This is a genomic window from Steroidobacter gossypii (genome assembly GCF_016801985.1).
GTDB classification, from domain to species: Bacteria; Pseudomonadota; Gammaproteobacteria; order Steroidobacterales; family Steroidobacteraceae; genus Steroidobacter; species Steroidobacter gossypii.
Map to the genome: position 1 here is coordinate 227,285 of NZ_JAEVLS010000001.1, position 115,343 is coordinate 342,627.

Sequence of the window (115,343 nt, forward strand, 5' to 3'; positions counted from 1 at the left end):
TTTTCGAACTGACGATACGCCGCCACAATGGCCTCGCCGAACTCAGTCAGCGTGGTGCCGCCACCGCCACTGCCGCCTGTGCTCGTCAACACCAGGGGCTCGCGAAAAGTCTGGTTGAGGCTGGCGAGCAACTGCCAGGCGCGCCGGTAGCTCATGTCGAGTTCGCGAGCGGCCTGCGACAGCGACCCGGAGTCGCGCATTTTTTCGAGCAGCGCGACCTTGCCGGGCCCGATGGCATGCACCGAGTCGAAATCGACACGCAACGTAATCTTGAGCCGGCTCATCGCTTGTCTCCGCGGGCGATGGATGAAAGTAACGCAGCCCAGGTCGCGATCCAAGCGTCGGCTGCAATGGAGCCATGAGCATGACCGCATCCCTGACCCGCCGATGGAGCGCCATAGTCGCCATGGTTGTGCTGCTCATCCAGCCAGTGCTGGCGGCCGAGCCGCAACGTGACCCCCTGATCGTGTTCGCCGCCGCCTCTTTGACCGACGTTCTGCAGCAAGTCGGGCCGCTGTACACGAAGCAATCCAAAGTACCCGTGAAGTTCTCTTTCGCCGCCAGCTCCGCCCTCGCAAGACAGATCGAATCGGGCGCGCGCGCCGACGCGTTCTTGTCCGCCGACCAGGACTGGATGAACTACCTGCAGGAACGCAACCTGATCAAGGACGAGACCCGCGCCGACCTGCTGGGGAACCGCTTGGCGCTGATCGCGCCAAGAGATAGCGAAGTCACGCTGAAACTCGCGCGCGGCACGCCGTTACATCAAGCGCTGGGCGCTAATGGCCGACTCTCCACCGGCGATCCGGACTCGGTGCCCGTAGGCAAATACGCGAAGACCGCGCTGGAGAACCTTCAGTTGTGGCAGGCCGTCGAGCGCCGACTGGTGCGAGCGGACAACGTTCGCGTCGCATTGATGTACGTCGCCCGGGGCGAGGCGCCGTTGGGCATCGTGTACTCAACCGATGCAGCGGTCGAGCCACAGGTACGCATTGTGGATTTGTTTCCTGAATCCTCGCACGCGCCCATCACCTATCCCATCGCAGCCACCACCAGCGCCGCATCGACGACCGGCGACTTCCTCGAGTTCCTGCGCAGTGACGCAGCCCACGACATCTTCACCAAGGCCGGCTTTCGTATTGTTGGGAGCGTTCCTGCACCGTCTCCGGCGCTTCGTAGAACGCATGACCGCGAATAGAAACAGTCTTCACCAGCACCCAAATCGGCAGCCCAGTGCGTAACTCGAGCGCGATCGAAGCAGCGCGGGTAACTCGCGACAGCACCAGCGCGCCGCCGATGTCGACGTAGACCAGATCGGTATCGGCATCATCCGCGACCACACGAGAAACCGCGCCGGTCATGACGTTGCGAACGCTGAGATTCTCCGGCCGACTGGTCGCGAGGATGATGTCGCGCGCTAACAGTTGAACGCGCACCGCCGCCCCGACCTTCGCCTCGCGCAGATGGATTCGCAGTGAGTTATTTCCAATGCGAACAGTGGCAAGGCCGGTGCCGCCGTCCACAGCGGTCACAGTGCCGTGGAGAACAGCGCCAACAGCGTCCGGGCCGACGATAGCCCGCAGTTCGGGGTGCAAGCTCAACTCATCCAGCCTGCCTTGCGACACCACTCCGCCCCGCTCCATCAACACGACATGAGTCGCGAGTCGCAGCACCTCTTCGAACTGATGACTCACATAGATCATGGGAATCGCCAGCTCGTCCCGGAGCTTCTCCAGATAGGGCAACACTTCCTCCCGGCGCGCGGCGTCGAGCGAAGCAAGCGGCTCATCGAGCAATAGCAAACGCGGTTGTGACAACAATGCTCGCCCCAGTGCGACGCGCTGCCGCTCGCCACCGGACAGTTGATTCACCCGCCGCGACAGCAAGGACTCGAGCCCGAGCAGCGGCGCAACCATGTCGAGTGAAATGCGGCGCGAGATCGAGGATTTCACGCGCTTCTCGCCGTAGCGCAGATTCCCCATCACATCCAGATGCGGAAACAGCCTTGCGTCCTGAAAAACATAGCCGATGCGCCGCTCCTCGGCGCGGAGCGATTTGCCGTTGCCGTCGAGCGCGACGCCGTCGATCTCGATGTGGGCATGATCGGCCGGCAACAACCCGGCGATGATGTTCGCCAGCGTCGTCTTACCGCAGCCGGACCGGCCGAACAGCGCGACCACGCCAGGCGAGTCCACCTGGATGGCCACGTCGAGCACGAAGCCCTCGCGATGTTTCAGCGCGCGGATACTGAACATTCAGCGCTACCTTCCGAGCATCCGTCGCACACGGCGAGCAATGAACTCAGCCGCGATCAGCCCCGATAATCCCAGCGAAAAGGAGATGATTGCGAGGCGCGCCGCCATCGCGTCGCCGCCGGGGGTCTGCAAAGCCGTGTACAGCGCCAATGGCAAGGTGCGGGTCTCGCCCGGAATATTGGAAACAAACGTGATCACGGCGCCGAACTCGCCCAGCCCCGCCGCAAACGCCGTGACCGCGCCAGCGAGAATGCCGGGCAACATCAGCGGCAGCACCACACTGAAAAAGCGATCCCAAGGACCGGCGCCGAGCGTGCGCGCAGCATCCTCCAGCCCCGCATCGACGCCCTCCAGCGAGATCCGAATCGCCCGAACCATTAATGGGAAGCTCATCGCTGCCGTCGCCAGCGCGGCGCCGGCACTGGTGAACACCATCTGGATGCCGAAGGTTTGGTAGAGCCAGCCGCCGATGGGCCCGCGCATTCCAAACAACAGCAGCAGCAAATAACCGACGACGACCGGCGGCAGCACCAGAGGCAGATGCACGATGGCGTCGAGCAACAGGCGGCCGCGCAGCGCCCGGCGCGTCAGCAGCCAGGCCACCACGACAGCCAGCGGCAGGCTGAACAACACGCTGCGCAGGGCGATCGACAGGCTCAGGCGGACGGCGTCCACCTCGGCGGCGGTGAGCATCATCGCGTGAGTATAGTGGAGCGCGCAGCGTCGCCCGGAGCGGCGCCGACGTCGTCAAGTTTTTGAGCATAGCCAAGCGGCGCAGCCTGCCCTTAAGATCCCCCCTCAAGATCCCGTCGTCCGGCACCACCGGCCTGCGGGTCAGCCAGAGGATTCGCCATGAACAAAACCATCATCTCCGCCACGCTGCTCGCCAGCCTGCTGGCCGCCGGCGCCGCGAGCGCGGCATGCACCTATCCCAAATCCCCCTCTGGCCTGCCCGATGGCGCCACCGCGACCGAGGACGAGATGGTCAACGGCATGAAGGTCATCAAGGAGTACAACACTCAGGTATCCGAGTACCTGGAATGCCTGGAGACCGAGATGAACACTCGCATCGAGGCCGCGGGCGCCGATGCGCCGGCCGACCAGGTCGAGCAGATCAAGGCCATTCACACCAAGCGCCACAACGCCGCGGTCGAAGAGCTGGAAGCCACGGCGGCCCGCTTCAACGAGCAGGTCAAGGTGTACAAGGCTCGCGAGAAAAAAAGCTGATGTGAGTCTTGCCCGCCCGCTCGAGGCGGGCGCTTATGTGAAAGCGCAGGCGACCGATTTCACGGTTCGCCCTTTGCAGTGCGACCCCCGTCGCAGTTGCATGAGTTGCCACCAGATCGACCCTTAAGCGAACGCTCGTAGGGCCGATGCCGGCTGTGTCTGCCGTTGTTCCATACGGCACGTCGCTTTACGACCAGCTGGAGTTAAGACAAATGAATCGCAAGTTGCTCACCATCGGCGCTGCCCTCGCCGTCGCCTTTGGCGCGGCTACCGCCCAGGCCGAATGCGCCTTCCCGAAGCCGCCGGCTTCCATTCCGGACGGCAAGACCGCCTCCGAGGCGGAAATGATCGCCGCCATGAACGAGTTCAAGGCTTACAACGAAGCCGTGACCGCGTTCGGCGCCTGCCTGGAAGAGGAGACCAAGAGCAAGGCCGCCGGCACGGCGCAGCTGATGCAGCTGAAGACCATGCAGACCAAGAAGCACAACGCCGCCATCGACGAGCTGCAGGCCAAGGCCAAGCTGTTCAACGAGCAGGTGCGTGTGTTCAAGGCTCGCGGTTGAGCCCGGATGCCTTTGCGAGGTGACCTGACGTCACCTCGAACCGGGCGAACGCCGGTACACGGACGTAACGGCTGGGCCCCAGGGAGGGCTGCTCGAGATCCTTCTGAACGAAGCCGCGCACATCCTGGGGCAGGGAAGCCCGACTCGAGATTCGACAGACCAGAGGCTGCGAGGCCGCTGGATTGATGTGCCACGGCGCCGCGGCCATGGAAATGGAGCGAATCAGCCGCTCCATGGGGGAGCTACGGACAGCTTCCCTGTTTACGCGCGGATCTGGAACCACGGATCCGGCATCCAGTTCGCGTGGTTTTCGAAGCTGCCGCGGCAACAGCTCCGATCGGATCGCATGGGCCCCGATTGACCCAGCTTGGCCCAATTGGCCCAGCTTGGCCTGATTGGCCCAGCTTGGCCTGATTGGCTCAGCTTGGCCCCGATTGACCAGGACTGGCCCGGGATTGCCTGATCGTGCGCAATTCCCGACAGGATATAGCGCTACCGGGTGCCTCGTGACACACTGCCCGGGTGGCCAGCCGTCTCCTCACCCCTGCTGAAGCCGAAGCCGCGATTCGCCAGCACGCGACGCAGCTGCCGGCCGTGCGTTTGCCCCTGACCGAGCTGTCAGGCGCAGTCCTGCGCGAATCGATCATTTCCACGCGCGATCAGCCGCCGTTCGATCGGGTGACCATGGACGGCATCGCCTTCTCGTTTTCCGCCTGGGAGGCCGGGCGCAGCAGCTTCCGTATCGCCGGCACACAAGCAGCCGGAGTCGCGCCCCTGACGTTGCGAGAATCCAGCGACTGCATCGAAGTCATGACCGGCGCGATGCTGCCGATCGGCTGCGATTGCGTCGTTCCAGTCGAGAACATCGAAGTGCAAGACGGCGTGGCGCAATTGCGTGACGACGCGCCCGCTCCGGTTCGCGAATTCAACGTGCATGGGCGCGGCATCGATTCGCGTCGGGGCGATTTGTTACTTCCGTCCGGCTGTCGGCTCGGCCCCGCCGAAGTCGCGGTCGTTGCTTCGAATGGCCAGACGCACGCGCTGGTCGCGCAGGCGCCCAATATCGTGGTGATCTCCACGGGCGATGAGCTGGTCGAACCCGGCCGACCGCTCGAGGATTGGCAAATCTCGCGTTCCAATGTTTATGGCGTGCTCGCCTCGCTGCGTCGGCATGGCTACAGCGCGTTGAGCCACGATCATGTGCCCGACGATCTTCCCACCTTGCGTGAGCGCCTCGGCTCTCATCTGGAAAACAACGATGTGCTGATTCTGAGCGGCGGCGTTTCGATGGGCCGCTTCGATTACGTGCCGCAGGTCCTGCAGGAACTCGGCGTGCGCATGATGTTTCACAAAGTCGCCCAGCGTCCGGGCAAACCGCTGTGGTTCGGCGTAGGGCGCGACGGACAGACGGTGTACGCATTGCCTGGCAATCCGGTGTCGACGCTGGTGTGCCTGACGCGCTACGTGTTACCGGGTTTACAGGCGTCGCAAGGCGCCACCCCGCTCGAGGTTGAAACCATCACCCTTGCCCAAAGTTACGAAGTGAAGCCGTCACTGGCTGTGTTCCTGCCCGTGACACTGACTCGAACCGTGGCCGGCCTGTGCGCCATGCCGCAGCCGACGCGCGGCTCCGGCGATTTCACCTCGCTGATCGGCACCGTCGGATTCGTTGAACTGCCGCCGGGTCCGCGAGTCGTTCAGGAAGACGCGTCACTGCCCTTTTACCGTTGGTAAGGATCGCTGCCAGCCATGTCCTCCGCCATCGTCGATCTGCCCGTGAAGCACCGCCCGCATGACACGCTGGGCCGGCCGTTGCACGACCTGCGCATCTCGGTGATGGACCGTTGCAACTTCCGCTGCCCGTATTGCATGCCGCGGGAGACGTTTCATGAGAACTACCGTTTTCTGAAATCCCACGAGCGGCTGTCGTTCGAAGAAATCACCCGCCTGACGCGACTGTTCGTCGATCTCGGCGTGAAGAAGGTGCGGCTCACGGGTGGCGAACCGCTGCTACGTTCGAATCTGGCCGATCTGGTCGGCGATCTCACGGCCATCGAAGGCGTCGAAGATGTCGCGCTCACAACCAACGGCGTGTTGCTCGCTCAGCACGCGGTCGAGTTGAAGGCCAACGGCCTGAATCGCATCACGGTCAGTCTGGACTCGCTGGATGCGGAGATCTTCAAGCAGATGAGCGGCGGCATGGGCGACCTGGATCGCGTGCTCGAAGGCATTCGCGCCGCCCAGGAAGCGGGCCTTGCGCCGATCAAGATCAACTCCGTGATCGAGCGCGGCTTGAACGATCACACCGCCCTCGATCTGGTGGAGCGGTTTCGTGGCACGGGCGTGATCGTGCGCTTCATCGAATATATGGACGTGGGCAATCGCAATCACTGGAGCCTGGATCGCGTCGTTCCTTCGCGCGAACTGGTGGCTCGCATCGGCGAGCGTTGGCCGCTGCATCCGGTCCAGGAGAACTATCGCGGCGAAGTCGCCGAGCGTTACGCGTTCGAGGATGGCATGGGTGAGGTTGGATTCATTTCCTCCATCACCAATCCATTCTGCGGCGATTGCACGCGGGCGCGGCTGTCTTCGGAAGGCGTGCTCTACACTTGTTTGTTCGCGCGCTCGGGCGTCGACCTGCGCGCGCCCCTGCGCGACGGCGCCTCGGACGAGGAACTGAGTCAGCTGATCAGGAACACCTGGCTCAAGCGCGGTGATCGCTACAGCGAAATCCGCTCGACGCTCAAGAACGGCGAGCAGCCGTTGCGCAAGATCGAGATGTATTACATCGGTGGCTGACGGGATGGCGACTTTCACTCATGTCGATTCGAGCTCACGGCCGACCATGGTCGACGTGGGCGACAAGGTCGTCACCAGGCGCACGGCCACGGCCCAGACGCGCGTGCGTTTTCCTGTTGAAGTGGCTGAAGCTTTACGCATGCAGCAGTTCAACACTGTCAAGGGTCCGGTGTTTCAGACGGCCATCATCGCCGGCACCATGGCGGCGAAGAAGACTCACGAGCTGATTCCGTTCTGTCATCCGCTGGGCATCGAGAAGTGCAAGCTGGAGATCGAGATGGAGGGCGACGACGCAGTCATTCGCTGCACGGTGTCGGTACATCACAAGACGGGTGTCGAGATGGAGGCGCTGACCGGCGCGAGCGTGGCCGCGCTGACCGTTTACGATATGTGCAAGGCGTTATCGCATGACATTGTCATCGCCGAGACGCGCCTGGTGGAGAAGCGTGGAGGCAAGAGCGATGTCGGCTGAAGCACCTTTGTTCGGCCTGGTGCTGGCGGGCGGCGCCAGCACTCGCATGCAGCGAGACAAGGCGGCGATCGAGTATCACGGGCGATCGCAGCTGCAGTGTACGTTCGATTTGTTGACGCGGGTATGTACAGCGACGTTTGTTTCGGTTCGGCCGGATCAGCGTGAAGAGCCGACGCGCGCCAGGTTGCCGCAGATCGTCGATCGGCAGCCTGGGATTGGACCGATAGCGGGCATCACTGCGGCGCTTCAGGCGCATCCCAAAGCGGCATGGCTGGTGGTGGCTTGCGACCTGCCTTTCTTGAACGAGCAAACGTTGCGTTATCTCATCGAGCATCGCGATGCTCGGAAGCTGGCCACTGCTTTCAAGAGCAGCCACGACGGTTTGCCCGAGCCCTTGTGCGCGATCTGGGAACCCGCCTCACGCGAGCCCCTGCTCGCCTACCTCGCGACCGGCAAGCAGTGCCCCCGCAAGTTCCTGATCAACGCGCCCGCGCTGCTCCTCGACCTTCCCGACGCCCGCGCCCTGGACAACGTGAACACCGCCGACGAACACCGCGCCACCCTCGCCATCCTTGGCGACCACCGCGCCTCCTCTCCGGGCCAGAGCGACGATGCCCAAAAAAATAATACGGCGGCGTTGAAAGCCGACGGCCGCAGTACCGGAGCAAAGCCGCACACTTTGCGCATCCAGTACTACGCCATCCTCCGCGAACAGGCCGGACGCAGCGAAGAAACGTTGGACACCACCGCCAGCACCCCCGCCGAGCTCTACGACGAGCTCCGTAAACGGCACCCCTTCCAATTGGCGCCGGCGCAGCTCAAAGTCGCCCTCAACTCAGAGTTCAGCGACTGGCAAACGCCGTTGCGTCACGGCGATACCGTCGTCTTCATACCTCCGGTGGCAGGCGGATGAAACCTTTCTCTTTCAGCACCACCCCCCTGTCCCTGGACACCTATCGCCAGGCGCTGGCCGATCCCGCCGCGGGCGGCTACGCCTCCTTCGAAGGCTGGGTGCGCAATCACAACGAGGGCCACGCCGTCACGCGCCTCGAATATGAAGCGTTCGAAGCCCTGGCGAACAAGGAAGGCGAGCGCATCGTCACCGAAGCCATCGCTCGCTTCGGCGTGCTGAAAGCCGCCTGCGTCCATCGCGTCGGCTCGCTCGAGATCGGAGATATCGCCGTGTGGGTGGGCGTGAGCTCAAAGCACCGCGCCGAGGCATTCGCCGCGTGCCGCTACATCATCGACGAAGTGAAACACCGTGTGCCCATCTGGAAGAAAGAGCACTACATCAACGGCGATTCAGGCTGGGTGAATTGCGAGCGCTGCGCCGTGGCCGGCCACGATCACGAGCACAAGCACCCGCATGCTCACGACTGACTGAAGCCTCAGCCAGTCCCCTGCACGTTGATGACCAGGTCGATGCGTCGATTGCGCGCCCGACCCGCGGCGGTCTCGTTGGTCGCAACCGGACGCGCCTCGCCATAACCGATCGAACTGACCTTCTCGGCATTCGCGCCGAACTGCGTCACCAGGTACTGCTTCACGGCGTCGGCACGATCCTGGGACAGGAGCAGGTTGGCCGAATCGCTGCCATTCGCATCGGTGTGCCCTTCGATCACGACGGAAGCGTCAGGAAACAACGCCAACGCCTTCTGCACTTTCTGCATCAGCACCGCGCTGCTGCCATCGATGGTGCTGCGGCCCGACGGGAAATTGATCCCCAGCAAAGAGACGATCACATCGCCGCCCTGGCGATACACACGAGCTTCATCCGCGGTGAACGAAGCTTCGATGGCCGCGATGTTGGCACGCAAGCGCGCCTGCGCATCGACCTGACGCTGTAGCGCGATCCGCTCCTGCGATTCACCGCCGAGTCGCGACTCGATGCGCTTCAGTTGATTGTTGAGCGAGGCGAGCTGCTCGTCCCGATCCTGCACTTCGAGTTTCAGGCGGCGCACTTCCTGCGCCTGCTGCTGAGCGTATTCACCCAGCTCCTTCATCGCGCCCTGATGCCCTTCATCGAAACGCACGTCGAGCTCCATGTCCGAGGCGATGCGCTGCAGCGGCTCTTCCCAGGACAGGATCAAGGCCTCGACCCCGGCCTGATCGTCCTTCTCCTGCTGCAACACCCGCTGGATCGTCTGCGCCAGATAGGTCGCATGGCGAGCGTCGTAGCGCGCCTGCGCCGCCAGCTTGCGGGGCAATGCCACGTCGTAACGATTGCGCTGAATCTCCTGCTCCGCCTGCGCCAGATGCCGCTTGGCGGACTCCAACGTGCGCGGTGCGTATCGAGCAACCTTCGCCTCATCGGCCTGCGCGATCAGGTTGCGCGCCTCGTTGAGAATGCCGCCTTTGATGCCGATCAGCTCGGCCTCACGCAACAGCACTTCGGCTTCGGCCGCCCGCTTCTGCGCATTGGGCAGATCGCCACTCTCGTTCTCACGCATGGCTTGCAGGAACCGATCGTTCGCTTTCTGCCACTGCTCGGGCGCGAACTTGGGGGCGGTCGCAACCAATGCATCCTGGCGAGTCTTGATCACACCGGCCAGGCTCTGGCGGGCGCTGTCCGCGACAGTGCGCGCTTTTTCCAAAGCAGCCTGTCCTTCTTGCACCCGAGTCGCGACCCGCTCGGGCGAGCGACCGCGTTCAGCTTCCCTGGTGGCGTTCTGGCTGGCTTGCACGGCTGCCGCGAAGGCGCGCGGCGCGAGCACATCGAGTTGCTCGGTCCGCGCCTGCTCGACGGCCGCGGCCAACGCGGCGGCGTCGGAGTTGCCGGCCGCCAGGGCCGGCGCACCTGCCAGGCTCAGAAATGCAACAACGATCAGCGCGAATACCTGGACCATACCAACGGGCTCGAGTCGTAACTTAATGCGGAAGTATACGTCGCCTGACGCCCTCGAACCTTGCAATGGCGCTCAAACGGGCCGGATTTGCCCCGAGCCCCGCACCACGTACTTGTAACTGGTGAGCTGCTCGACGCCCACCGGCCCGCGCGCATGGAATTTATCGGTGGAAATGCCGATTTCCGCGCCCATGCCGAACTCGCCGCCGTCGGCGAACTGGGTCGAGGCGTTATGCAAAACAATGGCGCTGTCGACCCCGCCCAGGAACCGCTCGGCGGTGGCCTGATTGGTGGTGAGGATGGATTCGGTGTGGGCCGAGCCGTACCGGGCGATGTGCGCGATCGCCTCGTCGACGCCTTCCACCACTTTGGCGGCGATGATGGAGTCGAGGTACTCGGTGCTCCAATCCGCCTCGGTGGCCGGCACGATGCGCGGATCCAGCCGTTGTAAAGTTTCATCGCCGCGCACTTCGCAGCCCGCATCCAGCAGCGCCTTCAAAACCGGCGCGGCGGCAGCGCCGGCGCGATCGAACAGCACGGTCTCGGCGGCTCCGCAGACACCGGTGCGACGAAGCTTGGCGTTGAGCACGATGTCGCGCGCCATCGTCACATCGGCATCGCGATCCACATACACGTGACAATTGCCGTCGAGGTGACCGATGACGGGCACCCGCGCCTCGGCCTGCACTCGCTCGACCAGGCTGCGACCGCCACGAGGCACGACGACGTTGATGTACTGAGTCATGCTCGACAGCATGTAACCGACGGCCGCCCGATCGGTCGTCGGCACGATCTGAATCGCCGCCTCGGGCAAACCGGCGGCGCGCAGTCCGGCAACGAGGCAAGCATGGATCGCGGCTGTCGATCGACTGCTCTCGCTGCCTCCGCGCAGGATCACGGCATTGCCCGACTTCAAACAAAGCGCGCCGGCGTCGGCTGTGACGTTCGGACGGCTCTCGTAAATGATGCCGACCACGCCGAGCGGCACACGCACGCGCTCGATCTTCAACCCATTCGGCCGGGTCCAGCTGGCGATGACGCTACCGATGGGATCGGCTAGCGCGATGATTTCTTCGATGCCGCGCGCCATCGCTTCAATGCGTTGTTCATTCAAAACCAATCGATCGCGCAGCGACGAAGAAATGCCACGCTGGGTGGCCTGCTCGAGATCGGCGCGATTGGCCGCCAGTAGTTGGTCACGTTGCTCGCGGATCGCGGTGGCAGCCGCTTGCAGCGCCGAGTTTTTGGACTCGGTGCTCGCCTGGGCGAGAGATTTCGCGGCGCTCTTGGCCGCGCGGCCGAGACCTTGCATCGTCTCGGCAATGACGGCGGCGTCGCTTTCAGGCTTGGCGAGGGGCCCTTCGGAAGTGGCGGTGGAGGCGTTCATGAGTTCATTCTAGCGGCAGCCGGCCCGGGTAAAGAAGTGTCAATCCGGGGCCGCGCTTCTACAGCGCGAAACTGGCGGGCCCGCCGCGCTCCCGATCGGGACAGTCATGGTCATTTCTTGACCGCGCGCGCCATTGCAAACGATCCCTGCGGTGACACAATGCCGCGACGCTGGATCAGGGGAATCGTATGGCAATAGAAGCTGGATCGGTCGGCGACCGAGCCGTGAACGCGAGCGCCACCGGCTCGACCGCGGGATTCCGCGCCAGCAATGCCTATCGCAACTACGTCGTGTGGTTGCTGTTCGTCATCTACGTTTTCAACTATGTCGACCGGCAGATCCTGTCCATCGTGCTGGAGCCCATCAAGCAGGAATTCGACCTGCACGACTGGCAGCTCGGCATGCTGAGCGGGCTGGCATTCGCGGCCTTCTATTCGACCCTCGGCATTCCCATCGCGCGCATGGCAGACACGCGCAATCGAGTGAACATCATCACCGCGTCCATCGTGGTGTGGAGCGCGTTCACCGTGGTGTCCGGCATGGCGAAAAACTTCTGGCACCTGCTGATCGCCCGCATCGGCGTCGGGGTCGGCGAAGCGGGCTGCAGCCCGTCGGCCTACTCGATCATCAGCGACTACGTGGAGCCGAAGAAGCGCGCCACCGCTTTGTCGATCTATTCGATGGGTGTGTATGGCGGCAGCGCGCTCGGCTTTCTCGTCGGCGGCTTGGTCGCGCACGAATATGGCTGGCGCGCGGCGTTCTTCACGGTCGGTTTGCCCGGCCTGGTCGTGGCGTTGATCCTGAAGCTCACGGTCAAAGAGCCACCGCGTGGCTTCTCCGATCCCGGCGCTACCGTCGCCACCGAGCCGCCGCCGTTCAAGCAGGTGATGGGCAATCTGTGGGCCAAGAAATCGTTCCGTCATCTGTCGCTCGCAGCGGGTCTGCATGCGTTCGTCAGTTACGGCCTGAGCTCGTTCTATTCGCCGTTCTTCATGCGCAGCCACGGCATGAGCCTGGGCGATGTAGGCGCGTGGCTCTCGCTGGTCGTGGCGCTGGGCGGTTTGAGTGGAACGTATCTCGGCGGCGCATGGTGCGATCGTTACTTCGCGCGCACTCAGGATCCACGTTGGTATGTGTGGATTCCCGCGATCACCCTGATCATCGTCGTGCCCTTCGGAATGGTGGTGTACTCGCTCGACAACACCGTCGCCGCCCTGCTGCTGCTCATTCTATATATCGCGCTGGCTGCCGCGTATCTCGGTCCGAGTATCGCCTCGACCCATCGTCTGGTCGGGCTGCGGGAGCGCGCGCTGGCCTCGGCCTTCCTGCTGCTGATTCTGAATTTCATCGGGCTGGGCCTGGGGCCGATGTTCACCGGCGGCTTGAGCGATCTGTTCAAGGAATATTTCCTGTCGCAGGGCGTCGCCGAACAGGCGGCGCTGGCGGATGGCCTGCGCTGGTCGATTCGCGTGACTTTGCTGATCAATCTTTGGTCGGCGCTGCATTACTACCTGGCGGCACGGACTCTGCGCGAGGACATCGAGACGGGCACGCAGGCGCGCGCCGCCTCGTAAGCGCGTTCAAACGAACGCCGGCTCGTTCTTCAGAAACTCCAGCTCCTCGGGCGTCGACTGGCGCCCGAGGATGACGTTGCGATGAGGGAAGCGACCGAAGCGTTTGACCACGCCGTGGTGGTGGCGCGCATATTTCAAGCCGTCGGCGATCCCCAGCTCGCTGAACAGTCGAACCGATTCCTCCTGCGCCCGCAGATCTTCGCTGTGCATGAACGGCATATAAATGAAATGCCGTTGCACCGGCGGCAACGATCGATCCTTGCCGGTTTCGACCGCCGCTTTCGCCAGCGCCAGGGCGCGATCGTCGCTCGCATAAGCGGCCGGTGTTTTGCGATAGATGTTTCGCGGGAATTGATCGAACACGACGATCGCAGCGAGCAGCGTGCGCGCATCCGCGTCGTCCAGTACTGGCGGCTCGCTTCGCAAGGCCTCGCACAACTCGCCGAAACGCTGACGGATTCTCTCATCCAGGTGCGCGTGGCTGCTGAACCAGTCCTCCGGCCTCAGCTCTTCGAACCAGAAGCGCAGCACGCCGTCCACCCAGCCGGTTGGTAATTTTTTCGAGGCCATGTTCTTCGAGGACATGTTTTTCGAGGACATGTTTTTCGCGGTCAGGGGCGTGCTCCGTGATTCCGCCGAGCCGGAGAGACTACCAAAGTCGCGAGCGGTACGAAGGTTCCCGACGCAGCGCCCGTCGCGCGCTGTCCGAAATCCTGAACCGGAAATTTTCCACGATGGATCGATCCATTTCCTGTCTCACGCATTAGTACCTACGCACCAGCGAGGAACCTGCAACATGTCGACCGAGTGGCGAAGTCCGAAATTCAAGGCATTGGGATTGAAAGTATTCGCTGTATTGGGCTGCGCCATGCTTGCCGCCTGCAGCAACAACGACGACAACGATGAGGGTGCGGAGACTCAGGAACCGCCGCCACCGCCCCCGGCCCCGCCGCCGCCGACCACGGGCACGCTGATCGAGAATCCGCCGCCGCGGCTCGCGTCGTTTTCCATCGATGCGCTGATCGCCGCGGTAAATGTGAATTCCACGGCCGGCGAAGTGCTGGATCTGATCGTCGACCCGGAATGCGGCGTGGATGTGCATCAGATTCGTTACAACACGCTCGACCCGGCGCAACAGCCAACCATTTCGTCGGGCGCGCTCATGATCCCAACAGGCACGAACGTCGCCTGCCAGGGCGCACGACCCATCGTCGTTTACACGCACGGCACATCGGCCGAGAAGAGCTACAACATCGCCGACCTGTCGAATTCAGAGAACGCAGAGGGCTTGTTGATTGCCGCCGCGTTCGCCGCGCAAGGTTATATCGTCGTCGCGCCGAACTACGCGGGCTTCGATACTTCGACGCTGCCCTATCATCCTTATCTGCACGCCGAGCAGCAGGCGAAGGATACATTCGATGCATTGACCGCCGCGCGCTCCGCTTTGCCGACCAGCACCGCACCGACAATCACGGACAATGGGCAACTCTTCATCACCGGTTACTCGCAGGGCGGTCACGTTGCGATGGCCACGCATCGCCTCATGCAAACCAACGGCGCGGCCGTGACTGCTTCGGCTCCAATGTCAGGGCCGTATGCACTGGCCGCGTTCGGCGATGCCATCTTCCAAGGTCAGGTGATCAGGAGCGCGCCGCTGCTGCTGAGCTGGACCATGACGACCTACCAGCGTGCCTACGGCAATATCTACGCGAGTCCGACGGATGCTTTCGACCCGCGTTACGCAACGGGCATCGACGCGCTGTTGCCCACCACCGGCACTCGTTCGCAACTATACGATCAAGGTCGGTTGCCGAGAGATCAGCTGTTCAGCAGTACTCCGCCCGATCCGGCATACGCGCCTTACACACCCGCGACGACGCCTGCAGATCTCGCTCATGTATTTGCGCAAGGTTTCGGCCCCGACGCATTGATCACCAACCCGTACCGGCTGGGCTATCTGCAGGACTCGTTGGCGCAGCCGGATGGCGGTTTCCCAGCCGTCACCGACGGCCGACCGGCGGCCGCCCCGACTCATCCGCTGCGAATCGCACTGAAGGCGAACGATCTGCGTAACTGGAGCCCGACGGCGCCAGTCATGCTCTGCGCCGGTCATGACGATCCCACCGTCTTGTATTTGAATACGCAGTTGATGCAGCAGTATTGGACCGGCGCGGGCGTGACCGCGCAGATTCGCGTGCTGGATGTGGACGACGATCCGTCCATCGACGATCCCGACGCAGGGCTCAAACTCGGCTTCAACACCGCCAAGGAATCCGTTGCACTGGCCGCCGTCGCTGGCGGAGCTACCGATGGCGGAGCCGCGGCGGTTGCCGATGCGTATCACAGCAGCCTGGTGCCGCCGTTCTGCCTGGCCGCCGTGCAATCGTACTTCGACAGCTTCTAGCTGGAAGCTTGGGCGTAGCGATCGCGCAGCTCGCGCTTCAACACTTTGCCGATGGAGTTGCGCGGCAGCTCCGTCGTCAACTCCACGGCGCTGAGGCGTTGAGTCTTGCCGAGACGTGAGTTGGTCCATTGTTTGATGTCGTCGGCACTGGCGGTCGCGCCTGGACGCAGCACCACGAAGGCGATCGGCGTTTCGCCCCACTCCCTGGAAGGCACGCCGACGACGGCGCCGTCACGCACGGCCGGATGTTGAAACAGCACGGCCTCGAGATCGCTGGGATAGATGTTGAAGCCTCCGGAGATGATCATGTCCTTGCGGCGGTCCATCAGGGTAAGAAATCCATCGGCATCGAAGCGACCGACATCACCGGTGCGGATGAAGCGCTTGCCCTCGGCGTCGTACCACTCCGCCTCCGCGGTCTTGTCGGGCTGATTGAAATAACCCTTCATCATCGCCGCCGAGCGCCCGACCACTTCGCCAATGCTGCCGACCGGCACTGGCCTGCCCTGCTCGTCGATCAGTCGAATGTCGTGACCGGTCACCGGTTGGCCGACCGTGTGCAACTTGTCGGGAAACTGGTGAGCAAGCAGCATGCAGGTGCCGCCGCCCTCGGTCATGCCGTAGTACTCGATCAACCCGCCCGGCCAGCGACGCAGAATGTCTGCTTTGAGCGCGGCGGAGAACGGCGCGCTGGTGCAGAACTTCATGCGATAGCTGCTCAGGTCGCAGCGATCGAAATCCTCTCGATCCATCAGCCGCTGATATTGAACCGGTACCAGCATCGCATGCGTCACGCGGTAACGCTGCGACAGCTCCAGAAACTTGCCCGCCTCGAACTTCGGCATCAGCACCACGGTGCCGCCGCCGGCGATGGCCGGAAAGAAGCTGACCAACGTGGTGTTGGAATACAGCGGCGTCGAGCACAGGGTCACAGCTTCATTGTCGTAACCGAAGTTACGAGCGCGCCGCACGTGCGCCCACCGCATGCTGTGAGGCTGCACGATGCCCTTGGGCGTGCCAGTGGTGCCCGAGGAATAGATGATATTGAACGCTGCATCGGGCTCGATCGTCACGGGCACGGGCACACTGCCCGCTGGAGCGAGCCACGCCTCGAGCGAACGCACTCCCGGCGAATGATCGAGCCGCACGAGTTGCAGACCCGATGGCAACGCGACCGTCGCCATGGTCTTCGCCACGTGCTCGTCCAGAAACAGGAACTTCGCGCGGCAGTCCGCCAGCATGGTCGCCAACGACTCGGCAGTGGACGATGGCGACAACGGCGCGACCGCCACACCTGCTCGCAGTGCGCCGAGAAATACGACGCCATAGTTGACAGAAGCCGCCGCGCAAATCGCGATCGCGTCACCGACATCGACGAGATCCCGCTGCAATGAAGTGGCGACACGGTCCATGCGTTGATCGAGCTCGCCGAAATCGACGCGACTGCATTCATCGATGAGCGCAGGATGGCGAGGCCGTGCCCGAGCATGCGCGTGGACCAGCTCGGCGATCAGACCGAACTCCTGCTCGAGCAACGTCTCGGGAGATTTTGGCATCGTGGCGTCACCGGATGGGGCGGGCACAATGCCATAGTGGAAAACGGGCCGACAGGTGGACAGCCGCGCCATTGCATAAATTCATACTCGCGGACACACTCGAATTCCTGTCGACGCCCGATCGCACATCGACCATAAGGGCGCGCTGCGGGGCCGTTCCGATCTGCGAAAAAACGTTGCAAACAATCAGGTGAAGGACAGCTATGCAAATCCCCGATCCCGCCGTTGAAGGTCAGCTCAAAGGCAAGGTCGCACTGGTCACCGGCGCGGCGAGCGGCATCGGTCGCGCCAGCGCCCTCGTGTTCGCCCAGGCGGGCGCCGCCGTCGTGGCCCTGGATCGAGCCGCCGAAGTGGAGGACACGGTCGCGAGCATTCGCAAAGAAAATGGCCGCGCGGTGCGCATCGTTGCCGACTCCTCCGACGAAGGAAACATGGCCGAGGCCGTCGACACCGCGCTGCGCGAGTTCGGCGCGCTGGATGTTTGTTTCGCCAATGCCGGCATCAGCGGCGGCATGGTGCCGCTGCAAGAGCAGACGCCGGAGCATTGGCTGCAGGTGCTGACTGTCAATCTGATCGGCACCTTCCTGGCCGTGAAGCATGCGGCCCGAGTCATGACCCCGCGTAAACGCGGCTCGATCATTTGTACCGCCTCGGTGGCCGGGCTGCGCTCGGGCGCAGGTGGCTCGCCGTACAGCGCCAGCAAGGCAGGCGTGATCAGCCTGGTACAAACCACTGCGTATCAGTTGTCCGGCAGCGGCGTGCGCATCAACGCCATCTGTCCCGGCTTGATAGAAACCGGCATGACCCAGCCCATCTTCGACCAGGCGCGGGCGCGCGGCACCGACAACAAGATCGGCCAGCTCAATCCGTTGCGGCGCGCCGGGGCGCCCCTCGAGATCGCGCGCATGGCGCTGTTCCTGGCTTCGGACGCCGCGTCCTACGTCAACGGGCAAGCCTTCCCGGTGGACGGCGGCCTGTCCGCTTCGCACCCCATCGTGCCGCCCCGCTTGCCCTGAGGAACTCCGGCCGGCGGCGAAGCGTCTCGTTCCCACAGGACGGAGAACGCTCATGCGCGACGAGCGCCTTTACGACGATCTTGACGACGAGTTGGACGAGGATCTCGACATGCAACCCACCCGCAGCCGCTCGGCATGGGGTGCACTGGAGTCGCTGTTGCTGGTCGGCGTACTGGCGCTGATCGCAACACCGGCGATCAAGGGGATCGCACGGCGCTATCGAGTACAGCACCCCCGCGCCGCCGGCGAGAACGAGGTCGACAAGTCGCTCAAGGACACCTATCCGGCGAGCGATCCACCGGCGCAACGCTACGTCGATATTCCGGTGAACCGGCGCTGATCAGCGCTTCAATCGCAACAACTGTGTGATCAACACATTGGGCAGCACCGGCTTGGACAAGCGCGGTGCGCCCTGCGCCGCCTGCGAGAACAATCGATCCTCATCCGCATACGCAGTCGCGAACAGGAAAGGCACCTGTTGGTCGCGCAGCGCTTCGGCGAGTGGAAACACGTATTCGCCGCCGAGATTCACATCGAGCACCGCGACCGTAGGCCGCTGCTGCGCCAGCAGTTCCTGACCTTCGGCCAGGCTGTGCGCCGGCCCCAGCACGCGCGCGCCCTGCTCTTCCAACATCATCTGCATGTCATAGGCGACGATGAAGTCGTCTTCGACGACCAGCACCGTCATGCCGGACATGGGCCCTTCGCTGGCGCCTTGACCGCCATAACCATCGTTGCCGTCCCCTAGCGGCGCGCGACGCGATGGAAACATCAGCACGCGCGCGTCGCGCACTACCGAAGGCAGTCGCAATGGCGCAGCGCTGCCAGTGCGAACCGTTTCAGGTGGTGGACATGATCTGGAGTTTGGGGAGGTTGACGCGGATGCGAGTTCCGGGGCGCCGCCCCTGCGCAGCAGCGCCTTGGTGAAATCGAGCAGAGCGCTCCGGACGCCCCCCGAACTGACGCGCGACCATGTCGATGATCTTGGTGCCCAGCCCGCCCGCTGCTTGTGAATGTTGTTCATGCCAGCCCACTCCATCGTCCGAAACTTCCAATACCGCGACCGAATCCGAGCCGGGCGCCAGCACCACGTTCACCTCGCCGGTCTCGCCGGGGGCGAATGCATGCTTGATGGCGTTCATCACCAGCTCGCTGGTCAGCACGCCAAGAGACACGGCATCGCGCGCGTTGATCTCCAGCGGTTCGACCTGGCACTGGATCCGGATCGAATCTCCCGGCGGCAGCCCCGCATTGATGTCCTCGAGGACCGCACCGAGCACCTCGTTGACTTTGACCGTCGCGAAGTCCGCGCCCAGACGCAGCTTTCTATGCGCCGAGGCGATCGCCTGCACTCGCATGCGGGCCGCGCTCAGGGCGCGAGCTGCATCGGGATTCTTGACCGCGCGCTGTTGCATGGTCAGGAACGAGGACACCAGCGCCAGGTTGTTGCCGACCCGATGATTCACATCGGTGAGCAACGATTCCGCCCGGGCTCGCTCGCGATGCGCTTCTTCGGCGGCTTTGGCCAGTTCCTCAGTGCGTGCTTTCACCCGCTGTTCCAGTTCGACATTATGCGAAGCAAGGCGCAACCGACTTTCGTGAACGGCGGTCAGATACCGACGTACGCTGATCAAAGCGAACAAGGTCAGCACGCCGGAAGCGAGCAACATCACCACCACTGCATTGGAGAAGCGCTCGCGCAACCTGGCCGCTTCGCGCTGGCGCTCGGCCAGCAGGCTCAACTCGAGCGCGGACGCAGCTTCGATGCGCGAGCGGATCGCGTTCAATTGCGGCAGGCCGGTGTGGTGGAGCGCGGCGATCGCTTCGTCGCGTCGCCCAGCACGCTGCGCGTTCACAGCCGCCTCGATATCCGCCACTCGCTGCTGGATCAGCGGCGCGAACGCCTCGAAGTTGGCGATTTGCTCGGGATTGCCCTGGATCAACGCGCGCAGCTCGGCCAGCTGCTTGGGCAACACCTCGCGAACTTCCGCATGCGGCTTGAGAAAGGATTCATCGCCGGTGAGCAGAAAGCCACGCAGGCCCGACTCGGTGCCGCCGATGGTGAGCAAAGTCGCGTTGAGCGCCTGCTGAACTGCGCTGGTGCGCTCTACCAGCGCATCGGCTTGCGCACCTTGGCGCGCGACATGGAAAGTGAGTCCGGCCGAGCACAACAGCAATAAGAAACTGAGCGCAATCGTAGCGACCAGTGCGCGGTTCCTGCGCAAAGAAGGTTCTTGTAAGACTTGCATATCCGCTGATGGACGGCGTCCAAGCGGTCGATACTAACAAACCTACAAATGCAGGCCGCTCGGGCAAAACCCGAACTCTCCAGTGGCGCCGGGCCCGTGCGCCCCCTGCTTCGATGTTCAGGGGTCGATCGGGCATCGATCTTCAGGGCTCGATTTCAGCGAGTGATCACCAGATCGTCGCGATGAATCATCTCGTCGCGGCCGTGAAAGCCGAGCAGCGCTTCGATTTCGTTCGATTTGTGACCGAGCAGGCGTTCGCAGTCCGCGCTGGAATATGCAACCAGGCCGCGCGCGATCTCGTGACCGCTGTGGTCGCGCACGATGAGAGCATCGCCGCGTTGAAACGGACCGACGATGCGAGTGACACCGGCCGGCAGCAAACTCTTGCCGCGAGCGAGCGCAGCGGCGGCGCCCGCATCGACGAACAATTCGCCGGCCGGTTGCAGCGTGCCCGCGATCCATTGCTTGCGCATGGTCGCTGGACTGGCCGATGGATAGAACCAGCTGCAACGCGCGCCTTGTTCGATTCGCCGTACCGGATGCAGTTCGCCGCCGAGCGCCACGCACATATGACAGCCTGCACCGACTGCAATTTTCGCCGCGGATATTTTCGTCGCCATGCCGCCGGTGCCCACCGCCGATGCGGACCCGCCCGCCATGGCTTGGATTTCGGGCGTGATGGCGCGCACTTCGGGAATGAACTGCGCGTTCGGATTGCGCGTCGGATCGGCCGTGTACAAACCATCCACGTCCGACAGCAGGATCAGGCAGTCGGCGCTGATCATCTGCGCCACGCGCGCGGCCAGCCGGTCGTTGTCGCCATAGCGAATCTCGGCGGTGGCCACGGTGTCGTTCTCGTTGATGACCGGCACCGAGCCGAGCTTCAACAAAGTCCGCAGGGTGTTGCGTGCATTCAGGTATCGGCGTCGCTGCTCGGTATCGCCTGGGGTGAGCAGGATCTGCGCCACGCTCAGTCCATGGTGCTCCAGCACTTCGGTCCAGGCGTGCGCCAGGCGGATCTGGCCCACGGCCGCGGCCGCCTGCTTTTCTTCCAGCTTGAGCTTGCCGGGCGCCAGTCCCAACTGTCGGCGCCCCAGCGCGATCGCGCCCGAGGACACCAGCAACACTTCCTGCCCCCGCCGGCGCAGGGCACCGATGTCTTCCGCCAGGGTTTCCAGCCAGTCGCGTTTGACCGCGCCGCTGGCGCTATCGGCCAGCAAGGCCGAGCCGACCTTGATCACGATGCGCCGTGCCTGCAACAGCGGCTGGGCGGATGAATGGGCGGTGGACGTCATGGCACAAACGAGGCTAGCGAGGCGTTCTGGCACGAAGCATGAAAGGCGCGGCAGTGTAGGCACCCGCCGAACCCCCGTCCATCCGCCCCGCCAGTCGCCGCGCCGCCGCTGTTTCACTCACTTGGCAGTCTTGGAGAATGCCCCTAATATTCCGCCGCCGGTGAACACACCGGTCTCCCGTCTGAGGTGTTTGCGTGGCCAGAGATTACGACCCGGTCCAGGGAAAATGGTACGAGGATCTCGAAGAAAACGAGGTCTTCAAAGTGCTGTCCGTGGATCCCGACCAGGAGTTGGTCGAAGTGCAGTACGAAAACGGCGATATCGAGGAGATCGACCTCGATACCTGGCACGAGCTCGACCTCGAGCAGGCCGAGGAGCCCGAAGGCTGGGCCTCCGACGACGAGGATGAAGAGGAAGAAGAAGAAGAGGACGAAGACGAGGACGACTGGGACGAGGACGACGACGATTGGGACGACGACGAGGACGAAGACCTCGACGACGATGACGATTACAACGATCGGGACGACGCCTGAGCGTTGCCGACACCTGCCGATGCGTCCGGCAACAGGGCCCTGCGCCGCCGGACCCCGTCCCGCCTCCCATTGCACAGCGATAACCGCCTCCGCCGCCCCGGCTGAGGCGACATGAAAGCCCACCAGACCGCGCCGGTCTGGTTCCGGCGCGATCTGCGCCTCACCGACATCCAGCATTGCTCTGCCGGGCCGGATCGACCGGACCGGTGCGAGATTTCGCGCCTGTCGCCGCGTTTACATTTTGGTGACATCGGGCCGCGGCAGATTGTCGCCGCGCTCCGACACTCGGACGCTGGCGCTGCGCGAGCCAGGGGCATCGACAGCTATCTGCGACAGATCGGCTGGCGCGAGTTCGCGTACCACCTGTTGTTTCACTTTCCACCGAGCACCAAGCGCCCACTGGATGTTCGCTTAGCCAAGCAGAAGTGCGAGGCAGTCGAGCCGACCTGCGCGCCTGGCAACGCGGTCTCACCGGCATTCCGCTAATCGACGCCGGCATGCGCGAGCTGTGGCGCACCGGATGGATGCACAATCGAGTGCGAATGATCGTCGCCTCGCTGCTGACAAGAAATCTGCAGATCCATTGGTTGGAGCGCGCGCTGGTTCTGTTATGGAACACATTGGTCGATGCGAACCTCGCCAACAACACATGCGGTTGGCCATGGGTCGCGGGCTGCCGCACCCGACGAGGTTTTGACGCAAGCGGCAATCGAGCCGGGCGTGACCTATCCGTTTCCTGCGCTCGATTTGGGGGAATCCCGCAAGCGCGCGCTTCAGGTTTATTCCCAGCTGCATGAATGATCTAGCCACAACTTAAGTATTGAATCCGTAAATCGCAGCTCGTGCGAAATCCTGTCCCGAGGAACGCATGAGCATGATCAACTCCACTGACGCCGCGCCGCGACGGGTCGAAACAGCCCCGGCCGCTCTCGACACCGAAACCAGTCTTCTGACCAGCTTCACCAGCTGGCTGGATGCGGGCGCGGGCCTGGCGAAGTTCGACGCTGCCAAGATCGACAGCATCGACTGGCTGCGCGTGGTGCCGTTCATCGGCATGCACGTCACTTGCGCGGCGGTGTTCGTCGTCGGCGTGAGTCCGATCGCTCTGATGGTCACGGTCGCGATGTACGTGATTCGCATGTTCGCGATCACGGGCTTCTATCATCGTTACTTCTCGCACCGCTCGTTCAAGACTTCGCGCGCCGGCCAGTTCGTGTTCGCTCTGCTCGGCGCATCAGCCGTGCAGCGCGGCCCGATCTGGTGGGCTGCGCACCACCGTCATCACCACGCCTTCTCCGACACCGAGCACGATGTCCACTCGCCGGTGCAACGAGGCTTCCTGTGGAGCCACATGGGTTGGTTCCTGTCGCGCCGTCATTTCCAGCCGGACCTGTCCCGCGTGCGCGATTTGCTCAAGTTTCCCGAGCTGCGACTGCTCGACCGATTCGACATTCTGGTGCCGGTCGCGCTGGCCGTGGGGTTGTTCGCACTTGGCGCCGCGCTGGAGCACTACGCGCCAGGGCTCCACACGAATCGTTGGCAGATGCTGGTGTGGGGCTTTTTCGTCTCGACGGTGGTGACCTACCACGCCACCTACACCATCAACTCGCTGTGTCATCGCTTTGGCAAGCGCCGTTATGAAACCAGCGATGACAGCCGCAACAACCTGTGGCTGGCGCTGCTCACTTTCGGCGAAGGCTGGCACAACAACCATCACCATTATCCGGTGTCGACCCGTCAGGGCTTCTACTGGTGGGAGATCGACCTGACGTACTACGGGCTGCGCCTGCTGGCGCTGTTCGGCATCGTCTGGGATCTCAAACCGGTGCCACGCGAAGTGCGCGACGCGCGCACTCGCATGCGCACCGAAGCTCGCACCGAAACCATCTAACAACAAGCATCGAGCCATTACCGGGCAGGAACATATGCGCATTGGAGTCATCGGCGCGGGCATCGCAGGTTTATATGCGGCGTGGCGGCTGAGCCGCCAGCACGAGGTGACGGTGTTCGAAGCGGGCAACTATCCCGGCGGCCACACCAACACCATCGATGTCGATTGGCATGGCAAGCAGTACGCCGTCGACACCGGCTTCATCGTTTTCAACGACTGGACCTATCCGAATTTCATCGCCATGTTGCGCGAGCTGGGCGTGGCGTGGCAGCCGTCGAACATGAGCTTCAGCCTGCGCTGCGAACGTACCGGCCTGGAATACAACGGCACTTCCATCAATGCGCTGTTCGCGCAGCGCTCGAACATCGTGAGCCCCTCGTTCCTGCGCATGATCTACGACATCCTGCGCTTCAATCGCGAGTCGCGGTCGCTGCTGAAGACCAACGACGACAAGCTGACGCTGAGCGAGTATTTGCGCGCCAACGGCTATTCAGAGTCGTTTGCCGAGCGCTACATCCTGCCCATGGGTCGCGCGATCTGGTCCGCCGAGGCGGACGCCATGCTGTCGTTCCCGGCGCGCTTCTTCGTGGACTTCTTCGATCGCCACGGCTTTCTCAACGTCAACAATCGTCCGCAATGGCAGGCCATCAAGGGTGGCTCGCGCGAGTACGTTCGCAAGCTGGTGGCTTCGATGAAGGCCGATATCCGCTTGTCCACGCCCATCGAGGGCGTGCGCCGGCGGCCCAACGCAGTCGAGGTTTGCACTCGCCAGGGCGAGGTGCACCGCTTCGATCACGTGTTCATCGCATGCCACAGCGATCAGGCGCTGGACATGCTGAGCGATCCGACGCCGGCCGAACGTGAAGTGCTGAGCGCGTTCCCGTACGCGGCGAACGAAGCGATTCTGCACACGGATACGTCCGTGTTGCCGCGTCGTCCGTTGGCGCGCGCGGCCTGGAACTATCACGCGCTGAAGAGCCCGCAGCAGCCCGTGGCCCTCACGTACGACATGAACATCCTGCAGACGCTGGATGCACCGACCAGGTTTCTGGTCACGCTCAATCACGCCGACGCGATCGACAAGAGCAAGATCATTCAGCGCATCGCCTATCACCACCCGGTGTATCTGCCGGCCGGCGTCGCCGCGCAAGCGCGCCATCGCGAAGTGAATGGCGCTCGCCGCACTTATTACTGCGGCGCTTACTGGCGCTACGGCTTTCATGAAGACGGAGTCGTCACGGCGATGCGCGCGCTCGAACATTTCCAGTGGGATCTTACCGCTCGCGGCGACGGCAACGTCGCGCCGCAAACCGAGCCAGCTGCCGCAAACGTGGCTTGATCCTGGCTGACTGGAGACAACGCCATGGAAAGCTGTATCTACAACGGCTGGGTTCGCCACCGTCGTCACGAGCCGTCCGGTCATCAGTTCCGCTACGAGCTGTTCATGATGTATCTGGACCTGGCGGAGCTGCCGCGCCTGTTCGATCCCTACTGGGGCTGGTCGGCGCGCGGTCCGGCGCTGGCGCGGTTCAAACGTTCCGATTATCACCATACGCTCAACGACGGCGACGATGGCCCCGGCGAGCTGAGCCTGGACGAAGCAGTTCGTCGCACCGTCACCGCGCAGACTGGCCGTCGACCCGACGGCCCGATTCGCATGCTGACTCACATGCGATATTTCGGTTACATCTTCAACCCGGTGTCGTTCTATTACTGCTTCGACAGCAGCGGCGAGAAGGTGCAGACGATTCTCGCGGAGATCACCAACACGCCCTGGAAGGAACGTCACGCGTACGTGTTGCCGGTCTCGGCGGCCACGCGCGCCGATTCAGTGCTGCGCTTCGAATTCGGCAAGGACTTTCACGTTTCGCCGTTCTGGCCCATGGACATGCGCTATGACTGGCGCTTGAGCGTGCCGGGCGAGCAACTGCGCATTCACATGGACAATCTGCAGCAGCAGGACGGGCATACCCGACGCGTGTTCGACGCCACGCTCACGCTGCAGCGAGAGGAGATTTCCAGCGCCGCGCTGACGCGCGCGCTGGTCAAGTATCCGCTCATGACCGCCAAGGTTTCCGGTGCGATTTACTGGCAGGCGCTGCGCCTGTGGTTCCGACGCACGCCCTTCTTCACTCATCCGAAGTGGACGACGCCATGACAACAGCAAGACCGTCGATTCTTCCCGATACGCCCGCCCTGGTCGCCAACGATTCGTGGTTGCAGCGGACCGGCCGCGACGCGCTGCTCGGCCAGCTGAAACATTTGCAGCATGGCGAGATCGCCGTGGTCGAGGGCGATCGAGTGCATCGCTTCGGCAAGCACACGACCCAATGCTCGCTCTCCGCCACGGTGGAAGTGGTGCATCCGCAGTTCTGGGCCGACGCGGCGTTTGGTGGCACCACGGGCGCGGGTGAAGCCTACATCCACGGTCACTGGCGCAGCGACGACCTGGTGGCGCTGGTTCGCATCATGGTGCTGAACCGCGAGGTCATGCAGAACATGGAGGGCGGGCTTGCGTTCCTCACGGCGCCGCTGCGCCGGATCTTCCACTGGATGAATCGCAACTCCAGGGACGGCAGCCGCAAGAACATCGCGGCCCACTACGATCTGGGCAACGAGTTCTTCCAGCTGTTCCTGGACGACACCATGGCGTATTCATGCGGCATCTTCGAAGCGCCGGAAGCGACGCTCAAGGAAGCCTCGCTCGCCAAGTTCGAGGCGGTGTGCCGCAAGCTGCAGCTCAAGCCGAGCGATCACCTGGTGGAAATCGGAACTGGCTGGGGCGGGCTCGCCATCTACGCGGCGCAGAAGTACGGCTGCCGGGTCACTACCACGACCATCTCCAAGGAACAGTTCGCGATGGCCAGGCAGCGCGTAGCCGCCGAGGGCTTGAGCGATCGCATCGATTTGCGCCTGGACGATTATCGCGATCTCACCGGTCAATACGACAAGCTGGTGTCCATCGAGATGATCGAGGCGGTCGGCCATCAGTACCTGGACACTTACATCGCCAAGTGCGCCTCGCTGCTCAAGCCCGACGGGGCGATGCTGATTCAGGCCATCACCATTCAGGACCAGATCTATGAAGATGCGTTGAAGAGCGTGGATTTCATTCAGCGCTTCGTGTTCCCGGGCAGTTTCATCCCGTGCGTGACTGCCATTACGGATGCGGTGACGCGTTCGACGGATATGAAGCTCTATCACCTGGAGGACATCGGGCCGCACTACGCTACGACTCTGCGTCTGTGGCGCGAGGCTTTCTTCGCCAACATCGGACGTGTGCGTGCGTTGGGTTATCCGGACGAGTTCATCCGGTTGTGGGACTACTACCTGTGCTACTGCGAAGGCGGCTTCGCCGAGCGGCAGCTGGGCGATGTGCACATGTTGATGGTGAAGCCAGGCTGGCGCGGGTAGAGTTGCCGGCAGCATGCTGCCGCTGCGTCTCGCCATCTTCGCTGCCGTTTTCGGTATCGCCCTGTCCGGGTTGTTCTGGCTGCTCGGGAATCTGAGCGAGCCGGAGCTGCTGCGCTCCAAGCAGGCGGTGGTGGTGAAGGGCTGCGATTCCACCGAGAGCGAGGACGCAGCCCGGATCTGTCCGCAGTTGTTCTGCCAGAAATATCTGCTCGATAGCCGCGCGGTCGAGCTCAAGTATCGCTTCACCGTCACCGTCGATCGGCATTCCGAATCAGAGCACTTGATCGGCGGCACCGCTCGGCCGTTCGTCGTGAAGGATCCCGCGCCGGAGCTGACATTCGCCTGTCTGCTGCAGGAGATGGAAGTGCTGGACGGCCGGGTGATCACGCCGGAGGAGCTGCGGAGCCTGGCGAGCGATCCGGATCGATGGCCGTCGCTGATCGAAAGCGTCCACCCCACAATGTGAGGTGGCAAGTGAGGTGGACGCTGTTGAACGATCTTAGAACGAGTAGCGGATAGCCAGGCCCGTCTGACGCGCATCCTTGTCGTAGTACTCGTGCTCGAGTTGCAACTCCAAACGTTGCCACAAGCGAGCGCGAACACCGGCACCGAGCGCGAACTGGTCGCTGTGCTGCTGGTCCTCGACGATGTAGCTGGCCGCATCGACGCGCAACATGGCGTAGCCCAGCTTGGCGTGAACGTTGAACGGCCGCGCCTCGTCGAACAACAAGTAGCCGGCGAACACACTCGGGAAGGTGTAATCGAGCGGCTCGCGTCCTTCGATCGAGGGATTGCGGTGTTGGACCTGCGCGCTGCCCATGTCCGCATAGCCAAGCTCGAAGAACCAATGCTGGCGGAAACGATATTCCACGCTGAGCTTGTAGCCGATGTCGCTGTCATCGACCAGCTTCCACGCCGACTGCGAATCGTCCGGCCGCAGCGTGGTTACAAACGCTCCCACACCCACCGACCAGCAGCCTTCGCTGAAGCTGCCGCCGGTGGTGCAAGTCGCGGCCGTGTCGGCCGCGCGTGCGGTGGGCATGTGCATCGCCGACGCACCGATGGCGACGACGACCACAGCCGCCCGGGCAGCACGCCCGGGCTTGCGAATGAACATCAGCACCAGCAGTGCGAGTAGCGCGAGCAACCCGAAGCTGCCGCCACCGCCGCCTTTGACGCCGGTCTTCAGACCCGGGTCTTTCTGCAAGGCGTCGTTGATGCCGTCGCGGTTGAAGTCACCCCATTCCTTGCCGTCCGGCATGCCGTCGTTGTCGGCGTCCGTATCGAGATGGTCGGGGATGCCATCGCCATCGGTATCCACGACTCGCACTTTGCGATCGTCGATACCGTCGCCGTTCGCATCGATGCCACCCGTCGCGTCAACGTCGAGCGCATCGTCGATGCCGTCGCCGTCCGAATCCGCGCCGCTCAACGCCACCAGCAGGATCTCCTGTGCATCCGGGATGCCGTCGTTGTCACTATCGGTATCCAGGTAGTCCGGAATGCCGTCGCGATCCGTGTCTCGCCGCATCGCGCCCTCATAAGCGTCGTCCACGCCGTTGTTGTTCGCGTCGATGCCCGACGGACGCGGCAGACCCATCTCGATGCGATCCGGAATGCCGTCATTGTCGGCATCGCGATCCAGTCGATCGGGCACGCCGTCGCCATCCGAGTCGCCGTCGCCCTCGACGGAATCGAGAATGCCGTCGCCGTCGTCGTCCTGATCGCGATGAGACGGCACGCCGTCGTCATCGCCGTCGGCGCGCGAGCCACGCTGCATCGGCTCGGCATCCGCCACATCCGGAATGCCGTCTTCATCGGTATCGGTGCTGTCATCGATACGTCCGTCGCCATCGGCGTCGAGGTTCCGATAGATCGTACCCGCGATATCCGTGACGCCGTCGTTGTCGCTGTCGGTATCGCGATGATCCGGAATGCCGTCGCCGTCCGTGTCGCGCGGCGTCGAGGTGATCGTGCCGCCGACATCGAGCAGGCCATCGCCGTCCTCGTCGACGCCACCGGATTCGACGACATCGGGGATCGAGTCGTTGTCGCTGTCCAGATCGCGGAAGTCGGGCACGCCGTCGCTATCCGAGTCGCGCGCTGCGGCCGAGTCGGCCACGCCATCGCCATTCGAATCGGCGCCGCCGACGTAGTCCACGTCGAACGCATCGTCGATGCCATCGCCGTCCGTATCGGAGCCGCTCGCGCCGCCTTCGGCACGATCGCTCACGCCGTCGTTGTCGCTGTCGGAGTCCGCCACGTCGGGGATGCCATCCATATCGCTGTCGAGCGGACGCGCATCGTCGGCAATGCCGTCGCCATTGGCGTCGGTGTTGCCCGGCGTGTCGGCGTCCCAGCGATCGTCGATGCCGTCATTGTCCGAATCGAAGCCATAAGCGCCGGATTCGAGAATGTCGGGAATGCCGTCGTTGTCCTGATCGGTATCGACCAGGTCCGACCGACCGTCGCCATCCGTATCGGGCAGCGCTGCATCGTCGATGCCGTCGCCATTGGCGTCGGTGCCGCCGGTCTGATCGACATCGAAGCGATCGGCAATGCCGTCACCATCGGTGTCCTGGTGCAAGCCGGGCAACTCGAGTGCATCGGGCACGCCGTCGTTGTCGCTATCCAGGTCGCGATAGTCCGGTGTGCCGTCGCCATCGGAATCGCCCGCGCCTTCGAGCACGTCGGGAATGCCGTCGCCGTCGGTATCGTGGTCGCGATTGTCCGGAATGCCGTCGCCGTCCAGGTCGCCGCTGCCCTCGGACACGTTTTCGATGCCGTCGCCGTCGATGTCCATGTCGTAGTTGTCGATCACGCCATCGCGGTCCGTATCGGTCAGACCCGGATTCGAGTCGGCATCGGCACGGTCATTGACGCCATCGCCATCGCTGTCGGTGCCATTGTCGGGAATGCCATCGCCGTTCACGTCCACGTCCGCGCCATCGGGGATGCCGTCGCCGTCCGTATCGCTGTTCGCGTCATTCGGATCAACGGCGTCCGGCAAACCGTCGCCATCGGCATCGGCACGGTTGTCGATCGTATCGGCCGAATCCGCGATGCCGTCGCCATCGGCGTCACCGCCGCCAACCTGATCGACGTCGCTGGCGTTGTTGATGCCGTCGCCATCGCTGTCGGTGCCATTGTCGGGGATGCCGTCGCCGTTCACGTCCACGTCGGCGCCGTCCGGGATGCCGTCGCCGTCGGTATCGGGATTGGCGTCGTTCGCATCGTCGGCGTCCGGCAGGCCGTCGCCGTCGGCGTCGGGCAGCGCAGTCACCTGGATGCTGAAAGCGGGCAGGCTGTCGGTCGAGCCGTCGTCGTCGCTCACGCTGATGACGATGCCTGCGTAGGTGCCAGCGCTGCCGCGCGGCGGCGTGCCGCTGAGCCGGCCGGTCGCCGTATTGAAGGTCGCCCAGATCGGCATGTTGACGATGCTGAAAGTCAGGTTCCCGCCGATCCCGACGTCTGCGTCGCTGGCGCTCGGGATGAAGCTGTAGGCGTTGCGCTCCATGACGCTGGTTGCAGGAGTGCCGGAAATGACCGGGGCGTTGTCATCGACACCGAAGTACGTGACTTCACCCGCGTGCGGCCCCGCCGAATTGCCAGTGCCGTCGTCGGCCGTGAGCGAGTAAGTGGGCGCGTTCTCGGTGCCACCGTGAGCGAACGCAATCCTGCCGAGCGTCACGTCCTGCTGAGTGAACGAGCTGATCGGCGTGCCTGGGTTGCTGACGAACTCGAAGTGGCCGTGCGTCACGCTCGTCACGGTGAACGTAATCGGGTCGCCATCCGGATCGGCGTAGCTGATATTGGAATCGCTCAACGCCACCGTCGTGCCTTCGGTCACGGAGATTCGATTGGCCGCTTGCAATGGTCCGGTGTTCGCCGGCGGCGGAGAGGCATGCGGCTGCACGTTCACGAAGAAGTCATAGGCATTGCTGTGCCCTTCCCCGTCCTGAATGAACAGCGACAGCGAGCGATCGCCCGCCGGGCGCAGCGTGAACGTGTCCTGATAGGTCAGGCTGCGCACCAACGCCTGTGCGGCCGCCAGCGTGGCATCGTTGCTCGTGAAGTTGACGCGCAGAGCGCGGCCGACGCCATCCTGGGCCGGATCGATCTCGCCGATGACCTGGCCTGCGTAATACACCTGGTCGCCATCGACGCGAATCTGTCCCGGGCCGTCGCCGACGGACTCGATGCCGAGGCGTTCATAGGCGCCGTCGGTGAACGTGACGTTGAACAGCACGAAGCCGCCGTTGAGGTGTGGACTGTCCACATCCTCCACGAGTGCGTTGTTGCCTTGATCGACCAACTGTTGCGCGGCGTCGCCCGGCGCGGTCGAGTTATTGTTGTAGACGGTCCGGTCGCCCTCGATGTTCGAGATCTTGGGGGCCAGCGGATCGGGCACGATGAAATTGATGACCAGATAGGAATCGCTGCGGACGTTGTTCGCATCGGAGATCTGGAACGTGATGGGATAAGAGCCCGGCTCCAGCCCCGTGCCGGGGGCGCCTGGAGTGAAGGTGAAGGTATTCGCGGTGCTTTCGACCAGAGTGCCTTGCAGGCTGCCAAGGCTGGTCGTATCGACGTTGCTTGCGGTCACCGTGAACGTATAGGAGCTGCCCTTCTCGACGCGCACGTTGCGCGTCTCGGGAAACGTTCCGCCGTCCCCGGGCTCGATGTCGTTCACCGGATCGAAATTGACCGCGGCCTTGTTTTCCAGCCGGAGAATGAAATCCACATGGGTCTTGGACTTGGCCGCGCCGTACGCATCGACGTCCTCGGCGACGATGCCGCCGCTGTACATGTGTCCAGCGGTCAGGCTACCCGAGCCGGTCCAGGTCAACAGACCCGTGTTGGGATTGATGGAAAGTCCCGCTGGATTGGTATAGCCGCAGCTGCCGGCGGTGCAACCGAGCTCGCTTTGATTCGCCAGCCGGTAACGCAGCTTGTCGGCGTTCGGATCGCTGGAGCTGATATCGAACGTCCAGTCGGGCAACGCCACCGTGCCGCCCACGCCATCGTCTTGCAACATCGGCACTTCGAGGATGATCGGCAGGTCGACCTTGGGGGCCAGGTTGCCGTCCTTCAGATAGATGGTCGTCTGGATGTTCCAGCCGCCGTCCGCGTTGTTTTGCAGGTCGGAAATGCGATCGCCACTGGCGAACGCGACTGTGTAGCGCGTGTTGGGATCGAGGTTCCTCTTCTCGAACAAGGTTGTCGTCAGCGCGTAGTCGGTGGTGGGGTGCGCCGAGCAAGTCGATGACGCGCTCACTGTCACGCCCGGGCCGACGCAGAGGCGCTCTTCGCTGATCAGCGTGAACGTGCCCAAGGATGGCGAGGACGAAAGCGAGGGAGTGTTGATCGAATCCGGTCGCCACGCGGTTTTGACCGTGACGCGTACGTCGTTCTTGACGCCATCGCCGTCGAGGGCCAACGCCTGCCACGTGATGGAGCCGCCGCGGAAATGTGTTGCCTGCGCCAGGTGCGGAGCCGCTAGCGCGGACAGCGCCAGCAGCAGCGGCGCCGCGAGGCGGCGTAACTTGAGAGCAAACATGGAAAGCCTTTGACTATGAACCGTGAATCAAAAGAGGACTGACGCGCAACGCCTACTGCGCGGCGATTTCGTAGTTGATGACAACCTCGAAGGCGCCGGGCTGGTCGCCCAGATTGGTCGCCATGAAGCAGTAGGCGCCGGCCGAATCGGCCACGAGCTGCTTCGAATGCCGCGACTTCACCACCAGCTTGTCCGGATACACCATGACGCCATCGGCGCGATGGTGATGCAGGTTGAATTCGATCGAATGCGGCGTGCTCAATTGATACGCCAGCCGCTGACCGACCTCGAGCGAAAAGCACTTCTCCCTGAAGTAGTTCTTCTGGGCTTGCATCGACAGTTGCATGTTCTGCGGACCCGCGGCCTGCGCGGCAAGCGCACCCATCGCTGCTACAAAGCCGATGAGCAGGCGGTGGCGCGTGACAGCCTTCACAGAACCGATGATTGCAGCGCGTTGAGAAGTCATTGACGGAGATGGAGCAAGCATGTCAGTCATCTTGTTGAGGTTTCAAAAACCATTGGTGCCAGGATTTCAGACTGACATGCCGCATCGCTGCGGAACTGTGAATCGCTACAAGCTTCTTGCTGGGCCAGATGAAGCACAGCAAGATTCAGCAAGCGCCTCAGAGACGCACATCTCATTCGAGGGAACCTGTTGAACCTGCCGGGACGCAGGTCTCAGCTTGCATGAGGTCGCCAGGTTCGCAGCGGCTGCTGGCTGACGAGTGTGGCGGGCTCATGTTGACGCTACACTCTCGCCCATGAGTACGGAAACTGGATTGATGGCCGAGCTTCGTCGCGTCGTCGGACCGCGAGGTTTTCTCGATCAGGCGACTGACCTCGAGCCGTACCTCGTCGACCACCGCAAGCTTTATCGAGGCGCGACGTCGCTGGTTCTGCGCCCGGACAGCACCGAGCAGGTCTCGGCAATCATGCGGCTGTGTAACGAGGCCCGAGTGGGCGTCGTGCCGGTCGGTGGCAATACCGGTTACTGCGGTGGAGCGACGCCGAGCGAGGACGGATCGCAGATCGTCCTGTCGCTGGCGCGCATGCGGCGCATTCGATCCATCGATCCGCTGAACTACACCATGATTGCGGAAGCCGGCTGCGTGCTGGCCGAAGTGCAGGCGGCGGCGGCCGCGGTGGATCGGTTGTTTCCCATGAGTTTGGGATCGGAGGGTTCGTGCCAGCTCGGCGGCAATCTATCCACCAACGCCGGCGGCACGGCCGTGCTCCGCTACGGCATGATGCGTGATCTCATCCTCGGCCTCGAAGTCGTCCTGCCCGACGGCCGCATTCTCGACGGCCTCAAGCCGCTGCGCAAAGACAACACCGGTTATGACCTGCGCGACCTGTTCATCGGCGCGGAAGGCACGCTGGGCGTCATCACCGCAGCCGCCTGCAAGTTGTTCTCACGGCCCGCCGCGACAGTGACCGCGTTCGTCGGCGTCACCGATCCTCAACGAGCAGTCGCGCTGCTATCCCGTCTACGAACATTCACCGGCGACGCTGTTTCGACGTTCGAGCTGATCCCTCGCATCGCTCTCGAACTGGTGCTCCAGCACATCGGCGACACAACCGATCCGCTCGACGGCGCGCATGACTGGTATGTATTGCTGGAAATCGGCATGGGCCGACACGATGAACAGTTGCGCGGAGCCATCGAAGTGGAGCTCGCCGCGGCCATGGAAGAAGGTCAAATCAGCGACGCGGCGCTAGCGACCAGCGAGACGCAGCGAGAGATGTTCTGGCGGCTGCGAGAAACCATCCCGGAAGCTCAGCGCCACATCGGCGCCAGCATCAAGCACGATGTTTCGGTAACAACCAGCGAGCTGCCGCAATTCATCATCGAAGCCTGCCGCCTGGTGCAGGCGATTTCCCCACAGGGGCGCATTGTTTGTTACGGCCACCTGGGCGACGGCAACCTGCATTTCAATATCAGCCGGCCCGCGGGCGCCGACGATGAATCGTTTTTGCGCCTGGCGCCGAACATAAACCGGGCGGTGCACGACCTGATCGCACGTTACGGCGGCAGCATCAGCGCCGAGCACGGCATCGGACGACTCAAGCGCGAGGAGCTGGTTCGTTATAAACATCCGGTCGCGCTGGAGGTCATGCGCGCCATCAAGCAGGCGCTGGACCCGAACGGCATCATGAATCCCGGCAAGGTGCTGTAGGGAGTCTCGATCACCAGACAGGGAGGTCACCCTCGATGAGACGCTGGCTCGCGCTGCTCGTCATTTGCGCCACGAGCTCGGCCGCCGCGGCCGACCGGTCTGACTGGCACCATCCAGGCCTGCTCCGTGGCCGCGATCTCACACCGTTCGGATTGTTCCGGCTCGACATGCTGCCCGCGCATACTGTCGATGCACGTCAGGACAGCTGGGCGGTGGAGGTCCTGACCGCATATCAGAATACATTCGTGATGAGCGACAACGTCCGCGACTATCTGGAGGCGCGCGACGTGGGCCGGCAGCCCCTCAGTCAGGCAGATGCCGCCGCGATCCTGAACATGCCTGGCGACGCCTACTACGTCGACGGCGAAATCGGCCTGATCGACGTGATCTTCCACAAGCGTCTGAGCACATGGTGGACCACCTACCTGAGCATTCCCTATATCGGCTATGGGCGCGGCGTGCTCGACAGCACCATCGAAGAGTTTCATGACGCGTCGGGATTCAGCCAGCAAGGTCGCGACCTGGTCGCGCGCAATCAGTTCCAGATGGTCTACAACGTGCGCGGTGCTCGGTACTCCCAGCTGGCGCAGTCGGAAGGCGGCTTCAGCGATCCAGTGCTCGGCATACGATACTCCCTGCCGGAGCCGCGCTATGGATGGGATGTCGTATTCGAGGTGGCGGCGAAGATTGCCGTGGACAGCAAACGTGTCCTGTTATCCACGGGCCGGGACGACTACGGCACACAACTCACATTGCAGCGAACCTGGGGCCGGCACGCCGCGTACATCGCGGGCAGCGCCGTGTACTACGCCGGCGGTCCCGAAACGCCTGCCGACGAGCATCAGATCATCCCGACGGCGCTGTTCGGCTATGGGTTCGGCATCACTCCCAACACCACAGCCATTCTGCAGGCGTACGCGAGTCGCAGCACCGTGCGGGATGCGGAAGATCTCGAAGAGCTCACCGACAACAAATATCAGCTCAGCGTCGGCCTGCAGCAGCGCGTCGGTCACGTGCAGTGGAGCTTGGCCGTGACCGAGAACATTTCCAACTTCAGCAACACGCCGGATATCGGCGCGCAGCTGGGTCTGGCCTATCTGCCGATTGGGCCACGCTGAGCCCGCGTCAGCTGCCGACGACGCCACCGCCCTCTTTGCGAATTGCAATCACGCTCGAGCGGGGCTGACTCGACCCGCCATCGGGCCAATGGCTGCGGGGCTCGGCCGTGCTGCCGCCGGCGCCTGGATGCTGAATGCTGATGAACAACGTTTCATCGTCCGGTGAGAACTGGCAGCCACAGACCTCGCTGCCCACCGGGCCGCTCATGAACTGTTGCAGACGACCGCGATTCGGGCCGACCGTCGGCGCCACCCAGCAGCCATCGTTGCCGCCATGGGGCTGCGAGCCATCCGTGACGATCCATAGATTGCCTGCCCGGTCGAAGCCGACGTTGTCGGGCGAGCCCATCGGACTCAGATCGGCGGCATTCGCATACCCCGCGTAATAAGCGCTGTCGCTCTTCACTTCGCCGAGATGGGTGATCAAGCGACCACCGGAAGGATCGCCCGCAAGCAGGAAGACCTCCCAGGAGAACTCCAGGGCGGTGTGATCGTCACCTGCCTCGGTGATTTCGATGATGTGCCCGAAGTTGTTCGCGCTCCGCGGATTCGCTGCATTCGGGCTAGTATCGATCTCGCGGCCGCCGTAGGTCGTGGTCCCTGCCTCGACCGTGCGATTCTCGTTACGCGTACATGCGATGTAGATGCGGCCGGTGGTCGGATTTGCTTCGACATCCTCGGGACGATCCATGGGCGTCGCGCCCAGTAAATACGCCGCCATGCGTGCCTTGATCAGCACGTCAGCCTGATTGCGAAAGCCTGCCGCAGCATTCAATGGACCCTTGGGATCGAACACCAGTGGCAGCCATTCACCTTTGCCGCTGGCGTCGAAGCGCGCCACGTGCAACGTGCCTTGATCTAGCAGGCTGCGATTCGCTGCGCGATTCCTGGGGTCGAAGCGATTCGTGGAGATGAATTTGTAGACGTACTCGAATTTGTCGTCGTCGCCCATGTAGACCGCGATGCGCCCGTTGCCCGCGATCACCGGGCTTGCGCCTTCATGCGCGAAGCGGCCCAGAGCCGTTCGTTTGATGGGAGTGCTGGTTGGATCCAGAGGATCGATCTCCACGATCCAGCCGAAGCGGAATGGCTCCGTGGGTGTCGTGGCCAGATCGAAGCGGGGATCGGCGATATCCCAGTTGTACAGCGACTGCGCCTTCCACATGCGCCAGCGGCGATGCGCCTCGATGATGAATGGATCGACGTCCTTGCGCGCCTCGAGCTGATCGAGCTTGGCGAAGTAGTCCTGAATGTTCTCTTCGGCGGTGAGATAAGTGCCCCAGGGCGTCTCGCCGCCTGCACAGTTCGCGAACGTGCCGAGAGCGCGCTCGCCTCTCGGATCATCCTTGGTTCGCATCAATTCCGCGCCACGCGCCGGACCGCCGATATCGATGGGCGTATCCGCAGTGACGCGCCGATTGAACCGTGAGTCCTTCACGAATCGCCAGCGGCCGCGTTCACGTTTGATCTCGACCACGGACACGCCCTGCGCCGCTTTGGCGACTGGCACGACTTGCGGGTGTTCCTGCACGTAGGCTCGACTTCGACCGCCGCGGAGCCCACGGAGTCCAGGATGGCCTGGAAACATCAGCGAGTCTTCGGTGTACTCGTTGTTCACGCACAGCACACCGTGATCGCTGCGACCGTTGAGCGGAAAGAAATGAATCGCGTCGGAGTTGGTGCCGAACTGCTGGCGTTGATATTCCGCGGCATTCGGTTGTAGCAGCGCGCCGGCGTCGAGCTTGCTGGCGTCGAGATCGGGCACTTTGGAGGTGAGGCTCTCGCCCCAACGAATCAGCACGTCGTAGGTGTAGCCCGGCGGCAGCACGACTGCGTCCGCGTTGCTGCCCACGATGGGCTTGAAACCAAGCTGGGCAGCTTTGGACGCTCGCGCCTGCGCGGGCGTGAACAAGGCAGAACCGGCAACCGCCATCGGCGCGATCGCGACGCCAGCCCGCAGCACATGCCGGCGGGTCAGTCGCTGTGTGAGCAATTCTTCGAAGACAGGGGCGTCAGGGGCACGGCGGGTCATGAGCGATGGATATCGTAGGCTGCGGCAATAGACACCGCAGCCTACTCCAAAACTACTGCTGCCGTATTACAGCGCAGTTATTGCAGCCCGCTTTGTTGGCGGAACCAGTCGATCTGTTGCTGGAAATAGCCGGTTTCGTAGCCCAGCACCTCGCGTTCGCCGTCCTCCTTCTGCTCGAAGCGCAGGATGCCGTGCTCGGCCTCGGGATACACGAAGAACTGAATGGGTCGGCCCGCTTGCTGCAGCTTGCGCAGTTCCTCGACGCTCCACTGCGTCGGGGCGCTCGAATCCTTGCCGCCGAACACCCAGAAGCTCGGCGTGTCCAGTTCGGCCAGCGTCGGCACGGGGTCGTAGAGCCGATCGATGTAGGGCGGATCCATGCGGCCGTACTTCCACCAGAGGTAGGGTCGCAGCACCCATAGCGGCGTTTCTCGACTCACGATCATGCCGAACAGGGAGTCGCTGTGTTTGGCAGTTTCGAACCAGGGCTCGCTGCGCGCGGCTTCGAGAGCCTTCGAAAAGTCGGACCAGCGATTCTTACCGTGGTCGAAGATGTCGCTCAAGATGCCGGCGATGCGGTCCATCTCGGCGATTTGCCCGGCACTGAAGCCCTTGCGCTCCATGGCATACACGTAGCCCCAGCGATCCTCTCCCGTCACCGGGACTGCCACGCCGTAGCCGACGAACACGCTACGGATGTTTCCATCTTTCAACGCTGCGAGTGGCGCGATCCAGCCGCCCTGGCTGTAGCCGGCGAGATTGATTTTGTCGCCGTCGATCTCGGCTCGCTTGCGCAGATACTGGACGGCGGCGACGGTGTCGTCGGAGAGGACGTGGAAGTTCGCGGTGAACTTACCTTCGGAGCCGCCGGTGCCACGCTTGTCGTAAACGAACGCGGCAATGCCATGCGCGGCGTATATGTATGGATCGGAGTACTGTTCGACGGCGCTGTATTCTTCCGAGCCGTGCACCGGGATCATCGCCGGAAACGGACCTTCGCCTTCGGGCAGGATGAGCTTGCCGCGCAATCTGAGCTGGCCGCTTTGGAAGGTCACCCACTCTTCCCGCAGGCGCAGGCGCGCCGCTTTGATGTCCTTCTTCTCGCCGTTCTCGGTGCGCTGCCAGATCACTCCGGAGAGCTGCCCGGCGGCATTGCGCTGGAATTGCACGCGGTTGGTGACGGGCTCGCGCCTGGACCAGCCGTCGCCGCCTTCGAAGTTGTCGGTTGCTTCGGTCGGCCAGAGTGTTCCGCTTTCGCCGTCGATCTTCTTGAATCGCAGCTCGGTGGCGTTGCGTGGCCCGACGACGAACAGCGAGCCGTCTTCAAATATATAGGCGCCGATATATCGAGTGTCGCTGGATGATTCGCGACTGCTGGCATACGAAGCGACTCCGGCCAGGAGCAACATTCCGGCCAGCGTCCCCATGATTGTTTTCCGCATGTGAGCTGCGTCTCCCTGAAGCTTCGCGGCCCGGAATGGGCCTTCAGGGCGTTGGACGCAGCCGCGGCGCAGAAGGTTGCCAGCGGTTTGAATTCCCGCGTTTTGGTGCGCTCAGGATCCTTTGCGACCCGTCACCATCAGCCACTCCACCCCAGCCGGCGTCTGCCTCCCCGGCGGGGCATACCGAAACGTCTCCACCCAGGCCGTCAACGCCTGCTGCATGCACGGCGGCCCCGGCGGCGCCTGGATGTTCCCCGTCGTGCCATCGCTCAACACGGTGAACTCCACGAAATAACTCCCGGTCACCTCACACGTCTCCGCGACCGACAACGGCTTCGACTCCAACAACTGCAACTCCGGCCCCTTCGGCGCCACTGTCGGCGCGCTCCCGCAACCGGCCAATACGATGGCTCCGGCAAACAAACCGGCGATGCCGAGGCGTCGGCGAATGTGGTACGGCGAGCTGTTCATCTATGCCCCTCGAACTCTAGCGGCTCAGTCGAATCTGCTGACTCACGGCGTTTTCGTCAAGCCTCCATTGCCCGGCCGACGTTTCCGCGGAAACGAAATCGGACTGTTGGGAGCTCTGTGCAGGCCGCGTCGATGGCTTTGACGAACATTTGACCGGCTTCTGCCGTCAGCCGCCCTTTGAGCACAAGCTTGGTCATCCCGTTTCATCATCTCAGTTGCGGTCTGACGCTTGCTTTGGCGCCTTGCGCACGAGTAGCCGCTTCGCCGGAAAGTCCATACACACAACGTGATTCGAAAAGAAGTCATCGCCGATGAATCCGTCGAAGCCCGGCGGCAACACGAGGTTCTCCCACACCTGGAATGTCCAGGGACCGAAGTCGTCACCGCCGATGAGCAGGCGAGACGATTCAACTGTCTGCGCGTCGCTACGGCCTGCCTTCTCGATGAAACGCTTGGTGAGGGCCGATCCTCCTGCGCCGGTGTCCCACCACACCGTCAGTGTTCCCAGATCGGTTTCGATCAGCGTTGCCGGTTCGCCGGCCCAAGCCTCGTCGAACTCTACCTCCGTGCCCTGGCATGCCGTTCCTTTCAACGGCACCTGCGCAGGAATGAGGGTCATGGCTTGCTTGGGATAATCGATGATGACCCGATAACCCTTCAGGAGCGCGGTTCCGAGGAAGCCCTGCTGGCCGATCTGGTAGGGCTGATACGAAGGCGCGTGAACATCGAGCTGCACGTTCACGTTGTTGAAAACGACGTTCCCGAGCTGCATGCGGTCGATGTGAAACCGGGGCGATTCGACCTTGTTACCCTGTGCATCTATTCGCTCTGACACGCCGTCGATCGCCTGCGCGCCGGCGCGGTCGAGAATCTCCTGGCTGAGACTGACGGAAGTGAAGTTGCCGGTATCGAGTTGAACGGGGACGTCCGAATTGGCGATCCGGATGCTAACTAGGGCCGAGTTGTCGCGCAGTATCAGCGGGACGGATGTAATGGTCGGAGTTGACGATGCAGAATGGCTTGCGCTGACGTCGCCGCCGCATCCGCCGATGCACAAACACACCAGCCACATTTGAGCGAGCCTCGGCAATCCATTAAGCATTTGCTCTTCCCTCTCCCATATCTTCCAGTGTACGCGGACGAGCACATCGTTCAAAACGGGCAGCAGTGGACATCGGGGAGATCAGCGAGAGGTCTCGCGACTGAAGGTGAAATGAGTCACGGCCAAAGGCGAGCCGCCGAGGGCGCGGTAGAAGTCGAGGGCTTGAATGTCATTGTTGTCTGCGGGGACGAAGATATCTTCGATGCCTGCGGCGGAGGCGGCGGAGCGGAGTGAGGAGATGAGTTGCCGACCGACGTCCTGGCGCCGCCGGGCGGGATGCACGGCGATGTCGTAGACCATGATCTCGGAGGATTCGCTGCGAGTCATCGGTAGCGTGTGCGCAGTGAGACCGGCGATCAGTTCTCCGTCAGAGAATGCAGCTAAAGCCCAGAAATCGGGACGCCGCAGCAGCTTCGATAGATACATGTCGCTGAGCGGCTCGGAAGGCTCATCGAACACGTGAGCCATGAGCTCGAACATGCGGCGGGCGAGCTCAGGATCTGCTGCAGTCAGGCGGACGATGCGGATCTGGTTCATGATTCGAAGCGCCAGAAGAAAGCATGGTGGGACGTTGAATCGTCACGCGCATGTGACGGCAGAAGATAAACGTCGATACGCCGCCGAATCCAAGGGCGCTCAAACCGATCTCATCCGCCACCTCCACGCGTGCACGCGCAAGTCCGATGCCGGCGGCGCCGCGCACGGGGAACCAGCTCTCGGCGGGACCCAACATACTCATGGCAGCCCCGGCGAAGGGCAGCCGAACCATGGCGCGAGGGCGAGTAGCCACAACCTGCAATTTTACCTGCGGACCTGAGAGGCGCACGCAACCGTCGTTCCATTGTATCGAGGCAGCTTGTTTCGGAAGCGACCAGATCGCGCGCCCGGCGAGCAGGGATCGATGTTTGTCGACGAGGATGTGAGCTATCCAGAAGCCGATTCGCCCTTTCCGCCGAACCAGCGCAGGCGCGAATATGAGCTCGCGATATTCACCTACCGGGCTCTGCCGGTACTCCGAAAGGTACAACATGGCCACCGTACGCCCGGGCCACACTCGAAAGATACGCGCGTCGGGAGGAATGAGTCGCCGTGCGAGATCCTCGGGAACGAGTTTGAAGCCGATCAACGCTTCGCCATGCAGAGTCCACGGCGCAGGCGGGAGATGCGACTCATCACCCGGCGTGGCGGCGAATGGGTCCGCGAGAGACTCTGCCGAAAGATCACTCATCGAGCACCATACCTGCGAACCCATCCCGCAATCCCCTCGAGCTCCCGCTTGGGCAATACCAGGTGATGAGGCCGGCCCTGCATTTGCAAGATCACCTCCGCCGCCGCCCAGCCTGAATGCACGGCACTCTCCATTGAAGACGGCAAGCCAGTGTCCGTCCAATCGCCGGCGAGCAAAAGGCCCTCGATGGGCGTGCGCGTCGCGGGGCGACACCGCTCGCAGCCAGGCGTGGGACAGGAAATCGCCATGGGGATGCGATTCACCACCGCATGCCGGATATGGGCATGTTCGGCGGCCGGCAAAGCCTCCCGTATGTCGTCCAGCGTCGCGGCCACGATCTGTTCGTCACTCAGCCCGTCAGCGCGATGGCTGAAGATGATATTGCTCGCGATCACCGACTCGCGCCGCTCGCTCCAGCCACGACGGATATTGGAAAGGTCATAGAAGTCGGTGTTCAGATCGCAAGGATTCCAGATGCGCGCCCAGAATCTCTCGTCGGTCACTTTGCGATCGAGCCAGAGATAGCTGCTCACATAGGGGCTGGGCTCGAAGCGACCCACATCCTTGAACGGATCCATCGCTGCCCATTCATCGGGCAGCAGGCGTGTCAGGCACTGAGGCGGCACAGCGGCCACGCAGAAGCGCGCCTCGATTCGTTCGCCGCCTTGAAGCATCACGGAATGGAAGCGCCCCTGCTCTCCCACGATCCGATCCACTCGGGATTCCGTATAGACGCGACCGCCGGCCCGCTCCAACATCCGAATCGATCCAGGCACGAACAAATTCGCCAGCGCCTCGTCGGCGAACCCGATGGCGTACTCCTGTAACCCCGTCAGCTGGGCGAACACGCGCATCAGCGCGCCGGCCGAGCAGCGATCGAGCGGCACATTCAAGACCGACATGCACGCAGTCGCCCAGAACCACTCGATGAAGCGATCGCTTACGCCGCTGTGACGAAGCAGGTCCAGTGCACTACGTCCATCCAGGTGCTTGATGTGCTCCTCGGTGGCCCGCATCGCCATCCAAAGCACGCGCCGATTGGATGCGACGTCCGCGAGGCTAACGCTCTTGGTAGTCGCCAGGCTCGGTAGCAAATGAAGCGGCGGCGGTAGAGCATGCAGGCGCATGTCGGTGACCCGACGACCTTCCCTGAGTCGTAGCAGTCTTTCGGTCTCCCAAACGATCCGATCGCGCGTTCCCAACTGCTCCAGGAACGCCAGCATGTTTCTGTATTCGGTCAGGAGGATATGCGGCCCGAGATCGACATCGTCGCACGTATGCGGATCCGTCCAACTGCACGCACGTCCGCCAAGCCGTGCAGAGCCCTCAAACACACGAATTCGCAGCCCGCAGTCGCGAAGCGCGACCGCGCAAGCGAGGCCGGCGAGCCCGCCCCCGACGATCACGACATCGGACTGCATTTACTCATCGGCCGCTGCATCAAAGAATGCAACGGCAGGATGCAGGCGTTGTTCCCGCGGAGCTCGCCGCAGCGATTCCTACAAGCGGAGCGTCTTTGCCCTGCGGCGCACGGCAGTCCTGTCGTAAGAGACCAGGAACCAATTCGCACCGTGAACGTTGCCCGCTCGCAGCGATGCAACATGCAGGCGAGAGTATCCGACGTGAAATCAAGCAACCCGATCCTTCTGTGCGCGGCGTTGTTGCTGCTCGCACTTTCCGGCTGCGCAATCAGCCCGCGCGCGAATCAGGACAAAGTGGTCGTGATTGCGGGTGCTTCCAGCGGTTTCGGCAAAGGTGTGGCCCTCGAGCTCGCCGGCCAAGGAGCGAAGCTGGTGCTCGCAGCCCGGCGCACCGAACTGCTGGAACAACTCGCGGCCGAATGCGAGCAGCGAGGCGGCAAGGCGGTGGTCGTCACCACCGACGTAAGCGACGAAGCCCAAGTGCGCCGTCTGGCTGAAACGGCGGTTGAACAATTCGGCTCTATCGACGTATGGATCAACATGGCCGGCGTCGGGGCGATCGGCCGGTTTGAGGAGATCCCGCTCGCAGACCACCATCGCCTGCTCGATATCAATGTCGGCGGCGTGGTCAATGGCAGCTACTACGCCCTGAAGCAATTCCGGGAGCAGGGCGCGGGCACCCTCATCAACATCGCGTCGGTCGCCGGGCGCGTACCGTTTCCTTATTACTCATCCTATGTTGCTTCCAAGCACGCCCTGATCGGGCTGGGCGCGGCCATCAATCAGGAACTGCGACTCAACGGCGAGAAAAACATTCGCGTCTCGACCATCTCGCCGTTCGCTGCAGACACACCGTGGTTCGACCACGCGGCCAACTACTCAGGTCACAAGGCGCGACAGATCATGCTCGACCCGCCGGAGAAGGTGATCGACAGCATCGTTGCGGCCACTGTGCGACCCAAACCGGATATCAACGTAGGCTACAAGGCCAAGGCTTCGGTGGCGTCGCATCGAATCGCGCAGCAGCTGACTCGACGCATGGTTGGTAACGTCAACCACAAGGTGCTCATGGAAGACGCCGCGCCAGCGCCACAGACAGCAGGCGCTTTGTATGAGCCGGTGCCGGGAAGGGGCGCTGTCGATGGCGGCATGCGTAAAAGGCTGGCGGAAGGCGATCTACGAAAGGTGGAGGATCTACAGGCGCAGGATCAGTAATCGCTATTGCCGAGGAGCCGAGTGTGCCAGTCAGCATTCATCACATCCCGCGCCTGGGTGGCCTGGATCATACGATGGCGCTGATGCGCGATCCGTACGAGTTCATTTCGCGCCAGTGCCGCAGCTTCGGCTCCGAGGTGTTCGAGATGAAGCTGCTGCTGCGACGGACGCTCTGCATGAGCGGCGCCGAAGCGGCCCAAGTGTTCTATGACCCGGCGCGCTTCAAGCGAGCAGGCGCGGCGCCGCTGCGTTTGCAGGAATCACTGCTCGGGGTCGGCGGCGTGCAAGGGTTGGACGGCGCCGAGCACACTCAGCGTAAGCAGATGTTTCTCGCTTTGATGAGCTCGGAACGTTTGCAGCAGCTGGCCGCGACGATGACCGACACGTTGGTGGCAGCCGCGGAAAGATGGTCCTCCATGGAACAGGTCGTGCTCTACGACCAGCTACATGAAGTGCTGACTCGCAGCGTGTGCCAATGGGCGGGCGTTCCGCTGCGCGAACAAGAAGTGACCAAGCGAGCTCGACAGCTGAGCGCAATGTTCGATCGCGCCGGCGCCATCGGTCCACCCCACTGGTGGTCGCGACACGCGCGCAACCAAGCCGAGCGTTGGATTGCCGAGATCGTTGAGGAGATCCGCGCAGGTAAGATCGATCCTCCTCAAGAGAGCGCTGCGCGTCGGATCGCGTTCTATCAGGACAGTCGGGGTCAACGGTTGAATCCGAAGATTGCCGCCGTCGAGTTGCTCAATGTGTTGCGACCCACGGTGGCGCTATCCGTCTACATCGTGTTCATGGTCCATGCACTGCATCTGCATCCGGAGTATCGGAGCCGGCTGCGGCAGCAGGACGGAAAGTTCGCGCAGGCTTTCGTACAGGAGGTCCGGCGCTTCTATCCGTTCTTCCCGGCCGTGCCGGCCATCGTGCGTGAGAGCTTCGAGTGGAAAGGCATGCCCTTCGAAGCAGGCACCCGGGTGCTATTGGACCTGCACGGGACCAATCATGACCCAGGCGTCTGGAAAGATCCCAGCCGCTTCGTCCCCGATCGATTTCTGGATTGGCAGGACGACGCATACACGTTCATCCCGCAAGGCGGCGGCGATCACCTGCGCAACCATCGTTGCGCAGGCGAATGGCTGAGCATCGCATTGCTGCAAGCCGCGCTCGAGTTCTTTGTCTCGAAACTGAGCTACGCCCTGCCCGAGCAGGAGCTGGAGATCGACCGAACGCGACTACCGGCCTTGCCTCGCAGCCGTCTCGTCATCAGCAACGTGCGATTGATCTAACTGTTGTTGCGTTATGAAGCGCGCACCAGTGCGGCCGTGGCCCGACGCACCACCGGCAACACCAGCAGCAACGTTGGAAAGGCAACCAGCCACGAAATCAGCCAGGCGCTCAGCCAGACATGCAGGAAGTTCGGCACGAAGCCGACGCCGCGCAACGTGCTGATCGCCGAAACGATGCAGGTCATCAGGATGGACAGCAGCAAAGGCATGACCAGCGAGCCATAACGCGCCGGCAGTTTGGGCAATCCGAACAGGGAAGTGTCTCTAGCGTTCACAAAGATCTCTCGAAGAAATCCGGTCAACCAAAGGCGCCGCGCCTCGCAAAGAGGCACCGCCCCGGCAAGCCGGAGGGTTGGCGCGTTGTTTGACGTGAGACGCTTACGACAGCTCGGGACCGAGCCGCGGGCAGGATATTAGTCAGCAGCGCCAGGCGAGACAAGCCGGGCGCCTCACACGAAACAGCGGCGCCGCTGCGAATCAGGCGCTCAGGCGTTGGGGAAATGCGCCGACGTTGGCGACATTCTTGGCAATCTCGGACAGCGCGGGCGCACCGTTCTGCGACAGGCCGGCGGCATCCAGCAGGCCCTTCTCCGCCAGCCACTTCTTGTTGAACAGGCGCGACTGATACTTCGCGCCATTGTCACAAAGGATGGTGACGATGGTGTGGCCGGGACCGAGCTGTTTGGCGATCTGCACGGCAGCGGCCACGTTGACGCCGCTGGTGCTGCCGAGGAACAAGCCTTCATCGCGCAGCAGCTGATAAACCGTGCGCACGCAGTCGATGTCCGTCACATGCAGCGCGTCGTCGATCGGCGAGCCTTCCAGGTTCGCAGTCACGCGGCCGATGCCGATGCCTTCGGTGATCGAGCCGGGGCCGGTGGCCTTCAACTCGCCATTGCGAATCCAGTGATACAACGAGCTGCCCTGAGGATCGGCCAGCGTCACGCGCACCCTGGCGTTCTGTTTCTTCAGGAAACGGGAGATGCCGCCCAAGGTGCCGCCCGTGCCGGTGGCGCAAACGAAAGCGTCGATCTTGCCGTCGGTCTGCGCCCAGATCTCGGGACCGGTGGTTTGCTCGTGGGCGTCACGGTTCGCGGTGTTGTCGAATTGATTGCCCCAAACCGCGCCCGGAATCTCGCCCGCCAGGCGACCGGCGATCTTCTGGTAGTGATTGGGATCGCTGTACGGCACCGTCTTCACGCGCAGCACTTCAGCGCCGAGCGTTTCGATCATCTGATACTTCTCGCTGGACTGATTGTCCGGCATCACGATGATGCAGCGATAGCCGCGCGCATTGCAGACATGCGCGAAACCGATGCCGGTGTTGCCGGCCGTGCCTTCCACCAGCGTGCCGCCCGGCTGCAACTTGCCGCTGCGCTCGGCCGCTTCGATGATGGCGCGCGCGGCGCGATCTTTCACCGAGCCGCCCGGGTTCATGAACTCGGCCTTTCCGAGGATTTCGCAGCCAGTGAGCTCGCTGAAACGATTCAGGCGGATCAGCGGCGTGTTGCCAATCGAATCGGCGAAGCCCCGTCGAATTTCAGGGCGGAGGGTGGTATTCGAGCTGCTCATGCGGACAGCCTTCCTTCATCGTCAGTAGACGCGGCTTCAACAGCGCGCGCGTTGAACCAGTGCAGTGTGTCGTGCAGGCGAGTGACTTCGCCCACGATCAGCAACGCCGGCGATGCCACGTTGGCTTCGGCGGCTTTATGAACCAGGTCTTCCAGCGTGGCGGTGACCACACGTTGCGTCGGCCGTGTTCCGTGCTCGATCAATGCAGCAGCCCGCGTTCCCGGCGCGCCGTGCTCACGCAGGCGAGCGACGATGGTCTCGAGCTGACTGAGCCCCATGTAGAACACCACCGTATGGCCAGGGCGCGACAGCGCGGCCCAATCGACATTGTCGGACTCGCCTTTGCAATGTCCGGTAACAAACGTCAGCGCCTGAGCGTGATCGCGATGAGTGAGCGGGATGCCCGCGTACGCGGCACAGCCGGCCGCGGCAGTCACGCCCGGCACCACTTCGAAACGAATGCCTGCGGCGGCCAGCGCTTCCAGCTCTTCGCCGCCGCGGCCGAAGATGAAAGGATCGCCGCCCTTCAAGCGGCAAACACGCTTGCCGGCCTTGGCCAGCTTCACCAGCAGCGCGTTGGTGTCTTCCTGCGAGACGTGGTGATTGCCGGAAGCCTTGCCGACATAGATACGTTCAGCGTCACGACGCGCCAGGTCGAGCACCTCGTCGGACACCAGGCGGTCGTACAACACCACGTCGGCATTCTGCAAGGCGCGCAGTGCCCGCAACGTCAGCAGTCCCGGATCGCCGGGCCCGGCGCCGACCAGCGCGACTTCACCGGCGAACTTCGATTGTTTGGCGAAGCGAGTGAGCGAGTTGCCGATGCGCTCGAGAATGTTCTGGCCCGCCGCGTCCTGCCGGCCGGACAAAACATCCCCAGCGATGGCGCCGTCGAAAAAATTCTCCCAGAAGCGACGGCGCGTGGCGGCGTGCTCCAGCCTGGCCTTCACCGTGGGACGCAACTTGCCGGCAAGCTTGGCGAGATCGCCGAGCCGCTGCGGCAGGAAAGACTCGAGCTTTTCACGCAACCGACGCGTCAACACCGGCGCATCGCCGCTGCTACCCACTGCCACGACCACGGGAGAGCGATCGACGATCGCGGGCATGATGAAGCGCGACAGCTCGCGATCGTCCACCACGTTCACGGGAATGTTGCGTCGCTCGGCCTGATGCGCGACCCAGGCGTTGACCGAAGGTTTATCGGTCGCCGCGATGGCGAGGCGCTTGCCATCCAGCAGCTCGGGCTGAAACTCGCCCGACACGTAGCTGATGACGCCGGCGTGGGCCTTCTCGGCCAGCGACTCGATCAGCTCGGGAGCGACTACGGTGACTTGCGCCTGCGTGCGTAGGAGCAGATCGATCTTCCGCGCGGCCACTTCCCCGCCGCCCACTACCAGCACGGGTTCATTCGCGAGCCGCAGAAAGATCGGGAAGTAGTCCATGGTTTGCGTCGTCCTGCGACGCCTCGGGCGTCGCGAGCTTACTGGCCGGCCGCGCGACGCGGCTCGACCTTCAGCGGAATGACCCGGCGGCGCGGCTGCAAACCGCACTCGCGAGACTCGGGATTCTCCCACCACCAGCGGCCAGAGCGCGGATCCGCGCCGGGCTCGACTGCCCGGGTGCAAGGCGCGCAGCCGATGCTGGGATAGCCTTTGTCATGCAGGGCGTTGTAAGGCAGGTTGCCGGCTTTGATATACGCCCAAACGTCGGTCTCGGTCCACTCCAGCATCGGGCTGATCTTCCACAGGCCGTAGCGTTCGTCCCAAGCGATCGGCTCGCCCAGGGCGCGCTCCGCCGACTGCTCGCGACGGACGCCGGTCACCCAGGCCTTGCGGCCGGCGATGGCGCGCTTGAAAGGCTCGATCTTGCGGATGCCGCAGCAGGACTGCCGCTCCTCGGCGCCGAGATAGAAACCGTTGATACCATTGTCACGCACGTACTGCTGGATGGCTTCCGCCTGCGGCACGAACACCTCGATGCGGCGCTGATAGCGGCGCTCCAGGCGGTCCAGCAGCGCCAGGGTCTCGTCGTGCAAACGCCCGGTGTCGAGCGTGAACATGTCGATTTCCGGCGTGTAGGTGCTGATGATATCGGTGAGCACCATGGCTTCGGCGCCCAGGCTGTTGGAGTACACCACGTCCTGGTGCTCGCGAACGGCCTGCTCCAGCAGGGCGCGAGTGCCCTCCACGAGGGCTTGCAGGCGGGGCGACAGTGCATCGGTCATGGTCGATCTGGTCCTTATTCCGTGGGATGCACTGTAGCCAACCGGCTTATAACCAGGGAAAGACTGGTTTGTTCTGTCATGATGCGGGCCCGTTATGACTTCGCAGCGTCCCGATCGTTATAGTTAAGTGCATGAAACTACAACAATTACGGTACCTCGCCGCCATCGTCGAGAACGACCTGAACATCACCGCGGCGGCGGAGCGCCTGCATACCTCCCAGCCGGGCGTCAGCAAGCAGCTGAAGCAGCTCGAGGATGAGCTGGGCTTTCCCATCTTTTTGCGCCAGGGGCGCACCCTGACGCGCGTCACTCCGGCCGGCAAACGGGTCATCGACCGGGCGCAGAAGATCCTGAAGGAAGTCCAGAGCATCAAGCGGCTGGCGGACGAGCAGAAGGGCGACGGGCGGGGCTCGCTGGCCATCGGCACCACTCACACTCAGGCGCGCTATGTTCTGCCGCAGGTCATTCGCCGCTTCCGCGAGCGTTATCCGGATGTCGAGCTGCACTTACATCAGGGCACCTCGGAGCAGATTGCGGACATGGCCGTGCGCGACCGCATCGACTTCGCCATCAACACCGGCTCGCAGGAGTTGTTCACCAATCTGGTGCTGCTGCCCTGCTATCGGTGGCATCGGCGCATCGTGGTGCCTCAGGGGCATCCGCTCGCGCACGAAGGCAAGATCACCATCGAGACGCTCGGCAAGTACCCCATCGTGACTTACGTGTTCGGGTTCTCGGGCCCATCGTCGCTTCAGCAGATCTTTGCGCGCCACGGCATCACGCCTCATGTCGCGCTGACGGCGCGGGATGCGGACGTGATCAAGACTTATGTGCGGCTCGGCATGGGTGTCGGTATCGTCGCGAGCATGGCGGTGGATCCGCGTGAAGACTCGGACCTCGTGTCCATCGACGCGTCGCATTTGTTCCCGGCGCATTCGACCTGGGCGGGCTTCCACCAGGGCGCCCTGCTCCGCAGTTACATGTATGACTTCCTGCAGTTGCTGGCGCCTCATCTGACGCGTCGCCTGGTCGATCGCGCCGGCAACGCGGCGACGCCTACGGATGTGGAGGCGTTGTTCGCCGACGTGGAATTGCCGGTTTATCGGTAAGGGAGTGACCGATGCCAGTGACTACCGACTAAGGACAGCCTCGCTCTGACATGTCAGCCATTCCGGAAAGACCCAAGGGCCGTTCGCTCAAACCACTGCGCGAGCTGTGGCCGTATCTGCGCAAGCACGTCGGCGTTCTCACGCTCGCGATATTCGCACTGCTGGTCGCGGCGGCGGCGGCACTGGTGGTGCCGATGGCGTTTCGCGATCTCATCGATCGCGGCATGGCGGCGCAGGACGCTGACACGCTCAACACTTATTTCGTGGCGTTCCTCGCGGCGGCGGCTGTGTTCGGGTTGTTCGCAGCGTTGCGCTTTTATTTCGTGACCTGGTTGGGCGAGCGGGTCGTCGCCGATCTGCGCGCGGATGTTTATGCGCGCGTGGTTCGGATGGATCCAACGTTCTTCGAAGTCACACGCACCGGTGAAGTGTTGTCTCGCCTCACGACGGACACGACGGTGGTGCAGGGCATCGCCGGCGTGAATCTGTCGATGACGTTGCGCTCGGTGGTGCAGATGGTCGGCGCGCTGGTGCTGATGATCGCCACCAGTCCGTCGCTCGCAGGCATGATCGTGGTGCTGATTCCGCTGGTGATCGCGCCCATCGTTATTGTCGGTCGCAAGCTGCGTTCCTTGTCGCGCGAGGCGCAGGACAAAGTGGCGGACACCAGCGGGATGGCCGGCGAGACGTTGAATGCGATTCAAACAGTGCAGGCTTTCACGTTGGAAGGCCTGCACACGCAGCGTTACGGCAAGGCGGTCGAAGACTCGTTCCGCGTGGCCATCAAACGCTCGAAGGTGCGGGCGGCCATGACGGCGATCGGCACCATGATGATTTTCGGCTCGATCACGTTCGTGCTGTGGCAAGGCGCGCATCGCGTGCTCGATCAGGAGATGACGGGCGGCCAGCTCAGCCAGTTCCTGATCTATGCGGTGCTGGTCGCGGTGAGCGCGGCGACGCTGAGCGAGATGTGGGGCGAAGTGCAGCGCGCGGCGGGCGCGATGGAGCGGCTGGTCGAATTGAAGGTCGCGACGCCGAATATCGTCGCTCCGCCCAAGCCTCAGGCGCTGCCGTCGCCGCCGGCCGGTCGTATCACCTTCGAGCACATTTCGTTTCGCTATCCATCGCGACCGGAGACGCTGGCGCTCGATGATTTGTCTCTTGCGATCGAGCCGGGCGAGACTGTGGCGTTTGTGGGACCGTCGGGTGCGGGTAAGAGCACGACGTTTCAGTTGTTGTTGCGGTTCTATGATCCTGCGTCCGGACGCATCACCATCGACGGCGTGGACATTTCCAAAGCGCGGCCGGAAGACGTGCGCTCACGCATCGGTTTGGTCCCGCAAGAAACGGTGCTGTTCGGCACCAGCGCGCGAGAGAACATTCGCTACGGGCGCCCGAACGCTTCCGACGCCGACATCGAAGCCGCCGCTCGCGCAGCCGGCGCGGACGACTTCATCCGCGAGCTGCCGCAAGGCTACGACACCTTCCTGGGCGAAAAAGGCACTCGCCTGTCCGGCGGCCAGCGCCAGCGCATCGCTATTGCCCGGGCGTTGCTGAAGGATCCACCGATCCTGCTGCTCGATGAAGCGACCAGCTCGCTCGATGCCGAAAGCGAACGTTACGTTCAGGAAGCCCTCGAGCGCCTGATGCGAGACCGCACCACTCTGGTCATCGCCCACCGCCTCGCCACCATCCTCGAAGCCGACCGCATCGTGGTCCTCGACCACGGTCGCATCGTGGACATCGGCACCCACGCTCAGCTTTTGGAATCAAACGAGCTGTATGCACGCCTCGCGGCGCTGCAGTTCGCGGATATTGGCGGGAGTGCGCCAGCCAGCGCGGCCTAGACCGACTTCCGATCATGGAACGATTGCCTCTCGCTCTGCTGATCCAGCAAGCCCTGCAACGCTATCGGCAGCATTTCCCGGACCTGATGCGGGTCCTGGCGCTGCCGATGCTGGCGCATGCGGTCATCCTGTTTGCCTGGTATCCCATCACTCAGCAGGACCGGGTCATGGTGTTTCTTTCGGGGCTGGCTCACGCGCTGCTGATGACGCTGGCTGCCATCTCCTGTCATCGCATCATCCTGCTTGGCCCGGAGTCCGTGCCGCGCCTGGGCGCCTCGGGCACCACCTCGCGCGATTGGCGCTTCATCGCCACGGCGATCGCGCTGTTTATCATGGTCAATTTATTGCTTCAGCCGCCCGCTTTCGCAGTCTTCATTCCGCTGGCTCTGTTCGCTCCCGAGTTCGCCCCTCCCGGCAGCGACATGGCGATGGCCGTGGCTCGACTGGCGGCACTGCCAGCAGTGTACGTCGTATCTCGATATGCGATCTGCTTACCGGCCGCCGCCGTCGATCGCCCTCTCGCACCCAAACAAGCCTGGCAACTCACTCGCGGCAACGGCTGGCGCCTGCTGCTGTTAGTTGGCATCTCGCCATGGGTGCTGCACTTCATGCAGCGTTCGTTCACCAGCGTGTTCTCCGCGAACGTCGACTACGTCGTCGCCGAGAACCTGCTGTTCTGGCTGTTACTGCCGTTGGAGATCGCACTGCTGTCCCTGTGCTATCAGCGGCTCAGCAAAGCAGTCGCTTAGCCCAAAGCTCGCCCGCATTGCGGACTCTGAATGGAACGCCGCAGTGGATGCTGAGACGAGTTAACCGGACGCTGTAGCTGCCCTATCGCGGTGGGGCGCCGAGGCGGTTGCCGCCGTCGACGAGGATGAGTTCGCCGGTGACGGTGGGGGCGCCGGTGAGGAGCCAGACGGCGACGTCGGCGATGTCTTCGGGGGTGCTGGTTTTTTGCAGGGCGGAGTTGCTGGCGAAGCGGGTGCGGGCTTTGTCGTATTTGTCACCGATGGCTTGCTGGAGCCAGCGTGTTTCGACGAAGCCGGGACATACGGCATTCACGCGAATCTCCGGGCCAAGGGCCCGAGCCAAGCCCATGGTCATCGTGTTGAGCGCGCCCTTGGAAGCAGCGTAGGCGATGGAAGTGCCGATACTATCGATGCCGGCACGGGAAGAAACATTGACGATGGAGCCATGGCCTTGCTGCCGCATGCTCGGCTCCACGGCGCGAATCATTTGGAACGCGCCGACCACATTCACGGAATAAACCTTTTGAAAGTCCTCCGCCGAGAGCGCGTTCAGATCGGCGTGATTGAACGCCACCTTGGTGATGCCGGCGTTGTTGATGAGCCCGTCGATGCGACCCCACTTCTGCAGCGTGGCATCCGCCATGCGCCGGCAATCCGCATCCTGAGAGACATCGGCGCGTATCAGCAACGTCTCGCCGCCATGCTTCTCACATTCGCGCGCAGTCTGCTGAGCTTCCGCTTCGCTCTTGGTGAAATTGATGACCGTGCGCCAGCCGCGCCGAGCGAGTTCCACCGCGCACGCTGCGCCGATACCCGTGGCCGAACCCGTGATGATGCAAACATTGCCGGCACTCATTCTCGATCCAGAAGTGGCTTGATGAGATCCAATGGTAACGGGAACACCAGCGTGGTGGTGCGCTCGTTGGCGATATCGCTCAACGTTTGCAGATACCTCAACTGCATGGCGCGCGAATCGGCGCCGAGCGCCCGCGCCGCTTCCACCAGCATGGCGGCCGCCTGCTTCTCGCCTTCGGCGTGGATGATCTTAGCGCGCCGGGTGCGTTCGGCCTCGGCTTGCTTGGCCATGGCGCGGATCATGGTTTCGTCGAGATCGACGTGCTTGATCTCGACGTTGGCCACCTTGATGCCCCACGCATCCGTGGCGTGATCGAGGATCTGCTGGATATCCACGTTCAACTTGTCTCTCTGGCTCAACATCTCGTCGAGCTCGTGCTGGCCCAGCACCGAGCGCAACGTGGTCTGCGCCAGCTGGCTGGTGGCTTCGAACGGGTTGGCGACCTGAATCACGGCGCTTGCCGGATCGACGATGCGGAAATACACGACCGCGTTGACTTTCACCGAGACGTTGTCGCGCGAAATGACATCCTGCGTGGGCACGTCGAGCACGATCGTGCGCAGGTCCATTTTTCTCATCTGCTGCACGATCGGAATCACGATGATCAGGCCGGGGCCGCGCGTTGCCGTGTAGCGGCCAAGCGTGAAGATCACGCCGCGCTCGTACTCGTTCAGGATGCGGATGGCGCTCAGGAGCAACAACACCACCAGGGCTACGGGGATGATCAGGTACATCGTGCGATCCTCGTGAGGAACGAAACCTAATTGAAAGGCATGACCTCGAGCGTCAGACCATCGACGCGCAGCACGCGCAATTTCTGACCTTTCTTGACCGGCGCCTGCGTCACGGCGTTCCAGATCTCGCCGTGGATGTCGACGCGACCCTTGGCATCGAAATCCTCCAGCGCAATCGCTGTTCCCTGCAGCATCTGTTCGACGCCGGTTGTGACCCTCGCCTTCCGCGCGCGCATGAACACGCCGACGGTGAGCAACATGACAACCCCCGCGGCCAGAGCGACGCCGGCAATCAGGCCGCGCGCGATCTGGAATCCGGGCACTCCTTCGTCGAACAACAGGATGGAGCCGAACACGAACGCGGCGATGCCGCCAATGCCGAGCACACCGAAACTGGGTGCGAATGCCTCGCCGACGATCAATGCGATACCGAGCGCCATCAGTGCGAGGCCCGCGTAGTTGACGGACAAAATCTGGAATGCATACAGCGCGAGCAACAGACACACCGCGCCCACCACGCCTGGCAGGATCGCGCCCGGGTTGTAGCCTTCGAGCAGCAATCCGTAGACACCGGCCAGCATCAGGAAATAGGCGACGTTCGGATTGGTGAGCACGCTGAGCAGGCGTGTGCGCCAGTCGGCCTGAAATTCTTCGACGATCAGCCCGTCGGTCCGCAGCTCGACGACACCCTGCTGAGTGCGCACGCGGCGGCCGTCGATCTGCCGGAGCAAATCGGGCAGGTCGGTCGCGACGATATCGATGACGTTCTGCTCGAGCGCCTTGCTCGCCGTGAGGCTCACCGCCTGGCGCACGGCGGATTCCGCCCAGTCGGCATTCCGGTCGCGCAACTCGGCCAGACCGCGAATGAACGCGACCGAGTCGTTGATGGCTTTGCGCTCCGCCGCCGTGGCAGGTTCCGTCGCCGTGACATTCTCGTCGGTCTTATCGTCCTTAGCCTTGTCCTCCTTGGTTTCCTTTTCTTTGTTTTGCGGAGCCGGCTCACGAGGACCGCCCCCGCCGATCTGAATCGGCGTCGCCGCGCCCACGCTGGTCGCCGGCGCCATCGCGGCGATGTGACTGGCGTACAGCAAATATGTGCCCGCACTGGCCGCGCGCGCGCCGGAAGGCGAGACATAGATCGCCACTGGAACGGTGGAGCTGAGAATTTCCTGGACCATGTCGCGCGTCGCCGTGTCCAGGCCGCCAGGCGTGTCCATCTCGAGCACGAGCAATCGCGCATTGCGTTCGCGCGCATGCTCCAAACCTCGCGACAGAAAATCGCTGGTCGCCGGACCGATGGCGTCGCGGATCTCGAGGCGCACTATCGAATTGCCGCCACCCTGAGGCGCTGACTCCTGCGCCGCGAGACACGCGGCTGCGGCCAGGAGCAGCAGCAGGCATCCTGACCAAACCGCCTTCGAGGCAAACCCGCCAGGTGTTCGCGCAATCACCGCACCCCCTACTCGAGTCAGGTGGATCCGCGCCGGTCCATGACCATTGCAGTCAAAATAACCGCAACTGGCAATGTGTGCGAGCACATCGCGGCGCACGACAGCATCGGGATTCTCGAACCGACGCGATAGTTCCTGACGGCTCAGCAAATTACGTCATCTGCACCGCTCCGCCCGAGCGCGTGCACGAGGCGCCGCGTGAAGTTTGTGAGCAGCCTGGAACCTGATGTCCGCACGTGCGTCGATCCATAGCTACAGCGGCCATCGAGGAGAACCCCCCATGCTGCGACCTCTGTCTTCCTTACAAAAATTCGCGATCCGCGCGGTCGATGGCGATATCGGCGCGGTCGCCGACTGTTACTTCGACGATCGGCAGTGGGTGGTGCGCTATCTGGTGGTGGATACGCAGCGCTGGCTGCCCGGCAGCCGCAAGGTGCTCATCTCGCCGTACTCGGTCAGCGGGATCGATTGGCAGAACGAGTGCGTGAACGTCTCGATCACCCGCGAACAGGTGAAATCCAGCCCGTCGATCGACCTGGACAAGCCGGTGTCGCGCCAGCACGAAACAGATTTCCTGGACTACTACGGCTACCCGTACTACTGGGGCGGCGGAATGCTTTGGGGCGTAGCGGCTTCTCCGGCCATCGCTCGCCCGCCGGCCGGCCCGGAAATGGAACGCGAACTGCGGCAGCGGCGCGAAGCGGAGGATGCGGACCCGCACCTGCGCAGCGCCGACTACGTGAGCGGTTATAACATCCAGGCACGCGACGGCGTGATCGGTCACGTCGACGATTTCATTTTCGACGAGCAGAGCTGGGAGGTGCGCTTCTTCGTCATCGACACGCGCAACTGGCTGCCCGGCCGGCACGTAGTGCTGGCCACCGAGTGGATCGAAGAGGTGAACTGGGAGCAGAGCCTGGTGCACGTGCCATTGACCCGCGACGCCATTCGCGCAAGTCCCGAATGGGACGAGGACGAATCGCTCAGCGAGAGCGCGGAACAGAGTCTATATGCGCACTACGGCAGGACTCGCGACGTCGGCCTTCGCAGCCAACGACACAGGTAGATCAATCGGGTTCAGCCGACCGCGCGACGCTGCACGTGAACGCCGGCGGCGTCAACGGCGCCTTGATAGGCGACTGTGAAATCATCGAACGCAGTCAGCGCGACATCCAGGTCCGCGTCTTCTGGCAATTCGAAGGTATCGAAGCCACAGCGCGCCAGATAGAACAGCTGATCGCGCTGGATCTTGCCCACCGCGCGCAATTCGCCGGTGAACTTGTAACGCGTGCGAAGCAACGCTGCCTGGCTGTAGCCGCGGCCTTCGGCGATGCCGCTGAACTCGATGGCGATCAGCCCGATGCGGGTGAAATCGTTCTTCAGCTCCGCAATTGGGTCGGTGGGGCCCAGGCGCACGCCCAGCCGGCCATCCCATAGCCACCACTGTTCGCGCTCTGCCTGCCAGCGCGCGAACGGCAGGATCAGCGCGCGCTCGCGGCCGACCGGATCCTCGTCGGCGTAACGCCACTCATCGACGATGACTTCACGCTGCTTGATGAGACGGCGCATAAACCCTGGCCTTGAACGGAGCGATGCCGATGCGACGGACGGTGTCGAGGAAACGTTCCTCGTCCTGCCGTTGCTCGACGTAAACTTCCAGAATGCGTTCGATGGTGAGAGCGACGTCGTCGTGCGCGACGGACGGGCCGATCACCTTGCCCAGCGAGGCGTCCTGACCGCCGGTCGAACCGCCGAGCGTGATCTGATACCACTCCTCGCCGTCCTTATCGACGCCGAGCACGCCGATGTGACCGACTGAATGATGGCCGCAGCCATTCATGCAGCCGGACATCTTCAGTTGGATCTCACCGAGATCGTAGATGTAATCGAGACTGTCGAAACGCTCGTTGATCTGCTTGGCGAGCGGAATCGAGCGCGCATTGGCCAGCGCGCAGAAATCGCCGCCGGGGCAGCAGACCATGTCGGTCAGCGTGCCGATGTTCGGCGTCGCCAGATCGATCAGCTTCAGTTCCTGCCACAGCGCGAACAGATCGCTCTGCTTCACGTGCGCGAACACCACGTTCTGATCGTGGGTCGAGCGAATCTCGCTCAGCGAATACTGTTCCGCCAGATCGGCAACGCGATCCAGCTCGTCGGCCGTGATATCGCCCGGCGGACGCGTCGGCGACTTCAGTGACAGGAACACAGCTCGATAGCCCGCCGCCTTGTGCTTGCGGGTGTTGTACTGGTACCAGCGGCGGAACTCCTCCGGCTTGCCGGTGACCACGTCCTGGTCCTGCAGCGCTTCGTAGTTCTTCGGCGCGAAGAACGCTCTGATGCGCTCGAAACCCGCGGCGTCGAACACCGGCGCGCTGTCCTTGGCGGCCGCGAATTCCTCTTCGACCAGCTCGCGGAATTTCGCCGGGCCGATCGCCTTCACCAGGATCTTGATACGCGCCTTGTGAATGTTGTCGCGACGACCTTCGAGGTTGTACACGCGCAGGATGGCTTCCAGATACGCGAGCAGATCCTGCTTCGGCAGGAACTCGCGAATCACGTGGCCGATCATCGGCGCGCGACCCAAGCCGCCGCCGACCAGCACTTCGAAGCCGACTTCGCCCTGCTCGTTCTTCACCAGATGCAGGCCGACGTCGTGCACGCGTGAAGCAGCGCGATCCTGCGGCGAACCGGTAATCGCGATCTTGAACTTGCGGGGCAGATACGAGAATTCAGGATGCAGCGTCGCCCACTGACGCACGTATTCGCACCAGGGGCGCGGATCTTCCAGCTCGTCGCTGGCGACACCTGCCAGGTGATCGGCCGTCACGTTACGAATGCAGTTGCCGCTGGTCTGAATACCATGCAACTGCACCGTCGCGAGCAGCGCGAGAATGTCCGGCACCAGCTCCAGCTTCGGCCAGTTGAACTGCATGTTCTGGCGCGTGGAGAAGTGGCCATAGCCCTTGTCGTACTCGCGCGCGATGCGAGCGAGCATGCGCACCTGCGCCGGTCGCAACAGGCCGTACGGGATCGAAATACGCAGCATGGGTGCGTGTTTCTGGATGTACAGGCCGTTGCGCAGACGCAGGGACTTGAAGTCGTCGTCGGACAACTGGCCCGCCAGGAAACGCCGCGTCTGGTCCCGATACTGGGCGACGCGCTGGTCCACGAGCGCTTGGTCGATCTGGTCGTACTGATACATGGTGCGCGACTGTAAGCCCGCTCTGTGAAAGCAGAAATTCGACTTGGTAATGAACAGATGACGGTTAGAAAGGAGTCACAAGGATCAACGACTTAGGTTGATCCCAACCCCTCGGCGCGGCGCTCGGGCAGCATCGATTCAGCGGCTTTGGGCGACTTCCCCGATGCGCCGGACCAGCCCTTCCTGGGCGGTCGACGCCACCAGCCGGCCGTCCCGGCTGAACAAGCTGCCTCGTGCGAAGCCACGAGCGCCCGAGGCGGTCGGGCTGTCGGTCACATACAGCAGCCATTCGTCCGGCCGCGCCGGCCGGTGGAACCACATTGCGTGATCGATGCTCGCCATCTGCAATTGCTCGCGCTCGTTGGTCATGCGCGCATCCATGCTGGCCGCGCCCAGCAGGAAGTAATCCGAGGTATAGGCGAGCAGGCATTGATGCAGGATCGGATCGTCGGGCACGCGATCCTTCAGCCGAATCCAGACCTTGATGCGCGGCTCGCGCGGAATCTCGGCGAGGGGATCGGGCAACTCGGCCGGACGGAAATCGAATGGATGTTCGTGTTTGCGGAACGGATTCGGACGATCCGGCGCTTTGCGCTTGAGCTCCTCCACCGCGGTCATCAGATCCGGCAGCGACTCGGGATCGGGCACTTCGGGCATCTCGCCCTGCCGATCGATGGCGGCTTGTTCCGTTTGAAAAGAGGCCGACATGTGAAAGATCTGCTCGCCATGCTGAATGGCGACCACGCGGCGCGACGAGAAGCTCTTGCCGTCGCGACTGCGATCCACCTCGTAAACGATGGGATGATCGGGATCGCCGGCGCGCAAGAAATACGCATGCAATGAATGCACTTGCCGGCCTTCGATGGTGGCGTACGCCGCCGCCAGCGCCTGGCCGAGCACTTGCCCGCCGAACACGCGCCGGCCGCCGGGGTCCCGGCTCTCGCCGCGAAACAAATCGACTTCCAATCGCTCCAGCTTCAACACCTGGAGCAGATCGGTCAGCAGCGGGTTCACGATGTCTGCTCTCCGGTGACGCCCAGCCGCTTCTGCATGATGGGGCTGGTGGTCGTGTACTGCAGCGGGATTCTTTTCGCCGGATTCAGATGCGCGGCCACCGCGAACGCGGCCAGCGCTGCTTCATGGAAGCCCGACAGAATCAGCTTCTTCTTGCCGGGATAGGTGTTGATGTCGCCCACCGCGAAAATGCCCGGCACGCTGGTCTGGAATTTTTCGGTGTCGACCTGGATGGCGCGCTTGTCCAGCGCCAGGCCCCACTCCGCGATCGGCCCGAGTTTGGGATGCAGGCCGAAGAACACCAGCGCGCGCTCGCCGTGCAGATCTTCCAGCTCGCCATCGTTTCTTTTGACGCGCACGCCTTTGAATTCACCGTTCTCGGTGATCAGCGACTGCGCGATCGCTTCGACATAGCGCATGCTTCCGGACGCGACCAGATCTCGCATCTTCGCAACCGAGGCCGGAGCTGCGCGAAATTCAGCGCGACGATGCACCAATGTCAGGCTCCGCGCCTTGCCCGCCAGCTCCAATGTCCAGTCCAGCGCCGAATCGCCGCCGCCGAAAATCAGCAGATGCTTGCCGGTGAACTCCGAGGAGTTCTTCACCTTGTAATGAATGCTTTGTCCTTCGAACGCTTCGACGCCTTCACAACCGAGCCGTCGCGGCTGAAACGAGCCGAGCCCGCCGGCGATGATCACGGTCTTGGCATGAAAGCGCGTGTCGAGCGACGTCTTGAGCAGGAAGGTATGGTCGGGCAGCACTTTGAGCTCGGTGACTTCCTGTCCCAGATGAAACTGCGCATTGAACGGCTTGGCCTGTTGTAACAGCCGATCGACCAGCTCCTGCGCGCCACACACCGGCAACGCCGGGATGTCGTAAATCGGTTTCTCGGGATACAGCTCGCTGCACTGGCCGCCGGGATGCTGGAGTGAGTCGATGATGTGGGCGCGAATGCCCAGCAGGCCCAGCTCGAAGATTTGAAACAGGCCGCAGGGGCCCGCGCCGACGATGACCGCATCCGCTTGAATCGCGCCGTCGACATCGGCGCCTGTCGCGTTATCACTCACATTGGTGCTCAAAACTGCTCTCCCCTCGAGTGTAGCGATGACGGCCGTCGATTCTACACGGGCCGCCCGTTCCACACCGCGCGCCATCTGACAGAGATGTCAGCTGTCGGTCAGCTGACCGCCAGCGCAGCGCCCACTACCCATCGTGAGGCGATGAGTCGCCATCGAAGTGCGGTCGGCTGCATTGTCGCTCATGGGATGCCGTGAAAGAATCGGTAGCTCCGTCCCAGCTGTAAGCCAGGAAATGTCCATGCGCTTGAACATCAACGGCAAAGAACATGTCGTCAACGACGTCGCCGAGGACACGCCGCTGCTGTGGGTCCTGCGCGATCACCTCGGGCTCGTCGGCGCCAAGTATGGCTGTGGCGTCGCTCTGTGCGGAGCTTGCACCGTGCATCTCAACGGTGCGCCGGTGCGATCCTGCTCCATTCGCGCGAGCGCAGTCGAAGGCCAGCAAATCACCACCATCGAAGGGCTGGCCAGCCAGGATGGAAAGTTGAATGCAGTGCAGGCCGCATGGATCGAGCACGATGTCGCTCAATGTGGTTACTGCCAGGCAGGCCAGATCATGGCCGCCACCGCGCTGCTCAAGAGCAATCCCAAACCCACCGATGCCGACATCGACTCCGCCATGGCGGGCAATCTGTGTCGCTGCGGTACTTACACGCGCATTCGCAAAGCCATTCACGCCGCTGCCGAGAAGCTGAGCGGCGAGATGGTGAGCCAGAACTGATTCGGGGGTGTAGAGATGAGCGCAGTCGAAACTTCGATTCTGTCCGCCGACGCGTATGTGCAGGACCTGCTTCGCGCCGCCGAGGCGCAGTCCGCGATCGGCAAGTTCAGTCGTCGTGCTTTCCTGAAAGTCACCGGTCTGGCGGGCGGCGGCCTGGTGCTGGCGTTCTACGTCGGCGAGCAAGGAATGGCGCTGGCCAACGGCAAGGCGCAAGAGTTCGCGCCGAACGCGTTCCTGCGTGTCGCGCCGAACGGAACCATTACGCTTTATTCCAAAGCGCCGGAGATCGGCCAGGGCATCAAGACCGCATTCCCCATGATCATCGCGGAAGAGCTCGATGCCGATTGGGCGCATGTGAAGGTCGAGCAGGCCGCCATCAATCCCGCCGTGTATGGGCGTCAAAGCGCCGGCGGCTCCCGTTCCATTCCGATGTCGTGGGATCAATTGCGGCGCGCTGGCGCTGTGGGCCGTGCGATGCTGGTGAGCGCGGCGGCCAAGCAATGGAATGTGAGCGAATCCGAGTGCACGACCGAGAACAGCACGGTTTTTCACAAGGCCAGCAAGCGCAAGGCGACGTATGCATCGCTAGCCACTGGCGCCGCGGCGCTGCCCGTGCCGGATGAGAAGAGCGTCAAGCTCAAAACTCGCGCCGAATACAAGCTGCTGGGCAAGCGCATCGGCGGCGTCGACAACCACGCGATCGTCACCGGCCAGCCGCTGTTCGGCATCGACCAGGTGGTGCCCGGCATGCAGTACGCGGTGTTTGTGAAATGTCCCGCGGTCGGCGGCAAAGTCGTCGCAGCGAATCTGGAAGAGATTCGTAAGCTGCCGGGGGTCACGCAGGCCTTCGTTCTGGAAGGCACGGGCAAGCCCACCGAGGTGATGCCGGGCGTGGCGATCCTCGCCAGGTCGACCTGGGCGGCATTCAGCGCGCGCCAGAAGCTGCAAGTGAAGTGGGACGAATCCACGGCTTCGAAAGACAGCTGGAGCGCGTTCGTCGAGCAGGCCAAGAAGCTGGCCTCGCAGTCTGGCCCGGACTCTTTGCGGAACACTGGTGACGTGGACAAAGTGTTTGCAGAGTCCAAGCCCGTGGAAGCGTTCTACTCCTATCCGTTCATCGCGCACGCGCCGCTCGAGCCGCAGAACACGACCGCCTCTTTCAAGGACGGTGCCGTCGAAATCTGGTCGCCGACACAGACGCCGGAAGCAGGCGTGAAGCTTGTTGCCGATGTGCTGGGTATCGCTCCCGAAAAAGTCACATTGCATCAGACGCGCGTGGGCGGTGGCTTCGGCCGCCGTTTGATGAACGATTACATGTGCGAAGCCGCGGCCATCGCCAAGCAGGCCGGCGTGCCGGTGAAGCTGCAGTGGACGCGCGAAGACGACATGCATCACGACTTCTTTCGTGTCGGCGGCTTTCACTCGTTCAAAGGCGGCCTCGACAAGTCGGGCAAGCTGGTGGCCTGGCAGGATCATTTCATCACTTTCACGCAGGACGGCCAGCGGCCCACCAGCGGTGGCGACTTGAGCCCGGATGAGTTTCCGGCTCAGCTGCTGCCGAATGCCCGGCTGACTCAGACGAAGCTGCCTCTGAAAATTCCTACCGGCCCTTGGCGCGCGCCGCGCTCATGCTCGATTGCGTTCGCCACTCAATCGTTCCTGCACGAGTGCGCCGTCGCCGCCAAGCGCGATCATTTGGAGTTTCTGCTCGAAGTCATGGGCGAACCGCGCTGGCTGCAACCAGGCAATGAATTCGCCTTGAACACCGGGCGCGCGGCTGCCGTGATCAAGCTCGCCGCCGAGAAAGCCGGCTGGGGGCGCTCACTGCCCAAAGGCCGCGGCCTCGGCCTCGCCTTCCACTTCAGCCACGCCGGCCACTTCGCCGAAGTCGCTGAAGTCAGCGTCGACGCGAATCGCAAGCTGACCGTGCATCGCGTGGTGGTCGCCGGCGACATCGGTCCCATCATCAACATGAGCGGCGCCGAGAACCAGACCGAAGGCGCCGTCATCGACGGCTTCAGCGCCGCCATGGGCCAGCAGATCGACTTCGAAAACGGCCGCATCGTGCAAAACAATTTCGACGCTTACCCCATCCTGCGCATCGCCAGCGCGCCCAAGGTGGAGTCTTATTTCTTCGAAAGCGACTTCACCCCCACCGGCGTCGGCGAACCCGCCCTCCCCCCGGTCGCACCCGCCATCGCCAACGCCATCTTCGCCGCCACGGGCCATCGCGTGCGGTCGATGCCGTTTACGAGTGAGGGGTACACGGTTTAGCGCGGAATCGGGGCAAGCCCGGCGCAGAGCGCTCGGTCTTGCCCCGCCCTGGAATAGCAAAGAGCGAATCCCGAGCCACTGGGCGCCTATTTCGCGACTGCGCAATGAAACAGATCTACGCGCGAATCTAGTGCTCGCTCGTCACAGCGCCGACGTTACCTGTCGCGATGCCCATGATGATTCAACGCCAGGCGTTGAACATCTGGAACACGGCACGCGGCGATCTGTTACAGGCGAGCTAGCGGCGGCCCAGTCCCCGCTGGACAGCAAACAGCGCCGCCTGAGTCCGGTCCTCGAGCTTGAGTTTCGCGAGGATGGTGCTGACGTAGCCTTTGACGGTGCCCTCGGTGAGGTGGAGCTCGTCGCCGATCTGGCGGTTGCTCATGCCGCGGGCGATCAGTTCGAGGACGCTGCGTTCGCGTTGGGTCAGCAGCGCCAGAGGATCCGCCTGGCGATTGCGTAACTGCTCCACCAACGAGCGTTGGGCCAACGGATGCAGCCAGGTCTGGCCGCCGGCGACGGTGCGTAGCGCGGTGACGAAGTCGGATTTGGTGACGTCCTTGAGAATGTAGCCGGCCGCGCCCGCCGCCATGATTTCGCGGACCTGCCCGTCTTCGGCGTACGAAGTCAAAGCAATGACTTTCACAGCCGGCGATGTCGCGCGTATCACGCGAATGGCGTCGCTCGCGGCCATGCCGGGCATTTTCAGGTCCATGAGCACGATGTCCGGCTGCAAGCGACGCACCGCTTCGCAGGCCTCGTCGCCGTTGGCCGCCTCGCCGACAATGACGAATTCTTCGCCGTCGTCGAGCAGCGCGCGCAGGCCTTCACGCACGATGCCGTGATCGTCCACCAGTAACAGCTTGATCGTGCGAGTGGCGCCTGTCACGGGGTCATCGCCAGCAGCGGAATGCGGATACATACATTGGTCCCTCGTCCAGGCTGCGATTGAACTTCACAGACGCCCCCGAGCGCGGCGGCGCGCTCGCTCATGGTCTGCAGGCCGATGCCCTGTTCGGGAGTATCCCGAGGCACTTCGGCGCGAGCCGCGACGTCAAAGCCGCGTCCATTGTCTTGAATACTGAGCATCAACACATCGTCGTTCACAGCCGCGCTGACATCCAGACGATCCGCACCGGAATGACGGATGGCGTTGGACAACGCCTCACGGCAAATCAGATACAAGCGTTCTTCGAGCGAAGGCGACTGCGAACGATAGGCTGCGAAATCCAGCCGGATGCTCGGCGTCTGCGGCGCGAGAATGAAAGCAAATCGTTGTAGCGCCGCCGCGAGCCCCATTCTTCTAACATCGCCGACCCCGGCATTCTCGACCATGTTCAAGCCGCTGGGATCCGGTCGCAACTCTCGCAACAGCGCGCGCATCTCAGCGAATGCCAGTCGAGCGAGCTCTTCGATGCGACGCGCCCTGCGCTCGCCCTCGGCGGGATCGCGCCGCCATGCCGGCACGATGGATTGCGACATCAGACTGATGGACGAAAGCGCCTGACTCACCGCGTCGTGCAGATCGCGCGCAAGCCGCTGTCGTTCTCGCATCACTGCAGCCTGACGCGCCTCGCGCGACAAGCTGGCGTTCTTGACGGCGACAGCCAGGTGATCGGCGATGATCTGAATGCTGGCGACATCGTCCTCGTCGAACGGCTCCAGGCCTTCGATATTGATACAGCCGAACACCTCCTCGCCAAGCACGATGGGCATGGCCAGCTCGGTCCGCACGTTGATCGGAATCGGCGGCGGCACATATCGCGGATCTTTCCGCACGTCGTTGACGATCTGCGGCGAGCGCGTCAGGACCGCCGCACCCGTGATGCCACGCGTAACAGGCATCCGATGGCACAGATCCATGACATCGCCGTAGTTGCCGGCATGCCCATCGAACAACAAATATTCCTGGTCCTCGTCGCGATAGAGCAGCGGAATAACCACGTTGGGATAGCCGAGATGCTCATGGATCACCTGCGCGGCGGTCGCGACCAGCTCGTTTGCTTCCAACCCGGTGGTGATCACACGCGCGATGTGAGCAATCAGCGTCATGCGCTCGGTGCGACGTTTCTCACGCTCGTAGCGCATTGCGTTCTGAATCGCGATGGCCGCGTGCCGCGCGAACACGCGCAATGTTTCCAGATCGGAAGCGCCGAACTTCCGCGGCGGCGGCGCCCCCAGGCCGAACACGCCCAGCAGCCCGCCGCCGGGGCCATGAATAGGCACACCGATCACCGCATAATCCCGCAGCTCGGGCAGCGAGATGCGCGACATCTCGCCATAATGATCGGCGATGATCGGCCGCCCGGTCGCAAGCACCTTGCCGATCAAGCCTTCGCCCGGTTCGAATTCAAGACCGAGCTCGCTGAGCGGCAACTGATGGATGGCCTCGACCTGCACCGTATGCCGGCGCGGCACATACAAACCGATAGTGCCGCCGCCAGCGCCCAGCAGACCGCAGGCGCGCGTGATGATGCTGGTGAGCAGCGGGCGCAGCTCCAGCTCGCTGGCGATCTCCTCCAGAATGGTGTTGAAGGGCTCGCTCATGGCGGGCATGTCGAGGCCTTCGAATCTCGGTATTCCGGAACTCACGGGAGGCATCTGCGCGCGGGTGATGAGCGGAGTATTTGCTGGGTGCAAGCTGCGTTCAAGTGGCCCTCCGCTGCACTGTCTTTGGTCAGGAAAGCCCGCTGCCATTCGCCACCGGCCAGCCGGCTAGCGGTTCTCCAAGGACCGCGGCGCCCGATGCGTGTCGAGCACCAGGGGCAGTAATGCGCCTATCAGCTTGCGCACCGCTTCGCGCTCCCGACCGACCATCTTGCGCAGCTCGTTGCCGATGATGGCGTCGCCCAATGCCGCCACCGTGACGAACAGCGTCGCCGAAGTCACCCGCTCGTGAACGGTGGCCGCATCGCCCTCGGCTTCGGCGCCCCGCTCGACACTATCGATGTAATCGCGCACCACTTCGCCGATGGGCGCCAGATGCCTGGATTCACCAGTCAGCGCCATCCACGCCGCCAGCCGCGCTGCGCCGCCTCGATCGAAGGCGTCGAACACGATGTCCACGAAATCCTTCACTTCGCCCTTGCCGGCGCGCAAGCGCATGACGGCCGATTCGATCGTGGTGGTGAGCTCGCTGACCATCTGGCGCATCAGCTCCGATTGCAGCCCCGCGGCCGAGCCGAAGTGATGAATGAGATTGGTGTGGCTCATGCCCAGATCGTTGGCCACGGCCTGCAGCGTGATCGAATCCGGACCTTCGGCCAGCAGCAAACGGCGCGCCGAGGCCAGGGCCAGAGTGCGCGCTTCTTCCGGCGTCCGCCGTACTCGCGGTAGCTGCGACTTGGCCGGTTTCGCCGCAGTTTTGCCCACCGGGCGCGATGCTTTCTTGGCCTGGGTCACTATTGACAATACTCTCAATAAGAACTTTAAATAACCGCCCGAACACGATCCCGAGCCGCTCGCCCGCCCACGACATGGCCATGGATTTGGATATGAACACCCCAAGCTGCGGCACACCGGCCAACCTCACCATCACACCGCGCGATCTGAAGCTGAACCGCCACGCCAGCAGCCCGCGATGGTGGCATGGCGGCGACCCGGTGGCGACGGCCTTTTTCAACGCGCTGTCGGCGTCGTTTCCCCAGGGCGAGACGTTTTTCATCGAATCGGTGCGGCGCTATCGCGACCGTGGCGATGCGCGCCTGCAGGAGCAGATCGAAGCTTTCATTCGACAGGAAGCCGCGCACACCCGTGAGCACGTGGCGTTCAACAAGCTGATCAAGAATGCGGGCTATGACACGACCGCCATGGATGCCGAAACGCGCCGTCGCCTCGATATCGCGCGCTCACGCCATCCGCTCGCCCAATTGGCGATCACGGTGGCGCTCGAACATTTCACGGCCATCATGGCCCATGATTTGTTGACCGATAAGAATCCGCTGCCGGGTGCACCGCCGGAATTGTTGCGGCTATGGCAATGGCACGCCATCGAAGAGGTGGAGCACAAGGCCGTGGCGTATGACACGTTCCTCGCCGTCACGCGCGATCTTTCGCCCATGAAACGTTGGGCTTTGCGATGTCACGTCATGCTGCTGATCAGCGCTCAGTTCTGGTATTCGAATTTCGAGCGCATGGCGGACTTCTTCCGCCAGGACGGCATCAACACCCCGCGCACTTGGTGGCGGGTATTGACCTATTTGTGGTTCAAGCCAGGGATGATGCGCCGGATCTTCCGGCCGTGGCTGAGCTTCTTCCGGCCCAGGTTCCATCCTTGGGACCACGACGATGGTGAACTGGTTCGCGAATTCGAGCAGCGCCTGAAGCTCGACCCGTCTTCGGCGGGCTGACAAACATCGCATTCAAGCCCAGTTCGACAACGTCGGCGGGCAAAAAATTCCCCAACGAGGTAACCGGAAACTGCTTACTTCCGGGAGCCTCGAACCGGGGAGCACATTCGTGTTGCGAGTGCTGCGCCGGGGCTTCGGCACGCACCGAGCAGATCATCTAATAACAGTTGGGAGCACACGAATGACTGCGACGACCATCAATACCTTTCCATCGATGCATAGTTGGAATTCGCCACGCGGCTGGGCGCTGGCCATCATCGTGCTGTTGCATTTGGGCTTCTTCTGGGCACTGAGCAGCGGCCTCACGCCGAAACTCCTCAAGGTGTTCATACCCGAGCCGCCTGTGTACCTGCCCGTGCCGTCGGAACCCAAGCCGCCGGAACCGGTCGTCATCAAAGAGCCGGTGATCCAGCAGCAGATCACTCCCACCGTGGTGCGCCCAGTGCTGGATTTCACTCCCGAGCCGGTTACCGATTCGACACCCCTACTGGTGCGCGAACCCACGGCGCCGAATGACTTCACCGGCAGCGGAAGCGTGGCCGAGCCGGCTCCGGAGGTGGTCGAGCCGCGCATCGACAGTCGTCGCGGATTGAGTGAGCCCTTCTATCCTCCGCAAGTCATTCGAGAAGGTGGCGAAGGCACGGTGCTGTTGTCTATCTATATTCTTGCCGACGGCCGCGTCGGCGAGGTGCGGTTGGATCGCTCCAGCGGCTACGCCAAGCTGGACGAATCGGCGATGCGCGAAGCCAAGCGATGGCGCTTCGTTCCAGGCACCAGCGACGGCAAGCCGACGGCGATGTGGAAACAGCTGCCGGTAACTTTCAAGCTGAACACCCGCATGTAACTTCGTTGGCGGCGCCGGACCGAGCGGCCGGCGCCGCTCTCGTGTTTGATCACGACTGAAGCATGGTGCGGGACGGCTGTTCGTTCAGCGATTGCCGGATCTGCTGCGCACCCGCTGTGCCCTGCTCGAGCGCCTTCTCCATGTTATCGGCATATTTCTCGATGCGCTTGGGTGGCAGCAGCGGCTCGTTCGGATCCACGTTCATTTCCACCAGCGCCGGGCCTGGATGGGACAGCGCTTGCTCGAGGACGTAACCGCAGTCCTCGGGCAGCACCACTCGATAGCCTTTCAAGCCCATGGCTTCGGCCACTGCCGCAAAATCGATGGGTTGCAGATCGCATTCGTACTCGGGATTGCCCAGGAACATCATCTGTTCCCATTTGATCTGCCCGAGGGTGTTGTTCTTGATCACAACGACCTTGACGGACAGTCCATAGCGAACAATGGTCGCGAGTTCGCCGAGCAACATGCTCAGGCCGCCGTCGCCGACGAACGCCACCACCTGGCGCTGCGGATATAACAGCGCGGCCGCGATCGCATACGGCACAGCGCAGCCCATCGAAGCCATCATGCCGGAGCCGAAGAAGATCTGTTTGCCGACCGCATCGATGTAACGTGCGCACAAGCCAGTGTTGTGACCCGAGTCCCAGGCCACGATGGCATCATCCGCCAGGCGCTCGCTCAGTTCGTATGCAGCGCGCCCGGGCTTCATCGGTTGTTCATCGGCCATGGCGGACTCGCGTAGCACGCGTCGCCACTCTTCCATGCGCTGCTGGCATCGCTGCAGGAAGTCACGCGTTTGCTTCCGTTTAAGCTTGGCGTTGAGCATTTCCAACACTGCTTGCGCGTCTCCCACCAGCCCGACTTCCGCTGGCGCCCGCAGGCCGATGCGCGCAGGGTCGTGATCGATCTGCACCACCCGCGCCTGGCCCGGCTTCGGGTAATACTCGATGTATGGAAACGTCGAGCCCACGATCAGCAGTGCGTCGCACTCCTCCATCGCTTCGTGAGAAGGACGTGTGCCGAGCAGACCGATGCCTCCCGTGGTGAGTGGGTGCGTATCGGGAACCACCGCCTTGCCGAGCAAGGCCTTGATGATCGGCGCGCCAAGCAGATCGGCCGTTCGTAACAATTCATCGCGGGCCCCTAGCGCGCCTCGCCCGGCGAGAATCGCGACCTTGGAAGCCGAGTTCAGGATCTCGGCAGCCTTGTACACCTCTTCCAGCACGGGCAACTGCAGACCTTCCGCCGCGACCACCGACGTGTGATGCGGCTTGTTGCGGGATGAAGCTTCGATGTCCTGCAACGCTTCCTCCTGCACGTCGACTGGTATCGAGAGATGCGCCACGCCGTGCTTCGACAAAGCAGTACGGCACGCAAGCGTCACGACATTCTCCACATGAGCGGCGCTCATCACGCGCGAGCTGTACACCGCGACATCCGCAAACAAACGCGTTTGATCTACATCCTGCTGTGTGTACGTGTCCATGAGATCGTGATACGGCGCCCCAGTGATGGCGATCACGGCGGCGCCGTCGCCCTTGGCGTCGTACAGGCCATTGAGCAAATGCACCCCGCCTGGCCCGCTGGTCGCCAGACAGCAGCCGAGCTTGCCCGTGAGCTTGGCGTGCGCCGTGGCCATGAAGGCGGCGGATTCCTCGTGCCGCACCTGGATGAAACGCAACTTTCCCTGGCGATGACGGATGGCTTCCATGATGCCGTTGATGCCGTCGCCGGGCAGGCCGTAGATGGTGTCGACACCGCAACGTATCAGCGTGTCGATCAGCAGTTCGGCGGCATTGCTCATGGCGAATCTCCCTGGCAGAAGTGCACGGCGCGCGCGCCGCTGATGCGTCTGCAATGTTGAGTTCGCAGGCTAGGTTCCAGCCCGGTCGAGCAGGAACACGTCGGTGGGCGGTGCGTTGCGCTGCTGTATCCATTCACATCGAACACCGCGGAGTATCGCCATGAACACCACCACAGCGGATCTACAACGTCCTCTGGCGTTAGTGACCGGCGCCTCGAGCGGCATCGGCTACGAGCTGTCCCGCAAGCTCGCCCAACGCGGCTACGACCTGGTGATGGTTGCGGACAACGCCGAGAAGCTCAGCCAGGCCGCCGAGACGCTGTCTGAGATTGACGATGACGCGCAGGTTGAAGTTGTACAGGCGGATCTTTCTCAGCGCGAGGGAGTGAAGAAGGTTTACGACAGCGTGTGCGCGTTGCGGCGCCCGGTCGCTCTGCTGGCAGCCAACGCCGGCGTCGGCGTGTATGGCGGCTTCTCCGACGAGACCGATCTGGAAGAAGAGATCTCGCTGATCAATCTCAACGTCACCTCGCAGGTCCACCTGGTCAAACTGATTTCTCGCGACATGCTGGAGCGCGGCGGTGGCGACATTCTGATCACCTCGTCGGTCGCCGGCGTGCTGCCTGGCCCGCGCATGGCGGTGTACGCCGCCAGCAAAGCATTCCTGCGTTCGTTCGGTCAGGCCATTCGCAACGAGCTCAACGACAAAGGGGTGCACGTCACGGTGCTGATGCCGGGCCCGACCGATACCGACTTCTTCGAACGCGCCGAGATGGAAGAGACGGTGGTCGGGGAAGCCGACAAACAGGATCCGGCGGAAGTGGCCGAAGCTGCCATTAAAGCGTTGAACGAAAATCAGGGTCACGTAGTGACCGGGATGAAGAACAAATTGCAGGTGGGCGCGGCCCGGCTGATGAGCGACGAGAACAAGGCCAAGGCTCACGCCAAGCAGACTGAACCGAAGCAGCCGTCCAAGCACTAGGCTGGGCGGCGCGAAAGCGCGCTAGCGCCGCCGCCGGCTGTCGCGTGCGATCGCCGTGATCGCGATGCCGGCGGCAAACGCCGCATATACAGCCACCATTCCCTTTGCGCTGACATGTTTCTCGAATCCGGGCCGCAACCGGGGCGGGGTCAAGTAATAGTCCACGAAGTACGCGGTCGTTGCGCTCACCGCCGCTTCGGCGCAATGTTGGATCGCAGGCTTGTGACGACGTCCACCGAAGATGGCTTCATGCATTACACCCCAGAACATGGAAGTGGCGTGATGAATTGCGTAGCCCGTTGCGGTATGCCGCAGTGTCGCTTCCCTGGTGTAAGCTTCGGCCTCGCCCCACAACCACTGGCTCGGTCCATTCAAACCGCCTGCAGCACTGCCTTCGTGAGCTGCGCTGCAGACCATCAATGCAGCTGCCGATGCGACGCTCGCGGCGCTGCCTGTCACGACGGCGTCGCTGGCCAGTCGTTTCATCATGGAGCGTGGTCGCTTGCGTAACACCGCAAGCCGGCGACCGACCGGGGTGCGGTGGGGAACTCTGCTGTGCATCGTCAGTTCAACCTCGCAGATACGTTAGGAGTTCCGTCGAGGCATGGTCATCCTGATCACCGGCGCCACAGGATTCATCGGTAGCCGACTGGTCGGGGCGCTGCGCGCCGCTGGGCATCGGGTGATCGTCGCCAGCCGCCGCGTCGGCACGGGCGGCGATGCGGTTGCAGCCGATTTCACACGAGACCTCGATCCAGCGGCATGGGCGCCGCGCCTGCAAGGCGTCGACGTCGTCATCAACGCCGTCGGCATCATCCGCGAGCAAGGCGCACAGACATTTGAAAACATTCACACTCGGGCGCCTCGAGCGCTGTTCTCGGCATGCGCCGCGACCGGAGTGAAGAAGATCATTCAGATTTCCGCGCTCGGCGCCGACCGAGGTCGCTCGCGCTATTTCACGAGTAAGCATGCAGCCGACGAATACCTGGCGGGGCTGCCCCTTGCGTGGACGATCGTGCAACCCTCGCTCGTGTTTGGCGCAGGGGGCGCCAGTGCCGCCATGTTTTCGTTGCTTGCAAGCCTTCCCCTGGTTCCGTTACCCGGAGGGGGGCAGCAACGAATTCAACCGATTCACGTGGATGACCTGGTCGCCGCGATTTGCGAACTGACCGAAACCTCTGCGATGAATCGGCGCCGCGTGGTGCTGGCCGGCCCGGAGCCGCTCACGCTGAAAGACTTTCTCGGAACCCTGCGGGCGCGGATGCAATTGCCACCGGCAAGGTTTATAAACATTCCCGCCGCGGTGATGCACGCCTCGGCCGCTGTCGCCGAATTCGTGCCTGGTTCGCTTCTGGACCGAGAAACGTTGTCCATGCTCAACGCCGGCAACACCGGTTCCCCTGAAGATACGCAGCGCCTGCTCGGCCGCGCGCCAAGAGCACCGGAGCAACTGATCGCCGACGGGCAGCGCGAAGCTCTGCTGACCAAAGCGCAACTCGCCTGGCTGCTGCCGCTGCTTCGGATCAGTATCGCGCTGGTATGGATCTGGACCGGCATCGTCTCGCTCGGCTGGTACCCGACCGAAGCCAGCTATGAGCTGCTGGCCCGTGTGGGCATCACCGGCGCGTTGGCTCCTGTCATGCTGTACGGCGCGGCCGTGCTCGATCTGCTGATCGGCATTGCCATCCTGGTGCTGCCCCGCCGCGGCTGGCTGTGGTTGTTGCAGCTCGCCGTCATTGGCGGCTACACGCTGATCATCACTTTCAAGCTGCCGGAGTTCTGGTTGCATCCGTATGGCCCGCTCAGCAAGAACCTGGTGATGCTGGCCGCCATCTATCTGCTGTATACGCTGGAAGGGCGATGGAATACCTCGTCGTAAAGTGGCTGCACATCCTGTCGTCGACCCTGTTGTTCGGCACCGGGCTGGGCTCGGCATTTTATATGTTCTTTGCCAGCCTCACGCGCGACGCGCGCGTCGTCGCGACAGTCGTGCGGTATGTCGTGATCGCCGACTACGCGTTCACCACGCCCACCATCATCATCCAGCCGCTCACCGGGCTGTACCTGATTCATCTCGCCGGCTTCCCGCTCACCAGCAAGTGGATTGTCGTCTCCTTCGCGCTGTACTTTCTCGCCGGTGCATGCTGGTTGCCGGTGGTGTGGATGCAGATCAAGATGCGCGACATGGCGGCCGCGGCCAGCGCGAACGGTACGGAGCTGCCACAGCGCTATTGGACTTTTTTGCGATGGTGGGTAGCGCTCGGCATCGTCGCATTCTGCGCGCTGGTGGTGGTGTTCTATTTGATGGTCGCCAAGCCCTCGTGATAGCGGCGCTCCCGATCGGATCGGTGGCGACGAGTTCGCACCAGCTCTTCTAGGACGGGTACGCCGGCGAGCACCGCGAAGCTCGCCAACAGCAGAGCGCGCCCGGAGCTGACCGGCGTTTCCAATGCCAGTATCGGCGAGGTCAGGCCAGCGCCGATCTCGGCCCAATGCAACACCCCGAAGATGGCGACCGCGACCACGGGCAGCACTTCCATGAAACCGTGGATCTGCTGCTCGAGCGGAGAGATGTAGCGCCGGCCATCCGTATAGGAAACATCCAGGTGGGCCAGCACGGAATGCACGACGATCAGGATCACCATGGCGCCGAATATCACCGCGTTCACTTTCAACAGCACGGCCGCGGCGAAAACGACCAACAGCGTCAGATACTGCAACAGGTGATACCGGGACTCGGGATTGCCGGAGGTATGCTCGATGTCGGTCCGGCGGTGGCACACATAGTCGCCGGCGCCCGCCAGCAGCCACAGGGGATAGATGCCCCACAGCAGCAGGCCTTCGAGCAGGGTTCGCAGACTCATCTCGGTGCCCATACCGATTGAAATCCTTCCTCGGTCAGCGAGGTTCCGCCCTTCAAGGAACCAACGCGACGCTGCTACATTCACAGCACATGCCCCGCACACAACGCCGGCCCAAAACCGCCCTGTTGATCCTGGATATGATTTCCGAGTTCGACTATCCCGATGGCGAACGGATCGTGCGGGGCGCGCGCAAAGCGGCCGGAAACATCGCACGGTTGCGACAGCGCGCGCACGCCGCCGACCTGCCGGTCATATATGTGAACGACACGGCGGGCAAATGGGAATCCGACCAAAAGTCCTTCATTCAGCGCTGCAAACGGCCGGAATCGCGTGGCCGCGACATCGCTGAACTGCTCGCCCCCGCGCCCCAGGACTACTTCATGTTCAAGCCGCGACACTCCGCATTCTTCGGCACACCCTTGCACACCCTGCTGCAGCGGCTGCAGGTCGGCAGGCTGGTGGCCACCGGCATTACCAGTCACCAATGCGTGCTGTTCACCGCCATGGACGCGCATGTCCGCGAGTTCGAGCTTGTCATTCCCTCCGACTGCATCGGCGCCGGCGCGGCGGCCGACACCAGGCATGCCTTGTACATTTTTTCACACGCGCTCATGGCTAAGATCAGCCGCTCCCGCCAGCTGCGCTTCTAGGTACGTAATCGTTGTAAGCCGCCGACCGTGCAAGGAACCAGGGCGAACGGCAGAAGGTTGAAGTGGGATGAGTGCTCCCGCGTTCTATGACATCCATTCTCATGGCCTGGTGCGCGTCGCCAGCTGCACGCCTCGGGTCGAAGTGGGGAATCCGGCGCTCAATCTTCAGCAGACGCTCGAGCTGGCGCGCATCGGGCACGAACAGCATATCGACCTGATGCTGTTCCCCGAGCTGGGCCTGTCCGCGTACGCCATCGACGATCTGTTTCTGCAGGACACGCTGTTACAGAGGGTCGAGGACGAGATCAGATTGTTGCTTCAGGCGACGGCAGCACTGCATTCAGTGCTGATCGTCGGGGCGCCGGTGCGGCGAAACGGGCGTGTCTACAATTGCGCGGTCATCGTGCATCGTGGACAGCTGCTCGGCGTGGTGCCGAAGTCGTTCCTGCCCAACTATCGCGAATATTACGAGAAGCGCTGGTTCGCTGCCGGGATTGGCACCGAGGGCCTGGCGATAGAGCTCGCCGGACAGATCGCCGCCTTCGGCACCGATCTGATCTTCGCCTGTCGCGACGTGGCTGATTTCGTGTTCCATGTCGAGATCTGCGAGGACTTCTGGGCCGCGACTCCGCCCTCGACGCAGGGCGCGCTCGCGGGTGCGCTGATCCTGTGCAACTTGTCTGCTTCCAACATCGTCGTAGGCAAAGCCGATGAGCGCGCCGTCCTGTGCGCGTCGCAATCGGTCCGTTGTCAGGCCGCCTATGTTTATTCAGCCGCTGGGCCGGGCGAGAGCACCACGGACCTCGCATGGGATGGGCAAGCGTCGATTCACGAGCTGGGCATACAGCTTGCGTGTACCGAGCGCTTTCCGCTCCAAAGTCAGATGGCGGTCGCCGACGTCGACGTCGAGCGGTTGCGGCTGGAGCGTATGCGAACGCCCACCTTCAACGATGCGGTGGCGGCTGCCGGCCATCCGGAGCGACGCTTCCGTCGGGTGGCGTTCAGCCATGCGCGAAGCGCCATCGACACAGGGCTGAAGCGGCTGATCGATCGCTTTCCGTTCGTGCCCGACGATGCGGCGCGCCTGGATCGCGACTGCTATGAAACATTCAACATCCAGGCCCAGGGGTTGATCAAACGTCTGCAAGCCACGGGTATCGACAAGATCACCATCGGCGTGTCCGGCGGGCTGGACTCGACCCATGCGTTGCTGGTGGCGGCCAAGGCGTTCGATCTCATAGGGCTGCCCCGTGGAAACATCCTCGGCTTCACCTTCCCCGGCTTTGCGACCAGCGAGCACACCAAGAAGAATGCTTGGGCGCTGATGCGCGCACTCGGGATCACCGCGGAAGAGATCGACATCACGCCGATGGCAAGGCAGATGCTCGCGGACCTGAAGCATCCCTACGCGGCCGGCGAGCAAGTGTTCGATGTCACATTCGAGAACGTCCAGGCTGGCGTGCGCACCGATTATCTGTTCCGGCTCGCCAATCAGCGTAACGCGCTGGTGCTTGGGACCAGCGATCTTTCGGAGCTGGCGCTAGGCTGGTGCACGTACGGCGTCGGCGATCATATGAGCCATTACAACGTCAATGGCTCGCTGGCCAAGACCATGATTCAGCACCTGGTGCGTTGGGTGATCGGCAGCGGCCAGTTCGACGCGGGCACATCGCAAACCCTGCGCTCCATTCTGGAAACCAAGATCTCGCCCGAACTGGTGCCGGGCCCAGGCGCCGCTCTGCAGAGCACGGAAGCGAAGATCGGTCCGTACGAGTTACAGGACTTCAATCTTTATTACCTCACGCGCTTCGGACTGCGCCCCTCCAAGATCGCCTTCCTGGCCTGGCATGCATGGCGGGACGTGGCGCATGGCGCGTGGCCCGAAGGCATGACGCAGAGCATGCGCCGGGCCTATCCGCTGCAAGACATCAAACATTGGCTGCAGGTGTTCCTGTATCGATTCTTCACGATCAGCCAGTTCAAGCGCTCGGCGCTGCCCAACGGACCGAAAGTGATGTCCGGCGGCAATCTTTCGCCTCGCGGCGACTGGCGCGCGCCATCGGATGGCAATGCCGCCATCTGGCTCGAGGAACTGGAACAGAACGTTCCTTAACTCGCGTCCTTGAGGAATTCCTCGAGATACGGCGCTGTCCGGCTGCGCTTCGAACTCGCCACGTCCGCGGGCACTCCGGTGACCACGATGGATCCTCCTTCATCGCCCGCGCCCGGCCCCATGTCGATGACCCAATCGCTGCCGGCGACCACCCGCATGTCATGCTCCACCACCACGACGGTATTGCCGGCGGCGACCAGGCGTTCGAGTTGCACCACCAGCCGTTCCACATCGGAAGGATGCAGGCCGGTGGTCGGCTCATCCAATACATACAAAGTGTCGCCCTTGGACAGGCGTTGCAACTCGGTGGCGAGCTTGATTCGCTGGGCTTCACCGCCGGACAACTCCGTCGCCGCCTGTCCTAGTCGCAGATAACCCAGCCCAACCTCACGGAGCACGTTCAGCGAGCGATGGATATGCGGCTCGTCGGCGAAAAATTCCCAGGCGGTGTCCACCGTCATGGCCAGCACTTCGGCGACGTTCTTGTCCCGATAGCGGACCTCCAGCGTCTGCGCATTGTATCGCGCGCCATGACAGGTGGGGCATGGCGCATACACGCTCGGTAGAAACAGCAACTCCACCATCACGAAACCTTCGCCTTCGCAGGTTTCGCAGCGCCCTTTGGCGACATTGAACGAGAACCGGCCAGCGTCGTATCGACGCGAACGGGCACTCTTGGTTGCCGCGAACAGTTTGCGCACGTAGTCGAACAGTCCGGTGTACGTGGCCAGGTTGGACCGTGGCGTGCGGCCGATCGGTTTCTGATCCACTCGCACCAGGCGTTTGATCCGCTCCATGCCCGTGGTGATCTTGCCCCCCAATGTTTGCACGACCGTGCGCTCGAGCTCGCTGCCCTCATCGTCGTCGCTCGCCACGTGCTGCCCCAGGTGGGCCGAAACCAGCTCCACCAGCACCTGACTCACCAGTGTCGACTTGCCCGAGCCGGAAACACCCGTGACGCTGGTCAGCAGTCCAAGCGGAAACTGCGCGTCGAGCTTGTGCAAGTTGTTCCTCGTGACGCCACTCAGCTTCAACCAATCTCGCGGCGTGCGCGGCTCGCGCTTCGGTAGTTTGAACTCCGAGAACAAGAATCGCCTTGTTTGCGACACTTGGACGGAGGCGAGGCCTTCGGGACGACCGCTGTACAGGATCTCGCCACCGTGCTCGCCCGCAGACGGGCCGACATCGACGATCCAGTCGGCGTGGCGGATCACGTCCAGTTCATGCTCGACCACGAACAGCGAATTGCCCGCCCGCTTCAGTTGATCAAGCGCCGTTAGCAGCGCCTTCGTGTCGGCCGGATGCAAGCCGGCCGAAGGTTCATCGAGCACATACACGACTCCAAACAGGTTCGAGCGCACCTGAGTCGCCAGTCGCAACCGTTGCAGTTCGCCAGGGGACAACGTGGGCGTACTGCGGTCCAGCGACAAGTACCCCAGGCCGAGATCGAGCATCACGGCCACGCGCGCTTCCAGATCTTGCACGATACGCTGCGTGACCAGCGCCTTCTCCGGATGCTCGTCCTCCAGCTTGCGCCAGCGCGGCGCCGTGCCAGAGGCATACGGCTGCAACAGCCTGGCCAATTGTTTTATCGGCAATGTCGACATTTCCGCGATGTCGAGCCCCGCGAATTTGACCGACAGCGCTTCGCTCTTCAGCCGCTTGCCTTTGCACAGCGGGCAGTCGGTGCTCACCAGATATTGCGACACGCGCTTCTTCATCAGCGCGCTTTCGGTATTTGCGAACGTATGCAGCACATAGCGCCGTGCGCCCGTGAACGTCCCCTGGTAGCTCGGCTCCTCCTTGCGTTTCAGCGCACGGCGCACTTCATGAGGCTCGTAGCCGGCGTACACCGGCACGGTCGGCTGTTCATCGGTGAACAGCAGCCAATCGCGATCTTTCTTCGGTAGCTCGCGCCACGGTTTGTCGATGTCGAAGCCGAGCGTCACCGCGATATCGCGCAAGTTCTGCCCGTGCCAGGCCGGCGGCCAGGCCGCGATGGCGCGCTCTCTGATGCTGAGCGAAGGATCGGGCACCATGGAGGCTTCGGTCGCATCGTAGATCCTGCCGAGACCGTGACACGTAGGGCATGCGCCTTGCGGCGTGTTGGGAGAGAAAGATTCGGCGTACAGCAACGCCTGACCGCGTGGATAGTCGCCCGCACGCGAATACAACATGCGCAGCAGGTTCGACAGCATCGTGACGCTGCCCACCGACGAGCGCGTCGTCGGAGACCCGCGCTGCTGCTGGAGGGCCACCGCCGGCGGCAGACCGTCGATCTCGTCGACCTGCGGCACGCCCATTTGGTGGAACAGGCGTCGCGCATACGGAGACACCGACTCGAGATAACGCCGCTGCGCCTCCGCGTACAAAGTACCGAAGGCCAGCGACGATTTTCCCGACCCCGAGACGCCGGTGAAGACCACCAGCGCGTCGCGTGGAATGTCTACAGTGACGTTCTTGAGATTGTGCTCACGCGCGCCACGCACATGCACCATGCCGTGGGCGCGCGATTCTGTTCTTTTCACTCGCGCTTCACTTCCGGAAGATCATCAGGATCACCGAGATCACGATGCTGACGATGACCATGGTGGTAAGCGGAAAGAACAGCTTGAAGCCGGGCCGGTCGATCATGAAATCGCCGGGCAGCCGGCCGATGGGCAGCTTGGAAACCCACGGCCAGGCCACGCCGACCAGGGCGATGAGCAGGCCGAGAACGATGAGTGAGCGTTGCATGCAAGATTCTCCGCGGCGCATAGAATACACCCGGTGCGGTGGCGGTGTTCCCAGGCAGGCTCGGAATGATCGAGTTCTATCCCCAGATCAAAGCGATTCATATCGCCGCCGTGACGGCGAGCGGGCTGCTATTCCTGGTCCGGGGCGCGGCGCTGCATACCGGCATGTCCTGGCCGATGGCCGCGCCGGTTCGGTATCTGAGCTACATCGTCGACACCGCCTTGCTGGCGGCCGCGATCACCCTCGTGGCCACGCTGCATCAGTATCCGCTCGTGCACTCCTGGCTGACGGTGAAGGTGCTGCTGCTCGTTGCCTATATTCTGCTCGGCACGTTCGCATTGAAGCGCGGCTCGACTCGCACCATCCGCGTGCTTTGCTGGGTGGCCGCCCTGCTGGTGTATGCGTTCATCATCAGCGTGGCACGCGCGCACCACCCGGCGGGATTGTTTGCGAGTTCGTTGGCCGGTCAGGCGGAGCCTCGCGGAACCACCAACACGTCGCAGGTAGCGGCGTCCAGGATCTGATTGGCCACGCTGCCGATCAGTGCACGACGCATGCGACCCATGCCGCTCGTGCCCATCACGACCAGATCCGGCTGATACAACTCGATGGCGCGCCGGATCGACGCGGCGGGATGATGTTCGCCGATCACTACGGCATAACGAGCATGATCGGTGCTTGCCTGCTTCAGCAGGTTGCGCACCTGATCCGCTGCTTCCCGCCTCGAATCGTCGACGTATGCAACGACGTCTTCCGACGCGACGCCAGCCGATCGCATCATGCCTTGGTACGGAGGCTCGCAAACGTGCATGACCATGGCCTGCGTACTCGGACCCAGCACCAAGGCCTCGGCGGCGCGCACGGCTGCCCCGCTCTCCTCCGCAAGGTCCAGTGCGAGCAGCATATTGCGGTACTCAGCGTCCGCCTTGTCTCTGACCATGAGTAGCGGGCACTGCCGCGTGCTCAGAATTTTTTCCGCAAGGGTTCCTTCCAGCACATCGCGCACGCCGCGTTTTCGATGAGGCCCGACGATCAGCAGGTCGGGGCGCTGCTCGTCAATGGTCTCGCGAATCAATCGGGCAGGGCTACCGGTGCGGACGGCCACGTTCGGCGGTGGCCCAAAACGCCACAACGGAGCACGAGCGCGCGCATCGAGACCTGCAATGGCCATTTGCAGGGACTGTTCGAGATTGCGTTCGGAGGACACGGGTGAAACCACGTGCAATAACGACAGCTGCGCGCCCAGACGCTGCGCCAGCAACCCGGCACGATCGATGGCTGCCTCGCTTTTCGGCAGCAGATCGGTCGCGCACAACAGCTTCGTCATTTCGCCACCTCCAATGGCTTGCTAATGGGCCCCGGCGGCCACTAGCGGCGCCGCTGCAGTGCCGATGGATTGCACGGCCTCGATCCGCAGGCGACGGATGCCGCCGGGCATGAGCCATTCGACTTCGTCGCCTTCGCGATAGCCGAGCAATGCAGTGCCAAGCGGCGCCAGCACGGAAATGCGACGCGCGCCGACATCTGCCTCGGCCGGACTCACCAGCGTCAGCTCCTGCTGCTTGCCACTGCTCAGATCCAGGATGCGCACCAGCTTGTGCATAGTGACCACGTTGGGAGAGATCTGGCCGGGTTCGACCACTTGCGCGCGCTCGAGCTCGAGGCGCAACTCCTCCAGATGCTCGTGGTCGCGGCTCGGGGCAGAGCGGGCCATCAGCAGCCCGCGCAGCACGCGGGCGTCCGGCTCGGAAATTACAATCGGCTGTTCTCGCATCATCGTCTCCATGGGTTCGCTACCATGGTGGGGTCGATGGGCATTTAGCTCAATTAGAATTATTCTCGCGCGGGCTTCGCTACTCTCGAAGTTCCAGGAGTTGCCATGTCTTCGATCATTCCTCGGCTGAACTATCAGCACCTGCTGTATTTCTGGTCGGTGGTTCGCACTGGCAGCCTGACCCGGGCCTGCGAGGAACTGGCGCTGGCCGCTCCTACAGTGAGTGCACAGCTGCGTACGCTCGAAGAGCGGCTCGGTGAAAAACTGCTGGTGAAATCCGGCCGTACTCTCGTGCCCACCGATGTCGGCAGGATGGTTTACAGCTACGCGAACGAAATCTTCGGCCTCGGTCAGCAACTGCTGGAGGCGCTGGAACAGCGGCCGTCGGCTCGCCCGTTGAAGCTGCTGGTGGGCATCGACGACGTGCTGCCCAAGGAGATCGCATACAAGATCGTGGAGCCCGCGCTGCAGTTGAAACAACCCGTCCGCCTGATCTGCCGGGAAGGCACGCTGGAGCGCCTGGTCGCCGATCTGGCCATTCACGACATCGACGTCGTGCTGTCGGACTCTCCAGTGACGCCATCCTTGAACGTCCGCGCATACAGTCATTCGCTCGGCAGCTGCAAGGTCTACTGGATGGCGACGCCGGCGCTCGCCAAGACATTACGCCCCGGCTTTCCGAAGTCCCTGGATGGCGTGCCCATGTTATTGCCCACCGACGACACCGCGATCCGCCGCGCCCTGGACCAGTGGCTGGACCGACAGAACGTGCGGCCCTTGATGCTTGGCGAATTCGAGGACTACGCCATGCTCCGCGAGTTCGCCCGCGAAGGCCATGGCTTCGCCCCCGTCCCTTCGGTGCTCGAAGCGAGCTTCCGCCGCTTGCACGGTTTCGTTCGCATCGGGCTCGCCAAAGGTGTGAAAGCGGAGTTTTTTGCCATCTCGGTGGAGCGCAAGATCAAACACCCGGCCATCGCCGCCATGACCGACAACGCCCGTCAGCTGTTCTCTGGAAGTTGAGCTTGCCGTTGCGGCCGGAGCAAACATGATCTAGCCTGCCGGACGCCGATGCCTACATCTGTTACATCACTGTCGCGGACTCTTCGCATGAGCGCGCCTTCGTGGCTCGCGTTCATCGCCCTGCTCTGCTGGGCGGCATTGTTCAGCCCTGCGCAATCCCAGCATCGTTTCGTGGCCGGCCTGCTGGATGGCGTCGATATTCCCAACGCCATCATGTCGCTGGAGCGGCACGCGCCGCTGCTAACGGACGACCGCCAACGATCGGATGTCGCGCATAACGGAAACCCGCCAGCGCAGGGACTCGCTGCCCGCGCTGCAATCGATCAGATCGTCCTCCTCATTCGATACACCGCTGCGCTCACGTCATTGCCGGCGCAGCAGCCGATCCGCTCTCCCGCTCAACCCAGAGCTCCTCCCGTCAGCATCCACGCTGGCTGAAAATCTCAGTCGACCCGACTGAACGTTTCCATGTGGTTGTGTCTCCGGCGGCATCGCCGTCGGTACGCGCGTTGCTGCGCGCGTTGAAAGGGAGAAGTCATGGTTCCTGCAAGATGGAAGCTCGTGCTGTACGGGCTCATTATCCTCGTTGGCAGTCTCGTCGCATTGCCGAGTCTGCTGTCTACTGAACAACTCGCGAGCTGGCCCGATTGGCTGCCGCGCAAACAAGTCGCACTCGGCCTAGACCTGCGCGGCGGCGCTCAGCTGGTGCTGGAGCTCGACGAGCACGCCCTGCAAAAGGAGCAGGAACAAGCGGGCTTGAGCGGCGTCGCGGCCGCCGAACGCCTGAAGTCGGCGCTTCAGCAAAGCATCGAGATCGTCCGACGCCGCGTCGACGCCATCGGCGTGGCGGAGCCGACCATACAAGCGCTGGGCACGAATCGGATTCTGGTGCAGCTGCCCGGCGTGCAGGATCCGGCTTCCATCCGCACCTTGCTCGGCAGCACCGCGAAGCTGACGTTTCATCGAGTGCAATCCATAGAGCCGCGAGCTGAGGGCGATCCCCGCGTTGGATCGATTCGCGTGCCTGCTGCCGACGAGCCCATCGACTACATTCTGGAGCAACAGCCGATGCTTCAGGGCGAGCGACTCACGCAAGCCAGCGCCAGCATCGATTCACGCAGCGGCGGCCCAGTGGTGGCATTTCGATTCGACGCTGAAGGCGCCAAGAGATTCGCGGAGATCACACGACAGAACGTAGGCCGGCAGTTCGCCATGGTTCTGGACGGAAAAGTCATCAGCGCGCCCTTGATACAGGAGCCCATCACTGGCGGCGCGGGACAGATCCAAGGCAACTTCACTGTGGCCGAGACCAGCTCGCTGGCGGCCTTGTTGCGTGCCGGCGCATTGCCAGTGCCGTTGCAAATCGCGGACGAGCGCATGGTGGGACCGGATCTCGGCAGCGACGCCATTCGAATGGGCGCGATCACCGGCGCGGGCGGACTGCTACTCGTACTGGCGTTCATGACGGTGTTGTATCGAGGCTGGGGCGTGATCGCCAATTTCGCTCTGCTCGTGAATGTGACACTTACGCTCGCCGCTATGACGCTGCTCGGCGCGCCGCTAACCTTGCCTGGTATCGCGGGCATCGTGTTGGGCATCGGATTGGCGGTCGATGCCAATGTGCTGATCAACGAACGTATTCGCGAAGAAACGCGCAATGGCAAATCGGCCGCGGCCGCGCTGACCAACGGCTTCGATCGCGCCTACGCCACCATCATCGATTCCAACGTTACGGCGTTGATCGCCACCCTACTGCTGTTCTGGCTTGGCTCCGGACCGGTGCAAGGTTTCGCGGTCACCATGGCGATCGGCATCGGCATCTCGATGTTCACGGCCGTAGCGGTGGTGCGAGCACTGATGTCCTTGTGGGTTCGCTGGCGACGGCCACGGCAATTCGTCATCGGCTCGCTGCTGCCCGATCGCTGGATCCATGCGAAACCCAGGTTTCAGTTCATGCGTGCGCGGTTCATCGGAATCGGCGTTTCGTTGGTGTTGTCAGCAGCATCGGTGGCGTTGTTCATAAAGCCCGGCTTGAACTACGGCGTAGACTTCACCGGCGGCACGATCATCGAAGCGTCCGCGCCATCGACGATGCACATCGGCGAGCTCCGTACCGCGCTCGAACACGCCGATCTCGGCGAAGTGACGCTCCAGCAAGCGGGCGAGGATGGCTCGACCGTTTTGGTACGCATCCAGCAACAGCCCGATTCGTCCTCGGCCGCGCAAACACAAATTGCCGAGCAGGCGAAAGCTGCAATCGTTCAGGTGGAACCGGATGCGAGCTTCGATCGCGTCGACATCATCGGTCCCAAGGTCAGTGGCGAGCTGGCGGACGCCGGCATTCTCGCCGTGCTGTTCGCCAGCGTGGCCATGTTCGTCTATATCTGGATCCGCTTCGACTGGCATTTCGCGGTGGGGGCGATCGCAACCCTGATGCTCGACACGACCAAGGCGCTTGGGTTCTTCGCGCTCACCGGTCTCGAATTCAATCTCACCGCCATTGCCGCGCTGCTGACGCTGATCGGCTACTCCGTCAATGACAAAGTCGTCGTGTACGACCGCATGCGCGAGCATCTGCGTCTGCAGCCAGACGCGCCGCTGCGAGGGCTCATCGATCGAAGCATCAACGAGACGTTGGCTCGCTCGGTGTTCACCTCCGCCACGGCGTTTCTCGCCATGGTCCCAATGGCGATCTGGGGCGGCGCCACCGTTGCGAGCTTCGCCGTGCCCATGGTGTTCGGCATCGTGATTGCCGCCAGCTCGTCAGTCTTCATCGCTGCGCCCATCATGTTGCTGCTGGGCGAACGCATCAATCGAAGTGCACCGAAGTTGCAGGAGGCCGGCGCGATCCCGGAAGGATGAGCCGTTCGGCGCTCGCGTCACGCAATCCACTTGCGCACTGCCGCCTTGCCCGCGAGGTTGCCGACAAACGAAAGTGCGACGATACAAACGTCGAGCGGCGCACTTTGTCGCCGCAAGTACAGGCGGTCGAGGCGAGCGCTGTGTCGCGCGCTTCGACCGCCGATGAGTTGAGCGATGCCGGTGATGCCCGGCCTGGTTGTGAAGCGCCAGTCGTGACTTGCAGACGCCCAGTTCAGTCGCGCAACGTCGGCGGCGGTCAGCGGCCGCGGACCGACGACGCTCATTTCGCCACGACATACGTTCACAAACCGCGGCAGTTCGTCCAGACCGGTTCGCCGCAACCAGCGACCGACTCGAGTTACGACGCCGTCACGCATGGAACGGAATTTGAGAATTCGAAACGGTCGGCGGGCCGCACCGATGCGCTGCTGCGTGAAGAAAGGCGTGCCGCCATCATCCAACCAGATGGCAAAGCAGATGGCCGTGACGAGCGGCGCGAACACGATGCATGCGCAGGTGGCAAAAGCGAGATCCATGACGCGCTTGCCGAGGTACGCCGGTTGATCGATGCTCTCGGTCATCACACACCTGGGCTGATGCATTGACTCGCACGAGTGGCAGCTGCGAGCTCAAGTTCATCCATCGGCAGTCGCTCCAATCGCGTTCGCAGCTTCAGGTGACGCCGACGGGAATGCTCGATGAGCGGACGCCACACAGCCGCGGTCAGCTGGTGCTTGATCAATAAATGCCAGAATCGATTCGAGCGCTTGTACAAGTAGCTCATGGCCAGATAGGACGCGACGGCGCGCGGATCTTCCGGGCGGCGCTTCCAGATGGAGGCGTGGGAGAACAACCGGTCGTAACACCAGGCGTAGCCGCGATCGAGCTCTTCCCGGCTCATGTGCTTCGGCTGGAACACGACGTGCGCCGTGTCGTATTTGTCCCAGTCTCGGTGCACGATGCGCCCTTCGGCTTCGAGCTGTCTGAAAAACGGCGTCCCCGGATATGGCGTCAGGATATGAAACGTGGCGCATTCCAGACGGTTCGCCTCGATCCACTGCACCGTACGCTCGAAGACGTCGGGTCGATCGTGATCGAAACCGAGCACGAAGCTGCCGTTCACCTGGATTCCATACCGATGCAGCAGCGCAACCCGGCGCGCGTAGTCTTCTGGCGCCGGCGTACGCTTTCGGGCATCGCTCAGGTTGCCGGCGTTGAGCGATTCGAAGCCAACGAACACACCGGTGCAGCCGGCCAGCGCCATCTCACGCACCAGCGTGGGATCGTCTGTGACGTCGATGGTGACCGCGGCGCTCCAGATGATCCCGAGCGGTCTCAAGGCGATGCAAAGTTTTCGCAGGTAGTCGGGCCGCGATCCCAGGTTGTTATCGACGAACACCGTATAGGGTTGCCCGTCCGCAGCGATCTCGGCGACTACCTGCTCCACGTCGCGCATGCGGTAAGGCATGTGCAGACCATCCGTCGCCAGGTAGCAGAATCCGCAGCGATTGTGACATCCGCGGGAGGCGATCACGCTGGTCGTGGTGAGGAATGACTCTCGGGGCAACATACTTCGTCTCGGTGCGGGATCGAGTCGATAGGGCCGCGCGTAATCCGCTGAATAGCGCGGGCGCAATGCTCCGCGTTCGATGTCCTCCAGAATCTGCGGCCAGAGCAACACACCATCACCAATCGCGATGGCGTCCGCATGCGCGGCCGCTTCATCTGGACATGAGAGCACGTGCAAGCCACCGAGAACGACGATCGATCCTTGCGCGCGATACCAACGAGCAAGCTCGTACGCGCGCTTTGCGAACGTAAGGTGGACGGTGATGCCAACCACTTGCGGCAAGGGTGCTCGCGGCGGCGGACCTTGCAAGAGATTTTCATCCCAGTAGCGAACATCCCAATGTTCGGGAGTGGCTCCGGCAATGCTCGTGAGCGCCAGCGTCGGCGTGAGCACGTGCTTGCCATAGCTCGCCCGCGGATCCTTTGGATAGAACGGATTGATGAGCAGTGCGACGCGCGGCTGCGGTGTTCGATCTCCCGTGGGCACGGGCAACTCGGGAGCAATCGCCGTATCGGGTGGCACGGGCGTGGCACGCATGCGTCGAGTTCCCAGGTCATGCATGGTGAGCCCTCGCCGAGTCGGCAGTGGACTCGTCGATGCGCCCATAGCGGCGGTCCCGACGTGTATATTCAAGCAGCGCCGCTTCGAAATCATCCGCGTCGAACTCGGGCCAAAGCAGCGGCGTGAAATACAACTCCGCGTAGGCGCACTCCCAGAGCATGAAGTCGCTCAATCGATACTCGCCGCCAGTGCGGATCAGAAGATCCACGTCGCCGACTGGAACGGAATGATTGATCGTGGCGAGCTGACGCGCGAACGAATCGTGGTCCAGATCTCTGTCGCTCGATATCCGTGAGGCGCGCATCAAGCCCCACTGCGCCGAATAGTCGACTGCAATTCGCAGGATCATGCGACTGCATTGTTCGGTGGTCTTTTCGGAGTGCTCGATGAGCTCGAGCAGGCGCGGATCCAGGCGATCACGGCGGCCGATGACATTCAGACGGATCGACTGCTCCAGGCATCGCTGAGTCTGATTCTCGAGATAGCTGCGGAACAGACGAAACAACCCCCGCACTTCGGCGAGCGGTCGTTGCCAGTTCGCGCACGAGAACGCGTAGAGCGTCAGCACATCGACGCCGTGGCGGGCAGCCGCCGTCACCGCCCGGTCGACGGCATCGGCGCCAACACGATGCCCGGCGGTCCGAGGCAGACCGCGCCGCTGCGCCCAGCGACCGTTGCCATCCATGATGATTGCCACATGCATATGACGAGTTCTCTGCAATACAGAGTGAATGGACGAAAAAATCAGCCGCGCGTCGCCCGGATCACGGCTTCCACATGATCCAGATAACGGTTCAACGCCGCCCTGCCCGGCTCGGTGATGCGGTAGTCGGTGCGCGGCCGTCGATCTTCGAACGACTTGGTGCAAGTCACATAACCTGCGTCTTCGAGCTTGCGCGCATGCGCGCCGAGATTGCCGTCGCTGATCTCCACGAACAGCGCCTTGAGCTCGTTGAAGCTCATCTGCTCACGAACGGCCAGCGCACTCATGATGCCGAGCCGGACGCGCTCGTAGATCAGGCGATCGAACTTGCTTTCACCCGCCTGGCGCGTGGTAGACGCGACGGCTTCGAGCTTGCGTCGCTGCCGCTCGCTCGCGGTGGCGGCAGTGCGTGTCTTAGCTTTCGCGGCCACGTGCGCCTCGAGCGATCAGAATCCCGAACAAGACATGCAGTCCGCCGAAGCCGATGCCGAGCAGCGGGATCTGCAGCGGGGCTGGCATGACCAGAGCAAGCAGCCCGAAGCCTGCGAAACTTGCTCCCATCCAGGTCACGATCGAGGTTGTGGAAACGGATGCAGAGATCAATGCGCATCCATACATCAGCAACCATGTGCCGGGAATGACGTCGGTGAGATCGGCACGCCAGAGCACGGCCGTAAGCACCGCGCCGGCAAAGAGAGTCGGCAACAATGCAACAGCGAGCTTGCGGCCTGGCGTTCCCGCCGCGATGAAGTAAGCCACCGAGCCCGATCTCGCCAGCAGCAACCCACCGGTCACCGCCGCGATCGGCCCGGTGGCCAGCCAGATCACGAGCCAGTGCGGCCGAAGGTGCGGCACCAGGCACAACACAGTTGCTGCTGTTCCGATGATGCCCATGGCGATGCCGGCGGATCCAGGCACCGCGACGTTGCCGGCGGCATCCATGGACGCGCGGATATAGCGCAACGTCGCAACGGCATGCACGTCCAGATTGACGGTTTTCGCTTCAGGCATCGTCCAGGCTCCCCGATGGCTGGGTCCAAGGTACGGCGGCCACACGGTCTCGTCAAGTTCTCTGCAATGCAGAGTCTGTGGCGAATTGTGGTGAATAAGGACAGAGGGAAATTTGTTTGGAGAGGATTAGCCGGCGATGGAATGAATTTTTGTGGATTGGGTGTCTGCGGGTATCAGCGCGATGGATTGGCGATCGGCGCAGCGAGCCGCGATTGCCCGGCAGTCTGGAATCGACCGGCGATGAACGGGCGGTCGGGCGAGTCAGCCGGCGATGAGCTGGCGGGTCGCCGGCTCGAAGAAACGTTGCAGCAGGGCAGCCAGCTCGTCCTGCAAATAGGGCTTGCGAAGGAACGGCCACGATCCGGCTGCCAGCGCCCGATCGACGGATTCGCCGGCATAGCCTGAACAAAGCAGTACTTTGATTCCGGGGCGCAACGTCGCGGCCTCGCGCGCGAGCTCAACACCATTCATACCGCCCGGCATGATGACGTCCGACATCAACAGGTCCAGCGTGGTCGCCGAGCGCAGCAGGCTCAGCGCCTGATCAGCGTTCTCGACGCGAAGCACATCGTGGCCAAGATTCCTTAGCATCGTTTCAGTGATCGTGGCGACAGATGCATCGTCCTCGGCCAGCAACACGCGCAGCGAGTGTTCCTGACGCCTGATCGCCGCCGGTCGCCGAATCGGCTCTGCGGCCTGCCCCTCCCGGACCGGCAGACAAATGGTGAAGCGCGTGCCGCTGCCCGGCGTGCTGTGCACGTGAACTTCACCCCCCGACTGCCTGACGAATCCATACACCTGACTCAAGCCCAGCCCGGTGCCTTTGCCCGCTGTCTTGGTGGTGAAGAACGGCTCGAAGATGCGGCTCATCACTTCCTGGCTCATGCCCTGCCCGGTATCCGAGACATCGAGCTGGAAATAGCGGCCAGCCGCGAGCCCGGGAACTTCATCCTGCTCCAGCGCGCGCACCCGCGTTGCGATGCTGATTCGTCCTCCCGCCGGTGTGGCGTCGACTGCATTGACGATCAGATTCAGCAGCAACGCCTCGAACTGCGTCGGATCGATCAGAGCGACCGCGCCGTCGCCGCATAGACGCAGATCGAGCGCCAGTTTCTCGTGAGCGACGCCGCGAATCAGCGGCTCACATTCGCGCACCAGCTCGTTCAAATCGGAGCTCACCGGCTGCAGGGGTTGCCGTCGCGCGAATGCAAGGAGTTGCGCGGTCAAACGTTCACCGCGCTTCGCGGCCGCAAGTGCCGCTTCGCCGAGTCGCTTGCGACGCTCGTGGTTCTCCGGTTGACGCAGGATGATGTCGAGCGCACCGATCACGACCGTCAGCAGATTGTTGAAATCGTGCGCCACACCCCCAGTCAATCGGCCCAACGATTCCAGGCGCTGCGCATGCAGTAGCGCCGCTTGCGCGTCCGCTTTCTCCGCCAGAGCATGCGCGGCGCGAGCTTCGGCCGCGACCTTCTCGGCTGCGGCGGCTTCCAGGCGTCGATCCGACAACGCGGCGATCAGGGTCAGCAACAGAATGAACAACGTGCCCGCGGTCACGACCATCGCCAACGCGATCGCGTCGATGCCGCCGGGAACTACATCGACCGGGGTCTGGGTGTGAGTGACGCGAACTCCAGCCATTGCGGTGTAGTGCATGCCCACGATGGCGAAACCAAGCACCAATGCGGCGCCGGCCCGCTGCAGGAACGTTCGCTCGCGACGAGCCACGAGCAGCGCACTGATCGCCGCGAACACAGCGACCAGAAAAGCGAGCACGACGTAGAGCGTCTCGTTAGTGAGCGTGGCCGAGGTGATCAGCGCCGACATGCCCACGTAGTGCATGATGCAAATGCCGGCCCCCATCACCAGGCCGCCGATGATCAAATGCTCACGGCCGCGCTCGGCAGCGGAAAAGAACGCGAACGCCGTGACGGCGATCGGCAGCAGCAGTGATAGCAGTGTGAGCGGGACGTCGTAGCGAACATCGGCGCCCGGGTTGAAGCCGAGCATGGCGACGAAGTGCATGGCCCAGATGCTCAGCCCCATCGCCGCGGCCGCCGCCACCAGCCAGGCGCCACGCCAAAAACCGGTATGGGCATGCACCCGCCGAAAAAGATCCAACGCAGTCCACGAGCCCAGACACGCGATCAGCGCCGAGGAGGCAACGAAGATCGGAGGGTGAATGTGCACGCAATGGCTTCCGTGACCACAGACTGCACATTGTAGCGATGTGGTCGAAGACGTGCGCTGAGTTGGGATTCGGGAGAAATCCTCATGGCGCAATTTGGCGACAGGTGACGAATCAACTGACCCCGCCGCGCAAGCTCCGGTGCACCCGTTCAGTAGTAGGCGTTTTCAGCACCCAACATCTGGATCACATACCGCGTCATGGCATGTTCCGCAACGAAGCGGCGGGCATCACGGGCTGCATATGCGTCCTTAAAACGAGCTGCGTAACTGGCCATGATCTCGGCTTGCGCGCGCAGTTCCGGCGGCAAGCCCGCCATGGCGTCGTCCAGCTTGCGCGCGTTCGCCGTCAGACGGAAAGTGCTTTCGTTGCCGGTGGCCGGCGAGACCTGCTGCTTCTGCAATTCGCGCCACACCTTCGCCAGGTCGCGGACGGTTCTCAGATCGTATCGCACGTGACGTTGACGAGGATCGAGCTGCAGCAGCTTCAGTTGGAAGATTTCGCGCTCCGCCGGCTCGATATAGGTCAGCTCGCCCAACGCATGCAATTGTTTCCAGGCGTTGAGATAACCGTCGTCCAGCGCCACGGCGTTACGGAACGACTGCAGCGCGTCGGCATATCGGCCCTGCTCCTTGCGCAGATAGCCCAACAGGTAGTGAGCCTGCGGCTTTTGCCGATCGCGCTGTAACGCCTGCGTGAAGACCTGCTCGGCGATGCTTTGCGCATCAGGGTCTGCGAATACGTTCTCGCAGCCGAAGCAATGACTCTCGACTTGACCGAAGCTATCGGGCATGAGCTCGTAAGCGCGACGATAATGGGCGACGGCCTCCTGATGGCGCCCCTGGCGTGACAGCTGGACCGCGAGTCGCGATTGAATGCAATACGCATCCGAGAACCGGCTCAAGGAATCGCGATACATTGCGAAGGCGCGATCGTACAGGCCAGCCGCATGGAACTGGTCGGCGCGTTCCGAGATTCGGATCGCCTCGAGCGCTTGACGATAGCCCGCCGCCTCTTTTTCGCGGCCGCTCGCCGCAACGATATCCGCAAGTACCGCGTAAGCGCGCAGCCGATCATTGGCCGGCTGCTCGCCGTCGGACGGATCGATCTCGATGGCGCGACGGATGATTTCCTCGGCCTCCTTCAGCCGCTTCGAGTCGGCCAGCACGCGGGCTTTCCAGATCAAGGGACGTTCTTCGAATTGATCTCGCACGTAGAGCCGATCGAGCTCCGCGATCGACTGCTGCCCCATGAGTTTTACCAGCAGCTCGTACCCAGCGTCGTAACCAGGCGCCTCGTTGATCAGCGCTCGAAGCACGCGAACTGCGGCTTCGCGCTCGCCCGTCTCAGCAAGCGCTCGCGCGGCTGCATAACCGATCGGGGTGCCCAGCGAATCGTTGTCTGAAAGGAAGTCGCCGAGGTCTCTCGCACCCCACTGCTTCGCTTCCCGCAACAGCGCCAATGCGTCATGCGGGCGATTTGCCGCGACGTAGATGCTCACCAGCTCGACCAGCGCGGCGCGCTTGCCGGCATCGGCGATCCCGAAACCGAACTGCTCCGCCGCCTCTTCTTCATCCGGCCCCCTCGCGAGCTCCGCTATTGCCAATTGCTGAGCGCCGGTCGCGTTACCGGCGCGCCGATATGTTTCATACACCCGGAGTGCTCGCACTTTGCGCTCGTAGTCGTCCGGTCCGCGCTCCAGCGACAAGCCGGTTCTAGCGGCGGCCAACCCATCTCTGACGAGATCCCGGCGCGCCAGCAAACGACCGATGCGCGCCAGAAGCGTGGCGTTGTCGATATAGTTGAGAACATCGGCCTTGTCGTTGCCCGGCACGGCAGCGATCTGCATGCGCAAGGAGGCAATCGCCTCGTCGGTGCGATTGTTTGCAAGCAACGCTTCCACTTCGATGCGCGCGAGCTCTTTGCGTACATAAGCCGGAAGATCGGGCCGCTTGTTCACTTCGCGAACCAGGGCCAACGCCTGCTTGCTGCGCCCCACGTACGAGGCTTGTTCTATATAGACCTTCCAGGCCTGCAATTCGGGCTGCCTGGAGAGCGCGCCGTGCAGGAACTCCACGAGCGCCTCACTTTGCCCCGCTTCGCGTAGCGCCTTCACGGCGGCCGGCGGCAGATTGAGCCGGTGCGTGGCAAGGATCTTCGCCAGCGCAGCTTCGGCCTTTCGCTGCTGCCGGTGGATGATGGTGCTCAGCAGATAATAAACGTCGGCTTGATCCCGATCACCGCCGGCGCCGAACTTCTGATCGATGGCTTCGTACAGCGGCGCGGCGTCGATAGACTCGACCAGACCCCATTGTGGGACTCGCATCTGCGCCATGCTTTCCAGTGCGAGCTGCCGGGCAAGCCGACGTGTTTCCTCGCCGCCTTGGATGTGCACGACGTCAGGGCCAGTCACAGCCTTGCGCAAAAGCGGCGTCGCGCGCTCGGCGCCGACCATTCCCACCAGATCGGGCGTCGATAAAGACCCCAGCGACACTCCCTTGTCGAGTGAATTCAGTGTGGCCTCATAAGCCGCTATCACATCTACGGACGTACCGTAGACGGATGCAACATTCAACCGCGCCAAGGCCAGCGTGGCCATCATCTCCTTGCGTGCTTGCGGATCGAGCTTATTCGCGGCGCCCTCCAGCCTGGCCAGTGTCGATTTCACCGCCACGGCATCGTTATTCAACGAATCTGTGAGCAGCTGGATAGCGAGTTCGGCCACATCGGGATTGGCCATCCGCTTGATTCGCTCGCCAGCGATGGCGCGCATCTCTGGCCACGCCTCGGGCGCGGGAATTGCCATGAACATGGAGCGCACACTCACGGGTCCGGCGATGTCTGAATCGAAGCTCCCAGGATTCAGGTCAGGCTGCGCCTCGGGCAACGCTCGGGCTCGATCCAACTGCTCGAACCAACGTTCAGCTGCGACGCGCGGCGCGAGTTGGGAAGACTCCTTTCGAAACTGATCGATGTCGGCGAGCAGTTGCACCGCTTCTGAACGAGCAGTCGACTGTGCTACCGCGCCTTCGATTTGCTTCAGGACTGAGCGCGCGTCACGCAGATCGTCAGAGCACGCCAGCGGCGACAGCACTGCGAGGATGGCCGCGCCGAGAATCTTCTTCATTGGAGACTTCCTTGCCGGAGGGAGGTGCAGATGGCAGCGAGATGCTAGCGGTCCCCCGGCCGCGCGACGTGATCTGGGTCACACCTCACTCGCGCAGCGGCTCAAGGCTGCGAAAACACATCCTTCGGTTTCGGATACGAACCAGCCGGCGAGATTCACAATGCGGCCGGCGGTGAAATCGGCCAGCACTCTTGCGCGCAACTGCTCCAATGTTTTTGCTTCATCCTGCGACTCCGCCAGCAACTTCGCGATGGCGTCCACCGCGGCGGCGTCAGATCTTTGGCTGAGATACTCGCGCCCGAGCTCTGCGATCGCAGCCTCATCGAGCTCGCCGAATACGCCACTGCAAGTTGCGCTAGCGCCGAACGCCAGTCTCTGATCGACGACAACCGCGGCGCCCAAGCCTGCCAGCAGTCGCAACAGCCCACGACGATCCATGTGTTTGTTCATGTGCTGATCCGGCCACGCAAGTGATCGCTGAGACGCAACGCCAGCGCCAGCAATGTGAGCGTCGGATTAGCGATGCCGCTGGTTGGAAACACCGAGCTGCCGGCGACATACAGATTCTGCACGCCGTGCACGCGGCAATGCTCATCCACAACTCCGCTCTTGGCACTCACCGCCATCCTGGTCGCACCCATGTGATGACGAGACAGAGACATCGAAGCAACCAAATCCTCTGCTCCGCCGCGCCATTGCACACGCCCCGCTTCGCAGCGACCCAGCTCGCTGGCAAACATCGCTAGCGTTGGCATGAATCGGTCGAGCTCCGCGGCTCCGAAGCGCATGTCGAGCCGCACGCGCGGCATCTGCAACTCATCCAGCTCGTCGCGGATCAAACTCAGGCGACTCTCGCGATTGGGCGTGTGCTCGATCATGAAGTACGCTTCGCGACGTTCGCTTGTTGATGCACTCGCAAGCTTTTTGGCCACCGCCAATGCAGCCGCAGGCGCACCGGTCACAGCACCGATGGCACGTGGCAACGTGACTGTGAAATTCACGCCTCTGAGAGCGCGCTGCGTATCATCTGACGCGCCCAACACGATGTGCACCTTGCTGCGATTCATCACGTCGAAGGGCGCCAGCACCGCGGAGTTGCGCAGTAACTGCACAGAGGTCTGCCCTTCCTTCTCGATGACTGCGTGCCCTTGAAAGCCGCGGCCCAGCCAATCAGAGTGATTGCCTATGCCATTGCGATGGACATCGCTCGACGCCAGCAACAAGCGGGCGTTCTCGATGCCACCCATCGCCAGGATGTAAGTATGGGCGCGCGCCCGATGCGTTCGACCATTCAAGCAACGAACATCGAGTGCCGCCACACGCTCACCGTCTTCGGACATTTCGATCCGCGTCAGGTTGGCTTTCAGATAGATCCGCACGCGCTCGTGGTTCGCGGCTGCCACCTTGTAGTCCTGGTAAGTGCTGTTGGCAACTGCGCCGCTACAGCGCGTATAGCCGCGCGGGCGCGCAGTGAACCTCCTCGGACCACTTGCAAACAACGGCTCCGGCGCGCCGGTCATCGCCTGCGCGTCGACACTGAAATGCGGCAGCTCCAATACATCGCAGGCACGATCGTAGAAGGGCTGCATGGTCGAGCGCGTCAACGGCCAGCCGGAGTGAGCGATCCAGTCGCGTCGCTCGAAGTCGAGCGGATCCAACGGCGCGCACTTTCCGCCCCAAACGTTTCCGGAGCCACCGAGGCATCGCACTCGCGAGGCGATCAGATATCCGTCCATGGTGCGCTGGGAGTTGCTCGGCCCACCAAGCGTCATCTTGCCCGCATACATTGACTGCACGCGTGCGTCCTGCGACTGACCGCCGGATTCGAGCACGAGCACGTCGATGCCGGCATCGCCGAGTTGTCGGGCCAGCAACAAGCCGGCCATGCCGCCGCCGGCGATGATGACTTTAGCTTCCAGCAGCGCGCCATCTTCGAGTTGTTCTGCATCCAGCAGCATTTACTTGATCCACGGTGTGGCGCCGTTGGCGCGCAGATACTCCACGATATCGTGATGTACGTATTTTTCCGCTTCGCTGAGCGCGGAGCGCCGCTCGGGCGCAGAATTTTTGTTGGCGATCGTGGAGAAATTCACATCCGCGCCTTTGCTCACCAGATACTTCACGAGCTCGAGATGCCCGCCACGGGCCGCGTTGATCAGTGGCGTTTCGTCATCCTCGACCAGCGCGTTTACGTTTGCTCCGGCATCCACCAGCTTCGTTGCGATCGAACCATGCCCTTGCGCCGCTGCGGCGATCAGCGGATTGCCATCGCCGAGCGACTCCAGATTCACGTCCGCACCTTTGGCGAGCAGCAACTCCACAAGGGGTAAGTCGCCATGATAGGCGGCGACGATCAGCGGGGTTCCGTCACCTCCGCGTCGATAGTTCACGTTCGCTCCCGCCTCGATGAGCTCCAACGCACGCCGGGAGCTTCCGTCGAGCACTGCGTCGAGCAGCCTGGCTCCCTCACGACCCGTCAAATCCCATGTTGCGATGGCAGCCAGTCGCACCGGTTGTGGCGCTTCCACTTGCGCCATGACTCCACCCGCGATGCCGAGCAGAGCGACGCTTGCGGTCACCGCCAGTGGCTTCGAAAGTGCGCTCGCCGACGCACCTAGCAGCGTGATGCGCTTCTCCAGTTGCGTCGTCGGCTCGATCAACGCCGGAGCGAGCATGGGCGTGCGTGCCTTAGTGGCGGCGACTGCCAGCAAGGCGCCACCATACGTCACTACATCTTCGCCCGAACGCAGTACCCGCGCATCGCAATCGACTTCCACGGCCGTGCGCAGTCGTTGCAACATCCACCACAGCGGCAGGTTCCACGGCATCAGCGCGAGGCAGACCAGCGCTGCCAGAATCAATTGCGGATCGCGGGCCGACAGATGTTGGCTCTCATGGAGCACCGCCATTCGTTGTACGGACGCTTCGGTCTGCAACATCCATCGGGGCAGCACGATCTTTGCCGGGAAGAAGCCAACGACCGCAGGCCCAAGGTCAGCCGAAATAGATACATCCGTTCCCGCCACCCGCTGTACGGTCCAACTCGAAGATGCACGTCGCAGGCGAAGCCCGCTGATTGCAAACCAAACTATCACCAGCACACTGAGCAGTGCCCAAGCCGCGAGCAGCGCCGCATTCAACGCGACAGATGAACGCGCGGTGGACACAGCTGCATCTGAGCCCTGCACCTCGAAAGAAACATCATTCAGAATGCCCGGTACGACAAGCGCCGTCTCGGCGGCGTAGTGGGGCGCGGCTGGTCCAGGCGCGAACAGCAACACGGCCGGAATCAGCAGCGAAGCGACCATGGCGCTTGCCCATACCCAGCGCGTCGCCAGGCCGCAACGCCGACTCAATTGCTCGAGCGCGAGCGCGGTGACGCCAAGCACCGCGCTCAGGATCAGAATGTATGCGTTCCATGCCAGCATCATGATCTCGCTCCCCTACCCTTGGTTTCGGCCCTGGCTTCCTGCGCTTTGGATTCCTGAGTCTTGGTTTCGTGGGCTTTGTCGTCCAGCAGCTTGCGCAGCCGTGCGATCTGTTCCTTCGACAACTTCTGGTCCGACACCAGGTGTGTCATCAGCAACTCCGTCGAGCCCTGAAACAGCTTGCTCGCAAGATGACTGAGCGCGCTCTTGCGCGCCGCCTGCTGCGCGATCGTGGCGGAGTAGCGATATGTGCGGCCTTCTTCTTCATGCTCGACGTAGCCCTTGGATTCGAGGGTGCGCAGGATCGTGAGCACGGTCGTATAGGCCAGGTCGTCCGACAGTCCGTCGCGTACTTCGCTGACCGTGCAAGCTCCTCGCTCCCATAGCACGTGCATGACGTCACTTTCACGATCGGTGAGATAGATATCCATGAGACGCTGCCACTACTAGAACTATAGTAGACATTAATGAGCGCGCGAGCGCGTGTCAACTATAACTTTAGTAGTGACCCACTGACGCGGCGCGAGCGAGTGTCCGCTGTCGCGCGCGAGTATCGCGAATTTGCCTCACGCCAGTGGGAGATTGGCTCGCTCGGTAACAGGTTTAGCCAGCAGCCGCCACGCGTCCACGGGCAACAACGATGCTGACACCACAACAAAGAACCGATCTGATCGAGGCGATGACCGGCGACGGCCCCACGATGATGACCATCGACGCCGGCTACACTTATCTCGGCCAGTTCATCGCGCACGACATCACCGAGCAGGCCGCGCCGCGCAACAATCATCAGCCAACGGCGGCGCTGGATCTCGACAGTCTCTATGGCGCAACGGTGCCCGCCGTTCTGGATTCGCGCGGCCGATTCGTGATCGGTCGCAGTGAAGACGACATCCCCGACTTGCTTCGCGACGCTTCCGGTCGGGCCCGAATTCCCGAGATGAGGAACGACGACAACGTCATCGTGGCGCAGCTGCATCTGTTCTGGCAGCGCTTCCACAATTTCCTGATCGATCACCGCCTGGCCAGCAACTTCGAGCAGGCGCGGGAGCTCACGATCAAAGTATTTCTGCTGATGGTGGTGGAGGACTACCTGCAGTTGCTGCTGGCGCCCGCTGTGTTCGAGCAATATTTCCGGCGCGGCGAGCGGCACTGGCTGGGCCTCCCCTTGAGCCCGGTGCCGCTGCTGTTCTCGAAGGCCGCCTTCCGCTTCGGTCATTCCATGGTGCGGGATTTTTACGAGATCGCCGGCCAGCCGCACGACACCGAACAGCTGTTTCGAGCCGACCGGCCACTGACCAGGGAATTTCACATTGCCTGGCGCGGCTTCTTCGGCTGGCCCGGCGTGCCGACCGGCACGCCCGACGCGCTCGCCATCGATACCTTGATCACACCCAAGATGACCCGGATCGCCTTTCCGCCCGGTCAGGTGACCAACATCGTTGCAAAGAACATCGCGGCGAGCGAAACCTTGCCGGGCACCGGAGTGCAGATCGTCGAGCAGTTCCTGTCGCAGAATCCCCACCTGGCGAATGCATTCCAACTCGCGCCGCAGATGCAGCTGTCGCCCGATCTAGTGGGCGTGCCGAACATCACAGCCGCCGACCTGCCCCTGTGGCCCTACATCCTCAATGAAGCCGCGGTCGAAGCGGGCGGCGCGCGGCTCGGCACCTTCGGCAGCCTGATCTGCGCAGAGGTGTTGGCGAACTCGATCGAAGCGGCCGGGTTGCTGAGCTGGCCACTGCGCTTCGCAGACGCGCTGGATTCCTTGGGACTGCTGGGCGCCCGCATTCAGGAAGTGGCCGTGGTCCATCAGCGCCCGCTGCCTACGCACGACCGTGCCGGGCGGCTGTTTTGCATGCGCCACCTGATCGAATTGCTGGAACCCACCACCGCCAACAACGAAGGAGCAAACCATGGCTGATTCCACTCGCGACTATCGCCGGCTGGCCGACGACGAGATCCCACCCGCGTTTCGACCCTGGGTGGCCACGAGCAAGCACGCCGCCACCGAGATCACGGATCCGTGTTATATCGATCACCGCGCTGTCGAGGATCTATATTTCTATCATCCGGGGTTTCGCGGTAGGCTGCCGCAACTGTTCAAGCACGTGGCCGCCGAGGATCCGAAGACCAAACAGCCGTGGATCGTGGTCGAAGCGCTGTCGAACAACTGGGACGAAAAGATGGCGGAGGTGATGTGGGCGCTGAAGTTCCGTCCCACCGCCGACCCGCAACCGATCCTGGTCGCCGAGGGCATCGATGAAGCGGGCACTCGGGACATGCATGGCTGGCTGGTGAAGGGCTGGAAGGTCGCCACCGGCCGCGATGTCCATGGCGACAAGGTGCATCAGGACCTGATCGAATGGACCAAGACTGTCAACGGGCAACCGCTCAAGATCACGTCGCTGTTTTCGTGGCGCCCCTATGCGCCGCTGCAAGAGCCGAGCTCGCTCGTCGAACTAAGCTCCGCGCTGCAACTGAATGACAGGAGACGCGCACGCACATTCGTTCTCTTGTAAATGGGCTCGCTATCGCAGGTGGGCCCAACGGGCTTGCCTTGTCGCCCTCTGCCTGTGGTGTTTCGGCGCCCAGGCAGAGGCGCTTGATCCTGTCGACGAGCACGCCGCTCGCCAACAAGCCTTCGCACTCCTGCATCGCGCACAGAACATTGCCGCTCGGCGCGCAATCGACGTACCCAAAGCGTGGGCCGACATCCAACGCGGGCTGAATCGCACCCGCGACGATCCCATCCAGCACGCGCTGTGGCTGGAACCCTTGTGGTTCTACTACTTACTTCAGGACAATCATCGTCGCGCCAGCGAGGTGATCGAGGCATCGCTGCGCCTGCTGACGCAAGCCGAGGCCGATCCGGAAGTGCTCGCGGATATCCGCATCAGCCTGGCTTATTCATTGACCCAGCTCGGCAAGTTCGCGCAAGCCAAGGACCATTTACGGCGGGCCATCGTCATCGCCGCGCCACGGGCCAACCGCACCCTGCTTGCCGATTTGTACTTCAGCCTCGCGGACGCCTATCGCAAGACCGGCGAACCGCTGGTGGCGCAGCGCTATTTCTCCGCGGCGTTGGAGCTGGATCAGACTACAGGCGATTTCGCAGAAGCCGCCATCTCGCAACTGAAACTGGGCAGCCTGGCGCGCGAGGCGCGCAACTACGCAGATGCGGAGCGACTTCACAATAGCGCGCTGTTGCTGTTCCAAAAGAACGGCAGCTACCGCGAGATCGTCGCGGCCATCGAACTGGCGCGCGACTACGCGGCGCAGGGCAAGCTGGACGAGAGTCGGGACCTTCTCCAACGCAAAGTGCTGCGCGATGCGAGGACCCTGCCTGAACAGCTGCTGGATGCGAAGATCCTGATGCTCAGAATCGCCAACGATTACAGTGCGCTCGGCGATTCCTCCGGCCATGGCAAGAGCCTTGCTGCAGGACTGATGCGCGACATTCAGGCACTGCTCGATGCATCGGCCGCTCGACAACAAACCGATCTCACCGCCCCGACACAGCGTCTGCAGTTCGCCGAGCAGGCGATTCGGCGCCAGGCGATCGAGCGCGACACAGCCGCCGTCATCGCCCGGGGAGAAGCCACAATAGAATTGATCTCGCGCGTTGCCGCCGAGCTGCGCGCCAGCAACAACGACGGACTCGCGTGGCTTGCCCAGGCGCAACCCGTGCTCAACGAATACGTGAAGGCGCTGTACGAACTGGCGCCCGAGCGCATCCTGCCGTTGCTCGAGAGTTACTACGATCAGCCACCCGACGCAGTGGCCGTCCAGCATTCCGGCGTCATCGGTCGGGCGTTCGAAGCCGAAGCGATCCGACGCTTCGATCGATATATCGCAGCCGAGCTGGACCTGGTCGACACAGCCTCCGCCAATCCCGACATGGGCAACGCCGAGTTGCTACAGCACTTGCGCATGCGAGACCTGGCGCGGGACGCATATCTGGCGGGGCATGAATCGAGACCGGCGAGCCGATTGCCACGTCGTTTGGAAGCAATGGCACGCAAGCGACCGCCGCGGATTCCCGCCGGCGACGCGGTACTGCGCTACTTCGTCCAGGACGGTGTGAGTTTCGGAATTCTTGCGACCAGCTCCGGCACTGAATTCTTCCCACTGCCACCCCGCTCGATGGCGCAGCAACTCGTGCAGGAAGCGCTCGCGACCGTGCAGGTTGCGAATGTGAGTTTCGCGCGGCAACGCTCGGCGCTCTCCGCCGTCCGCCAGTTGTTACCTCCGGATGCGTCGCTCGAACGGCACGGCGTACGTCGCTTGATCATCGTGACCGACGACGCGGTACAACCGCTGCCCTTTGCCGCCGTCGACATCAGCTCCGACCCGCATGTCTACACGCCACTCGTGAGCCGCTTCGAAATCGTGCGCACCAAATCGATCGCGCGCTACTACGCCAGGCAGCCACGAAACACCGGCCGCGACAAAGCGATCCCAGCCACTTATGACGCCGTCGTGTTCGCCGATCCAGCGACCAAGCGCTCCGTCAGGCTCGCGTCGATGCAACTCGAAGCGACGAAGGGCTGGACCGAGCGACTCGCCGGCTTGCCGAGCGCGCGACGTGAAGCCAAGAGCCTCGCCGCGGCGTTCGCCGATCGTCGCGTCAAAATATATATGGGCGCGGACGCCACGAGCCAGGCGCTGCTCGCGCCGGAAGCGCGAACGGCAAGGCTTCTGCACATTGCGACTCATGGCTACTACAACTCGGCGACGCCGGGGATCGTCGGATTCGCCACGGCCGCAGTCGACAAGCAGCGCGGCTTCCTCGGTCTCACTGAGCTGTTCACGAATCGGTTCTCGTCGCGGCTGGTGGTCATCAGCGGCTGCGAGACCATGCGCGGCCGCGACTACACCGGCTGGGGCGTGCGCAGCCTGGCCGATGGATTCCTCACCGGCGGCGCCGGTTCAGTCATCGGCACGCTCTGGAGCATTCCAGATCGAACCACCGCGGAAATGATGAGCGTGTTCTACAGCGCGCTACGACGAACGAACGGCAACACCGCCGCGGCTCTAAGAGAAGCGCAGCTGAATCAGCTCGAGTCGCCGCAATCACATCCTTACTACTGGGCCGCGTTCGCGCTGGAGTCGGCGAACCGTCGCTTCGACCGACATCTTTTCTGAAGTCGCGTCGCGCATCACAGAGCGCGATAAATAATTGCTGCGCCGTGAGAGAAATCTTCGCGGAGGCACAGGAGTGGGGATGTGGCAATCGTCAGCACGACAACGGCGTGTCGTACAAACAGACCTTGCGCTGGGGAAGATGGCGCGCCCGGAGAGATTCGAACTCCCGACCTCATGGTTCGTAGCCATGCGCTCTATCCAACTGAGCTACGGGCGCAGCACTGCGGTGGCCGCCGCGAGCCGCTCGTTGCGCGAGCCGGTTCGAGGCAGCGGGACCATGTCGCTGACGGCGATATCGCCGGCGGTCTCGGAGACCGCGCTGGCGGTTAAGGTTTTCCTGAGCAGGATCAGTGACTTACTGAGCCCTGCCCGACCTTGTACCGAGCCATCCGCTGACACTCCCGGGGCGTTTCGGGCGTCACCGGAGGGTCCGATTGAGCGCCTGTCGCCGCGAGGGCGCGCATCCTACCACAACATGACGGGAATGCAGCTAGTCGTGTATCGGCGGGCTGGAAAAATCTCCCCGGCGTCCGGTCGGCGCAGGCAGACACTTCAAAGCGCCCGCCGGTTCACCGATCGCACGATCATGCCATCTCCACACCACACTTCCAGGTGTCGAAGCGTTGTACAACCCACGCGCGTCGCAAGCGAGAGAGTGCAGTCGCTAGGCAAATTTCCCGACAGCAATACATCTCAGCGATTGATTGCGATGCCTGTCGTTCTGCCTCATCATTCACAGGCTTTTTTGCACGAGTCTGGCTGAGGGATGAATATGGCTGCGCGGGTGAGCGCCTCGAAGGCAAATAAGAAAACCGAAGTGCAGTCGCACAAGCACGAACTACGGACCGAAGTTCAGGAATTCAAGCGTCGGCGAATTCTCGAGCAGTCACGCGAGTTGTTTTTCGCGCAAGGCTACGAAGCGACCACGCTGGACACCATCGCGGCCGAACTGAAAGTCACCAAGCCATTCTTATATTCCTACTTCCGCAACAAGAGCGAGATCCTCAACGCCATCTGCGAAATCGGCATCCGCTCGCCGCTCGCGGCGCTGGATGAAGCGCTCGCCACCAAGCTGCCGCCCGGCGATAAATTGCGGCTCGCCATCGAGCGCGTGACGCAGGCAGTGCTGCAGAATCAGCAATGCATCGTGGTATATCGGCGCGAGGAAATGAACCTCGAACCGGCGGAGTGGCAGGTGCTCGCGGACCTGAAACTGGAGTTCGATCGGAAGCTGTCTTCGTTGTTGGTGGAAGGCGCGAAACGCGGCGAATTCGCGTTCGACGATCCGGATTTCACCGCGCTTTCGATCGGCGGCCTGCTCACCTGGGCCGCGCTGTGGTGGCGGCCGATGGGGCGCTGGTCGCAGACCGATGTGGTCATGCACATGATCCGAAATGTGGAGCGCATGGTGGGTCGGAAAGTCAGGCCCACCGCATCGACCTGAGCGCTCGCTCGACGATGCCGATCGGTAACGCCGAGCTGAACAACATCACACGGGATGGCGCTTCGCGCCGCCGATCAACATCTCGGCGGCGCGCTCGGCGATCATGATGGTCGGTCCGTTCGTATTACAAGAAGGCAAACTAGGCATGACCGATGCGTCGATCACGCGCAGTCGCGCGATGTTTTTTACGCGCAGCTCGGCATCGACCACGGCATTGGGATCGGTGACATCGCCCATCCGACACGTGCCCACCGGGTGATACATCGCGAACGAGGCCGCCCGCACGTACGCCTCCCATTGCTCATCCGTGGTCACTGCCTCGCCGGGCAGATATTCCTTTTGGACGTGCTCACGTAGCTGCGGCGAATGGAATATCCCGCGCATCACACGCGCACCGTCGATCAGCGTTCGAACGTCCGCGTTGGACTCCAACAAAGGATGCTCGATGATGGGCGCGTCCTGTGGGTTCGACGAACGCAGCCGAATCGCACCCCGCGCCTGCGGCCGGCTGACATTCACAGCCAGGCTGACGCGATTGGCCTCGGCGAGGATGACCTTATGGGCCGTGACTTCATAGCCCAACGGCTGAAAGTGAACCTGCGCATCGAAGGCCGGCAGCTCTGGACGCGTGCGAAAGAACACACCAACGTGAGAAATAGGCGTGGTGCCAGGGCCCCGACGCATCAGCGCAAACTGCAACGCGCGCAGACCGAAGCGCCACTTGGAATGCACCTCCACGTTCATGGTGCGCATATTCACATCGTAGCTGAGGATGATGCCGGGGTGGTCCTGCAGATTGCGGCCAACGCCGGCGAGCTCGTTGATGCAGGTGATACCGTGCTGATCCAACTCGCGACGCGATCCGATGCCCGAGAGCATCAAGATCTTCGGCGAGCCAATCGTGCCGGCCGCCAGCAATACCTCCCGCCGCGCGACAGCTACTTTGCTGACGCCGTAATGTTCGAACTCCACGGCTTCAGCAACGCCAGCTCGCACTCTTATGCGACTGACAAACGCGCGCATCAGCAATCGGAGATTCTTGTGATCACGAACCGGCCGTAGATAACTGCGCGCGGTGCTACATCGCAGCCCGCCCTTTTGGGTCGCTTGGTAGTAGCCAACGCCCTCCTGAGTCACTCCGTTGAAATCATCGTTGCGCGGAATGCCGGCAGCCACGCAAGCCTCGACGAACAGACGGTTGAACGGATGTTTCACACGCAGGTTCGCCACGCCTAGCAGACCCTGGTCCGAATGAAACTCGCTGGCGCCATTCTCGTTGCGCTCGGCACGCAGGAAATAAGGCAGCACTTCAGGGAAGCTCCAGCCTTTGGCGCCCTGCTCCACCCAACGTTGGTAGTCGGCGGGGATGCCCCGCAGATAGATCATGCCATTGATGGAACTGCCGCCCCCGAGAACCTTGCCCGAGGGCCAGCTATCGATGCGACCGTTCCGGGACGGATCGGGCTCGGTCTCGTACTTCCAGTCGTACATGGCGTTGCCGACCAAGCGCGCCGAACCTGCCGGCACATACACAGCAGCGCTGCGATCGTCGCCGCCTGCTTCGAGCAAGATGACACTGTGACCCGCATCGATGAGCCGGCGCGTGAGCACGCAGCCTGCGGACCCGCCTCCGGCGATGACATAGTCGGCTTCGAGGATCTCTGCGGGAGGATTCACGTCAGAATGTTTTTGTGAACTGAACGCCGTAGCTGCGCGGCGCGCCGAAGCGAGAAAAGACATCGCCAAGGAACGGAATGGCGTCCACGCGATACAGCTCGTCCGTTAGATTCCTGCCGAACAACGCCACTTCCCATTGCGCATCGTGAGACTGCAACGCGAGGCGCGCATCCAGCAATCCGAAAGAGTCCTCGAACACCGTGTTCTCGACCAGCCAGGGCATCTCGTCCTGCCATTGATATTCCACTCTCGCCCCCAGCGAGAGCGCATCGTTGAGGGGCACAGTGTAGTCGGCGCCTCCCGTGAAACGAAACTCCGGCGTTCGCGCCAGGCGATTGCCCGACAGATCGATGCCGGCGGAGTCGGTGAAGTCCCGATACTCCGAGTCCAGATAGGAGCCGCTCAACCACAACTGCAACCGGGGCAGCGGTCGCAGTGACAGCTCCAACTCCACTCCATTGATCCGCGCCGAGGCCGCGTTGTCGATGATCAGCGTCAGGCCCGCATCGTCGAGTTGTTCCACTTGCAGATCGTCGAACGATGTATGGAAGACCGCGAGGTTGGCGCGGACGCGGCCGTCTGCCCAATCGGTTTTGGCGCCCATTTCGTAGGTCCAGGCGATCTCCGGGTCGTACGGAAACAATGCGGCCGCCGCCGTGCCAGGCTTTCCTTGCCATCCGCCGCCCTTGAAGCCGCGAGCCGCGCTCACATAGATCAGCGCGTTGTCGGCCGCGCGCCAGTCCAGGCTCGCGCGCGGCGTGAATTCGCTCCAGCTCTTGCTGGTGCGAACGTTCCAAACCTCGGCTCCGAGAGGAGCGACGCAGAACACGAAATCCGGCTGCGCGCCGAAGTCCAGACATTCAGAGCGGTTGCGATAGTTCTTGTCGTCGTAAGTGTAGCGGCCGCCCACGGTCAGTGACAAAGCCTCGCTCATGGTCCAGGTGAGCTCACCGTAGATGGCCGAACTCTTGGTGATGTTCTCCTGATCGTAGATGAACTCGCCGTCGAGAATGTCACCCACGCTGCCCGGACCGAGCACCGAGAGGAAGGTGGTGGCGATGCTGTTATCGACGACGTCGGTGTCCTCGCGCAGAAAGTAAAGGCCCGCCACCCAACTCAGCGCACTACCGTCGCCCGACGAACTCAAGCGCAAATCCTGAGTGATACCGGTGTATTTCTCGCGCTGCGCGTTGGCTGCGTCGGTGAGCGACGGCGGCGACTGCGTGCCCACCAGAGAATACCGGCCACTGAAATCGCCATGACGCACGGCCGATAGATACGTGAGCGTGTGCCCGCCGCCGAGCCGATAGTCGATGCGGGCAGTCAGCCCCGCCACGTCGTGGTCCTCCCATTGAGTCCACGGCGCATCGCTCTCGCGCACGTTGTCGCTCAACAACCCGGATCCCACGACGGCGCCCACTCCCGGCAGCGACGGATCATCCACAGCTCGCCGCGACTGCCCGTTGCTCTCGTTGTGACTGAAATCGGCGACTACCTGGATATCGAGCGCCTCGCTGGGCTGGAACAACAACGAGCCGCGCAATGCATAGTTATCCTGATCGTCGAGCGCTTCATTGAGCAGAGTATTCTGGGAATAGCCGTCATGCTTGCGATAGTAGACGGCCAGTCGACCCGCCACAGTGTCGCTCAACCCGCCGGTGAGGTATCCCGAACCTTCCCACAGATCGCGCCCGCCGAACGCATCGAATTGACCGTAGGAAACGGCCACGCGCGCGGACGTCTCGTTGCTGGGCCGTGCGGTCAGCAGGTTGACCGCGCCACCAACCACGTTCTTTCCGTACAGCGTTCCTTGGGGACCGCGCACGACTTCGACGCGCTCCAGATCGAACAGCGGTGGCGTCGCGGTGCCTCGGCGCCCGACATACACCTCATCGATGAACAAGCCGACAGAAGGCTCCGCGGCGGAACCTGTCAATCGCAACGTACCGATGCCACGGATCACGATTTCCTGCTGATTGCCGATCTGCTGGCCGAACGTGAAGCTCGGCGTGCGGCTGGCGACCTCGGACAGTTCCGTGACGCCCGCTTTGCGCAGGGTCTCTTCGGACAGCACGCTCACCGCAATAGGGACATCCTGCAAGCGCTCTTCGCCGCGGCGCCGAGCGCTCACCAGCACTTCTTCGATCTGGCCGGAGTCGGCATTCGCTCCGGCCGACGCCTGCGAACTTTGCGTGGCGCCCCAACTCGAAGGCGCCAGTATCAGAGTCAACGGCAACGCCGCAACGCGGGGATAAAACAATCGGGCCCTGCACGCCATTGTGAGCTCCTTTCCATCCAACCCCGCGGGGCTGGACTATAGGACCGGTCGGCACCCGCGTACAAGTCGGAGCTACTCGTGCCAGTCGCGCCGCACGTTGCCGGCGGCCAACAGATAACCCACGGCGGCGGGAATGTTTGCAAGCAGCACCGCCAGCAGCCCGTAGCGCAACGAGACCGTCGGCTCTTCGGCAATGAATGCATCGCTCACCATGCCGACCACGAGCGCACCGCCACCGATGCCAAGCAGGTTGCTCACGAACAAGGTCAACGCAACGCCAGTGGCTCGCAAGCTCACACCGGCGACACCATGAGTTGCCGCGAGCGCAGGACCGACATACATCATGCTCGTGAATGCAGCGGGCACGAGCAACATCAAACTGGCGGACGCGGATGGAGTCAGCACCGCGAGCGCATATAACGGCGTCGCAATCACCGTTGCAATCGTTGGCACCCACAGCAGCCAGCGTCGCTCCGTGCGCGACAAACGTGAAGTGATGCTGCCTGCAACGATGGCGCCGAGCCCCGCAATCAGGCCAGTGATGACGGCAAGTGTCGCGCCCGCTTGCGATGGACTCATTGCATGCACGCGCATGTAGAACGCCGGCAACCAACTGGACACACCGTACGTCACCATGGACTGAAAGCCGCCGGCGACAGCAATGAACAACAGCGTGCGCCGACGTAACAACTTGCCCATATCGGACCAGAAGTGGACCGGCGCTTGCGTGGCGGGCGCAGCGCACTCGGGCAACGACATGCCGCGAACCGGTTCGCGCACCGTCAGCAACACGATCAAGGCGACAGCGATGCCAGGCAAGCCGATGATCACCAGCGCCGCACGCCAACCATAGAGCTCGGCGAGCCAGCCGCCACCCAGCAGGCCCAGAAAAATCCCCACCGATGCCCCGGCCGAATAGATGGACAACGCCGTCGGGCGATCCGCCGGTCGAAAGTAATCGGATATGAGTGAATGCGAGGGGGCGACGCAGCCCGCCTCACCGATCGCCACGCCGATGCGTGCCAGTAACAAATGCACGAAGTTGGCTGCCACTCCGCACAGCGCCGTCATCGACGACCACACGATCATGCACACGGTGATCAGTTTGCGACGCGAATGCAGATCCGCCAGCCTGGCCACCGGCACACCGGCCGTCACATAAAACAAAGCGAAGGCGAGTCCGGAGAGCAGCCCGAGCTGTGTATCCGTCAACTGCAGCTCGCGTTTGATGGGCTCGATCAGCACCGACAGCACCTGTCGGTCGACGAAGTTGATGATGAAGACCAACGTCAACAACGCCAGCACATAGAACCGATAGCCTCGCGACACACTGTCGAAGCTCGTCACGGGCGTCGAAATCGATTTCACAAACAGTCCTCGCGGTCCCGGCGGCGGCAACGGGGGCGCTATCATGAGCGAGATTCAAGCCGATGCCGAATACCGGCGGTAAGCGAACGCTGGCGCTGCGTATGCGGACACGCTGCGGAGGCTGGTGAGTCGAGTTGCGCTTAGACCGGCCAGGGCGGTCGACCTGACCGTCCCACGTTCCGAGCACGGAACGCCAGGTCTACGTTTAGGTCTGTTCGTTGATATAACGCGTCGGCGCTGCCCCGAAGGCTTTGCGGAACATGGCAGTGAACGCACTCGGGCTGTTGTAGCCCACATCGAAGGCCACCGCTGTCACCGGCTCCCCGGTCGCCAGCCGCGACATCGCCTCCATCAGCCGAACGTGCTGACGCCAAGTGGCAAAGCTCATCTGAGTCTCGCGACGAAACATCCGAGTGAAAGTGCGGCGCCCCATGCCGGCCACGCGCGCCCAGTCGTCCAATGTATCGGCGTGCGCTGGATCGTCGAGAATGGCGCGGCAGACTTTCAGCAGACGCGGATCCTGCGGCATCGAAATATCCAACGGGATGCTGGGAGCGCTGACGATCTCATCGAGGATCAGCCTCATCACGCGACCGTCGCGCCCTTGCTCCTCGTATTCGACGGGCATGCGTACGGCGGCCAGGATCAATTCACGCAACAGGTCGGAAACTTCGAACACTCTGCACGCTGCGGGCAGATCGCCTCGCACGCGTTCGTCGATATAGAGCGTGCGCACCGACACATGTCCGCGACAAGTCATCTCATGAGCGACGCCGCTTGGAATCCACAACGCACGCTGCGGCGGCAGAATGTAACTGGCGTGATCGGTGGTGATCGAAGTCACACCGGAGATCGCGTACAGCACTTGTGCGCGCTTGTGCGAATGCCGAGGCTGCGTCGAACCCGACTCGTACTCGTCCGCCATGGCGGCGACTGGACGAGGCACGTCTTGATAGTCGATGCTCCGCGTGCTGCGCGGAGGCCCATTGCGAGCCGCTTCACTGGACGCGCGATCGAGCGAAGTTCTGACAGCGCCGCGGCGCTGGCCCGGACGAGATGAATGTTGCTCCATCGGCGACGGCACACCCATTGGTGACTGTTAGCTTCCTCCCCCGCAGCCAGTGATACCACAAAACCGGCTGGCCAGACATGGCGCCGGCCCGGAGACCAAGGACGTTGAGCTATCAGACCCCCGCAATCGATTCGGCGCGCGGCGCCGATCTCGATCCCGAAGTCCGCCAGTTCGTTACCAAGGTGAGCCAGGCGTTCGCCAGCTACCCGGATTTCAACAACTTACCGCTATCGGAAATGCGACGCGCCTGTGAACAGGTGCGCGCGCCCTGGGCGGTCGGCGGCCCAACCATGGCGCAACGGCAAGAGCGCTCGGTGTCAACGCCGAGCGGCGACGTGCGGGTGCGCATACACAACCCGTCGAAGCGCGCGAGCAAACCGGCGCTCATCTATATGCACGGTGGCGGTTGGACAACCTTCAGTATCGATACTCACGACCGGCTGATGCGCGAATACGCCGCCCGCGCCGATGTCGTGGTGATCGGTGTCGACTACGCGCTCTCGCCGGAAGTGAAATTCCCAGTGGCGCAGCAGCAGGTCGCCGCAGTGGTGCGATGGGCTCGTCGACATGGCGCCGAGTTCAACATCGATGGCGATCGGATCGCATTGGGCGGCGACTCCGCCGGCGGCAATCTCGCGATCACGACTGCCTTGCGATTGCGCGATGAAGGCGAGTCGAACGCGGTACGGGCCGTGGCGACCGCTTACGCGGTGACCGATACGCACAGCGCTCCCCAAGCTCTACAGCGTTACGGCCACGAAGGCTACATGCTGGGCGCGGACGAGATGGCCGGCTTCTGGAACAACTATCTCAACAGCCCGGACGAGGCGCGTAATCCACTCGTATGCCCAGTGCACGCCGATCTGCGGGGCTTGCCGCCGGTGTTCATGGTCATTCCCGAGTGCGACATCCTCACCGAGCAGAACTGGCGACTCGCCGATCAACTCGAACAAGCCGGCGTGCAGGTCACGACCTCGTTCTATCCGGGGGCGTCACACAGCTTCCTTGAAGCCATGTCGATCTCGGCTATCAGCAATCGCGCGATCGACGATACCGCGCGATGGCTGCGTGAGATATTGGAGAACGCAGGCTGTTGATCCCGCTATCTCAGGAAGGACTGCCCAGCAGTTGCGCGACGAGATTCAGCACCGCGACGGCGCGGAATGGCTTGCGCAGGAAGCTGTTGTAGCCGGTGCAGGTCTCACGCACTGCCGCCTCGTCGAGCGAGCTCATCATGATCACGGGGATACTGGCGAGCGCGGCATCGTTACGGATCGCTTTCAGGGTGTGGGTGCCGTCCATGATGGGCATCATGTAGTCGAGCATGATCAGATCGGGCTTGAATTCGCCCAGACGCGCCAGGGCCTGCTTGCCATTGATCGCGGTCACCACGCGATAGCCCTCATCCTCGAGGATGGACTGCAGCACCTCGGCGACGCCGAACTCGTCATCGACGACCAGCACGGTTTGCATGCCTAAGCCTTACCACGACGTCGCGCGGGCGCGCGTCGTCCTTTAGCCGGCTTTTTCTTGATGGGCGCCCGCGAGCTTGCTGGCCTTCTGGTGCTGGCGTGCTCGGCGTGCTTGGCGAAGCCGGACAGCGCAGCCTCGGCATTCTCGAAAGTGTCGAGGAAGCGCAGCCCCTGCGGACCGATGTCGAACTCGCGCAGCGAGTGGTCGAACCCACCGCCCCGGATCTTCATGATCGAGATCAGCCGGCGCAGCCGCCCCTGGTACTCCGAGAAACGCAGCATGATCATGTTCTCGGTGATCGCCGAGATCCCCTCGATGGGCAACCTCATATCCGGGCCGATCAGGTTATCGGTCTCGACCGCGCACACCGTCGTGACATTCAAGCTCCGCAGCTCGTTGCAGACCGCGGCGAAGAACGGACCAAGTCGCTCCTTCGTCTCGGCGGCCGCGGCGAAGCCGCCCCAGCCGTCGATGAACAGCCGTCGCACCTTGCGTCGGCGCACAGCGTCAATCAGCTCGTTGCCGAGACTGTCGAGAATGCGCTCGATGGGCGGACGCCAGAGCACTTCGAGATGACCCGCCGTGACCAGCGATTGCAAGTCGATGCCCAGCAGCTGCGCATTGGCGATCAGCCGCTGCGGCGATTCATAAAAGCCGAAATGCAAGCCGGGCTGCTGCTTGCTCGACTCCTGCAGGAATGCCATGCCCAGCGTCGTCTTGCCCGAACCCGACGCACCGAGCAGCAATGTCGAGGTATCGGCGATCAAGCCGCCTTGGGTCATGCGATCGAGCTGCTCGACACCGGTGGAAATCTGGCGATCGCTTTCCACGCCGGCATTGCGCAGGAAGCGCGACTCCGGCCGGGGATGCACCACCAGACCGTCGTTGGTGATCTGAAAAGGATGCCGGCCGCGCAGGCTGCTGGAGCCCCGGAAT

At 62.8% G+C, this 115,343-nt stretch carries 103 protein-coding genes and 1 tRNA gene (2 of these 104 running past the window's edge); 46 read left to right on the forward strand and 58 right to left on the reverse strand.

Going from position 1 to position 115,343, the window contains the following annotated elements:
* Positions 1-284 carry the 5' portion of a winged helix-turn-helix domain-containing protein gene (locus JM946_RS01085; protein WP_203165294.1) on the reverse strand. 142 nt of this gene lie to the left of the window's left edge, so only the first 284 of its 426 coding nucleotides appear in the window; its start codon is at positions 282-284; its stop codon lies beyond the left edge, outside the window.
* Positions 285-364: 80 nt separating this feature from the next.
* Here JM946_RS01085 and modA point away from each other — a divergent pair, with 80 nt between their 5' ends.
* Positions 365-1,198, forward strand: coding sequence for a molybdate ABC transporter substrate-binding protein (gene modA / locus JM946_RS01090; protein ID WP_230979420.1), 834 nt, complete (start codon positions 365-367; stop codon positions 1,196-1,198).
* Here the strand turns inward: modA and modC are convergent.
* Complete coding sequence (gene modC, locus JM946_RS01095) at positions 1,119-2,255, reverse strand: molybdenum ABC transporter ATP-binding protein (RefSeq protein WP_203165295.1); 1,137 nt, start codon at positions 2,253-2,255, stop codon at positions 1,119-1,121. The two genes, modA and modC, sit on opposite strands and share 80 nt — an antisense overlap.
* Before the next feature lie 6 nt (positions 2,256-2,261).
* The gene (modB, locus tag JM946_RS01100; protein ID WP_203165296.1) at positions 2,262-2,951 is read right to left on the reverse strand and encodes a molybdate ABC transporter permease subunit; all 690 of its coding nucleotides are present in this window, start codon (positions 2,949-2,951) and stop codon (positions 2,262-2,264) included.
* A gap of 156 nt (positions 2,952-3,107) precedes the next feature.
* On the opposite strand from modB, the gene JM946_RS01105 reads away from it, so the two are divergent.
* From JM946_RS01105 to JM946_RS01135, 7 genes are all read left to right on the forward strand, one after another.
* A complete protein-coding gene (locus JM946_RS01105) occupies positions 3,108-3,482 on the forward strand; it encodes a hypothetical protein (protein WP_203165297.1) in 375 nt (124 codons plus the stop codon).
* A gap of 212 nt (positions 3,483-3,694) precedes the next feature.
* The gene (locus JM946_RS01110; protein WP_203165298.1) at positions 3,695-4,045 is read left to right on the forward strand and encodes a hypothetical protein; all 351 of its coding nucleotides are present in this window, start codon (positions 3,695-3,697) and stop codon (positions 4,043-4,045) included.
* A 522-nt stretch (positions 4,046-4,567) separates the two neighbouring features.
* A complete protein-coding gene (locus JM946_RS31140; RefSeq protein WP_203165299.1) occupies positions 4,568-5,779 on the forward strand; it encodes a molybdopterin molybdotransferase MoeA in 1,212 nt (403 codons plus the stop codon).
* A gap of 15 nt (positions 5,780-5,794) precedes the next feature.
* Positions 5,795-6,844: a GTP 3',8-cyclase MoaA gene (gene moaA / locus JM946_RS01120; protein WP_203165300.1), complete on the forward strand. Its 1,050-nt coding sequence runs from the start codon at positions 5,795-5,797 to the stop codon at positions 6,842-6,844.
* A gap of 4 nt (positions 6,845-6,848) precedes the next feature.
* Positions 6,849-7,316, forward strand: a complete 468-nt coding sequence (gene moaC, locus JM946_RS01125; protein WP_203165301.1) for a cyclic pyranopterin monophosphate synthase MoaC — start codon at positions 6,849-6,851, stop codon at positions 7,314-7,316.
* The gene (locus JM946_RS01130; RefSeq protein WP_203165302.1) at positions 7,306-8,229 is read left to right on the forward strand and encodes an NTP transferase domain-containing protein; all 924 of its coding nucleotides are present in this window, start codon (positions 7,306-7,308) and stop codon (positions 8,227-8,229) included. Before moaC ends, JM946_RS01130 begins: the two co-directional genes overlap by 11 nt.
* Entirely contained in the window at positions 8,226-8,696 is a 471-nt protein-coding gene (locus JM946_RS01135; RefSeq protein WP_203165303.1) for a molybdenum cofactor biosynthesis protein MoaE, read from the forward strand. The genes JM946_RS01130 and JM946_RS01135 overlap by 4 nt, the downstream gene beginning before the upstream one ends.
* Before the next feature lie 8 nt (positions 8,697-8,704).
* Here the strand turns inward: JM946_RS01135 and JM946_RS30110 are convergent, their stop codons facing one another.
* On the reverse strand, positions 8,705-10,162 hold the full coding sequence (locus JM946_RS30110; protein WP_203165304.1) for an OmpA family protein: 1,458 nt from the start codon (positions 10,160-10,162) through the stop codon (positions 8,705-8,707).
* Between the two features lie 72 nt (positions 10,163-10,234).
* Positions 10,235-11,548 carry a glutamate-5-semialdehyde dehydrogenase gene (locus JM946_RS01145; RefSeq protein WP_407700488.1) on the reverse strand — a complete coding sequence of 438 codons (1,314 nt, stop codon included), beginning with the start codon at positions 11,546-11,548 and terminating at the stop codon, positions 10,235-10,237.
* 188 nt (positions 11,549-11,736) lie between these two features.
* On the opposite strand from JM946_RS01145, the gene JM946_RS01150 reads away from it, so the two are divergent.
* On the forward strand, positions 11,737-13,122 hold the full coding sequence (locus JM946_RS01150; protein WP_203165305.1) for a spinster family MFS transporter: 1,386 nt from the start codon (positions 11,737-11,739) through the stop codon (positions 13,120-13,122).
* Positions 13,123-13,128: 6 nt separating this feature from the next.
* On the opposite strand, the gene JM946_RS01155 is transcribed toward JM946_RS01150, so the two are convergent.
* On the reverse strand, positions 13,129-13,722 hold the full coding sequence (locus tag JM946_RS01155) for a DUF924 family protein (RefSeq protein WP_203165306.1): 594 nt from the start codon (positions 13,720-13,722) through the stop codon (positions 13,129-13,131).
* Between the two features lie 196 nt (positions 13,723-13,918).
* On the opposite strand from JM946_RS01155, the gene JM946_RS01160 reads away from it, so the two are divergent.
* Entirely contained in the window at positions 13,919-15,526 is a 1,608-nt protein-coding gene (locus JM946_RS01160) for an alpha/beta hydrolase family protein (RefSeq protein ID WP_203165307.1), read from the forward strand.
* Here the strand turns inward: JM946_RS01160 and JM946_RS01165 are convergent.
* Positions 15,523-17,082, reverse strand: a complete 1,560-nt coding sequence (locus JM946_RS01165) for a class I adenylate-forming enzyme family protein (protein ID WP_203165308.1) — start codon at positions 17,080-17,082, stop codon at positions 15,523-15,525. The genes JM946_RS01160 and JM946_RS01165 overlap by 4 nt on opposite strands.
* Before the next feature lie 203 nt (positions 17,083-17,285).
* On the opposite strand from JM946_RS01165, the gene JM946_RS01170 reads away from it, so the two are divergent.
* Positions 17,286-18,098 carry an SDR family NAD(P)-dependent oxidoreductase gene (locus JM946_RS01170; protein WP_203165309.1) on the forward strand — a complete coding sequence of 271 codons (813 nt, stop codon included), beginning with the start codon at positions 17,286-17,288 and terminating at the stop codon, positions 18,096-18,098.
* Between the two features lie 52 nt (positions 18,099-18,150).
* Positions 18,151-18,438 carry a hypothetical protein gene (locus JM946_RS01175; protein WP_203165310.1) on the forward strand — a complete coding sequence of 96 codons (288 nt, stop codon included), beginning with the start codon at positions 18,151-18,153 and terminating at the stop codon, positions 18,436-18,438.
* Here JM946_RS01175 and JM946_RS01180 read toward each other — a convergent pair whose 3' ends face one another.
* The 3 genes from JM946_RS01180 to proB form a co-directional block, all read right to left on the reverse strand.
* Entirely contained in the window at positions 18,439-18,909 is a 471-nt protein-coding gene (locus JM946_RS01180; RefSeq protein ID WP_203165311.1) for a response regulator, read from the reverse strand.
* Positions 18,910-18,937: 28 nt separating this feature from the next.
* Positions 18,938-20,347 (reverse strand): sensor histidine kinase, encoded by a 1,410-nt coding sequence (locus JM946_RS01185; RefSeq protein WP_218042540.1) that lies wholly within the window; start codon positions 20,345-20,347, stop codon positions 18,938-18,940.
* Between the two features lie 155 nt (positions 20,348-20,502).
* Positions 20,503-21,642 carry a glutamate 5-kinase gene (proB, locus tag JM946_RS01190; protein ID WP_203165313.1) on the reverse strand — a complete coding sequence of 380 codons (1,140 nt, stop codon included), beginning with the start codon at positions 21,640-21,642 and terminating at the stop codon, positions 20,503-20,505.
* A gap of 194 nt (positions 21,643-21,836) precedes the next feature.
* On the opposite strand from proB, the gene JM946_RS01195 reads away from it, so the two are divergent.
* The 8 genes from JM946_RS01195 (at position 21,837) to JM946_RS01230 (ending at position 27,946) form a co-directional block, all read left to right on the forward strand.
* The gene (locus JM946_RS01195) at positions 21,837-22,175 is read left to right on the forward strand and encodes a DUF6763 family protein (RefSeq protein ID WP_203165314.1); all 339 of its coding nucleotides are present in this window, start codon (positions 21,837-21,839) and stop codon (positions 22,173-22,175) included.
* A gap of 111 nt (positions 22,176-22,286) precedes the next feature.
* Positions 22,287-22,661, forward strand: coding sequence for a hypothetical protein (locus JM946_RS01200; protein WP_203166580.1), 375 nt, complete (start codon positions 22,287-22,289; stop codon positions 22,659-22,661).
* Positions 22,601-22,972, forward strand: a complete 372-nt coding sequence (locus JM946_RS31480; protein WP_203165315.1) for an FAD-binding domain-containing protein — start codon at positions 22,601-22,603, stop codon at positions 22,970-22,972. Before JM946_RS01200 ends, JM946_RS31480 begins: the two co-directional genes overlap by 61 nt.
* 80 nt (positions 22,973-23,052) lie before the next feature.
* Positions 23,053-24,066, forward strand: coding sequence for an acyl-CoA desaturase (locus JM946_RS01210; RefSeq protein WP_407700498.1), 1,014 nt, complete (start codon positions 23,053-23,055; stop codon positions 24,064-24,066).
* A 34-nt stretch (positions 24,067-24,100) separates the two neighbouring features.
* Positions 24,101-25,405 (forward strand): NAD(P)/FAD-dependent oxidoreductase, encoded by a 1,305-nt coding sequence (locus JM946_RS01215; RefSeq protein WP_203165317.1) that lies wholly within the window; start codon positions 24,101-24,103, stop codon positions 25,403-25,405.
* A gap of 24 nt (positions 25,406-25,429) precedes the next feature.
* The gene (locus JM946_RS01220) at positions 25,430-26,224 is read left to right on the forward strand and encodes a DUF1365 domain-containing protein (RefSeq protein ID WP_203165318.1); all 795 of its coding nucleotides are present in this window, start codon (positions 25,430-25,432) and stop codon (positions 26,222-26,224) included.
* The gene (locus JM946_RS01225; RefSeq protein ID WP_203165319.1) at positions 26,221-27,480 is read left to right on the forward strand and encodes an SAM-dependent methyltransferase; all 1,260 of its coding nucleotides are present in this window, start codon (positions 26,221-26,223) and stop codon (positions 27,478-27,480) included. Before JM946_RS01220 ends, JM946_RS01225 begins: the two co-directional genes overlap by 4 nt.
* A 13-nt stretch (positions 27,481-27,493) precedes the next feature.
* Positions 27,494-27,946, forward strand: coding sequence for a hypothetical protein (locus JM946_RS01230; RefSeq protein WP_203165320.1), 453 nt, complete (start codon positions 27,494-27,496; stop codon positions 27,944-27,946).
* Positions 27,947-27,979: 33 nt separating this feature from the next.
* On the opposite strand, the gene JM946_RS01235 is transcribed toward JM946_RS01230, so the two are convergent.
* Together JM946_RS01235 and JM946_RS01240 are read right to left on the reverse strand one after the other, a co-directional pair.
* Positions 27,980-33,040: a putative Ig domain-containing protein gene (locus JM946_RS01235; protein ID WP_203165321.1), complete on the reverse strand. Its 5,061-nt coding sequence runs from the start codon at positions 33,038-33,040 to the stop codon at positions 27,980-27,982.
* Positions 33,041-33,092: 52 nt separating this feature from the next.
* Positions 33,093-33,506, reverse strand: coding sequence for a hypothetical protein (locus JM946_RS01240; protein WP_203165322.1), 414 nt, complete (start codon positions 33,504-33,506; stop codon positions 33,093-33,095).
* A gap of 295 nt (positions 33,507-33,801) precedes the next feature.
* Between JM946_RS01240 and JM946_RS01245 the strand changes: the two genes are divergently transcribed.
* Positions 33,802-35,217, forward strand: a complete 1,416-nt coding sequence (locus tag JM946_RS01245; protein ID WP_203165323.1) for an FAD-binding oxidoreductase — start codon at positions 33,802-33,804, stop codon at positions 35,215-35,217.
* A gap of 35 nt (positions 35,218-35,252) precedes the next feature.
* The gene (locus JM946_RS01250; protein ID WP_203165324.1) at positions 35,253-36,335 is read left to right on the forward strand and encodes a DUF3187 family protein; all 1,083 of its coding nucleotides are present in this window, start codon (positions 35,253-35,255) and stop codon (positions 36,333-36,335) included.
* A 7-nt stretch (positions 36,336-36,342) separates the two neighbouring features.
* Here the strand turns inward: JM946_RS01250 and JM946_RS01255 are convergent, their stop codons facing one another.
* From JM946_RS01255 to hpnE, 7 genes are all read right to left on the reverse strand, one after another.
* Positions 36,343-38,367, reverse strand: coding sequence for a PhoX family protein (locus JM946_RS01255; protein ID WP_203165325.1), 2,025 nt, complete (start codon positions 38,365-38,367; stop codon positions 36,343-36,345).
* 77 nt (positions 38,368-38,444) lie between these two features.
* On the reverse strand, positions 38,445-39,809 hold the full coding sequence (locus JM946_RS01260; RefSeq protein ID WP_203165326.1) for an alpha/beta hydrolase family protein: 1,365 nt from the start codon (positions 39,807-39,809) through the stop codon (positions 38,445-38,447).
* A 111-nt stretch (positions 39,810-39,920) separates the two neighbouring features.
* Complete coding sequence (locus tag JM946_RS01265) at positions 39,921-40,280, reverse strand: hypothetical protein (RefSeq protein WP_203165327.1); 360 nt, start codon at positions 40,278-40,280, stop codon at positions 39,921-39,923.
* A 211-nt stretch (positions 40,281-40,491) separates the two neighbouring features.
* Positions 40,492-41,427 (reverse strand): aspartyl protease family protein, encoded by a 936-nt coding sequence (locus tag JM946_RS01270; protein ID WP_322110909.1) that lies wholly within the window; start codon positions 41,425-41,427, stop codon positions 40,492-40,494.
* A 36-nt stretch (positions 41,428-41,463) separates the two neighbouring features.
* Entirely contained in the window at positions 41,464-41,919 is a 456-nt protein-coding gene (locus JM946_RS01275; protein WP_203165329.1) for a GNAT family N-acetyltransferase, read from the reverse strand.
* Positions 41,876-42,634, reverse strand: coding sequence for an acetoacetate decarboxylase family protein (locus JM946_RS31485; RefSeq protein WP_407700489.1), 759 nt, complete (start codon positions 42,632-42,634; stop codon positions 41,876-41,878). Before JM946_RS31485 ends, JM946_RS01275 begins: the two co-directional genes overlap by 44 nt.
* The gene (gene hpnE / locus JM946_RS01285; RefSeq protein WP_203165331.1) at positions 42,607-44,031 is read right to left on the reverse strand and encodes a hydroxysqualene dehydroxylase HpnE; all 1,425 of its coding nucleotides are present in this window, start codon (positions 44,029-44,031) and stop codon (positions 42,607-42,609) included. The genes JM946_RS31485 and hpnE overlap by 28 nt, the downstream gene beginning before the upstream one ends.
* Positions 44,032-44,232: 201 nt before the next feature.
* On the opposite strand from hpnE, the gene JM946_RS01290 reads away from it, so the two are divergent.
* Both JM946_RS01290 and JM946_RS31145 read left to right on the forward strand, forming a co-directional pair.
* Complete coding sequence (locus tag JM946_RS01290) at positions 44,233-45,246, forward strand: SDR family NAD(P)-dependent oxidoreductase (RefSeq protein WP_203165332.1); 1,014 nt, start codon at positions 44,233-44,235, stop codon at positions 45,244-45,246.
* Between the two features lie 23 nt (positions 45,247-45,269).
* On the forward strand, positions 45,270-46,529 hold the full coding sequence (locus tag JM946_RS31145; RefSeq protein ID WP_218042542.1) for a cytochrome P450: 1,260 nt from the start codon (positions 45,270-45,272) through the stop codon (positions 46,527-46,529).
* An 11-nt stretch (positions 46,530-46,540) separates the two neighbouring features.
* Here JM946_RS31145 and JM946_RS01300 read toward each other — a convergent pair whose 3' ends face one another.
* The 4 genes from JM946_RS01300 to JM946_RS01315 form a co-directional block, all read right to left on the reverse strand.
* The gene (locus JM946_RS01300; protein WP_322110878.1) at positions 46,541-46,804 is read right to left on the reverse strand and encodes a DUF2798 domain-containing protein; all 264 of its coding nucleotides are present in this window, start codon (positions 46,802-46,804) and stop codon (positions 46,541-46,543) included.
* A gap of 202 nt (positions 46,805-47,006) precedes the next feature.
* The gene (locus JM946_RS01305; RefSeq protein WP_203165333.1) at positions 47,007-48,101 is read right to left on the reverse strand and encodes a cysteine synthase A; all 1,095 of its coding nucleotides are present in this window, start codon (positions 48,099-48,101) and stop codon (positions 47,007-47,009) included.
* Positions 48,098-49,543, reverse strand: coding sequence for a siroheme synthase CysG (gene cysG / locus JM946_RS01310; RefSeq protein ID WP_203165334.1), 1,446 nt, complete (start codon positions 49,541-49,543; stop codon positions 48,098-48,100). The genes JM946_RS01305 and cysG overlap by 4 nt, the downstream gene beginning before the upstream one ends.
* 38 nt (positions 49,544-49,581) lie before the next feature.
* Complete coding sequence (locus JM946_RS01315; RefSeq protein WP_203165335.1) at positions 49,582-50,325, reverse strand: phosphoadenylyl-sulfate reductase; 744 nt, start codon at positions 50,323-50,325, stop codon at positions 49,582-49,584.
* Positions 50,326-50,456: 131 nt separating this feature from the next.
* Between JM946_RS01315 and cysB the strand changes: the two genes are divergently transcribed.
* The 3 genes from cysB to JM946_RS01330 are packed head-to-tail and all read left to right on the forward strand — an operon-like array spanning position 50,457 to position 54,030.
* Positions 50,457-51,434: an HTH-type transcriptional regulator CysB gene (cysB, locus tag JM946_RS01320; RefSeq protein WP_203165336.1), complete on the forward strand. Its 978-nt coding sequence runs from the start codon at positions 50,457-50,459 to the stop codon at positions 51,432-51,434.
* Positions 51,435-51,484: 50 nt separating this feature from the next.
* The gene (locus JM946_RS01325) at positions 51,485-53,281 is read left to right on the forward strand and encodes an ABC transporter transmembrane domain-containing protein (RefSeq protein WP_203165337.1); all 1,797 of its coding nucleotides are present in this window, start codon (positions 51,485-51,487) and stop codon (positions 53,279-53,281) included.
* Positions 53,282-53,295: 14 nt separating this feature from the next.
* Positions 53,296-54,030 carry a hypothetical protein gene (locus JM946_RS01330; RefSeq protein ID WP_203165338.1) on the forward strand — a complete coding sequence of 245 codons (735 nt, stop codon included), beginning with the start codon at positions 53,296-53,298 and terminating at the stop codon, positions 54,028-54,030.
* Between the two features lie 82 nt (positions 54,031-54,112).
* Here JM946_RS01330 and JM946_RS01335 read toward each other — a convergent pair whose 3' ends face one another.
* From JM946_RS01335 to JM946_RS31150, 3 genes are read right to left on the reverse strand one after another with little or no spacing between them, the layout of a single operon-like run.
* On the reverse strand, positions 54,113-54,886 hold the full coding sequence (locus JM946_RS01335; RefSeq protein ID WP_203165339.1) for an SDR family NAD(P)-dependent oxidoreductase: 774 nt from the start codon (positions 54,884-54,886) through the stop codon (positions 54,113-54,115).
* The gene (locus JM946_RS01340; RefSeq protein WP_203165340.1) at positions 54,883-55,620 is read right to left on the reverse strand and encodes a slipin family protein; all 738 of its coding nucleotides are present in this window, start codon (positions 55,618-55,620) and stop codon (positions 54,883-54,885) included. The genes JM946_RS01335 and JM946_RS01340 overlap by 4 nt, the downstream gene beginning before the upstream one ends.
* A gap of 26 nt (positions 55,621-55,646) precedes the next feature.
* On the reverse strand, positions 55,647-56,942 hold the full coding sequence (locus tag JM946_RS31150; RefSeq protein ID WP_203165341.1) for an NfeD family protein: 1,296 nt from the start codon (positions 56,940-56,942) through the stop codon (positions 55,647-55,649).
* 409 nt (positions 56,943-57,351) lie between these two features.
* On the opposite strand from JM946_RS31150, the gene JM946_RS01350 reads away from it, so the two are divergent.
* A complete protein-coding gene (locus JM946_RS01350) occupies positions 57,352-58,137 on the forward strand; it encodes a PRC-barrel domain-containing protein (protein ID WP_203165342.1) in 786 nt (261 codons plus the stop codon).
* Between the two features lie 11 nt (positions 58,138-58,148).
* On the opposite strand, the gene JM946_RS01355 is transcribed toward JM946_RS01350, so the two are convergent.
* The 4 genes from JM946_RS01355 to JM946_RS01370 all read right to left on the reverse strand — a co-directional run bounded on the left by JM946_RS01355 (position 58,149) and on the right by JM946_RS01370 (position 62,354).
* Positions 58,149-58,640: a DUF934 domain-containing protein gene (locus JM946_RS01355; RefSeq protein WP_203165343.1), complete on the reverse strand. Its 492-nt coding sequence runs from the start codon at positions 58,638-58,640 to the stop codon at positions 58,149-58,151.
* The gene (locus JM946_RS01360) at positions 58,615-60,273 is read right to left on the reverse strand and encodes a nitrite/sulfite reductase (RefSeq protein WP_203165344.1); all 1,659 of its coding nucleotides are present in this window, start codon (positions 60,271-60,273) and stop codon (positions 58,615-58,617) included. Before JM946_RS01360 ends, JM946_RS01355 begins: the two co-directional genes overlap by 26 nt.
* A 138-nt stretch (positions 60,274-60,411) precedes the next feature.
* Positions 60,412-61,287 carry an acyl-CoA thioesterase gene (locus tag JM946_RS01365; protein WP_203165345.1) on the reverse strand — a complete coding sequence of 292 codons (876 nt, stop codon included), beginning with the start codon at positions 61,285-61,287 and terminating at the stop codon, positions 60,412-60,414.
* Complete coding sequence (locus tag JM946_RS01370; RefSeq protein ID WP_407700499.1) at positions 61,284-62,354, reverse strand: NAD(P)/FAD-dependent oxidoreductase; 1,071 nt, start codon at positions 62,352-62,354, stop codon at positions 61,284-61,286. The genes JM946_RS01365 and JM946_RS01370 overlap by 4 nt, the downstream gene beginning before the upstream one ends.
* Before the next feature lie 244 nt (positions 62,355-62,598).
* Between JM946_RS01370 and JM946_RS01375 the strand changes: the two genes are divergently transcribed.
* Together JM946_RS01375 and JM946_RS01380 are read left to right on the forward strand one after the other, a co-directional pair.
* The gene (locus tag JM946_RS01375) at positions 62,599-63,087 is read left to right on the forward strand and encodes a (2Fe-2S)-binding protein (RefSeq protein ID WP_203165347.1); all 489 of its coding nucleotides are present in this window, start codon (positions 62,599-62,601) and stop codon (positions 63,085-63,087) included.
* Between the two features lie 15 nt (positions 63,088-63,102).
* Positions 63,103-65,361 (forward strand): xanthine dehydrogenase family protein molybdopterin-binding subunit, encoded by a 2,259-nt coding sequence (locus JM946_RS01380; RefSeq protein WP_203165348.1) that lies wholly within the window; start codon positions 63,103-63,105, stop codon positions 65,359-65,361.
* A 238-nt stretch (positions 65,362-65,599) separates the two neighbouring features.
* On the opposite strand, the gene JM946_RS01385 is transcribed toward JM946_RS01380, so the two are convergent.
* The 3 genes from JM946_RS01385 to JM946_RS01395 all read right to left on the reverse strand — a co-directional run bounded on the left by JM946_RS01385 (position 65,600) and on the right by JM946_RS01395 (position 68,763).
* Entirely contained in the window at positions 65,600-66,250 is a 651-nt protein-coding gene (locus JM946_RS01385) for a response regulator (protein WP_203165349.1), read from the reverse strand.
* Positions 66,247-67,908 (reverse strand): GAF domain-containing sensor histidine kinase, encoded by a 1,662-nt coding sequence (locus JM946_RS01390; RefSeq protein WP_218042543.1) that lies wholly within the window; start codon positions 67,906-67,908, stop codon positions 66,247-66,249. Before JM946_RS01390 ends, JM946_RS01385 begins: the two co-directional genes overlap by 4 nt.
* Positions 67,909-68,076: 168 nt before the next feature.
* Positions 68,077-68,763, reverse strand: coding sequence for a TetR/AcrR family transcriptional regulator (locus tag JM946_RS01395; RefSeq protein WP_322110910.1), 687 nt, complete (start codon positions 68,761-68,763; stop codon positions 68,077-68,079).
* A gap of 92 nt (positions 68,764-68,855) precedes the next feature.
* On the opposite strand from JM946_RS01395, the gene JM946_RS01400 reads away from it, so the two are divergent.
* Together JM946_RS01400 and JM946_RS01405 are read left to right on the forward strand one after the other, a co-directional pair.
* The gene (locus JM946_RS01400) at positions 68,856-69,710 is read left to right on the forward strand and encodes a metal-dependent hydrolase (RefSeq protein ID WP_203165352.1); all 855 of its coding nucleotides are present in this window, start codon (positions 68,856-68,858) and stop codon (positions 69,708-69,710) included.
* Between the two features lie 181 nt (positions 69,711-69,891).
* Positions 69,892-70,554 (forward strand): energy transducer TonB, encoded by a 663-nt coding sequence (locus JM946_RS01405; RefSeq protein ID WP_203165353.1) that lies wholly within the window; start codon positions 69,892-69,894, stop codon positions 70,552-70,554.
* Between the two features lie 49 nt (positions 70,555-70,603).
* On the opposite strand, the gene JM946_RS01410 is transcribed toward JM946_RS01405, so the two are convergent.
* Positions 70,604-72,361: a thiamine pyrophosphate-dependent enzyme gene (locus JM946_RS01410; protein WP_203165354.1), complete on the reverse strand. Its 1,758-nt coding sequence runs from the start codon at positions 72,359-72,361 to the stop codon at positions 70,604-70,606.
* Between the two features lie 160 nt (positions 72,362-72,521).
* Here JM946_RS01410 and JM946_RS01415 point away from each other — a divergent pair, with 160 nt between their 5' ends.
* Positions 72,522-73,343, forward strand: a complete 822-nt coding sequence (locus JM946_RS01415) for an SDR family NAD(P)-dependent oxidoreductase (protein WP_203165355.1) — start codon at positions 72,522-72,524, stop codon at positions 73,341-73,343.
* Between the two features lie 21 nt (positions 73,344-73,364).
* On the opposite strand, the gene JM946_RS01420 is transcribed toward JM946_RS01415, so the two are convergent.
* Positions 73,365-73,904 (reverse strand): hypothetical protein, encoded by a 540-nt coding sequence (locus JM946_RS01420; RefSeq protein WP_203165356.1) that lies wholly within the window; start codon positions 73,902-73,904, stop codon positions 73,365-73,367.
* Positions 73,905-73,947: 43 nt separating this feature from the next.
* Between JM946_RS01420 and JM946_RS01425 the strand changes: the two genes are divergently transcribed.
* Positions 73,948-75,222, forward strand: a complete 1,275-nt coding sequence (locus JM946_RS01425) for an NAD(P)H-binding protein (RefSeq protein ID WP_203165357.1) — start codon at positions 73,948-73,950, stop codon at positions 75,220-75,222.
* On the forward strand, positions 75,204-75,668 hold the full coding sequence (locus tag JM946_RS01430; protein ID WP_203165358.1) for a DUF2269 family protein: 465 nt from the start codon (positions 75,204-75,206) through the stop codon (positions 75,666-75,668). Before JM946_RS01425 ends, JM946_RS01430 begins: the two co-directional genes overlap by 19 nt.
* On the opposite strand, the gene JM946_RS01435 is transcribed toward JM946_RS01430, so the two are convergent.
* Positions 75,641-76,207 carry a hypothetical protein gene (locus JM946_RS01435; protein ID WP_203165359.1) on the reverse strand — a complete coding sequence of 189 codons (567 nt, stop codon included), beginning with the start codon at positions 76,205-76,207 and terminating at the stop codon, positions 75,641-75,643. The two genes, JM946_RS01430 and JM946_RS01435, sit on opposite strands and share 28 nt — an antisense overlap.
* An 89-nt stretch (positions 76,208-76,296) precedes the next feature.
* Here JM946_RS01435 and JM946_RS01440 point away from each other — a divergent pair, with 89 nt between their 5' ends.
* Positions 76,297-76,857 carry a cysteine hydrolase family protein gene (locus JM946_RS01440; RefSeq protein ID WP_203165360.1) on the forward strand — a complete coding sequence of 187 codons (561 nt, stop codon included), beginning with the start codon at positions 76,297-76,299 and terminating at the stop codon, positions 76,855-76,857.
* Positions 76,858-76,924: 67 nt separating this feature from the next.
* Positions 76,925-78,970 (forward strand): NAD(+) synthase, encoded by a 2,046-nt coding sequence (locus JM946_RS01445; protein WP_203165361.1) that lies wholly within the window; start codon positions 76,925-76,927, stop codon positions 78,968-78,970.
* Here the strand turns inward: JM946_RS01445 and uvrA are convergent.
* Both uvrA and JM946_RS01455 read right to left on the reverse strand, forming a co-directional pair.
* Positions 78,967-81,468 carry an excinuclease ABC subunit UvrA gene (gene uvrA, locus JM946_RS01450; protein WP_203166527.1) on the reverse strand — a complete coding sequence of 834 codons (2,502 nt, stop codon included), beginning with the start codon at positions 81,466-81,468 and terminating at the stop codon, positions 78,967-78,969. The two genes, JM946_RS01445 and uvrA, sit on opposite strands and share 4 nt — an antisense overlap.
* A 37-nt stretch (positions 81,469-81,505) precedes the next feature.
* Positions 81,506-81,706 carry a DUF2905 domain-containing protein gene (locus tag JM946_RS01455; RefSeq protein WP_203165362.1) on the reverse strand — a complete coding sequence of 67 codons (201 nt, stop codon included), beginning with the start codon at positions 81,704-81,706 and terminating at the stop codon, positions 81,506-81,508.
* Between the two features lie 65 nt (positions 81,707-81,771).
* On the opposite strand from JM946_RS01455, the gene JM946_RS01460 reads away from it, so the two are divergent.
* Positions 81,772-82,230: a SirB2 family protein gene (locus JM946_RS01460; protein WP_203165363.1), complete on the forward strand. Its 459-nt coding sequence runs from the start codon at positions 81,772-81,774 to the stop codon at positions 82,228-82,230.
* Here JM946_RS01460 and JM946_RS01465 read toward each other — a convergent pair.
* Both JM946_RS01465 and JM946_RS01470 read right to left on the reverse strand, forming a co-directional pair.
* On the reverse strand, positions 82,173-83,033 hold the full coding sequence (locus tag JM946_RS01465) for a universal stress protein (protein ID WP_203165364.1): 861 nt from the start codon (positions 83,031-83,033) through the stop codon (positions 82,173-82,175). The genes JM946_RS01460 and JM946_RS01465 overlap by 58 nt on opposite strands.
* 21 nt (positions 83,034-83,054) lie before the next feature.
* Positions 83,055-83,480, reverse strand: a complete 426-nt coding sequence (locus JM946_RS01470) for a GreA/GreB family elongation factor (RefSeq protein WP_203165365.1) — start codon at positions 83,478-83,480, stop codon at positions 83,055-83,057.
* A 105-nt stretch (positions 83,481-83,585) separates the two neighbouring features.
* Between JM946_RS01470 and JM946_RS01475 the strand changes: the two genes are divergently transcribed.
* The 3 genes from JM946_RS01475 to secD all read left to right on the forward strand — a co-directional run bounded on the left by JM946_RS01475 (position 83,586) and on the right by secD (position 87,362).
* Positions 83,586-84,500 (forward strand): LysR family transcriptional regulator, encoded by a 915-nt coding sequence (locus tag JM946_RS01475; protein WP_203165366.1) that lies wholly within the window; start codon positions 83,586-83,588, stop codon positions 84,498-84,500.
* Positions 84,501-84,587: 87 nt separating this feature from the next.
* Complete coding sequence (locus tag JM946_RS01480) at positions 84,588-84,938, forward strand: hypothetical protein (protein WP_203165367.1); 351 nt, start codon at positions 84,588-84,590, stop codon at positions 84,936-84,938.
* Positions 84,939-85,037: 99 nt separating this feature from the next.
* Complete coding sequence (gene secD / locus JM946_RS01485) at positions 85,038-87,362, forward strand: protein translocase subunit SecD (protein WP_203165368.1); 2,325 nt, start codon at positions 85,038-85,040, stop codon at positions 87,360-87,362.
* A gap of 17 nt (positions 87,363-87,379) precedes the next feature.
* Here secD and JM946_RS01490 read toward each other — a convergent pair whose 3' ends face one another.
* The 11 genes from JM946_RS01490 to JM946_RS01540 all read right to left on the reverse strand — a co-directional run bounded on the left by JM946_RS01490 (position 87,380) and on the right by JM946_RS01540 (position 100,381).
* A complete protein-coding gene (locus JM946_RS01490; RefSeq protein WP_203165369.1) occupies positions 87,380-87,943 on the reverse strand; it encodes a sugar transferase in 564 nt (187 codons plus the stop codon).
* Positions 87,943-89,469: a B12-binding domain-containing radical SAM protein gene (locus JM946_RS01495; protein WP_203165370.1), complete on the reverse strand. Its 1,527-nt coding sequence runs from the start codon at positions 89,467-89,469 to the stop codon at positions 87,943-87,945. Before JM946_RS01495 ends, JM946_RS01490 begins: the two co-directional genes overlap by 1 nt.
* A 16-nt stretch (positions 89,470-89,485) precedes the next feature.
* On the reverse strand, positions 89,486-90,196 hold the full coding sequence (gene uppS, locus JM946_RS01500) for a polyprenyl diphosphate synthase (protein WP_203165371.1): 711 nt from the start codon (positions 90,194-90,196) through the stop codon (positions 89,486-89,488).
* A 41-nt stretch (positions 90,197-90,237) separates the two neighbouring features.
* Positions 90,238-90,627, reverse strand: a complete 390-nt coding sequence (locus tag JM946_RS30125; protein ID WP_203165372.1) for a winged helix-turn-helix domain-containing protein — start codon at positions 90,625-90,627, stop codon at positions 90,238-90,240.
* Complete coding sequence (locus JM946_RS01510) at positions 90,611-91,207, reverse strand: hypothetical protein (RefSeq protein WP_203165373.1); 597 nt, start codon at positions 91,205-91,207, stop codon at positions 90,611-90,613. The genes JM946_RS30125 and JM946_RS01510 overlap by 17 nt, the downstream gene beginning before the upstream one ends.
* A gap of 261 nt (positions 91,208-91,468) precedes the next feature.
* Positions 91,469-93,397: an MHYT domain-containing protein gene (locus tag JM946_RS01515; RefSeq protein ID WP_203165374.1), complete on the reverse strand. Its 1,929-nt coding sequence runs from the start codon at positions 93,395-93,397 to the stop codon at positions 91,469-91,471.
* Between the two features lie 149 nt (positions 93,398-93,546).
* Entirely contained in the window at positions 93,547-96,522 is a 2,976-nt protein-coding gene (locus tag JM946_RS01520) for a UDP-N-acetylglucosamine--peptide N-acetylglucosaminyltransferase SPINDLY family protein (protein WP_203165375.1), read from the reverse strand.
* A gap of 78 nt (positions 96,523-96,600) precedes the next feature.
* Positions 96,601-96,972, reverse strand: coding sequence for a hypothetical protein (locus tag JM946_RS01525; RefSeq protein WP_203165376.1), 372 nt, complete (start codon positions 96,970-96,972; stop codon positions 96,601-96,603).
* Entirely contained in the window at positions 96,969-98,480 is a 1,512-nt protein-coding gene (locus tag JM946_RS01530; protein ID WP_203165377.1) for a GMC oxidoreductase, read from the reverse strand. The genes JM946_RS01525 and JM946_RS01530 overlap by 4 nt, the downstream gene beginning before the upstream one ends.
* Positions 98,481-99,953 (reverse strand): M56 family metallopeptidase, encoded by a 1,473-nt coding sequence (locus JM946_RS01535; RefSeq protein ID WP_203165378.1) that lies wholly within the window; start codon positions 99,951-99,953, stop codon positions 98,481-98,483.
* Complete coding sequence (locus JM946_RS01540; protein WP_203165379.1) at positions 99,950-100,381, reverse strand: BlaI/MecI/CopY family transcriptional regulator; 432 nt, start codon at positions 100,379-100,381, stop codon at positions 99,950-99,952. The genes JM946_RS01535 and JM946_RS01540 overlap by 4 nt, the downstream gene beginning before the upstream one ends.
* Positions 100,382-100,590: 209 nt before the next feature.
* On the opposite strand from JM946_RS01540, the gene JM946_RS01545 reads away from it, so the two are divergent.
* The 3 genes from JM946_RS01545 to JM946_RS01555 all read left to right on the forward strand — a co-directional run bounded on the left by JM946_RS01545 (position 100,591) and on the right by JM946_RS01555 (position 105,095).
* The gene (locus tag JM946_RS01545) at positions 100,591-101,871 is read left to right on the forward strand and encodes a peroxidase family protein (protein WP_203165380.1); all 1,281 of its coding nucleotides are present in this window, start codon (positions 100,591-100,593) and stop codon (positions 101,869-101,871) included.
* Positions 101,864-102,469 (forward strand): hypothetical protein, encoded by a 606-nt coding sequence (locus JM946_RS01550; protein ID WP_203165381.1) that lies wholly within the window; start codon positions 101,864-101,866, stop codon positions 102,467-102,469. The genes JM946_RS01545 and JM946_RS01550 overlap by 8 nt, the downstream gene beginning before the upstream one ends.
* A 256-nt stretch (positions 102,470-102,725) precedes the next feature.
* Positions 102,726-105,095 (forward strand): CHAT domain-containing protein, encoded by a 2,370-nt coding sequence (locus tag JM946_RS01555; protein ID WP_203165382.1) that lies wholly within the window; start codon positions 102,726-102,728, stop codon positions 105,093-105,095.
* 140 nt (positions 105,096-105,235) lie between these two features.
* On the opposite strand, the gene JM946_RS01560 is transcribed toward JM946_RS01555, so the two are convergent.
* Positions 105,236-105,312 (reverse strand) — tRNA-Arg (locus JM946_RS01560).
* 555 nt (positions 105,313-105,867) lie between these two features.
* On the opposite strand from JM946_RS01560, the gene JM946_RS01565 reads away from it, so the two are divergent.
* Positions 105,868-106,539 (forward strand): TetR/AcrR family transcriptional regulator, encoded by a 672-nt coding sequence (locus tag JM946_RS01565; protein WP_218042545.1) that lies wholly within the window; start codon positions 105,868-105,870, stop codon positions 106,537-106,539.
* A gap of 45 nt (positions 106,540-106,584) precedes the next feature.
* Here the strand turns inward: JM946_RS01565 and JM946_RS01570 are convergent, their stop codons facing one another.
* The 4 genes from JM946_RS01570 to JM946_RS01585 all read right to left on the reverse strand — a co-directional run bounded on the left by JM946_RS01570 (position 106,585) and on the right by JM946_RS01585 (position 112,808).
* Positions 106,585-108,216 (reverse strand): GMC family oxidoreductase, encoded by a 1,632-nt coding sequence (locus JM946_RS01570; protein ID WP_203165384.1) that lies wholly within the window; start codon positions 108,214-108,216, stop codon positions 106,585-106,587.
* Position 108,217: 1 nt separating this feature from the next.
* Positions 108,218-110,494, reverse strand: coding sequence for a TonB-dependent receptor (locus JM946_RS01575; RefSeq protein ID WP_203165385.1), 2,277 nt, complete (start codon positions 110,492-110,494; stop codon positions 108,218-108,220).
* Between the two features lie 72 nt (positions 110,495-110,566).
* Positions 110,567-111,862: a spinster family MFS transporter gene (locus JM946_RS01580; RefSeq protein WP_203165386.1), complete on the reverse strand. Its 1,296-nt coding sequence runs from the start codon at positions 111,860-111,862 to the stop codon at positions 110,567-110,569.
* 205 nt (positions 111,863-112,067) lie between these two features.
* Positions 112,068-112,808, reverse strand: coding sequence for an AraC family transcriptional regulator (locus tag JM946_RS01585; protein ID WP_203165387.1), 741 nt, complete (start codon positions 112,806-112,808; stop codon positions 112,068-112,070).
* 230 nt (positions 112,809-113,038) lie between these two features.
* Between JM946_RS01585 and JM946_RS01590 the strand changes: the two genes are divergently transcribed.
* Positions 113,039-114,031 carry an alpha/beta hydrolase gene (locus JM946_RS01590; RefSeq protein WP_203165388.1) on the forward strand — a complete coding sequence of 331 codons (993 nt, stop codon included), beginning with the start codon at positions 113,039-113,041 and terminating at the stop codon, positions 114,029-114,031.
* A 10-nt stretch (positions 114,032-114,041) separates the two neighbouring features.
* Here JM946_RS01590 and JM946_RS01595 read toward each other — a convergent pair whose 3' ends face one another.
* On the reverse strand, positions 114,042-114,407 hold the full coding sequence (locus JM946_RS01595; RefSeq protein WP_203165389.1) for a response regulator: 366 nt from the start codon (positions 114,405-114,407) through the stop codon (positions 114,042-114,044).
* Positions 114,408-114,409: 2 nt separating this feature from the next.
* Positions 114,410-115,343 carry the 3' portion of an ATPase domain-containing protein gene (locus tag JM946_RS01600; protein WP_203165390.1) on the reverse strand. It continues 617 nt past the right edge of the window, so 934 of the gene's 1,551 nt are visible here — the last part of the coding sequence; its start codon lies beyond the right edge, outside the window; the stop codon is at positions 114,410-114,412.

Bases quoted from the DNA above. Each gene is read 5' to 3' on its own strand.
- modC (WP_203165295.1), bottom strand. From the start codon at position 2,255: ATGTTCAGTATCCGCGCGCTGAAACATCGCGAGGGCTTCGTGCTCGAC.
- JM946_RS01225 (WP_203165319.1), top strand. From the start codon at position 26,221: ATGACAACAGCAAGACCGTCGATTCTTCCCGATACGCCCGCCCTGGTC.
- JM946_RS01480 (WP_203165367.1), top strand. From the start codon at position 84,588: ATGAGCGCGCCTTCGTGGCTCGCGTTCATCGCCCTGCTCTGCTGGGCG.
- JM946_RS01550 (WP_203165381.1), top strand. From the start codon at position 101,864: ATGGCTGATTCCACTCGCGACTATCGCCGGCTGGCCGACGACGAGATC.
- JM946_RS01255 (WP_203165325.1), bottom strand. From the start codon at position 38,367: ATGACCCGCCGTGCCCCTGACGCCCCTGTCTTCGAAGAATTGCTCACA.
- JM946_RS01230 (WP_203165320.1), top strand. From the start codon at position 27,494: ATGCTGCCGCTGCGTCTCGCCATCTTCGCTGCCGTTTTCGGTATCGCC.
- JM946_RS01305 (WP_203165333.1), bottom strand. From the start codon at position 48,101: ATGAGCAGCTCGAATACCACCCTCCGCCCTGAAATTCGACGGGGCTTC.
- JM946_RS01390 (WP_218042543.1), bottom strand. From the start codon at position 67,908: ATGAGCGAGCCCTTCAACACCATTCTGGAGGAGATCGCCAGCGAGCTG.
- moaC (WP_203165301.1), top strand. From the start codon at position 6,849: ATGGCGACTTTCACTCATGTCGATTCGAGCTCACGGCCGACCATGGTC.
- JM946_RS01105 (WP_203165297.1), top strand. From the start codon at position 3,108: ATGAACAAAACCATCATCTCCGCCACGCTGCTCGCCAGCCTGCTGGCC.
- JM946_RS30110 (WP_203165304.1), bottom strand. From the start codon at position 10,162: ATGGTCCAGGTATTCGCGCTGATCGTTGTTGCATTTCTGAGCCTGGCA.
- JM946_RS01435 (WP_203165359.1), bottom strand. From the start codon at position 76,207: ATGAGTCTGCGAACCCTGCTCGAAGGCCTGCTGCTGTGGGGCATCTAT.
- JM946_RS01470 (WP_203165365.1), bottom strand. From the start codon at position 83,480: ATGCGAGAACAGCCGATTGTAATTTCCGAGCCGGACGCCCGCGTGCTG.
- JM946_RS01540 (WP_203165379.1), bottom strand. From the start codon at position 100,381: ATGGATATCTATCTCACCGATCGTGAAAGTGACGTCATGCACGTGCTA.
- uppS (WP_203165371.1), bottom strand. From the start codon at position 90,196: ATGCATGTGGCAATCATCATGGATGGCAACGGTCGCTGGGCGCAGCGG.
- moaA (WP_203165300.1), top strand. From the start codon at position 5,795: ATGTCCTCCGCCATCGTCGATCTGCCCGTGAAGCACCGCCCGCATGAC.
- modB (WP_203165296.1), bottom strand. From the start codon at position 2,951: ATGATGCTCACCGCCGCCGAGGTGGACGCCGTCCGCCTGAGCCTGTCG.
- JM946_RS01315 (WP_203165335.1), bottom strand. From the start codon at position 50,325: ATGACCGATGCACTGTCGCCCCGCCTGCAAGCCCTCGTGGAGGGCACT.
- JM946_RS01415 (WP_203165355.1), top strand. From the start codon at position 72,522: ATGAACACCACCACAGCGGATCTACAACGTCCTCTGGCGTTAGTGACC.
- JM946_RS01355 (WP_203165343.1), bottom strand. From the start codon at position 58,640: ATGCGCCGTCTCATCAAGCAGCGTGAAGTCATCGTCGATGAGTGGCGT.
- JM946_RS01565 (WP_218042545.1), top strand. From the start codon at position 105,868: ATGGCTGCGCGGGTGAGCGCCTCGAAGGCAAATAAGAAAACCGAAGTG.
- JM946_RS01545 (WP_203165380.1), top strand. From the start codon at position 100,591: ATGCTGACACCACAACAAAGAACCGATCTGATCGAGGCGATGACCGGC.
- JM946_RS01220 (WP_203165318.1), top strand. From the start codon at position 25,430: ATGGAAAGCTGTATCTACAACGGCTGGGTTCGCCACCGTCGTCACGAG.
- JM946_RS01145 (WP_407700488.1), bottom strand. From the start codon at position 11,548: ATGAACGCCTCCACCGCCACTTCCGAAGGGCCCCTCGCCAAGCCTGAA.
- JM946_RS01445 (WP_203165361.1), top strand. From the start codon at position 76,925: ATGAGTGCTCCCGCGTTCTATGACATCCATTCTCATGGCCTGGTGCGC.
- JM946_RS01150 (WP_203165305.1), top strand. From the start codon at position 11,737: ATGGCAATAGAAGCTGGATCGGTCGGCGACCGAGCCGTGAACGCGAGC.
- JM946_RS01535 (WP_203165378.1), bottom strand. From the start codon at position 99,953: ATGATGCTGGCATGGAACGCATACATTCTGATCCTGAGCGCGGTGCTT.
- JM946_RS01350 (WP_203165342.1), top strand. From the start codon at position 57,352: ATGCTGCGACCTCTGTCTTCCTTACAAAAATTCGCGATCCGCGCGGTC.
- JM946_RS01245 (WP_203165323.1), top strand. From the start codon at position 33,802: ATGAGTACGGAAACTGGATTGATGGCCGAGCTTCGTCGCGTCGTCGGA.
- JM946_RS01165 (WP_203165308.1), bottom strand. From the start codon at position 17,082: ATGCCAAAATCTCCCGAGACGTTGCTCGAGCAGGAGTTCGGTCTGATC.
- JM946_RS01170 (WP_203165309.1), top strand. From the start codon at position 17,286: ATGCAAATCCCCGATCCCGCCGTTGAAGGTCAGCTCAAAGGCAAGGTC.
- JM946_RS01330 (WP_203165338.1), top strand. From the start codon at position 53,296: ATGGAACGATTGCCTCTCGCTCTGCTGATCCAGCAAGCCCTGCAACGC.
- JM946_RS01160 (WP_203165307.1), top strand. From the start codon at position 13,919: ATGTCGACCGAGTGGCGAAGTCCGAAATTCAAGGCATTGGGATTGAAA.
- JM946_RS01455 (WP_203165362.1), bottom strand. From the start codon at position 81,706: ATGCAACGCTCACTCATCGTTCTCGGCCTGCTCATCGCCCTGGTCGGC.
- JM946_RS01185 (WP_218042540.1), bottom strand. From the start codon at position 20,347: ATGCAAGTCTTACAAGAACCTTCTTTGCGCAGGAACCGCGCACTGGTC.
- JM946_RS01440 (WP_203165360.1), top strand. From the start codon at position 76,297: ATGCCCCGCACACAACGCCGGCCCAAAACCGCCCTGTTGATCCTGGAT.
- JM946_RS01425 (WP_203165357.1), top strand. From the start codon at position 73,948: ATGGTCATCCTGATCACCGGCGCCACAGGATTCATCGGTAGCCGACTG.
- JM946_RS01275 (WP_203165329.1), bottom strand. From the start codon at position 41,919: ATGAACCAGATCCGCATCGTCCGCCTGACTGCAGCAGATCCTGAGCTC.
- JM946_RS01405 (WP_203165353.1), top strand. From the start codon at position 69,892: ATGACTGCGACGACCATCAATACCTTTCCATCGATGCATAGTTGGAAT.
- JM946_RS31485 (WP_407700489.1), bottom strand. From the start codon at position 42,634: ATGGGTTCGCAGGTATGGTGCTCGATGAGTGATCTTTCGGCAGAGTCT.
- JM946_RS01525 (WP_203165376.1), bottom strand. From the start codon at position 96,972: ATGAACAAACACATGGATCGTCGTGGGCTGTTGCGACTGCTGGCAGGC.
- JM946_RS01200 (WP_203166580.1), top strand. From the start codon at position 22,287: ATGAAAGCCCACCAGACCGCGCCGGTCTGGTTCCGGCGCGATCTGCGC.
- JM946_RS01380 (WP_203165348.1), top strand. From the start codon at position 63,103: ATGAGCGCAGTCGAAACTTCGATTCTGTCCGCCGACGCGTATGTGCAG.
- cysG (WP_203165334.1), bottom strand. From the start codon at position 49,543: ATGGACTACTTCCCGATCTTTCTGCGGCTCGCGAATGAACCCGTGCTG.
- JM946_RS01130 (WP_203165302.1), top strand. From the start codon at position 7,306: ATGTCGGCTGAAGCACCTTTGTTCGGCCTGGTGCTGGCGGGCGGCGCC.
- JM946_RS01465 (WP_203165364.1), bottom strand. From the start codon at position 83,033: ATGACGAAGCTGTTGTGCGCGACCGATCTGCTGCCGAAAAGCGAGGCA.
- JM946_RS01375 (WP_203165347.1), top strand. From the start codon at position 62,599: ATGTCCATGCGCTTGAACATCAACGGCAAAGAACATGTCGTCAACGAC.
- JM946_RS01495 (WP_203165370.1), bottom strand. From the start codon at position 89,469: ATGCGTGCCACGCCCGTGCCACCCGATACGGCGATTGCTCCCGAGTTG.
- JM946_RS01360 (WP_203165344.1), bottom strand. From the start codon at position 60,273: ATGTATCAGTACGACCAGATCGACCAAGCGCTCGTGGACCAGCGCGTC.
- JM946_RS01595 (WP_203165389.1), bottom strand. From the start codon at position 114,407: ATGCAAACCGTGCTGGTCGTCGATGACGAGTTCGGCGTCGCCGAGGTG.
- JM946_RS01520 (WP_203165375.1), bottom strand. From the start codon at position 96,522: ATGAAGAAGATTCTCGGCGCGGCCATCCTCGCAGTGCTGTCGCCGCTG.
- JM946_RS01460 (WP_203165363.1), top strand. From the start codon at position 81,772: ATGATCGAGTTCTATCCCCAGATCAAAGCGATTCATATCGCCGCCGTG.
- JM946_RS01400 (WP_203165352.1), top strand. From the start codon at position 68,856: ATGAACACCCCAAGCTGCGGCACACCGGCCAACCTCACCATCACACCG.
- JM946_RS01175 (WP_203165310.1), top strand. From the start codon at position 18,151: ATGCGCGACGAGCGCCTTTACGACGATCTTGACGACGAGTTGGACGAG.
- JM946_RS01430 (WP_203165358.1), top strand. From the start codon at position 75,204: ATGGAATACCTCGTCGTAAAGTGGCTGCACATCCTGTCGTCGACCCTG.
- JM946_RS01475 (WP_203165366.1), top strand. From the start codon at position 83,586: ATGTCTTCGATCATTCCTCGGCTGAACTATCAGCACCTGCTGTATTTC.
- secD (WP_203165368.1), top strand. From the start codon at position 85,038: ATGGTTCCTGCAAGATGGAAGCTCGTGCTGTACGGGCTCATTATCCTC.
- JM946_RS01215 (WP_203165317.1), top strand. From the start codon at position 24,101: ATGCGCATTGGAGTCATCGGCGCGGGCATCGCAGGTTTATATGCGGCG.
- JM946_RS01410 (WP_203165354.1), bottom strand. From the start codon at position 72,361: ATGAGCAATGCCGCCGAACTGCTGATCGACACGCTGATACGTTGCGGT.
- JM946_RS01340 (WP_203165340.1), bottom strand. From the start codon at position 55,620: ATGTACCTGATCATCCCCGTAGCCCTGGTGGTGTTGTTGCTCCTGAGC.
- JM946_RS01235 (WP_203165321.1), bottom strand. From the start codon at position 33,040: ATGTTTGCTCTCAAGTTACGCCGCCTCGCGGCGCCGCTGCTGCTGGCG.
- proB (WP_203165313.1), bottom strand. From the start codon at position 21,642: ATGACGTCCACCGCCCATTCATCCGCCCAGCCGCTGTTGCAGGCACGG.
- JM946_RS01490 (WP_203165369.1), bottom strand. From the start codon at position 87,943: ATGACCGAGAGCATCGATCAACCGGCGTACCTCGGCAAGCGCGTCATG.
- JM946_RS01265 (WP_203165327.1), bottom strand. From the start codon at position 40,280: ATGAACAGCTCGCCGTACCACATTCGCCGACGCCTCGGCATCGCCGGT.
- JM946_RS01420 (WP_203165356.1), bottom strand. From the start codon at position 73,904: ATGCACAGCAGAGTTCCCCACCGCACCCCGGTCGGTCGCCGGCTTGCG.
- JM946_RS01260 (WP_203165326.1), bottom strand. From the start codon at position 39,809: ATGCGGAAAACAATCATGGGGACGCTGGCCGGAATGTTGCTCCTGGCC.
- uvrA (WP_203166527.1), bottom strand. From the start codon at position 81,468: ATGGTGCATGTGCGTGGCGCGCGTGAGCACAATCTCAAGAACGTCACT.
- JM946_RS01250 (WP_203165324.1), top strand. From the start codon at position 35,253: ATGAGACGCTGGCTCGCGCTGCTCGTCATTTGCGCCACGAGCTCGGCC.
- JM946_RS01110 (WP_203165298.1), top strand. From the start codon at position 3,695: ATGAATCGCAAGTTGCTCACCATCGGCGCTGCCCTCGCCGTCGCCTTT.
- JM946_RS01155 (WP_203165306.1), bottom strand. From the start codon at position 13,722: ATGTCCTCGAAAAACATGTCCTCGAAGAACATGGCCTCGAAAAAATTA.
- JM946_RS01335 (WP_203165339.1), bottom strand. From the start codon at position 54,886: ATGAGTGCCGGCAATGTTTGCATCATCACGGGTTCGGCCACGGGTATC.
- modA (WP_230979420.1), top strand. From the start codon at position 365: ATGACCGCATCCCTGACCCGCCGATGGAGCGCCATAGTCGCCATGGTT.
- JM946_RS01135 (WP_203165303.1), top strand. From the start codon at position 8,226: ATGAAACCTTTCTCTTTCAGCACCACCCCCCTGTCCCTGGACACCTAT.
- JM946_RS01510 (WP_203165373.1), bottom strand. From the start codon at position 91,207: ATGCCTGAAGCGAAAACCGTCAATCTGGACGTGCATGCCGTTGCGACG.
- JM946_RS01575 (WP_203165385.1), bottom strand. From the start codon at position 110,494: ATGGCGTGCAGGGCCCGATTGTTTTATCCCCGCGTTGCGGCGTTGCCG.
- cysB (WP_203165336.1), top strand. From the start codon at position 50,457: ATGAAACTACAACAATTACGGTACCTCGCCGCCATCGTCGAGAACGAC.
- JM946_RS01530 (WP_203165377.1), bottom strand. From the start codon at position 98,480: ATGCTGCTGGATGCAGAACAACTCGAAGATGGCGCGCTGCTGGAAGCT.
- JM946_RS01240 (WP_203165322.1), bottom strand. From the start codon at position 33,506: ATGACTTCTCAACGCGCTGCAATCATCGGTTCTGTGAAGGCTGTCACG.
- JM946_RS01325 (WP_203165337.1), top strand. From the start codon at position 51,485: ATGTCAGCCATTCCGGAAAGACCCAAGGGCCGTTCGCTCAAACCACTG.
- hpnE (WP_203165331.1), bottom strand. From the start codon at position 44,031: ATGCAGTCCGATGTCGTGATCGTCGGGGGCGGGCTCGCCGGCCTCGCT.